At 71.1% G+C, this 110,978-nt stretch carries 108 protein-coding genes (1 of these 108 cut by a window edge); 57 read left to right on the top strand and 51 right to left on the bottom strand.

Annotation, left to right across the window (positions count from 1 at the left end; all coding sequences use genetic code 11):
* Positions 1–19 precede the first annotated feature (19 nt).
* Positions 20–994, bottom strand: coding sequence for an NAD(P)-dependent alcohol dehydrogenase (locus tag ACWD5F_RS36170; protein WP_451260547.1), 975 nt, complete (start codon positions 992–994; stop codon positions 20–22).
* 198 nt (positions 995–1,192) lie between these two features.
* Here ACWD5F_RS36170 and ACWD5F_RS36175 point away from each other — a divergent pair, with 198 nt between their 5' ends.
* The gene (locus tag ACWD5F_RS36175; protein ID WP_451260548.1) at positions 1,193–1,894 is read left to right on the top strand and encodes an SDR family oxidoreductase; all 702 of its coding nucleotides are present in this window, start codon (positions 1,193–1,195) and stop codon (positions 1,892–1,894) included.
* A gap of 22 nt (positions 1,895–1,916) precedes the next feature.
* Here the strand turns inward: ACWD5F_RS36175 and ACWD5F_RS36180 are convergent, their stop codons facing one another.
* Positions 1,917–3,209, bottom strand: a complete 1,293-nt coding sequence (locus tag ACWD5F_RS36180; RefSeq protein WP_451260682.1) for a VWA domain-containing protein — start codon at positions 3,207–3,209, stop codon at positions 1,917–1,919.
* Positions 3,210–3,268: 59 nt separating this feature from the next.
* Entirely contained in the window at positions 3,269–4,126 is an 858-nt protein-coding gene (locus tag ACWD5F_RS36185) for an AAA family ATPase (RefSeq protein WP_451260683.1), read from the bottom strand.
* A gap of 139 nt (positions 4,127–4,265) precedes the next feature.
* Between ACWD5F_RS36185 and ACWD5F_RS36190 the strand changes: the two genes are divergently transcribed.
* Positions 4,266–4,835 carry a TetR/AcrR family transcriptional regulator gene (locus ACWD5F_RS36190; protein ID WP_451260549.1) on the top strand — a complete coding sequence of 190 codons (570 nt, stop codon included), beginning with the start codon at positions 4,266–4,268 and terminating at the stop codon, positions 4,833–4,835.
* Positions 4,836–4,976: 141 nt separating this feature from the next.
* Here the strand turns inward: ACWD5F_RS36190 and ACWD5F_RS36195 are convergent, their stop codons facing one another.
* Positions 4,977–6,287: an FtsX-like permease family protein gene (locus tag ACWD5F_RS36195; protein ID WP_451260550.1), complete on the bottom strand. Its 1,311-nt coding sequence runs from the start codon at positions 6,285–6,287 to the stop codon at positions 4,977–4,979.
* Between the two features lie 3 nt (positions 6,288–6,290).
* Positions 6,291–7,076 (bottom strand): ABC transporter ATP-binding protein, encoded by a 786-nt coding sequence (locus tag ACWD5F_RS36200; RefSeq protein ID WP_451260551.1) that lies wholly within the window; start codon positions 7,074–7,076, stop codon positions 6,291–6,293.
* 216 nt (positions 7,077–7,292) lie between these two features.
* Between ACWD5F_RS36200 and ACWD5F_RS36205 the strand changes: the two genes are divergently transcribed.
* The 6 genes from ACWD5F_RS36205 to ACWD5F_RS36230 all read left to right on the top strand — a co-directional run bounded on the left by ACWD5F_RS36205 (position 7,293) and on the right by ACWD5F_RS36230 (position 11,651).
* Positions 7,293–7,871 (top strand): DUF4232 domain-containing protein, encoded by a 579-nt coding sequence (locus tag ACWD5F_RS36205; RefSeq protein WP_451260552.1) that lies wholly within the window; start codon positions 7,293–7,295, stop codon positions 7,869–7,871.
* On the top strand, positions 7,868–8,236 hold the full coding sequence (locus ACWD5F_RS36210) for a hypothetical protein (protein WP_451260553.1): 369 nt from the start codon (positions 7,868–7,870) through the stop codon (positions 8,234–8,236). The genes ACWD5F_RS36205 and ACWD5F_RS36210 overlap by 4 nt, the downstream gene beginning before the upstream one ends.
* Positions 8,237–8,297: 61 nt before the next feature.
* Positions 8,298–8,978: an ABC transporter permease gene (locus ACWD5F_RS36215; protein WP_401710897.1), complete on the top strand. Its 681-nt coding sequence runs from the start codon at positions 8,298–8,300 to the stop codon at positions 8,976–8,978.
* A complete protein-coding gene (locus ACWD5F_RS36220; RefSeq protein ID WP_451260554.1) occupies positions 8,975–9,646 on the top strand; it encodes an ABC transporter permease in 672 nt (223 codons plus the stop codon). Before ACWD5F_RS36215 ends, ACWD5F_RS36220 begins: the two co-directional genes overlap by 4 nt.
* Positions 9,643–10,578 (top strand): ABC transporter substrate-binding protein, encoded by a 936-nt coding sequence (locus ACWD5F_RS36225; RefSeq protein ID WP_451260555.1) that lies wholly within the window; start codon positions 9,643–9,645, stop codon positions 10,576–10,578. Before ACWD5F_RS36220 ends, ACWD5F_RS36225 begins: the two co-directional genes overlap by 4 nt.
* A 170-nt stretch (positions 10,579–10,748) precedes the next feature.
* Complete coding sequence (locus ACWD5F_RS36230) at positions 10,749–11,651, top strand: hypothetical protein (protein ID WP_451260556.1); 903 nt, start codon at positions 10,749–10,751, stop codon at positions 11,649–11,651.
* On the opposite strand, the gene ACWD5F_RS36235 is transcribed toward ACWD5F_RS36230, so the two are convergent.
* The 7 genes from ACWD5F_RS36235 to ACWD5F_RS36265 form a co-directional block, all read right to left on the bottom strand.
* Positions 11,618–12,772 carry an ABC transporter ATP-binding protein gene (locus ACWD5F_RS36235; RefSeq protein ID WP_451260557.1) on the bottom strand — a complete coding sequence of 385 codons (1,155 nt, stop codon included), beginning with the start codon at positions 12,770–12,772 and terminating at the stop codon, positions 11,618–11,620. The genes ACWD5F_RS36230 and ACWD5F_RS36235 overlap by 34 nt on opposite strands.
* A gap of 88 nt (positions 12,773–12,860) precedes the next feature.
* Positions 12,861–13,529: a LutC/YkgG family protein gene (locus ACWD5F_RS36240; RefSeq protein WP_451260558.1), complete on the bottom strand. Its 669-nt coding sequence runs from the start codon at positions 13,527–13,529 to the stop codon at positions 12,861–12,863.
* The gene (locus ACWD5F_RS36245) at positions 13,526–15,004 is read right to left on the bottom strand and encodes a LutB/LldF family L-lactate oxidation iron-sulfur protein (RefSeq protein WP_451260559.1); all 1,479 of its coding nucleotides are present in this window, start codon (positions 15,002–15,004) and stop codon (positions 13,526–13,528) included. The genes ACWD5F_RS36240 and ACWD5F_RS36245 overlap by 4 nt, the downstream gene beginning before the upstream one ends.
* Positions 15,001–15,756: a (Fe-S)-binding protein gene (locus ACWD5F_RS36250; RefSeq protein WP_451260560.1), complete on the bottom strand. Its 756-nt coding sequence runs from the start codon at positions 15,754–15,756 to the stop codon at positions 15,001–15,003. The genes ACWD5F_RS36245 and ACWD5F_RS36250 overlap by 4 nt, the downstream gene beginning before the upstream one ends.
* Before the next feature lie 85 nt (positions 15,757–15,841).
* The gene (locus ACWD5F_RS36255) at positions 15,842–17,320 is read right to left on the bottom strand and encodes a rhamnulokinase (protein ID WP_451260561.1); all 1,479 of its coding nucleotides are present in this window, start codon (positions 17,318–17,320) and stop codon (positions 15,842–15,844) included.
* A gap of 5 nt (positions 17,321–17,325) precedes the next feature.
* Entirely contained in the window at positions 17,326–19,395 is a 2,070-nt protein-coding gene (locus tag ACWD5F_RS36260; RefSeq protein ID WP_451260562.1) for a bifunctional aldolase/short-chain dehydrogenase, read from the bottom strand.
* Positions 19,396–19,519: 124 nt separating this feature from the next.
* Positions 19,520–20,395: an NAD(P)H-binding protein gene (locus tag ACWD5F_RS36265; RefSeq protein ID WP_451260563.1), complete on the bottom strand. Its 876-nt coding sequence runs from the start codon at positions 20,393–20,395 to the stop codon at positions 19,520–19,522.
* A gap of 239 nt (positions 20,396–20,634) precedes the next feature.
* On the opposite strand from ACWD5F_RS36265, the gene ACWD5F_RS36270 reads away from it, so the two are divergent.
* From ACWD5F_RS36270 to ACWD5F_RS36285, 4 genes are all read left to right on the top strand, one after another.
* Positions 20,635–21,480, top strand: a complete 846-nt coding sequence (locus ACWD5F_RS36270) for a LysR family transcriptional regulator (RefSeq protein ID WP_451260564.1) — start codon at positions 20,635–20,637, stop codon at positions 21,478–21,480.
* A gap of 154 nt (positions 21,481–21,634) precedes the next feature.
* Positions 21,635–22,132, top strand: a complete 498-nt coding sequence (locus tag ACWD5F_RS36275; RefSeq protein WP_451260565.1) for a DUF6817 domain-containing protein — start codon at positions 21,635–21,637, stop codon at positions 22,130–22,132.
* A 113-nt stretch (positions 22,133–22,245) separates the two neighbouring features.
* Positions 22,246–23,436 carry an NAD(P)/FAD-dependent oxidoreductase gene (locus ACWD5F_RS36280; RefSeq protein WP_451260566.1) on the top strand — a complete coding sequence of 397 codons (1,191 nt, stop codon included), beginning with the start codon at positions 22,246–22,248 and terminating at the stop codon, positions 23,434–23,436.
* A gap of 10 nt (positions 23,437–23,446) precedes the next feature.
* Positions 23,447–24,385, top strand: coding sequence for a sigma-70 family RNA polymerase sigma factor (locus ACWD5F_RS36285; RefSeq protein WP_451260567.1), 939 nt, complete (start codon positions 23,447–23,449; stop codon positions 24,383–24,385).
* 117 nt (positions 24,386–24,502) lie between these two features.
* Here ACWD5F_RS36285 and ACWD5F_RS36290 read toward each other — a convergent pair whose 3' ends face one another.
* Together ACWD5F_RS36290 and ACWD5F_RS36295 are read right to left on the bottom strand one after the other, a co-directional pair.
* Positions 24,503–24,874, bottom strand: coding sequence for a VOC family protein (locus tag ACWD5F_RS36290; RefSeq protein ID WP_451260568.1), 372 nt, complete (start codon positions 24,872–24,874; stop codon positions 24,503–24,505).
* Positions 24,875–24,913: 39 nt separating this feature from the next.
* Entirely contained in the window at positions 24,914–25,489 is a 576-nt protein-coding gene (locus ACWD5F_RS36295) for an ester cyclase (protein ID WP_451260569.1), read from the bottom strand.
* A 124-nt stretch (positions 25,490–25,613) separates the two neighbouring features.
* Between ACWD5F_RS36295 and ACWD5F_RS36300 the strand changes: the two genes are divergently transcribed.
* Complete coding sequence (locus ACWD5F_RS36300; protein WP_451260570.1) at positions 25,614–26,225, top strand: TetR/AcrR family transcriptional regulator; 612 nt, start codon at positions 25,614–25,616, stop codon at positions 26,223–26,225.
* 35 nt (positions 26,226–26,260) lie between these two features.
* Here ACWD5F_RS36300 and ACWD5F_RS36305 read toward each other — a convergent pair whose 3' ends face one another.
* From ACWD5F_RS36305 to ACWD5F_RS36320, 4 genes are read right to left on the bottom strand one after another with little or no spacing between them, the layout of a single operon-like run.
* Positions 26,261–26,776: a putative immunity protein gene (locus ACWD5F_RS36305; protein WP_451260571.1), complete on the bottom strand. Its 516-nt coding sequence runs from the start codon at positions 26,774–26,776 to the stop codon at positions 26,261–26,263.
* Between the two features lie 30 nt (positions 26,777–26,806).
* Positions 26,807–27,868 (bottom strand): threonine aldolase family protein, encoded by a 1,062-nt coding sequence (locus tag ACWD5F_RS36310; protein ID WP_451260572.1) that lies wholly within the window; start codon positions 27,866–27,868, stop codon positions 26,807–26,809.
* 54 nt (positions 27,869–27,922) lie between these two features.
* Positions 27,923–28,498 carry a helix-turn-helix domain-containing protein gene (locus tag ACWD5F_RS36315; RefSeq protein ID WP_451260573.1) on the bottom strand — a complete coding sequence of 192 codons (576 nt, stop codon included), beginning with the start codon at positions 28,496–28,498 and terminating at the stop codon, positions 27,923–27,925.
* Positions 28,495–29,223, bottom strand: coding sequence for a metal-dependent hydrolase (locus ACWD5F_RS36320; protein ID WP_451260574.1), 729 nt, complete (start codon positions 29,221–29,223; stop codon positions 28,495–28,497). Before ACWD5F_RS36320 ends, ACWD5F_RS36315 begins: the two co-directional genes overlap by 4 nt.
* Before the next feature lie 174 nt (positions 29,224–29,397).
* Between ACWD5F_RS36320 and tmpA the strand changes: the two genes are divergently transcribed.
* Positions 29,398–31,032, top strand: a complete 1,635-nt coding sequence (gene tmpA, locus ACWD5F_RS36325; protein ID WP_451260575.1) for a 2-trimethylaminoethylphosphonate dioxygenase — start codon at positions 29,398–29,400, stop codon at positions 31,030–31,032.
* A 97-nt stretch (positions 31,033–31,129) separates the two neighbouring features.
* Here tmpA and ACWD5F_RS36330 read toward each other — a convergent pair whose 3' ends face one another.
* Positions 31,130–31,936, bottom strand: a complete 807-nt coding sequence (locus tag ACWD5F_RS36330) for a GntR family transcriptional regulator (RefSeq protein WP_451260576.1) — start codon at positions 31,934–31,936, stop codon at positions 31,130–31,132.
* 596 nt (positions 31,937–32,532) lie between these two features.
* The gene (gene rhaI / locus ACWD5F_RS36335) at positions 32,533–33,693 is read right to left on the bottom strand and encodes an L-rhamnose isomerase (protein ID WP_401710832.1); all 1,161 of its coding nucleotides are present in this window, start codon (positions 33,691–33,693) and stop codon (positions 32,533–32,535) included.
* Between the two features lie 284 nt (positions 33,694–33,977).
* On the opposite strand from rhaI, the gene ACWD5F_RS36340 reads away from it, so the two are divergent.
* The 10 genes from ACWD5F_RS36340 (at position 33,978) to sigJ (ending at position 44,693) form a co-directional block, all read left to right on the top strand.
* A complete protein-coding gene (locus ACWD5F_RS36340) occupies positions 33,978–35,495 on the top strand; it encodes a sugar ABC transporter ATP-binding protein (RefSeq protein ID WP_451260577.1) in 1,518 nt (505 codons plus the stop codon).
* Between the two features lie 166 nt (positions 35,496–35,661).
* Positions 35,662–36,702 carry an ABC transporter permease gene (locus ACWD5F_RS36345; RefSeq protein WP_401710826.1) on the top strand — a complete coding sequence of 347 codons (1,041 nt, stop codon included), beginning with the start codon at positions 35,662–35,664 and terminating at the stop codon, positions 36,700–36,702.
* Positions 36,695–37,684: an ABC transporter permease gene (locus ACWD5F_RS36350; protein ID WP_451260578.1), complete on the top strand. Its 990-nt coding sequence runs from the start codon at positions 36,695–36,697 to the stop codon at positions 37,682–37,684. The genes ACWD5F_RS36345 and ACWD5F_RS36350 overlap by 8 nt, the downstream gene beginning before the upstream one ends.
* Before the next feature lie 31 nt (positions 37,685–37,715).
* A complete protein-coding gene (rhaS, locus tag ACWD5F_RS36355; protein ID WP_451260579.1) occupies positions 37,716–38,795 on the top strand; it encodes a rhamnose ABC transporter substrate-binding protein in 1,080 nt (359 codons plus the stop codon).
* A gap of 17 nt (positions 38,796–38,812) precedes the next feature.
* A complete protein-coding gene (locus tag ACWD5F_RS36360; RefSeq protein WP_451260580.1) occupies positions 38,813–39,133 on the top strand; it encodes an L-rhamnose mutarotase in 321 nt (106 codons plus the stop codon).
* On the top strand, positions 39,130–40,491 hold the full coding sequence (locus ACWD5F_RS36365) for a BNR repeat-containing protein (protein ID WP_451260581.1): 1,362 nt from the start codon (positions 39,130–39,132) through the stop codon (positions 40,489–40,491). Before ACWD5F_RS36360 ends, ACWD5F_RS36365 begins: the two co-directional genes overlap by 4 nt.
* 82 nt (positions 40,492–40,573) lie before the next feature.
* Positions 40,574–41,599: a LacI family DNA-binding transcriptional regulator gene (locus ACWD5F_RS36370; RefSeq protein WP_451260582.1), complete on the top strand. Its 1,026-nt coding sequence runs from the start codon at positions 40,574–40,576 to the stop codon at positions 41,597–41,599.
* A 101-nt stretch (positions 41,600–41,700) separates the two neighbouring features.
* Entirely contained in the window at positions 41,701–43,002 is a 1,302-nt protein-coding gene (locus ACWD5F_RS36375) for an alpha/beta fold hydrolase (protein WP_451260583.1), read from the top strand.
* A 71-nt stretch (positions 43,003–43,073) separates the two neighbouring features.
* On the top strand, positions 43,074–43,703 hold the full coding sequence (locus ACWD5F_RS36380) for an FxLYD domain-containing protein (RefSeq protein WP_451260584.1): 630 nt from the start codon (positions 43,074–43,076) through the stop codon (positions 43,701–43,703).
* Positions 43,704–43,802: 99 nt separating this feature from the next.
* Complete coding sequence (gene sigJ / locus ACWD5F_RS36385) at positions 43,803–44,693, top strand: RNA polymerase sigma factor SigJ (protein WP_451260585.1); 891 nt, start codon at positions 43,803–43,805, stop codon at positions 44,691–44,693.
* On the opposite strand, the gene ACWD5F_RS36390 is transcribed toward sigJ, so the two are convergent.
* Positions 44,677–45,855 (bottom strand): serine hydrolase domain-containing protein, encoded by a 1,179-nt coding sequence (locus tag ACWD5F_RS36390; protein WP_451260586.1) that lies wholly within the window; start codon positions 45,853–45,855, stop codon positions 44,677–44,679. The genes sigJ and ACWD5F_RS36390 overlap by 17 nt on opposite strands.
* A 4-nt stretch (positions 45,856–45,859) precedes the next feature.
* Positions 45,860–46,447 (bottom strand): TetR/AcrR family transcriptional regulator, encoded by a 588-nt coding sequence (locus ACWD5F_RS36395; protein WP_451260587.1) that lies wholly within the window; start codon positions 46,445–46,447, stop codon positions 45,860–45,862.
* 68 nt (positions 46,448–46,515) lie between these two features.
* Here ACWD5F_RS36395 and ACWD5F_RS36400 point away from each other — a divergent pair, with 68 nt between their 5' ends.
* Positions 46,516–47,340 carry a pentapeptide repeat-containing protein gene (locus tag ACWD5F_RS36400; RefSeq protein WP_451260588.1) on the top strand — a complete coding sequence of 275 codons (825 nt, stop codon included), beginning with the start codon at positions 46,516–46,518 and terminating at the stop codon, positions 47,338–47,340.
* On the opposite strand, the gene ACWD5F_RS36405 is transcribed toward ACWD5F_RS36400, so the two are convergent.
* Positions 47,308–48,867, bottom strand: coding sequence for a cytochrome P450 (locus tag ACWD5F_RS36405; protein ID WP_451260589.1), 1,560 nt, complete (start codon positions 48,865–48,867; stop codon positions 47,308–47,310). The two genes, ACWD5F_RS36400 and ACWD5F_RS36405, sit on opposite strands and share 33 nt — an antisense overlap.
* Positions 48,868–48,975: 108 nt before the next feature.
* Here ACWD5F_RS36405 and ACWD5F_RS36410 point away from each other — a divergent pair, with 108 nt between their 5' ends.
* Together ACWD5F_RS36410 and ACWD5F_RS36415 are read left to right on the top strand one after the other, a co-directional pair.
* The gene (locus ACWD5F_RS36410) at positions 48,976–49,581 is read left to right on the top strand and encodes a TetR/AcrR family transcriptional regulator (RefSeq protein ID WP_451260590.1); all 606 of its coding nucleotides are present in this window, start codon (positions 48,976–48,978) and stop codon (positions 49,579–49,581) included.
* Positions 49,582–49,679: 98 nt separating this feature from the next.
* The gene (locus ACWD5F_RS36415; RefSeq protein WP_401710786.1) at positions 49,680–50,405 is read left to right on the top strand and encodes a DUF2470 domain-containing protein; all 726 of its coding nucleotides are present in this window, start codon (positions 49,680–49,682) and stop codon (positions 50,403–50,405) included.
* Here the strand turns inward: ACWD5F_RS36415 and ACWD5F_RS36420 are convergent.
* The 4 genes from ACWD5F_RS36420 to ACWD5F_RS36435 all read right to left on the bottom strand — a co-directional run bounded on the left by ACWD5F_RS36420 (position 50,373) and on the right by ACWD5F_RS36435 (position 54,844).
* On the bottom strand, positions 50,373–51,605 hold the full coding sequence (locus ACWD5F_RS36420; RefSeq protein ID WP_451260591.1) for a lactonase family protein: 1,233 nt from the start codon (positions 51,603–51,605) through the stop codon (positions 50,373–50,375). The genes ACWD5F_RS36415 and ACWD5F_RS36420 overlap by 33 nt on opposite strands.
* A gap of 166 nt (positions 51,606–51,771) precedes the next feature.
* Entirely contained in the window at positions 51,772–52,815 is a 1,044-nt protein-coding gene (locus ACWD5F_RS36425; protein WP_451260592.1) for a hypothetical protein, read from the bottom strand.
* Positions 52,816–52,868: 53 nt separating this feature from the next.
* On the bottom strand, positions 52,869–54,140 hold the full coding sequence (locus ACWD5F_RS36430) for an FUSC family protein (protein WP_451260593.1): 1,272 nt from the start codon (positions 54,138–54,140) through the stop codon (positions 52,869–52,871).
* 101 nt (positions 54,141–54,241) lie between these two features.
* Complete coding sequence (locus ACWD5F_RS36435) at positions 54,242–54,844, bottom strand: CGNR zinc finger domain-containing protein (protein ID WP_451260594.1); 603 nt, start codon at positions 54,842–54,844, stop codon at positions 54,242–54,244.
* A gap of 169 nt (positions 54,845–55,013) precedes the next feature.
* Between ACWD5F_RS36435 and ACWD5F_RS36440 the strand changes: the two genes are divergently transcribed.
* Positions 55,014–56,012, top strand: coding sequence for a quinone oxidoreductase family protein (locus ACWD5F_RS36440; protein WP_451260595.1), 999 nt, complete (start codon positions 55,014–55,016; stop codon positions 56,010–56,012).
* 55 nt (positions 56,013–56,067) lie between these two features.
* Here the strand turns inward: ACWD5F_RS36440 and ACWD5F_RS36445 are convergent, their stop codons facing one another.
* Positions 56,068–56,562 (bottom strand): FBP domain-containing protein, encoded by a 495-nt coding sequence (locus ACWD5F_RS36445; protein WP_451260596.1) that lies wholly within the window; start codon positions 56,560–56,562, stop codon positions 56,068–56,070.
* A gap of 95 nt (positions 56,563–56,657) precedes the next feature.
* Between ACWD5F_RS36445 and ACWD5F_RS36450 the strand changes: the two genes are divergently transcribed.
* Positions 56,658–57,545 carry a DUF3626 domain-containing protein gene (locus ACWD5F_RS36450; RefSeq protein ID WP_451260597.1) on the top strand — a complete coding sequence of 296 codons (888 nt, stop codon included), beginning with the start codon at positions 56,658–56,660 and terminating at the stop codon, positions 57,543–57,545.
* Here ACWD5F_RS36450 and ACWD5F_RS36455 read toward each other — a convergent pair.
* Entirely contained in the window at positions 57,542–58,210 is a 669-nt protein-coding gene (locus ACWD5F_RS36455) for a PAS domain S-box protein (RefSeq protein ID WP_451260598.1), read from the bottom strand. The genes ACWD5F_RS36450 and ACWD5F_RS36455 overlap by 4 nt on opposite strands.
* A gap of 142 nt (positions 58,211–58,352) precedes the next feature.
* On the opposite strand from ACWD5F_RS36455, the gene ACWD5F_RS36460 reads away from it, so the two are divergent.
* From ACWD5F_RS36460 to ACWD5F_RS36475, 4 genes are all read left to right on the top strand, one after another.
* The gene (locus ACWD5F_RS36460) at positions 58,353–61,553 is read left to right on the top strand and encodes a bifunctional cytochrome P450/NADPH--P450 reductase (RefSeq protein WP_451260599.1); all 3,201 of its coding nucleotides are present in this window, start codon (positions 58,353–58,355) and stop codon (positions 61,551–61,553) included.
* Between the two features lie 26 nt (positions 61,554–61,579).
* On the top strand, positions 61,580–62,545 hold the full coding sequence (locus tag ACWD5F_RS36465) for a phosphotransferase family protein (RefSeq protein ID WP_451260600.1): 966 nt from the start codon (positions 61,580–61,582) through the stop codon (positions 62,543–62,545).
* A gap of 108 nt (positions 62,546–62,653) precedes the next feature.
* Positions 62,654–63,943, top strand: a complete 1,290-nt coding sequence (locus ACWD5F_RS36470) for an ROK family transcriptional regulator (RefSeq protein WP_451260601.1) — start codon at positions 62,654–62,656, stop codon at positions 63,941–63,943.
* Between the two features lie 59 nt (positions 63,944–64,002).
* Positions 64,003–64,239: a hypothetical protein gene (locus ACWD5F_RS36475; protein ID WP_451260602.1), complete on the top strand. Its 237-nt coding sequence runs from the start codon at positions 64,003–64,005 to the stop codon at positions 64,237–64,239.
* 59 nt (positions 64,240–64,298) lie between these two features.
* Here the strand turns inward: ACWD5F_RS36475 and ACWD5F_RS36480 are convergent, their stop codons facing one another.
* Together ACWD5F_RS36480 and ACWD5F_RS36485 are read right to left on the bottom strand one after the other, a co-directional pair.
* Positions 64,299–65,261, bottom strand: a complete 963-nt coding sequence (locus ACWD5F_RS36480; RefSeq protein WP_451260603.1) for an SDR family NAD(P)-dependent oxidoreductase — start codon at positions 65,259–65,261, stop codon at positions 64,299–64,301.
* 316 nt (positions 65,262–65,577) lie between these two features.
* Positions 65,578–66,600, bottom strand: coding sequence for a PHP domain-containing protein (locus tag ACWD5F_RS36485; protein WP_451260604.1), 1,023 nt, complete (start codon positions 66,598–66,600; stop codon positions 65,578–65,580).
* A gap of 65 nt (positions 66,601–66,665) precedes the next feature.
* Here ACWD5F_RS36485 and ACWD5F_RS36490 point away from each other — a divergent pair, with 65 nt between their 5' ends.
* Positions 66,666–66,902, top strand: a complete 237-nt coding sequence (locus tag ACWD5F_RS36490; protein ID WP_123996268.1) for a hypothetical protein — start codon at positions 66,666–66,668, stop codon at positions 66,900–66,902.
* 43 nt (positions 66,903–66,945) lie between these two features.
* Here ACWD5F_RS36490 and ACWD5F_RS36495 read toward each other — a convergent pair whose 3' ends face one another.
* From ACWD5F_RS36495 to otr(A), 4 genes are all read right to left on the bottom strand, one after another.
* Positions 66,946–68,205: a lectin gene (locus ACWD5F_RS36495; protein WP_451260605.1), complete on the bottom strand. Its 1,260-nt coding sequence runs from the start codon at positions 68,203–68,205 to the stop codon at positions 66,946–66,948.
* A gap of 179 nt (positions 68,206–68,384) precedes the next feature.
* On the bottom strand, positions 68,385–68,999 hold the full coding sequence (locus tag ACWD5F_RS36500) for a VanZ family protein (protein ID WP_451260606.1): 615 nt from the start codon (positions 68,997–68,999) through the stop codon (positions 68,385–68,387).
* Positions 69,000–69,091: 92 nt separating this feature from the next.
* The gene (locus tag ACWD5F_RS36505; protein ID WP_401710719.1) at positions 69,092–69,754 is read right to left on the bottom strand and encodes a DUF4230 domain-containing protein; all 663 of its coding nucleotides are present in this window, start codon (positions 69,752–69,754) and stop codon (positions 69,092–69,094) included.
* Positions 69,755–69,873: 119 nt separating this feature from the next.
* Positions 69,874–71,739 carry a tetracycline resistance ribosomal protection protein Otr(A) gene (gene otr(A) / locus ACWD5F_RS36510; RefSeq protein WP_451260607.1) on the bottom strand — a complete coding sequence of 622 codons (1,866 nt, stop codon included), beginning with the start codon at positions 71,737–71,739 and terminating at the stop codon, positions 69,874–69,876.
* Positions 71,740–71,933: 194 nt separating this feature from the next.
* Here otr(A) and ACWD5F_RS36515 point away from each other — a divergent pair, with 194 nt between their 5' ends.
* Together ACWD5F_RS36515 and tuf are read left to right on the top strand one after the other, a co-directional pair.
* On the top strand, positions 71,934–72,887 hold the full coding sequence (locus ACWD5F_RS36515) for a ribose-phosphate diphosphokinase (RefSeq protein ID WP_401710714.1): 954 nt from the start codon (positions 71,934–71,936) through the stop codon (positions 72,885–72,887).
* Between the two features lie 55 nt (positions 72,888–72,942).
* Positions 72,943–74,136 carry an elongation factor Tu gene (tuf, locus tag ACWD5F_RS36520; RefSeq protein WP_401710712.1) on the top strand — a complete coding sequence of 398 codons (1,194 nt, stop codon included), beginning with the start codon at positions 72,943–72,945 and terminating at the stop codon, positions 74,134–74,136.
* A gap of 43 nt (positions 74,137–74,179) precedes the next feature.
* Here tuf and ACWD5F_RS36525 read toward each other — a convergent pair whose 3' ends face one another.
* Together ACWD5F_RS36525 and ACWD5F_RS36530 are read right to left on the bottom strand one after the other, a co-directional pair.
* Positions 74,180–74,560, bottom strand: a complete 381-nt coding sequence (locus ACWD5F_RS36525; RefSeq protein WP_401710709.1) for an anti-sigma factor antagonist — start codon at positions 74,558–74,560, stop codon at positions 74,180–74,182.
* Positions 74,561–74,769: 209 nt separating this feature from the next.
* Positions 74,770–75,207: a MarR family winged helix-turn-helix transcriptional regulator gene (locus ACWD5F_RS36530; protein WP_401710707.1), complete on the bottom strand. Its 438-nt coding sequence runs from the start codon at positions 75,205–75,207 to the stop codon at positions 74,770–74,772.
* A gap of 142 nt (positions 75,208–75,349) precedes the next feature.
* Here ACWD5F_RS36530 and ACWD5F_RS36535 point away from each other — a divergent pair, with 142 nt between their 5' ends.
* Both ACWD5F_RS36535 and ACWD5F_RS36540 read left to right on the top strand, forming a co-directional pair.
* Positions 75,350–76,804: an aldehyde dehydrogenase family protein gene (locus tag ACWD5F_RS36535; protein ID WP_451260608.1), complete on the top strand. Its 1,455-nt coding sequence runs from the start codon at positions 75,350–75,352 to the stop codon at positions 76,802–76,804.
* A gap of 50 nt (positions 76,805–76,854) precedes the next feature.
* Complete coding sequence (locus ACWD5F_RS36540) at positions 76,855–77,961, top strand: NAD(P)-dependent alcohol dehydrogenase (protein ID WP_451260609.1); 1,107 nt, start codon at positions 76,855–76,857, stop codon at positions 77,959–77,961.
* 27 nt (positions 77,962–77,988) lie between these two features.
* Here the strand turns inward: ACWD5F_RS36540 and ACWD5F_RS36545 are convergent, their stop codons facing one another.
* A complete protein-coding gene (locus ACWD5F_RS36545; RefSeq protein WP_451260610.1) occupies positions 77,989–78,939 on the bottom strand; it encodes an NADP-dependent oxidoreductase in 951 nt (316 codons plus the stop codon).
* 71 nt (positions 78,940–79,010) lie between these two features.
* Between ACWD5F_RS36545 and ACWD5F_RS36550 the strand changes: the two genes are divergently transcribed.
* Both ACWD5F_RS36550 and ACWD5F_RS36555 read left to right on the top strand, forming a co-directional pair.
* Complete coding sequence (locus ACWD5F_RS36550) at positions 79,011–79,982, top strand: GlxA family transcriptional regulator (RefSeq protein WP_451260611.1); 972 nt, start codon at positions 79,011–79,013, stop codon at positions 79,980–79,982.
* A gap of 67 nt (positions 79,983–80,049) precedes the next feature.
* Positions 80,050–80,919 (top strand): hypothetical protein, encoded by an 870-nt coding sequence (locus tag ACWD5F_RS36555; RefSeq protein ID WP_451260612.1) that lies wholly within the window; start codon positions 80,050–80,052, stop codon positions 80,917–80,919.
* 7 nt (positions 80,920–80,926) lie between these two features.
* Here ACWD5F_RS36555 and ACWD5F_RS36560 read toward each other — a convergent pair whose 3' ends face one another.
* Together ACWD5F_RS36560 and ACWD5F_RS36565 are read right to left on the bottom strand one after the other, a co-directional pair.
* The gene (locus ACWD5F_RS36560; RefSeq protein ID WP_451260613.1) at positions 80,927–81,490 is read right to left on the bottom strand and encodes a TetR/AcrR family transcriptional regulator; all 564 of its coding nucleotides are present in this window, start codon (positions 81,488–81,490) and stop codon (positions 80,927–80,929) included.
* Positions 81,487–81,849 (bottom strand): DUF1304 domain-containing protein, encoded by a 363-nt coding sequence (locus ACWD5F_RS36565; RefSeq protein WP_451260614.1) that lies wholly within the window; start codon positions 81,847–81,849, stop codon positions 81,487–81,489. Before ACWD5F_RS36565 ends, ACWD5F_RS36560 begins: the two co-directional genes overlap by 4 nt.
* A gap of 114 nt (positions 81,850–81,963) precedes the next feature.
* On the opposite strand from ACWD5F_RS36565, the gene ACWD5F_RS36570 reads away from it, so the two are divergent.
* The 6 genes from ACWD5F_RS36570 to ACWD5F_RS36595 all read left to right on the top strand — a co-directional run bounded on the left by ACWD5F_RS36570 (position 81,964) and on the right by ACWD5F_RS36595 (position 87,024).
* On the top strand, positions 81,964–82,440 hold the full coding sequence (locus tag ACWD5F_RS36570; RefSeq protein ID WP_451260615.1) for an N-acetyltransferase family protein: 477 nt from the start codon (positions 81,964–81,966) through the stop codon (positions 82,438–82,440).
* Between the two features lie 257 nt (positions 82,441–82,697).
* On the top strand, positions 82,698–84,407 hold the full coding sequence (locus tag ACWD5F_RS36575) for an ATP-binding protein (RefSeq protein ID WP_451260616.1): 1,710 nt from the start codon (positions 82,698–82,700) through the stop codon (positions 84,405–84,407).
* A 5-nt stretch (positions 84,408–84,412) separates the two neighbouring features.
* Positions 84,413–84,823, top strand: a complete 411-nt coding sequence (locus ACWD5F_RS36580) for a roadblock/LC7 domain-containing protein (protein ID WP_030043913.1) — start codon at positions 84,413–84,415, stop codon at positions 84,821–84,823.
* Positions 84,820–85,191, top strand: a complete 372-nt coding sequence (locus ACWD5F_RS36585; RefSeq protein WP_401710678.1) for a DUF742 domain-containing protein — start codon at positions 84,820–84,822, stop codon at positions 85,189–85,191. Before ACWD5F_RS36580 ends, ACWD5F_RS36585 begins: the two co-directional genes overlap by 4 nt.
* Entirely contained in the window at positions 85,172–85,777 is a 606-nt protein-coding gene (locus tag ACWD5F_RS36590) for a GTP-binding protein (protein WP_401710675.1), read from the top strand. Before ACWD5F_RS36585 ends, ACWD5F_RS36590 begins: the two co-directional genes overlap by 20 nt.
* Positions 85,774–87,024, top strand: coding sequence for a cytochrome P450 (locus ACWD5F_RS36595; RefSeq protein WP_451260617.1), 1,251 nt, complete (start codon positions 85,774–85,776; stop codon positions 87,022–87,024). Before ACWD5F_RS36590 ends, ACWD5F_RS36595 begins: the two co-directional genes overlap by 4 nt.
* A gap of 70 nt (positions 87,025–87,094) precedes the next feature.
* Here ACWD5F_RS36595 and ACWD5F_RS36600 read toward each other — a convergent pair whose 3' ends face one another.
* The 3 genes from ACWD5F_RS36600 to ACWD5F_RS36610 all read right to left on the bottom strand — a co-directional run bounded on the left by ACWD5F_RS36600 (position 87,095) and on the right by ACWD5F_RS36610 (position 92,327).
* A complete protein-coding gene (locus ACWD5F_RS36600; protein WP_451260618.1) occupies positions 87,095–88,825 on the bottom strand; it encodes a hypothetical protein in 1,731 nt (576 codons plus the stop codon).
* Between the two features lie 348 nt (positions 88,826–89,173).
* Complete coding sequence (locus ACWD5F_RS36605; protein ID WP_451260619.1) at positions 89,174–90,808, bottom strand: amidohydrolase; 1,635 nt, start codon at positions 90,806–90,808, stop codon at positions 89,174–89,176.
* Positions 90,809–90,818: 10 nt separating this feature from the next.
* Positions 90,819–92,327: an APC family permease gene (locus ACWD5F_RS36610; protein WP_451260620.1), complete on the bottom strand. Its 1,509-nt coding sequence runs from the start codon at positions 92,325–92,327 to the stop codon at positions 90,819–90,821.
* A gap of 127 nt (positions 92,328–92,454) precedes the next feature.
* Here ACWD5F_RS36610 and ACWD5F_RS36615 point away from each other — a divergent pair, with 127 nt between their 5' ends.
* On the top strand, positions 92,455–93,177 hold the full coding sequence (locus ACWD5F_RS36615; protein ID WP_401710660.1) for a TetR/AcrR family transcriptional regulator: 723 nt from the start codon (positions 92,455–92,457) through the stop codon (positions 93,175–93,177).
* 99 nt (positions 93,178–93,276) lie between these two features.
* Positions 93,277–93,741 (top strand): pyridoxamine 5'-phosphate oxidase family protein, encoded by a 465-nt coding sequence (locus tag ACWD5F_RS36620; protein WP_451260621.1) that lies wholly within the window; start codon positions 93,277–93,279, stop codon positions 93,739–93,741.
* A gap of 32 nt (positions 93,742–93,773) precedes the next feature.
* On the opposite strand, the gene ACWD5F_RS36625 is transcribed toward ACWD5F_RS36620, so the two are convergent.
* The gene (locus tag ACWD5F_RS36625; protein WP_401710654.1) at positions 93,774–94,085 is read right to left on the bottom strand and encodes a DUF4235 domain-containing protein; all 312 of its coding nucleotides are present in this window, start codon (positions 94,083–94,085) and stop codon (positions 93,774–93,776) included.
* A gap of 283 nt (positions 94,086–94,368) precedes the next feature.
* On the opposite strand from ACWD5F_RS36625, the gene ACWD5F_RS36630 reads away from it, so the two are divergent.
* On the top strand, positions 94,369–95,286 hold the full coding sequence (locus ACWD5F_RS36630; RefSeq protein WP_451260622.1) for a cation diffusion facilitator family transporter: 918 nt from the start codon (positions 94,369–94,371) through the stop codon (positions 95,284–95,286).
* A gap of 90 nt (positions 95,287–95,376) precedes the next feature.
* Here ACWD5F_RS36630 and ACWD5F_RS36635 read toward each other — a convergent pair whose 3' ends face one another.
* On the bottom strand, positions 95,377–95,829 hold the full coding sequence (locus ACWD5F_RS36635; protein ID WP_451260623.1) for a nitroreductase family deazaflavin-dependent oxidoreductase: 453 nt from the start codon (positions 95,827–95,829) through the stop codon (positions 95,377–95,379).
* Positions 95,830–96,101: 272 nt separating this feature from the next.
* Between ACWD5F_RS36635 and ACWD5F_RS36640 the strand changes: the two genes are divergently transcribed.
* Both ACWD5F_RS36640 and ACWD5F_RS36645 read left to right on the top strand, forming a co-directional pair.
* A complete protein-coding gene (locus tag ACWD5F_RS36640) occupies positions 96,102–97,301 on the top strand; it encodes a cytochrome P450 (RefSeq protein ID WP_451260624.1) in 1,200 nt (399 codons plus the stop codon).
* Between the two features lie 13 nt (positions 97,302–97,314).
* Complete coding sequence (locus ACWD5F_RS36645; protein WP_401710641.1) at positions 97,315–97,509, top strand: ferredoxin; 195 nt, start codon at positions 97,315–97,317, stop codon at positions 97,507–97,509.
* 26 nt (positions 97,510–97,535) lie between these two features.
* Here ACWD5F_RS36645 and ACWD5F_RS36650 read toward each other — a convergent pair whose 3' ends face one another.
* Positions 97,536–98,087, bottom strand: coding sequence for a TetR/AcrR family transcriptional regulator (locus ACWD5F_RS36650; protein WP_451260625.1), 552 nt, complete (start codon positions 98,085–98,087; stop codon positions 97,536–97,538).
* Positions 98,088–98,226: 139 nt separating this feature from the next.
* Here ACWD5F_RS36650 and ACWD5F_RS36655 point away from each other — a divergent pair, with 139 nt between their 5' ends.
* From ACWD5F_RS36655 to ACWD5F_RS36665, 3 genes are all read left to right on the top strand, one after another.
* The gene (locus tag ACWD5F_RS36655; protein WP_451260626.1) at positions 98,227–98,685 is read left to right on the top strand and encodes a nuclear transport factor 2 family protein; all 459 of its coding nucleotides are present in this window, start codon (positions 98,227–98,229) and stop codon (positions 98,683–98,685) included.
* Between the two features lie 9 nt (positions 98,686–98,694).
* Positions 98,695–99,234: a flavoprotein gene (locus ACWD5F_RS36660; RefSeq protein ID WP_451260627.1), complete on the top strand. Its 540-nt coding sequence runs from the start codon at positions 98,695–98,697 to the stop codon at positions 99,232–99,234.
* A gap of 79 nt (positions 99,235–99,313) precedes the next feature.
* Positions 99,314–100,282: an aldo/keto reductase gene (locus ACWD5F_RS36665; RefSeq protein ID WP_451260628.1), complete on the top strand. Its 969-nt coding sequence runs from the start codon at positions 99,314–99,316 to the stop codon at positions 100,280–100,282.
* A gap of 19 nt (positions 100,283–100,301) precedes the next feature.
* Here ACWD5F_RS36665 and ACWD5F_RS36670 read toward each other — a convergent pair whose 3' ends face one another.
* Entirely contained in the window at positions 100,302–101,120 is an 819-nt protein-coding gene (locus tag ACWD5F_RS36670) for a phytanoyl-CoA dioxygenase family protein (protein ID WP_451260629.1), read from the bottom strand.
* A 63-nt stretch (positions 101,121–101,183) separates the two neighbouring features.
* Here ACWD5F_RS36670 and ACWD5F_RS36675 point away from each other — a divergent pair, with 63 nt between their 5' ends.
* Both ACWD5F_RS36675 and ACWD5F_RS36680 read left to right on the top strand, forming a co-directional pair.
* On the top strand, positions 101,184–102,104 hold the full coding sequence (locus ACWD5F_RS36675; RefSeq protein ID WP_451260630.1) for a helix-turn-helix domain-containing protein: 921 nt from the start codon (positions 101,184–101,186) through the stop codon (positions 102,102–102,104).
* 425 nt (positions 102,105–102,529) lie between these two features.
* A complete protein-coding gene (locus tag ACWD5F_RS36680; RefSeq protein WP_451260631.1) occupies positions 102,530–104,392 on the top strand; it encodes an RICIN domain-containing protein in 1,863 nt (620 codons plus the stop codon).
* 12 nt (positions 104,393–104,404) lie between these two features.
* Here ACWD5F_RS36680 and ACWD5F_RS36685 read toward each other — a convergent pair whose 3' ends face one another.
* The 3 genes from ACWD5F_RS36685 to ACWD5F_RS36695 all read right to left on the bottom strand — a co-directional run bounded on the left by ACWD5F_RS36685 (position 104,405) and on the right by ACWD5F_RS36695 (position 107,982).
* A complete protein-coding gene (locus ACWD5F_RS36685) occupies positions 104,405–105,661 on the bottom strand; it encodes an arsenic transporter (RefSeq protein ID WP_451260684.1) in 1,257 nt (418 codons plus the stop codon).
* A gap of 83 nt (positions 105,662–105,744) precedes the next feature.
* Positions 105,745–106,431: a DUF4232 domain-containing protein gene (locus ACWD5F_RS36690; RefSeq protein ID WP_451260632.1), complete on the bottom strand. Its 687-nt coding sequence runs from the start codon at positions 106,429–106,431 to the stop codon at positions 105,745–105,747.
* A 174-nt stretch (positions 106,432–106,605) separates the two neighbouring features.
* Positions 106,606–107,982 carry a serine/threonine-protein kinase gene (locus ACWD5F_RS36695; protein WP_451260633.1) on the bottom strand — a complete coding sequence of 459 codons (1,377 nt, stop codon included), beginning with the start codon at positions 107,980–107,982 and terminating at the stop codon, positions 106,606–106,608.
* On the opposite strand from ACWD5F_RS36695, the gene ACWD5F_RS36700 reads away from it, so the two are divergent.
* Complete coding sequence (locus ACWD5F_RS36700; RefSeq protein WP_451260634.1) at positions 107,981–108,571, top strand: RNA polymerase sigma factor; 591 nt, start codon at positions 107,981–107,983, stop codon at positions 108,569–108,571. The genes ACWD5F_RS36695 and ACWD5F_RS36700 overlap by 2 nt on opposite strands.
* Before the next feature lie 54 nt (positions 108,572–108,625).
* On the opposite strand, the gene ACWD5F_RS36705 is transcribed toward ACWD5F_RS36700, so the two are convergent.
* Positions 108,626–110,978: the 3' portion of a SpoIIE family protein phosphatase gene (locus tag ACWD5F_RS36705; protein ID WP_451260635.1), read on the bottom strand. 26 nt of this gene lie beyond the right edge of the window; only the last 2,353 of its 2,379 coding nucleotides appear in the window; its start codon lies beyond the right edge, outside the window — the gene reads right to left on this strand; its stop codon occupies positions 108,626–108,628.

Genomic DNA, 110,978 nt, shown 5'->3' on the forward strand with positions numbered 1-110,978 from the left:
GGCCCTTCTCGCGGCGTTCTCACACCGTGATGACGATCTTCGACCGCGCGTGCTCCACCTCCATGTGCCGCATGGCCTCCGGCACTTCGCTCAGTGGATAGGTGCGCTCGACGACCGGCGAGAGCTGCCCGGACTCGGCGAGCCTGCGCAGCTCCGCCAGGTTCGCCTTGCTCTGTTTCGCGGGGAGTTCGCGCAGCCGCTGACGGACGAAGGGCGCGGCCAGCCGCCCCTTGATGAAGAGCGCCATCGGCCCGATCAGACTGCCGCCCTCGTAGAAGCCCCCGCCGGACAGGACGAGCGTCCCGGTGCGCGTCAGGGCGCGCCGGAAGTCGGTCAGTGAGCGGTTGCCCACCAGGTCCAGGACGACGTCGTAGCGGCGCCCGGCCCGGGTGAAGTCCTCCCGCGTGTAGTCGACGACGTGGTCCGCGCCGAGCGAGCGCACCAGGTCCACGTTCCGGGTGCTGCACACGCCGGTCACCTCGGCGCCGTAGGACTTGGCGATCTGTACGGCGAACGTGCCCACACCGCCGGACGCGCCGTTCACCAGCACCGACTGCCCCGCCTCGATCCCGGCGATGTCCCGCAGGCCGATCAGCGCGGTGTTCGCCGCGAGCGGCACCGCGGCCGCCTGCTCGAAGGTGAACCCGGCCGGTTTCACGTCCACCGAGTGGTCGGCGGCGCAGACGAACTCCGCGAACGCGCCGTCGGCCTCCCCGTACACCTCGTCCCCGGGCCGCAGCCCCTTGACCGCGCTGCCGACCGCCTCCACGCGCCCGGCGAAGTCCCGGCCCCTGATCCGCGCCTTGGGCCGGCCGAACCCCATGCTCAGCCGGGCGATCTTCGGATCGCCGCGCATGAAGTGCCAGTCGTAGGCGTTGACCGAGGCCGCGAGCACCCGCACCAGCACCTCGCCCTCGTCCGGCACGGGCTGGTCGACCTCCTTGAACTCCAACGTGTCCGCCGAGCCGTACCGGTCCTGAACGACTGCCTTCATGGGATCCCCCTCCATCACTCGGGAGAGTAGGGAAATTCCGCCGCCCCCGATATCCGGGACGAGCCCTACGTCTCCGGGATGACGCGCGCTCCCGCTTGCCCTTGGAAACCGATCGGTTTACTGTGGTCGAGACATGGAAACCGATCGGTTTCCAGTCGGTCCGCCTACCCAGTGTTCGCACAGTCGGGAGAACCCCCCATGACCACCATCGAAGGTTCCGTCGCCCTGGTCACCGGCGGCAGCCGAGGCATCGGCAAGTCGCTGGTCGAAGCCCTCTACGAGCGAGGCGCCAAGAAGGTGTACGCCACCGCCCGCGACCCGCGCACGGTCACGCACCCGGACGCCGTGCCGCTGGCCCTCGAGGTGAGCGACCCCGACTCCGTGGCGGCCGCCGCCGCGCAGGCCCAGGATGTGACCCTGCTCATCAACAACGCGGGCGCGTCCGTGAACGCGAACTTCCTGGACTCGCCCATCGAGGACGTCCGCCGCGAGTTCGAGACCAACTTCTACGGACCGCTGCTCGTCACCCGCGCCTTCGTTCCCATCATCGAGCTCAACGGCGGCGGCCACATCCTGAACTTCCACTCCGTGCTGTCCTGGGTCGGCCTCCTCGGCTCCTACAGCGCCTCCAAGGCGGCCCTGTGGTCCCAGACCAACTCCCTGCGCCTGGACCTGAAGCCGCGCGGCATCGAGGTCACCGGTCTGCACGTCGGTTACGTGGACACGGACATGGCCGCCCACGTCGACGCGCCCAAGTCCACGCCCGAGAGCGTCGCCTCCCAGGCCCTCGACGGCATCGAGGCCGGCGCCTACGAAGTGCTCGCCGACGACCTCACCCGCCAGGTCAAGGCAGGCCTGGCCGCCGACCCCTCGGTGCTCTACCCGCAGCTCGCCGCCTAGGCGTGCCGGCTCGCGGAGTCGCTCACACCGGCAGCAGACGCGCCACCAGCGCGCCGAGCTGCCGGGCGTTGCGGCACTCGAACATCTCCACCAGACCGGCGTAGTCGAGTGCCGCGGAGTCGCCCGTGCCCCACTGGGTACGCGGCTCGGGGTTCAACCAGTAGACGCGGCGGGCCCGTTCGGACACCCGCCGGACGGCCGCCAGGTTCGGGTCGCTCATGTTCGTGCGGGCGTCGCCGAGCACGAAGACCGTCGTACGCGGACCGACCGCGTCGCCGTAGCGCTCCGCGAACTCGCCCAGGGCGACGCCGTAATCGCTGCTCTCGTGCCAGCCGGTGAGCGTGGCCTGAGTCCTGATGTGGGCGCCGAGCCCCTCGGGATCGGCCGTGCCGTGCGTCAGAAGGCCGGTCACCTCGTCGATCCGGTTGACGAAGGCGAACGTCCGCACCTTGCTGAACTGGTCGTGCAGCGCCTGCACCAGCAGCATCGTGAAGTCCGAGAAGCCGGACACCGAGCCCGACACGTCGCACAGCAGGACGAGTTCGGGCCGCACCGGCCGGCGCCTGCGCAGCACCGGCTTCATCGGCACCCCGCCCGTCGACAGCGAGCCGCGCAGGGTGCGCCGCAGTTCGATGGTGCCCCGCGCGGCCCGGCGCCGACGCGCCGCGAGCCGGGTGGCGAGCTTACGGGCCAACGGCTGTACGGTCCTGCGCAGTTCGGCGAGCCGGTCCTTGCCGGCGTACAGGAAGTCCACCCGGTCCGCCGTCGGCGCCACCGCGCGCCGGGCCAGCTCGTCCCGGTCGCGCCGCTCGGCGACCCGCCGCCGCGCCTCCGCCGCCACCAGCCGCCGGAACGTCTCGATGCGCCGCCGGATCTCGTCGTCGAGCAACCGGTCCGAGAACCCCGAACTGCCGTCCCGCGCACGGACGTCGTCACGGACCCGGGCGAACAGCGTCTGCGGCCGGATCCGTTCGAGAGTCTGGTACGAGGACCAGCCGTCCGACCGCGGTGACGTGCCGTAGCCGCCGAAGCCGTCGACCGCCTCCGCCGCCAACTGCCCCATCAGCGAGACGTCTTGGGCGGCCAGCGCCGCCGCGAGCCGGTCCCGCAGGTCCTCCCGGCCGGCGGACTCCGTCTCCGGGGCGCCGACGCCCCGCGGGAAGTACAGGTCGAAGACGGGGTCGAACACCTGGCGCTGCGCCGGGCCGTGCAGCAGCGTCGCGGCCAGCCCTTCGCGCAGCAATTCGCGGTCGGCCAGGCCCAGTTCGGCCATCGCCTGGGCCGCGTCGACGGTCTCGCCGGTCCCGATGCGCATGCCGTGCGCGCGCAGCGCCCCGACCAGCGAGGTCAGCCGCTCGGCGACCCCGGGGGCGGTCACACGGCGTCCAGGTCGAGCTTGGCGGCGGCCTTGAGGACGTCGTCCTGGTGCTTGAGGAGAACGCCCAGGGTGTCCCGTACGACGGTCTCGTCGAGGGTGTCGGCGCCGAGGGCGAGCAGCGTGCGCGCCCAGTCGATCGTCTCGGCGACCGAGGGGACCTTGCGCAGGTCCATGGCGCGCAGCGCGCCGACCACCCGGACCACCGACGCGGCCAGCGTCTCGTCCAGGGCGGGCACCTTCAGTCGTACGATCCGGCGCTCCAACTCCTCCTCGGGGAAGCCGATGTGGAGGAAGAGGCAGCGGCGGCGCAGGGCCTCGGACAGCTCGCGGCTCGCGTTCGAGGTGAGGACGACGAAGGGGCGGCGGGTCGCGGTGACCGTGCCGAGTTCGGGGACTGTGATCTGGAAGTCGCTGAGCACCTCCAGGAGGAGGCCCTCGACCTCGACGTCCGCCTTGTCGGTCTCGTCGATCAGCAGCACCTTGGGGTCGTCCCCGCGGATGGCGGTCAGCAGCGGGCGGGGGAGGAGGAACTCCTCGCTGAAGATGTCCGTGCGCGTCTCGTCCCAGGACTCGTCCCGTCCCGCGCTGATGCGCAGCAGCTGCTTGGCGTGGTTCCACTCGTACAGCGCCCGGGACTCGTCGACGCCCTCGTAGCACTGCAACCGGACCAGCCGGGCGTCCGCCACCTCGGCCACGGCCTTGGCCAGCTCGGTCTTGCCGACCCCGGCGGGCCCCTCCACCAGCAGCGGCTTGCCGAGCCGGTCGGCCAGGAAGACGGTCGTGGCCACCGCGGGCGAGGCGAGATAGCCGGTCTCGGCCAGACGCGCGGAGACGTCGTCGACGGATGTGAACAGCAACGGGGCCTCCAGGTCGGCGCGGCGCGGAGTCACTATCTAAGCGCTTGTTCACCCAGTCTGTCACGGGTCCCCGAGACCGCCCCAGCCGGATACCGATCGGTTTCCATACCGGCCCTCGCGGAGGTAACCTCGGTGTATGACCACGACAGACAAGGCGTCGACGAAGGACCGGCTGCTCGACGCGGCGGCCGAGCTCTTCTACCGCGACGGTGTCTCGATCGGTGTCGAGGCGCTGTGCCGGGAGGCCGGCGTCTCGAAGCGGTCGATGTACCAGCTCTTCGCCGGCAAGGACGAGGTCCTCGCCGCGAGCCTGGAGCGGCGCGCTCCCGAGATCGCGGCCCAGCTCGCCGAGGGGCTGGAGCAGGTCGTCACTCCGCGGGAGCGCATCCTGCACGTCTTCGAGCGGTCGGAGTGGCTTTCGACCGGCCCCGACTACCAGGGCTGCCCCTTCCTGGCCGCGCTGGTCGAACTGAAGGACCCCGAGCATCCGGCGAGCAAGGTCGCCGGCATCGCCAAGCAACAGCTTCAGGACGGGTTCCGCGCCGAGGCGGAGCGCGGTGGAGCTCCGGACCCGGAGTTCCTGGCCCGGCAGCTGATGCTGGTCTACGACGGCGCGAGCGCCCGCGCCGGCGCCCGGATCGAGACGCTGGACGGGCTGAGCATCGCGACCGCGGCGGCGCTGCTGGACGCGGCCGGCGTGAAGTAGCAGGGCCGGGGGCGCAGTAGCCGAGTGCCGGCCGGGCACAGACGAAGGGGTGGCCGCCGAAGCAGCCACCCCTTGTCGAGATCGCGGAGCCAGCCGGTTCCGGGGACCGCCGAAGCCGTCGGCCCCCGGTACGGATCGCCGTCACGCGGCGACCGCCACCGCCCCCACCGCCGGGGCACGCAGCACGCGCCGTGCCGTCGTCAAGCCCGTCCCCAGCGTCACCGCCGTCGCGACCGCGACGACCGCGAGCCAGATGCCGAGCCACTGGTCGGGAAGCACCGCATCGGACCGGACGACCGTGAACGGGACGACCCCCGCCAGCGCGGCCACCGTGCCGAAGACGACACCGACGACGGTCAGCAGCAGACCTTCGGCACCCACGACCGCCAGCACCTGCCGGGGAGTCGCGCCGGCCAGGCGCTGCTGCCCGAACTCCCGGCTGCGGTAAGTCGTCGCCGCGTACAGGGAGTTGACCAGCATCACGCAGACAAAGACCACGATGATGCCGACGACCGTGAGGTTGAGCGTCTCCAGGTTCTTGTCCTCGACGGACTTCTTCAGCCCCGAGGCGGCCACCGCGTCGCTCTCCACCGCCTGCATCGTCAGGGTCGCCGAGGCCACCGCTGTGAACAGCACCAACGACATGAGGATCCCGGCGAGTTGACCGGTCCGCTCCCGCAGGTTCCGCACGGCGAGCCAGCCGGCCGCACCGGTCAGCGGCAGCCGGTCGAGCACCACCTTCAGCAGCCGCGGTGACAGCAGTGCGAACCCCACCGACAGCAGGATCGCCCCGTAGGCCGGCGCCGCCATGAGCGCCGGGTCCGTCGCCGAGAACGCGAACGTCGACGTCACCGACACGGCACCGACGGCCAGCGCCGCCCAGGCGAGGAACGTCCGTGCCCGCCCCCGCGGTTCACTCCGCCGCGTGGCCCGCCGTACGGCCAGGAACGCGGCCCCCGCCGCCGCGAGCAGCGTGATGTCGACGCCCGACATCAGCGCGACCGTGCCGAAGGAGTACTCGACCGACCCGGAGACCTGACCGCTGTCCTGGAACATGTCCAGCAGCCACCGCCCGCCGAGCATCGCAGGACCGATCGCCAGCACCGCGCCCACCAGGGCCACGACCGCCGCCTCACCCACGACCATCCGCTTCAGCTGCGCCGGAGTCGCCCCCGAACTGCGCAACAGCTCCAACTCGGCAGCCCGCTGGCGCACGTTGACCGTGAGCGTGGAGGCGACCGCGAAGAACACCAGCAGCGTCCCGTAACCGCCGACGACGCTCGCGGTGGTGGTCAGCGTCTCCCGGCTCACCGAGTCGACACCGGTCCCCGCGGCCGTGTCGTGCAGGGAGTTGAACGTCATGATGATGGTCGCGCCCAGGAACGCCGACAGCAACGTGGCGAGGAACCGCCCAGGACGCTGCCGTATCGACCGCATGGCCAGTACGAACATGGCTCACACCCCCACCGTCACGTCGTCGCCCAGGTGCGCGAGGCGCTCGGCCACCGCGTCCGCGGTCGGTGCGTCGAGCCGTCCGACAAGCCGGCCGTCCGCGAGGAACAGCACGGAGTCGGCGTAGGAGGCGGCGACCGGGTCGTGCGTCACCATCACCACGGTCCGGCCGTGCACCTGGACCGCCTCCCGCAGCAGCCGCAGCACGTCCCGCGCGCTGCGGGTGTCCAGCGCGCCGGTCGGCTCGTCCGCGAAGATCACCCGCGGCTCGGTCACCAACGCCCGCGCGATCGCGACCCGTTGGCGCTGACCGCCGGAGAGCTGGGCGGGACGGTGCCCGAGCCGGTCGCCGAGACCGACCTGTTCGAGAACCTCCTTGGCCCGCCGCCGGTCGACGCGCCGACCGGCCAGCTTGAGCGGCAGCACCGTGTTCTGCGCCACCGTCAGCGTTTCCAGCAGGTTGTACTGCTGGAACACGAACCCGATCCGCCCGCGCCGGAACTTCGTCAACTCGGCCTCGCCGCCGCCCGTCAGCTCCGTACCGTCCACCTGCACGATCCCGCTGTCCGGCCGGTCCAGGCCGGCCGCGCACTGCAACAGCGTCGACTTGCCCGAGCCCGACGGCCCCATCACCGCGGTGAAGGTGCCCCGGGCCAGCCCGAGCGTGACACCGTCCAGCGCGGCCACGGCACCCTCGTCGCTGCCGTACGTCTTGCTCACCTTCACCAGCCGCAGTGCCTCGGCGGCGGGTCCCTTGTCGTGACCGCGCCGCGATCCCGTACGAAACATCGTCATCACTCCCCGTCCGGCACGCCCTGTGCCCTGATGAAGAACCTACGGAGAGCGAGGTCGGAGCACATGGGGCGCAGAACCCGTATCGCGGGGTGTACTCAGCGACACCCCTCGGGTGGTCCTGCGGTCGTCGGGGGAGGCTGTGACAGGCCTGTGACCGGAGGTATGGCTTCCGTCACAGCCTTCCTGACTCCGTCTTGATCGACTCTGCGGATGCGGAGAAGCGTGCTCGACGCGATGTTGACGACGGCGGTGGGACTGGTCGTCGGTGCCGTCATCTGGACGGTGACGGACGTGGTGTACGACGCGCCCGCCGCCGCGGCGCAGAAGCCGGAGCCGACCTGTCCGCGGGACGGCGTCCGCGTCACCGCGGGCCCGGTGGAGGCGGCCCTCGGCCTGCGGGCCATGGACCTCGAACTGGAGAACTGCGGCACCCGCACCTACCGGGTCGAGGGCTACCCCGGCCTCCGGCTCCTCGACCAGGACCAGCAGACGATCACCGGCATCTCCGTCATCCACGGCAGCGGCGGCATCGCCACGGTGGCCGCGTTCGACGAGCCGCCGAAAGCCGTGGCCCTGGCACCCGGCGAGACAGCCTCCGCCGGCCTGCTGTGGCGCAACACCACCACCGGCTTCGACGGCGCGACCGACGTGCCGTACCTGACGGTCGAGGCGCATCCCGGCGCGCTCCCGCTCCTCGTGGCGCCGGACGGCGGCCTCGACCTCGGGACCACGGGCAAGCTCGGCGTCAGCCCCTGGCACACCACGACCGGCGACGGAGGCACCCGATGACCGCCCAGGACACCGCCGCCACCCGGTTCACGCGGCGCCTCCTGCGCCGCTCGCCCGAACACCGCCGGACCGACGGCGTCACCTGCGCACTGCTGATCACCCTCGACGTCCTCCTCGTCGCGGGGATCCTCCTGCTGGGGACCGAGGGCATCTTCACCGAGGACTGGATGCCCTACCCCGGGATGATGGACGCCACGGCCTTCTCCTACCAGCACGACTGCGTGGTGTTCCTCTGCCGGGTCGAGGCCGTGACCGTCGGCCTGGCGATCGCCTGCCGCCTCTGGATCACCGCAGGCGCGCAACTCGTCGTCCTCACCTCCGCGGCGGCCTTCGTCGCCTCGCTCTCGACCTACTGGAACCCCTGACCGCCGCCCGTACGGGTCACCACAACGCGCCGACACCCGCCCCGCCGGATCCAATGGACCCGTGACCGCGCCCCCGGACGACTGCCTCGCGCGCAACGAGTGGATCTGCGGTGAGTATCTGAGCACCCGCCGCCACATCCTCTTCGACGCCGTCCTCCAGCATCTCCAACTGACCGCGATCTCGGTGCTCATCGGGCTCGCGCTCGCCCTCCCGCTGGCCGTCGTGGCGCGCCGCTGGGGCTGGGCGGCCGGTCCGGTCCTCGCTCTGACGACGATCCTCTACACGATCCCGTCCCTGGCGATGTTCTCGCTGCTCCTGCCCGTCTACGGCCTCTCGAAGAGCCTCGTCGTCGCCGGACTCGTGCTCTACTCGCTGACCCTGCTCGTACGGAACATCCTGGCGGGCCTGCGCGCGGTCCCGGCGGAGACGAGACAGGCCGCGCGCGGCATGGGCTACGGCCCGATCCGCCTCCTGCTCACCGTCGAACTGCCCCTCGCCCTGCCCGCCGCGATGGCCGGACTGCGCATCGCCACGGTCTCGGCGGTCTCCCTGGTCACGGTCGGCGCGATCGTCGGCTTCGGAGGCCTCGGCAACCTCATCTACGCCGGAATGAACACCTACTTCAAGGCGCAGGTGCTCACCGCCTCCGTGCTGTGCGTGGTCATCGCGATCGTGGCCGATCTGCTCCTGCTCGGTGTGCAACGCCTGCTCACCCCCTGGACCAGGGCGGCCCGCGGATGAAGACACTGACCGACGCCTGGGACTGGCTCACCGACTCCGCCCACTGGTCGGGCGACGACGGCATCTGGAACAGGCTCGCCCAGCACCTCGTCCTGACCGTGGTCTGCCTGGTCATCAGCTGCCTGATCGCCCTGCCGATTGCGCTCGTCCTCGGCCATCTCGGCAAGGGCGGAGCGCTCGCGGTGAACATCTCCAACATCGGCCGCGCTGTCCCGACCTTCGCCGTCCTCGTCCTCCTCCTGCTGACCCCGATCGGGAAGTGGGGGGAGGGCCCCACGGTCGTGGCCCTGGTGCTGTTCGCCGTACCGCCCCTGCTCACCAACGCCTACGTCGGCATGCGCGAGGTCGACCGCAGCATCGTCCAGGCCGCGCGCGGCATGGGGATGACCGGGCGGCAGATGCTGTTCCGCGTCGAACTGCCCCTCTCCCTCCCGATGGTGATGAACGGCGTACGCATCGCCGCCGTCCAGCTGGTCGCGACCGCGACGATCGCCGCGCTGGCCGGCGGGGGAGGGCTGGGGCGGATCATCACGGCCGGGTTCAACCTGGCCAGTACGGCACAGGTGGTGGCCGGGGCCGTACTGGTCGCCGTGTTCGCGCTGGTCGTCGAGGGGATCTTCGAGACGGTGGAGAGACTGTCGCCGCGCTGGGCCAGGGGCGAGCGGTGAGGCGGGCCCTGGCCCTGGCGGCCGTACTGCTGCTGGCAGGCTGCTCCACCGGCCCATCCTTGGAGAACCAGAACGCGGTCACCGAGCCGCCCGGCGACAGCCACCATCTCACCATCGGCTCGGCCGGATTCACCGAGAGCGACCTGCTCGCCCAGATGTACTCCCTGCTCCTCAAGCAGGCCGGATACAAGACGTCCCTGCTGACCGTCGCCAACCGCGAACTGTACGAACCCGCCCTGGAATCAGGGCAGATCGACGTCGTCCCCGAGTACGCGGCCACCTTCGCCGACTGGCTCAACGCCAAGACCAACGGCGCCGACGCACCGCCGGTCGGCTCGCCCGACCTCGACGCCACGATGAAGGCCCTGCGCCGACTGGCCACACCCCGAGGCCTCACCGTCCTCGCCCCCGGCCGGGCGGTGGACCAGAACGCGTTCGCCGTGAGCGCCTCCTACGCCAAGCAGCATGACCTGAAGACCCTGAGCGACCTGGGCGCGTCCGGGTTGAAGGTGCGGCTCGCCGCGGGCGACGAGTGCGTCCAACGGCCGTACTGCGAACCGGGCTTGAAGAAGACCTACGGCATCGACGTCACCGCCGTCGACCCCAAGGGCGTCGGCACCACCCAGGCCAAGCGGGCCGTGCAGAGCGGCCAGGACCAGATGGTCCTCACCACGACGACGGACGCCACCCTCTCCGAGTTCGGCCTCGTCCTGCTCGCCGACGACAAGCACCTCCAGAACGCCGACTACGTCGTCCCGGTCGTCAACCGCTCCCGGGCGGGCGGCGAAGGAGTCACCAAGGCGCTGGGCAAACTGAACGACGTCCTCACGACGGCCGACCTCGCCGCCATGAACCAACAGGTCGACAGCTGGCGTCGGTTGGCGGAGGACGTGGCACGGACCTATCTCAAGGACAAGGGTCTGCTGGACTGAGACCGGCCGACGGATCGTCAACTGAGGTGCCGCAGGCCCACGATGCGGTGACGATGCCGTGACCGTATTGGTGCGGTACGGGCGTTCCGAGCACCCGCCCGTGGCGGTACATGTCCTGTATGACGGACAACGGGGGAATCCACCGGACTCGGTGGGAAAGAGCGTGCGCAGTGATCGAGGGGGCACCGACCGAACGGCACCCGCAGGAGCTGCTGGTCGGCGTGGAGCCCGAACTCGCCGAGGACATGGCCCAGTTCCGCAAGGTGTACCCGAAGCGGCAGCTGGAGTTGGAGTACCTCTACGGAGCGGCCCAGCGGGCCTTCGAGGAGCGCACCAGGGAGGCGTTGAAGATCACGCTGGACCGGTTGGTGCGGACCGTCCTCAACGACCCGCGGCTCTATGACGCGCCGGGTGACGAGGACTTGGGCGATTACCTGGACCGGGAGATCGACGGTGTGTGGGCGCGGCTGTGCCAGGACGAGGCGGTCGCGGTCGTCCGGGGACTCAACATCGGTCTCACCATCGGCGGCGTGTGCAGCTTCCTGCTGCTGTGCCTGCCCCTGCTGGCCGGGGTGAAGCTGCTGGGCCTGATCGACGTGTCGCTGAACTGCAACGACCGCTGGAGCCTGCTCGGCGCGTTCGTGTGCGGCGGGGTCGGCTCGCTGGGCGCCGTGCTCAGCGTGCTGCTGCGGGTGCGGTGCAGCGAGGAACCGCTGCGGCGGGGCAAGTTCACGCACAAGCTGGCGATCGCCCCGGCCCAGGTGTCGCGCAGCCTGCGCCACGAAGGCGTCTACCGCGTCATGGTCGGCTGGATCCTGGCGCTCGCCGTGTATTTCCTGCTCAGCACCGGCTGGGTCACGGTGATCGACATGCCGGCCACCACCGCCGAGATCTGCGCCACCGGCAGCGAGGCCGCGTCGAAGGGCACGGCGTTCTGGGGCTTCTGGTGCGCGATCGGGTTCCTCGCCGGGTTCAACGAGCGGTGGGCCTTCGGCATGCTGAACCGCCCCGAGACCCGGGGCAACCGGTCCCGCAGGCGTCAGGCGTCCGCCACCGAGTCGAACGACACCTGATCCCGCGGCACGCCCAGCGCGTCCGCGTCCACCGACCGGCGCAGCGCCTCGTGCAGCTTCGCCGGGGTCAGCACGCCCAGGAAGCGGGCCTCGTCCAGCACGGCGACCCAGCCGGCGTCGTGCTGGAGCATCACGCCGAACGCCTGTTTCAGGGGCGCGCCGACCGGGACCCAGGCGTTCATACGCCGCGCGCGGTCGCCGACCGTACCGTCCGAGTCGAGGTCCTCGATACCGACCCAGCCGTGCAGATCGCCGTGCGTGTCGAGGACGACCGCCCAGCGCGCCCCGTCCGCCCGCAGCCGCGCCGCCGCCCGCCCGGCCGGCTCGTCGACGCGGGCCACCGGCGGCTGCTCCAGGTCCTCGGCCTCGATCGCGGTCACCGACAGCCGCTTCAACCCGCGGTCGGCGCCCACGAACTCGGCGACATACGGCGTCGCCGGCGTGCCCAGCACCGCCCCCGGTGTGTCGAACTGCTCGATGCGCCCCTGCCCGTACACGGCGATACGGTCGCCGAGCCGCACCGCCTCCTCGATGTCGTGCGTGACCAGCAGCACCGTCTTGCGCACCGCGGCCTGCATCCGCAGGAACTCGTCCTGCAACTGCTCCCGCACCACCGGGTCGACGGCCCCGAACGGCTCGTCCATCAGCAGCACCGGCGGATCGGCGGCCAGCGCCCGCGCCACGCCGACCCGCTGGCGCTGGCCGCCGGAGAGCTGGTCGGGATAGCGGGGCCCGTACAGCTTCGGATCCAGGCCCACCAGATCGAGCAACTCGGCCGCCCGCGCCCGGGCCTTCGCCCGCTTCCAGCCGATCAGCGCCAGCACGGTCGCCGTGTTGTCGAGGATCGTCCGGTGCGGAAAGAGCCCCACCTGCTGGATGACGTACCCGATGCGCCGTCGCAGCCGCACCGGATCGACGGCCGCGATGTCCTCGCCGTCCACGAGGATCCGGCCCGAGGTCGGCTCGATGAGGCGGTTGACCATCATCATGGTCGTCGTCTTGCCGCAGCCGGACGGGCCCACGAGCGTGACGAGCTCGCCGTCGGACACCTCGAAACTCAGGCCGTCCACCGCCGTCGTACCGTCCGGATACCGCTTGGTGACCTGTTCGAACCGGATCATGCCCTCACGCTAGCCGCGCGGCTTCCCACCCGCGCCCCGGCAGGCCCCGGGGCCGGGCGAATGGCTGAAGCCGCTGGTGAACGGGCCGCTAGGCGTCGTCCCCGGCACCCGGGGGACCGCTCACCAGCACCACCTCCAGGGTGCGCGGACCGTGCACCCCCTCGACCCGGTCCAGCTCGATGTCACTGGTCGCCGACGGACCGGAGATCCATGTCAACGGCCGGGTCGGATCGAGGCGTTCGAGGGCCTGCGGCACCGAGGAGACAACCTGGTCCGGGACCCGTACGACGCAGATGTGGTGGTCGGGGACGAGCGTGATCCGGCGGCGGCCCTGGTCGGGGGAGCCGTCGAGGACTATGGTGCCGGTCTCGGCGATCGCGATGGCGCAGCCCGTGACCACGCTTTCGACCGTGTCCAGTTCGTGCGGGGTGCTCACGGCGCGGTCGTGGACGCGGGTCGGATCGGCGGCCGACATCCACTCCGGCGGCAGTCCCGGCGGTACGAGAACGTACTGGGGCCCGCGCTCGGCGAGCAGCCGCATGATCAGGTACGGCAGTTCCTCCGGGTCCGTGCGGTGCACGATCGCGCGGTAGTCGGCGAGGTTCTCGGCCAGCAGGTCTACCGTCGCCGCGACGTTCAGGTTGCCGTGCTGGTGCAGGTAGTCGCGCTGGACTGCCTGTTCGTAGGGGGTGTCGTCTGGTGGTACGTCGGCCAGCGCGCGCCGTACGCGGCCCAGGATCCGTTCCCTGCTGCTCACTTGGCGCCGTCCTTTCCGCCGTTCGTACGCTGCCACCAGTCGCGGAAGGGTTCGGGAGGCAGGGTCGGCAGATCCCGGCTGTTGCTCCAGGCCTTGCCGGGTCCGGGGAGGGTGCGGGGGTGGAAGCGTCGGGTGCGGGAGGCGAGTCGTTGTCCGGTGCGCAGTGCGCCGGGGCGCCCGAACGCCCAGCGGGCGGCGCGCATGGCGGTGCGTTCGGCGGCGTGTCCCTTGGCGGGTTTGAGGACCACCTTGTTGCCCTCGCGGACTACTTCCCCGCCTTCCACGATGCGTTCGCGCAGGTGCACGAGTACTTCGGGGATGTCGATGGCGACCGGGCAGACCTCGTAGCAGGCGCCGCACAGGGAGGAGGCGTACGGGAGTGAGGCGTCGATTTCGCTTGCTGTGCCCCGGAGTTGGGGGCTGAGGATGGCGCCGATGGGGCCCGGGTAGACGGAGCCGTAGGCGTGGCCGCCGGCCCGCTCGTACACCGGGCAGACATTGAGACAGGCGGAGCAGCGGATGCAGCGCAGGGCTTGGCGGCCGACCTCGTCGGCGAGGGTGTCGGTGCGGCCGTTGTCGAGCAGGACCAGGTGGAAGGTCTGCGGTCCGTCTTCGTCGGTGGTGCCGGTCCACATCGACGTGTAGGGGTTCATGCGTTCGGCGGTGGAGGAGCGGGGCAGGGTCTGCAGGAACACTTCCAGGTCCTGCCAGGTCGGCAGGATCTTCTCGATGCCGACGACCGAGATCAGCGTCTCCGGCAGGGTCAGGCACATCCGTCCGTTGCCCTCGGACTCCACGACGACGAGTGTCCCGGTCTCGGCGATCATGAAGTTGGCGCCGGAGACACCGACTTTGGCCCGCAGGAACTTCTCGCGCAGATGCAGGCGGGCGGCTTCGGCGAGTTCGGCAGGCGTGTCCGTGAGCCCGTCGGGGGCAGGGCGGCCCCACTCGCTCATCTCTTTGCGGAAGATGTCGCGGATTTCGCCGCGGTTGCGGTGGATGGCCGGGACCAGGATGTGCGAGGGCCGGTCCTTGCCCAACTGCACGATCAGCTCGGCCAGATCGGTCTCATAGGCCCGGATCCCCTCCGCCTCCAGCGCCTCGTTGAGCCCGATCTCTTGCGTGGCCATCGACTTGACCTTGACGACCTCCGACTCCCCGGTCTCCTTCACGAGTTGGACCACGATCCGATTGGCCTCGTCGGCGTCGGTCGCCCAGTGGACGGTGCCGCCGGCCGCGGTGACGGCCTCCTCCACCTGTACGAGATAGCGGTCGAGGTGAAGGAGGGTGTGATCCTTGATCTGTTTGCCCGCCTCGCGCAGCGCCGCCCAGTCGGACACCTCCGCCACGGCCTTGGCCCGTTTGGCGCGGATGGTGTGGGTGGCGTGGCGCAGATTCCCGCGCAGGGTCTGGTTGTTGACGGCCTCGTGCGCGGCCACGGGGAAGGCCGGCATGCCTACGAATGTGCCGCTCATGCCGTCGGCTCCTCTTCCGTGCCGGCCAGGATCTCCGCGATGTGCACCGGCCTCATCCCGGTGCCGAGCCGGGTCATGGTGCCGCCGATGTGCATCAGGCAGGAGTTGTCGGCCGCGCACAGCACCTCCGCGCCGGTCGATGCGGCGTTGCGGACCTTGTCCGCGCCCATCGCCGCCGACACATCCGCGTTCTTCAGGGCGAAGGTCCCGCCGAACCCGCAGCACTCCTCGGCACCCGGCAACTCGACCAGCTCAAGCCCCTTGACGGACTGGAGCAGTCTGCGCGGACGGTCGCCGAGGCCCAGGCTGCGCAGGCCGTGGCAGGTCGGGTGATAGGTGACGGTGTGCGGGTAGTACGCGCCGACGTCCGTCACCCCGAGGACGTCCACGAGGAACTCGGTCAGCTCGTACGTCTTGGGCACCACCGGCGCCAGTGTGGCAGCGAGCGTGTCCCCCCGCCCTTCGGCGCGCGCCCGCTCCCCCATCCGCGGGTACAACTCGCGCACCATCGCCCCGCACGACCCGGACGGCGTCACGATCGCCTCGTACCCGCCGAATACATCGGAGAAATGCCGGGCCAGCGGTTCTGCTTCGTGGCGGTAGCCGGTGTTGTAGTGGGCCTGTCCGCAGCAGGTCTGGGTCATCGGGAAGTCGACCTCGACGCCCAGCCTGGTCAGCAGTTTCACCACGGCACGCCCGGTGTCGGGGTAGAGCGTGTCGTTGACACAGGTCAGGAACAGGGCGACACGCATCGCGGCTCCTAGCGATCGATCATCGGATGAGTGCAGCGTAATGCGGCGATGCGGTCTGGGGGAGTCCCCGTCTTCTTCCGGCCCGTCACCTTCCGGTGAGCCTGACTTGTGCCTCGTGCCATCGTGCGGTGTCTCCCCGTGGCTCGTAGTGGGTGAGCGGTTGGGTACGGGTGAGCAGGCGTCGCATGGCCGGGAGGTCGCCGACCAGCCCGTGCGCCCGGGCCTGCACGAGGACGTTCCCGAGAGCCGCCGCCTCCGTCGGTCCCGCCACCACCGGCAGCCCGCAGGCGTCGGCGGTGAGCTGGCACAGCAGCGCGTTGCGGGTGCCGCCGCCGACGATGTGCACGACGTCGACGGGGTGGTCGGCCAGCCGCTGGGCATCCTCCACGGCTCTGCGGTGGGCCAGGGCGAGCGAGTCGAGAATGCAGCGCGTGATCTCCGCGGGCGAGGCGGGTACCGGCTGCCCCGAGGCACGGCACGCCTCGGCGATCCGCTCCGGCATCCGGCCCGGCGCCAGGAAGGTCTCGTCGCCCGCGTCCACGACCGACCGCAGCGCCGGCACCTCGGCCGCGCTCAGCAGCAACTCCTCCAACTCCGGCTCGCCCCACGCCCGTACGCACTCCTGGAGCAGCCACAGGCCCATGATGTTGCGCAGATAGCGGACCGTGCCGTCCAGGCCCAGTTCGTTGGTGAAGTTGGCGGCCCGGCTCTCCTCGGTCAACACCGGTGCCGGCAGTTCGAGTCCGGCCAGTGACCAGGTGCCGGTGGAGATGTACGCGAAGCGCTCACCCCCGGCGGGTACGGCGGCCACGGCACTCGCCGTGTCGTGCGACCCGACCGCCGTCACCGGCACCGGACCCTTGAGGCCGGTCTCCTCCAGGACCTCCGCGCGCAGCACGCCGGCCGGGTCCCCGGGCTGTCGCAGGGGCGCGAACAAGCCGAGGTCGATGCCCAGTCGGGAGGCGACCTCGTGGGACCAGTCGCGGGTGCGGGGATCGATGAGCTGGGTGGTCGAGGCGTTGGTGAGCTCGGTGCCCTGTTCGCCCGTGAACCAGTAGGAGAGCAGGTCGGGGACGAGCAACAGGCGCCGGGCGTGAGCCAGTTGGTCCGTGCTGCGGGCGGCCACCAGTTGGTAGAGGGTGTTGAAGGGCGCGTACTGGAGTCCCGTCGCCGCGTACAACTCCTCGGCGGGAATGGTCGCCCACACCTTCTCCGCGATGCCCTCGGTGCGAGGGTCCCGGTAGTGGACGGGGTTGCCGAGCAGCGCGCCGTCGGCGTCCAGCAGGCCGTGGTCCACGGCCCAGCTGTCGATGCCGACGGAGTCGAGGCGGCCACCGCACTGGGCGCCCGCGGCCCTGAGCCCGTCCAGTACGCCCGCGTACAGCCCGAGGATGTCCCAGCGCAGCCCCTCGGGTACGCGCACGGGCCGGTTGGGGAAGCGGTGGGCCTCGGTCAGCTCCAGGCTGTCGGGCCCGACGCGGCCGACCATGACGCGCCCGCTGGACGCGCCGAGGTCGACCGCGGCGTACGCGTGCGGGGCCGTCACCGCAGTTGCCTGTGCCATCTCTGTCACCGAAGGAAGGCGGCCGCGACACCGGCGTCGACCGGGACATGAAGGCCGGTGGTGTGCGTCAACTCCCCGCCGGTCAGCGCGAACACGGCGTTCGCCACATGCTCCGGCAGCACCTCGCGCTTGAGGATGGTCCGCTGGGCGTAGAACTCGCCCAGCTTCTCCTCGGGTACGCCGTACACGGCCGCCCGCTGCGCGCCCCAGCCGCCCGCGAAGATGCCGGAGCCGCGCACGACGCCGTCCGGGTTGACCCCGTTGACGCGGATGCCGTGCTCGCCCAACTCGGCGGCCAGGAGCCGTACTTGGTGGGCCTGGTCGGCCTTGGTCGCGGAGTAGGCGATGTTGTTCGGGCCGGCGAAGACGGCGTTCTTCGAGGCGATGTAGACGATGTCACCGCCCAGCCCCTGCGCGACCATCACCCGCGCGGCCTCGCGCGAGACGAGGAAGGAGCCGCGGGCCATGATGTCGTGCTGAAGGTCCCAGTCCCTGGCCGAAGTCTCCAGCAGGGGCTTGGAGATGGAGATACCGGCGTTGTTGACCACCAGGTCGACCCCGCCGAACGCGAGCACGGCAGCGCGGAACGCCTCGGCGATCTGCTCCTCCGACGTCACGTCCACCGTCACCGCGACGGCCTTGTCGGACCCGCCCAACTCCTCCGCCACGGCGACGGCGTTGTCCGCGTCGAGATCGGCGACCACGACACACGCGCCCTCGGCCGCCAGCCGCCGCGCGATGGCCTTGCCGATCCCGCTCCCCGCACCGGTCACCAGCGCCACCCGCGTCGCCAACGGCTTGGGCTTCGGCATCCGTTGGAGCTTGGCCTCCTCCAACGCCCAGTACTCGATACGGAACTTCTCCGACTCCTCGATCGGCGCGTACGTCGAGACCGCCTCGGCGCCCCGCATGACGTTGATGGCGTTGACGTAGAACTCGCCTGCCACCCGCGCCGTCTGCTTGTCCTTGCCGAAGGAGAACATGCCGACGCCCGGGACCAGCACGATCGCCGGGTCGGCGCCGCGCATCGCGGGGGAGTCGGGCAGGGCGTGCCGTGCGTAGTAGGCGGCGTACTCCTCGCGGTACTCGGCGTGCAGTTCCGTCAGCCGGGCGATCGCCTCCTCCAGCGGGGCGGTCGGCGGCAGGTCGAGGACGAGCGGGCGGACCTTGGTGCGCAGGAAGTGGTCAGGACAGGAGGTGCCCAGGGCGGCGAGCCTCGGGTGCTCGGCCCGGGAGACGAAGTCCAGCACCACGTCCGCGTCGGTGAAGTGACCGACCTGCGGCCTGTCTTGAGAGGCGATCGCACGCACGTGGGGTGCGAGCGCGGCGGCCCGCGCCCTCCGGTCGGCATCCGGCAGACTCTCGTACCCCTCGATGACGGGACCGAAGGGCTCGGCCCGCCCCTTCTCCGCGAGGAAGGCCTCGGCGGTGCGGATGATGTGCAGCGAGTTGCGCTCGCACTCCTCGGACGTGTCGCCCCACGCCGTGATGCCGTGCCCGCCCAGTACGCACCCGATGGCCTGCGGGTTGGCCTCCTTCACCGCGGCGATGTCCAGGCCCAGTTGGAAGCCGGGCCGCCGCCACGGCACCCACACCACGGTGTCGCCGAAGCACTCGGCGGTCAGCTTCTCGCCGTCCGCCGCGCACGCCAGCGCGATCCCGGAGTCGGGGTGCAGATGATCGACGTGCGAGGCCTCGACCAGCCCGTGCATCGCGGTGTCGATGGACGGCGCCGCCCCGCCCTTCCCGTGCAGGCAGTAGTCGAACGCGGCGACCATCTCGTCCTCGCGCTCCACACCGGGATACACGTCCTTCAGCCCGCGCAGCCGGTCGATCCGCAACGCGGCGAGCCCGGCCCCGGTGAGCGTCCCGAGGTCACCGCCGGACCCCTTCACCCACATCAACTCGACGTCCCCGCCGGTCGCGGGGTCGATGTCGACGCCCTTCGCCGAGGTGTTGCCGCCGGCGTAGTTGGTGTTGCGAGGGTCGGCGCCGAGGCGATGGGAGCGCGCGAGCAGGGCGGCGGCCTGGGGGTGGGTGGCTACGGGATGGGCGGCTTCGGGCTGGGGTGCCATGTCCATTCAGTCCTTCGAGAAGAAACCCTGGGTGAAACGCTGCGTGAACCGCGTTTTGAATCGTTTCAGGGAAACTAGCCGCAGGGCTGTGAAGGAGTCAAGATGTCGGCGTGACCATTGGGGATCAGCCCAGGACGGCCGGCTTGAGCACCTCCTCGCACCACTGGCGGAAACCGGTGGGGCCGGGTCGCGCGGTGCGCTGTTCCTCGTCGTAGGCACCGTTGTTCTGGGCCGTGGCCATGTCTGCCAGACACTGCGCCGAGTCCTCGGACGCACCGCGTTGGAGCATGTTCTGGCGGTGCGCCTCGACGGGGATGGACTGGACGCGGACCGGCCGTGCCAGCACTTCGGACATGATCCCGGCCATCTCGTCGAGGGTGAGTGCGTCGGGGCCGATCACCGGGACGCCCTCGTAGCCGGTCCAGGAGTGGTCGCGCAGCAGCTCGGCGGCCGTGGCGGCGATGTCACGGGTGGCGACGTTCGCGAGCACGCGGTCCGCCGGATGCGGCATGAAGAACGTGCCCTGGTCCCTGATCCCTTCGACCTGGCGGAGCAGGTTCTCCATGAACGTCGGCGGCCGCAGCGACCGGTAGGCGACGCCCGTGTCGGCGATCAGTTCGTCCGTGGCCCGCGCGGCGGACAGGTGTCCGGCGTTCTTCTCAATACCGACGCCCAGGGTGGACACCCCCACCACCTGCTTGACCCCGTGCGCCTCGATCGCCTCGCAGGCCGGGCGGGTGCTGTCCAGGTAGTGGGCCTCGACGTCGGCCGCACGGTGGTCCGGGGGCACCACCCAGAAGACGCGGTCGGCGCCTTCGAAGGCCTTCATGACGACCTCGCGGTCGGTGTGCGAACCGGTGACGACCTCGGCGCGTTCGCGTACGTGCTCGGGGAGTTGAGAGGGATCGCGTGCGATCACGCGGATCGCCTCCTCGCCGTCGACGATGCCGGCGAGGAGCTGTCGGCCGATGGAGCCGGTGGGAGTGGTGATGACGATCAAGGAGAACTCCGGGAACTTGATGGCAGGGAGGGCGGAGACGCGAAGGCGCGCTGCGTGTGCTGCGGTGCGTGCTTCGTACGCCGAGTGCTTGGTGCACTGGGCTGCACGGCACTGCGCTGCACGGCACCGTGCTTCGTGTGCCCTGCTTCGATCTTCGGATCAGGTCTCGCGGAACGGAAGGATCGAAAGGATCCGGGTTGTTACCCTGGAGGTAATACTGATCGGAGGTGTCTCCGGCTATGGAATCCCGGCCCTTGCGCTACTTCGTCGCCGTCGCTGAAGAGCTCAACTTCGCCCGTGCCGCCGAGCGCCTGGGCATCTCGGCCCCGCCCCTGTCCCGCGCGATCCGCAAGCTCGAAGCGGACCTTGGTGTCACCCTCCTGGAGCGCACCACGCACAGCGTCGCACTGACCTCGGCCGGCCGCGTCCTCCTGACGGAGGCCCGGGGCGCGCTGGAGGCGCTGCACGCTGCCGGGCGGCGCGCCCAACGTGCGTCCAGCCCGGACGCGAAGCTGGTCCTGGCCGTCAAGGCCGACGGCGACGCGGGCCTGTTGGAGACCGTCCTGGCCCGCTTCGCCACCGACCCCGCCGCCCTCCCGGTGTCGGTTCGCCTCTCCGGCTGGGGTGAGATGGTCCGTCTGCTGCGGCAGGGCGAGGCGGACGCGGCTCTGCTCTACGACCCGTTCGACCGCAGCGGCCTCGACGCGGAGCCGATCTTCGTCGAACCGCGAACGGCGGTCCTGCCCGTCGCCCACCCCCTCGCCGCCCGCGACCGACTCACCCTGGCCGACCTGGCCCTTCCCGGGGTCGAGCCGGGCGACCTCGCCGGTCTCGGCCGCTTCCTCGACTCGACGGTCGAACAGCACGGCTTCATCGACCTCGCCCAACTGCTCGCACGCGTCGAACTGGGCGATCTGGTCACGCTGTTGCCGGAATCCGTGACGTTCCGCTATCCGCGCCCGGGGGTGGCCTACCGCCCGGTCCTGGACGCCCCGCCCGCCACCTTGTGGATCGCGTGGCCTCAGCAGTCGTGCTCCATGGCGACGGCGGCGCTGGTGCGGGCGGCGACTTCGGTGGGGGCGTAGAGGGATGGGTACTGCCTCTGACGATGGCTCCGCCTCCGCCGTCTCTGACGATGGCTCCGTCCCTGCCTCCGCCGTCTCTGACGATGGCTCCGCCTCCGCCGTCCCCTCCGCCACTTCTGCCTCCGCCGACCAAGCCGTCGCCCTGCTGCACGAGTTGGGTGCCGCAGACATCCCCCACCCGGGAGGCACCCTCCTCGCACACCTCCAGCGCGTCCAGGGCCGACTCGCCGAGTGGGGTGCCCGCCCCGACCTCCAACTCGCGGGCCTGTGCCATGCGTTCTACGGCACCGACGGGTTCCCCACGGCCTTGCTGCCGGTGGCCCGCCGTGCCGAACTCGCCCTGGTGATAGGCGCCGAAGCGGAAGGGATCGTGTACTGCTACGCCGCGTGCGACCGGAAGGCCACCTACCCGAGGCTCGTAGAGGCCGACGGGCCTTTCCATGACCGTTTCACCGGTCGCAGTCACATTCCGGAGCTTCAACTCCGCCGGGAGTTCGCCGAGTTGTCCGCCGCCAACGAACTCGACATCGCCCGCATCGATCCTGCCTTCCGCGAGCAGTGGGGAGCCGAACTCCTCGCTCTCTTCACTCGCTTCCGGCCCCTGCTGAGCCAACCTGCGTGGGCGGCTTGTGAGGTGGAGCTGAGTTCCTAAGGGCTGTCCCGCTCGCCGACCTTGGTTCGGTGACCCGCGTCACACCCAGCTCCTGTCAGCAATCGGGGCGCTGTCTCGTTCGAAGAGCACGCGAACGAGACAGGAGCAACGCCATGAAGCACCGCATCGTCGTACTCGGTGCCGGATATGCCGGGGCCTTCGCCGCCGGAAACCTGGTCCGCCGGCTCTCCCCTCTGGACGTCGAGATCACCGTCGTCAACGCCGTGCCCGACTTCGTCGAGCGGATGCGGCTCCACCAGCTTGCGATCGGTCAGGACCTCGCGTTCCGCAAGCTCGCCGACGTGTTCGAGGGCACCGAGGTACGGCTGCGCCTGGCGCGCGTCACCGGCGTCGACCCCGGACGCAGGACCGTTGCCGTGACCGGCGAGGACGGCGAGGGCGAGCTCGTGTACGACACGCTCCTCTACACGCTCGGCAGCTCCGTGGCCGACCATGGCGTCCCGGGCGTGGCCGAGTACGCCTTCGATGTGACCGGCCTGTCCTCGGCGCTGCGTCTGCGTGAGCGCCTGGCCGGCCTGGGTGCGGGCGCCGCCGTGCTGGTCGTCGGTGAGGGGCTGACCGGCATCGAGACCGCCACCGAGTTCGCCGAGTCCCGGCCCGACCTCTCGGTCGCGCTCGCCGCTCGCGGCGAGCTGGGCGCCTGGCTCTCGCCAAAGGCCCGCCGTCACCTCCGCCATGCCTTTGACCGGCTCGGCATCACCGTCCACGAGCACACCGGCATCGAAGCCGTCGAGCCGACCCGGGCGATTGCCGCCGACGGTACGTCCATCCCGGCCGATGTGACCGTGTGGTCGGCCGGGTTCGCCGTGCACCCCATCGCGGCCGCCAGCGGCCTTGAGGTCGCCGAGACCGGCCGGATCGTCGTCGACCGCACCATGCGCTCGGTCTCGCACCCAGACGTCTACGCCGCCGGTGACTGCGTTCACACGATCGGCGAGAACGGCCGGCCGCTGCCCATGTCGTGTGCCTCGGCCGGCTCCACCAACATGCAGGCGACCGCTGCGATCATCGCGCGTCTGACGGCCCGTGACGTGCCGACCATCGGCCTGAAGTATTACGGCAACCACATCAGTCTCGGGCGGCGGGACGCGATCTTCCAGATGGTGGACGGCGACATCCGGTCGAAGTCCTGGTACCTGGGCGGCAGGGTTGCCGCGCGGCTCAAGTCGGGCGTGCTGAAGGGGGCTGGGTGGGGTATCGATCACCCGACCTTCGGTATTCCGAAGCGCAGGCGCCGCCTGGCCACCGCGCCTGACCGGGCCGGTGTGAGGGCCGCTGCATAGGCTGCTGCGCATGGAAAGCGCGGCCATCGATCGGTTCGAGGCCAGCCGGGGCCGGCTGGCCTCGCTCGCGTACCGTCTGCTCGGGTCGGCCGCCGACGCCGAGGACGCCGTGCAGGACACGTTCCTGCGCTGGCAGGCCGCAGACCGCGAACGGGTCGAGGTGCCGGAAGCGTGGCTGACCAAGGTCGTCACCAATCTCAGCCTCGACCGGCTCCGCTCGGCGCAGGCGCGCCACGAACGAGCGGCCGGCGCGTGGTTGCCCGAGCCACTTCTTGAGGGCGACCCCATGCTCGGCCCGGCCGATACCTTCGAGCAGCGCGAATCGGTGTCCCTCGCGGTCCTGACCCTGATGGAGCGGCTCTCGCCGGTCGAACGGGCCGTCTACGTCCTGCGTGAGGCCTTCTCGTACAGCCACGCCGAGATCGCCGTGATCCTCGACATCAGCGAGTCCGCGAGCCAGCAGCATGTCCACCGGGCCCGGATCCGGGTCGCCGCCGAGCGCCGCCGTGGCGGCGAGGCCGACCTCGCGTCCGCGCGCCGGGTCGTCGAGGAATTCCTCGCCGCCGCGGTGTCGGGGCGTACGGATCGGCTGGTGGCCCTGCTCACCGACGACGTGACGGCGGTCTCGGACGGCTACGGACTGAGCACGCGGCTGTTGCGGTACACAACGCGCGAGCGGGTCGCCTCCTACGTGCGGGCCGGCTTCAAGCCCACGCCGGCGAAGCGACGGCTGGCCGGCGGCTCGCCCGCGATGCACATCGCCCTGGTCAATGGCTCCCCGGCCGTCCTCGCCGTGGTCGACGACCAGGTCGCGGGCGCTGTGGCGTTCGAAGTCACCGACGGCAAGATCGCGTCGCTGCGCGGCATCGCCGCCGCGGACCGGCTCGCACGCCTCAATGAGGTCTGGCGGCAGCACGAACCCGACGTACCGTTCATCAGCGCATGGTGACCCAAGCCTCCGGAGTAGCCACCTACGAATCGTCACGGAGGGCCGACCAGGGCGGATCACAGCGCGCCTGCCACCCGTCGCTCGAAGTCACACCCGAAACCGTCTGCGGGACAGCCCTCAGCTGATGAGGGTCGTCTTCGGGCGGACCACGCAGAACTCGTTCCCCTCCGGATCGGCCAGCACCGCCCACGACTCGTCGCCGCTCTGACCGACGTCCGCCCGGCGGGCGCCGAGTGCGAGGATGCGCTCGATCTCGGCCTCACGGTCTTCCGCGGCGGACGTCAGGTCGAGGTGCAGCCGGTTCTTGACGACCTTGCGGTCCGTCACCGGCATGAAGCAGATGCCCACGGGCGCGTTCTCGTCCGGCCCGATCACGACCTCCCGCTCCCGCTCGGACAGGATCCGCCAGCCCAGCACCTCGGACCAGAACCGGGCCAGGGCGGGCAGATCGTGGGCGTCGATGACGATGTGATGCAGAGAGACAGGCATGCCGCCAGTGTGCCCGGCGGATCCGGTACGTCACTCGCGTCAGCGGGTCCGGCCCGCGCCCTTCCCCACCGCGCCGGCCGCCGCCTCCGCGGCTTTGGCCGTGACGTCGGCGGCGGCACGCGCCGAGCGTCCCGTCACCTTCCAGGCGAGCATGTTCAGCCCGACGGCAGGACTCGGCGGGAAGACACCGAGCTGTCCGAGCATGGTCACGTCGTCGCGCACCGCCTCGTGCCCGACCACCTTGCCGTCCTTGAGGTCGAGCACATGGATCTGCTCGAAGTCGATGTCCCGTCCGGTGGGAGGTATCGCCTGGTCGAGGGCGCCGTCGCGGAAGCGGACGAAGGGCCCTGTGTGACGGCCGCGCATGCGCAGTCGTATCCACACCTGCTCGTCGTTGTGGGCGACAGCCAGGACCGGAAAGCTCAGGTCGCTGAAGGCCGAGCGCATCCACACGCTGGAGGCGAGCACACCCGCGGGGCCGGGGAGCGAGCAGGCCGAGGGCGAGACGGCCGCCTCCCGGTTGTGGAAGTCCTCGTGCACCACCTCGGCGGCCAGTGCGGGATCGCCGGTTTCGAGGATTCGGAAGAGCCCGTGGGCCAGTTCCGTGGCGTCCATGCCCATTGCGTGATTCCTTTCGCGGGAGGTGCGTTCTGAGGGGGTGCTGGTGACCTGGGTGCAGGGGCCCATGATATTTGAGGTTATAGCACGCCTATTGAATTCATCGCCGTAGGATGGCGTGATGCCTCCCAAGCGTCGTTACGTCTCTCCGCTGCGCGAGCAGGGCGCCGCTCGGACGCGCGCGCTGATCCTCGAACACGCCACGGAACTGTTCGCCGAGCGTGGGTACGGGCGGGTCACCGTCGCCGACATCGCCGCGGCGACCGGCGTCGCCTCGAAGACCGTCTTCGCGAGCGTCGGCAGCAAGGGCGACATCCTGAACCTGATCGTCGACCAGGGCGTGCTCGCCTCGGGCTACGAGCAGGCCATGAAGGATCTGCTCGAACTGCGGACCCCGGAGTCGGTCCTGACGGCCTTGGCCCACGGCACGCGACTGGGCAACGAGGGGCAGTTCGCGGTGCACGAGGCGATCCGCAAGGCGCTGCCCGTGCATGAGAACGGCGAGGAGTTGTGGGAGCGCGCGACGGCCGCGTACCGGGAGGCACTGCGCACCGCCGCGCGCCATCTGCATACCCTGACGCCCTCGCCGCCCCACTCGACGGAGGAGACCGGCGATCTTTTCTGGTACTGGTTCGGCCCCACGGGATGGCGCACGCTCGTGGTCGAGAACGGCTGGTCATGGGATCGCGCCGAGGAAGTGCTCCGCGACATGGCCGTCACCGCCCTTCGCTGACAACTGACGTCGGACGTCTGGCGCCCGACGCGCGCTCAGCAGTCGAACACCGACCAGCAGATGTCGTTCCGCAGTCGCTGGTCGTCGAGTACGAGCTCCCGGATCGCTTCCGGGAGCCGGTCGCGCTGCCACTGGCACTCGTGTCGCCCGGCGGCCTCGCTCTCGCCCTTTGGTGCGGCGGCGCGCGCGGCCTTGATCGCGTAGGCGGCCGCACCGAGTTCGTGCGCGGCGACGTGTGCGACGGCTCCGGCCTGACCGGCGGCGTACGCGGCATGTCGTGCCGCGCCACTCAGATCACGAGCCGCACCCATCGCATGGCCGCCGGCCGCGCGGGCCTGCATCATCTTGACCTCGCCGCGCACCCAGGCGCGAGCGTGCTCGATCGCCTGGCTGGGGCGTGGGTCCTCGGGCTGAACAGCCTCGAAGAGACCGAGGACGTGCTCCGCGCAGTCCGCCGCCCAGAGGGCGAGGAGATGGTGATCCGCGTCGGTGAGGGTCCCACCACGTCGGATCGTCACGAAGCGCGGATCTCTGATCTTCGGGAGGATCATGGCCCACATTCTCTCCCCTGCGACCGTTCGTCAGAGGGTGTGGCGCCGTACCGCGTCGAGGAGTTGGTCGATGTCGTCGGCGTTGTGCGAGAAGGAGGTGACCAAGCGGACGATGCCCGGTTCCCAGCGGTCGTGGTAGAAGGCGTAGCCCTCGGCGAGAAGTCCTTCGGTGACCTGCTGGGGCAGGCGGCAGAAGAGGATGTTGGCCTGGGGCGTGGCCAACAGGCCCGCGCCGGCGATGGACTTGAGGCCGTCGCCGAGGCGCGTCGCCATCTCGTTGGCCTGGCGGGCGTTGCGCAGCCACAGGTCGTCGGTGAGGTACGCGTCGATCTGGGCCGTCTGGAAGCGCATCTTGGAGGTGAGTTGACCGGCGCGCTTGGCGCGGAAGGCCAGTTCGGCCGCGAGGGCGGGGTCGAAGGAGACGATGGCGTCGGCGGTCATCGCGCCGTTCTTGGTGGCGCCGAAGGACAGGACGTCGATGCCCGCCTTCCAGGTCATCTCGGCCGGGGTGGCGCCGAGATGGACCAGGGCGTTGGCGAAGCGCGCGCCGTCCATGTGGACGCGCAGCCCCGCGTCCTTGGCGATGGCGGACAGGTGGCGGATCTCCTCCAGGGTGTAGACGCTGCCGCTCTCGGTGGCCTGGCTGATGCTCACCACGGACGGCTGCACACTGTGCACGTCACCGGCCCGGCGGCGCACGGCAACCCGCAGCGCCTCGGGGTCGATCTTGCTGTCGGGACCCGGCACACCGACCAGCTTGGCGCCGGCGGTGAAGAACTCCGGAGCCCCGCACTCGTCCGTGTTGATGTGGCTGCCGGGATGCGAGAGCACGCTGCCCCACGGCGGGGTGAGGGCGGCCAGGCTCAGGCCGTTGGCCGCGGACCCGGTGGAGACCGGGAAGACGTCGACGTCCCGCTCGAAGATCTCACCGAGCCTGCGGCGGGCGCTGTCGGAGAAGGGGTCGTTGCCGTACGGCAGAACCTGCCCGGCGGCCGCGTCGGCGACGGCCCGGGCTATCTGCGGGGACGCCCCGGCCATGTTGTCGCTGATGAAGGCGAGGCTGGAGGGGGTGGTGGCTATGGCCGTGCTCATGAGGAGTCTTCCTGGGGTCGGGAACGTCTCAGGTGCTGGGTCTTGAGGGAGGGCTCAGGTACTGATGGGGGAGGCGAAGACGACGGTGATGTCCACTTCCTTGGCACCCGTGCGGTAGAAGTGCGGGGCGTCCCCGGCGAAGGCGAGCATGTCGCCGGGACCGAGATCCTGCGGGGCGTCGACGGGTCCCGCGGTGACGTGCCCGGTGGCGACGAGCAGGTGCTCGATCGTGCCGGTGGCGTGCGGTACGCCGGCCAGCTCCGTCTCGGCCGGAATGCGCAGCCGCCAGATCTCCAGGCTGTTGCCGCTGCTGATCCGGCGGAGCAACTCCCTTGACACTTCGCCGGGTTCGACGTCCGTTGCCGGCCGGAAGACCGGTCCGGTGTCGGCGTCCCGCGCCAGCAGGTCGGCGATCGGGATGCGCAGGGCGATCGCGATCGCGTCCAGCGTGTCGATCGTCGGATTGCCGTTGCCGGCCTCCAACTGCGACAGCGTGGCCTTGCTCAACCCGGCCCGCCGCGCCATCTCCGCGGCACTCATCCCGCGCTGCTGACGACGCAGCCGGATCTTCGCGCCGACGGCGGCCGCGGTACTGCTCACCGGCTGACGGCCGGACGGCGGGGGAGTCATGAGCCGTTCCTGTGCCTGGCGGTGTACGACACCCGGATACGGCCCTTCTTGACCCTCAGCGTCGGCAGCACCACGTCGGCCAGGTCCCCGAGACTGCGCACATGAGTGCCTCCGCACGGTGCCGAGTGCAGCGCGTCGAGGTGCACCACGCGCCGCCCGTCGTCGAGGTACCGCGCGAAAACGGGCAGGTCATCGGCGATGGCGGCTGCCACCGCCGTGCGCAGCACCGCGGTCACCTCCTCCCGCCCTTCCGGGTCGGCCAGCCGCGCGTCCGCCTCGGGCATCTGGAACTCGACGCGTGCCTGACCGGGGAAGTGGTTGCTGGCGACCATCTCCCACCCCTGCGCCCGGCCGGCCGCTTCGACGAGGTGCCCGGCCGTGTGCAGCGCGGCGTGAGCCGTCCGGGTCGGGAGGTCGATCCTGGCGTGCACCTGCTGCCCCTCCGTGAGCAGCGGAAGCGAGCCGCCCTCGGCCGCGATCGCCACGATCAGGCCTGACTCGAGGTCCCGGACCGGCACGATCTCCGTGTCCTCCAGCCACCCTCGGTCCGCCGGCTGGCCCCCGCCCTGCGGATGGAACAGGCAGTGCTCGACGGCCGCCCAGGGCGCCCCGTCCCGCTCGCCGACCGCGATCAGCCGCGTATCGACCTGCTCCAGGTAGGTGTCTTCCAGGTAGGCGCTGACCTGTGGTGTGCCCACTCGGGGAACCGCAACTGAATGAACCATGCGTTCACTATACCGAACCACCACCCCCTTGGTGAACCTTTCGTTCATTTTAATGAACGATCCGTACCTCGTTCACGGACAGGCAATCGGCACGTCGCCCCTCGCTCATTCGCGGCTGAGATCTTCGCGGTGTCGCTAAAGTTGGCTATACAACTCTGAAAGCGAGTGATGGCTATGTCACTGTCAGTAGAAGATCTGCCGCTCACCTGGCTGCGGGACAACTGCCCCTGCCCCCGCTGCCGAGACCCGCGCAACGGGCAGAAGCTGTTCCAGATCACCGAGCTGCCCGCCGATCTCGGGCTCGGTGCGGTGCGGCGGACCGTCGACGGCGTCGAGGTGGACTGGGCGCCCGACGGCCACCGATCCGCGTACTCCGCACGGTGGTTGACGGCCAACCGGCCCGACGCGGGCGACCGTTCCGGGGACCGGCGCGACGAGACCGGCAAGACGCTGTGGGCCGCCGCCGACCTGGACGGCGGGCTCCCCGAGGCCGACTGGGCGGACTACCTGGGCGACCCGATCACCAAGGCGCGGGTGCTGGAGTCGGTCCTCGGGCTCGGCTTCGCCCTGCTGCGGGACGTGCCGTGCCGTGAGGGCCAGGTGCTGGAGGTGGCGGAGACCTTCGGCTACGTCCGCGAGACCAACTACGGTCGGCTCTTCGACGTACGAGTCGAACCGGACCCCAACAACCTCGCGTTCACCGGCGCGCGGATCACCCCGCACACCGACAACCCGTACCGGGACCCGGTCCCCACGCTCCAGTTGCTGCACTGTCTGTCGAACGCGGCGGTCGGCGGTGACTCCGGTCTCGTGGACGGGTTCAAGGCCGCCGCGCTGCTGCGCGACGAGGACCCGGAGGCGTTCGGGGTCCTGACGCGCACCCTCGTGCCCTTCCGATTCAGCGACGCCCGTACGGTGTTGGCGGCCGACCGGCCGTTGATCGAGGTGGACGGGCGTGGCCGGATCCGCGAGGTGCGCTTCAACAACCGCTCGATCTCCACGTTGCGGCTGCCTGCCGACGAACTGGACGCCTTCTACCGCGCCTACCGGACCTTCGCCGAGATCATCCTGCGGCCCGAACTCCAGCTGGACTTCCGGCTGTCGCCCGGAGACTGCCTGATCTTCGACAACGTCCGGTTGCTGCACGCCCGGACCGCCTTCGAGGAGAGCGGCGCCCGCCACCTGCAAGGCGCCTACGCCGACATCGACGCGCTGGCCGGCACCTTGGCCGTGCTGTGTCGCCAACGCGCCGCGGAGGGAGAGGAGTTCCTCGACGAGCTCGCCGCACTCTTCGCGGGCGAGGGGGCGGGCGCGTACCTGGGCGAGGCGGTGACGATGGCGCAGCACATGCTTCAGGCCGCGGCACGGGCCGAAGAGGCGGGTGCGCCGGACGCGTTGGTGGCGGCCGCGCTGCTGCACGACGTCGGTCACTTCCAAGGGCCGGTCAGCGGCGAGGAGTTGATGGCCGGAACCGACAACCGGCACAGCCACACCGGGGCGGACCGGCTAGGGGAGTGGTTCGGCCCGGAGGTCACCGAGCCGATACGTCAGCACGTGGCGGCCAAGCGGTACCTGTGCGCGGTCGAGCCCGAGTACTTCGGTCTGCTCTCCGAGGCCTCGGTGTTCACGCTCCAGGTGCAGGGCGGTCCGATGACCCCGGCCGAGGTCGCCGAGTACGAGGCGAATCCCTACGCATCGGACGGGGTGGCGGTGCGCCGCTGGGACGACGAGGGAAAGGACCCCGAGGCATCGGCCCCGGACTTCGCACACTTCCGTCCGCTGCTCGCGGGCCTGCTGCGGACCGTTTGATCAAAGACCCGTTCGATCAGGCGCGCGTTTGCATCAGGCGTGCGGCTGGTCAGGCGTGCGATTGATCAGAGGTCCGCCCCTCCCCGGCGGCGTCGCGTCAGGCGTCGCCGGCCGGGCGGCGGGCCAGCGAGCCGGAGGCCGCCGAACTGTGCACGGTGAAGGCGACGGTCTCCGGCAGGTACCGGTCGTCGGACCATTCGATCGGTGTGCCGGTCGGATCCGTGCTGACCCGGCGTTCCCGCAGCAGCGGGTCGCCGGGCCGGCAGCCGAGCAGCCGGGCGTCCTCGTCGTCGGCCCGGCACAGGTCGATGGTGTGCTGGGCGTCGGCGAACAGCACCCCTGAGTCCTCCAGCGCCACGGTGTACGAGACCGTGTCCGACGGCAGCCCGGCGAGCAACTCGCCCACGGCGGACGGGTAGACGGTGCGCTCCAGCATCACCGGGCGCCCTGACAGGGTGCGCAGGCGCCGTACCTGGTGGACCTCGGCGCCTTCGGGCAGGCGCAGTTGGGCACGTTCGGTGGGATCGGCGAGGCGGGTCTCCGTGGCGACGATCAGACCACCGGGCTCCTCGCCCGTCGAACGGGCCCAGCGGGTGAAGCTGAGCAGTTCACCGAAGCTCTGCGGCCGGGGCACCCCGATCACGACCCGCCGGGTGCCGCGCCGCGAGGCGATCAGCCCCTCGGTCCGCAGCAGGGCCATCGCCTGGCGGACCGTGCCCCGGGATACGCCGTACCGTTCGGCGAGCTCGCCCTCGGTGGGCAGTCGCCCACCGGAGTCGTATCTGCCGTCGCCGATCTCCCGGCCCAGGTCCGCCGCGACCTTCCGGTACATGGCCTGCCCCCGCGCCCCGCGCTCGCCGGCCGCGCCGTCCGTCACCCTGTCCTCACCGTCCTGCTCGGCCACAGTCCTTCCCGACCGGGCACGAATGTGCTCCGAGCAGGGAGCCTAACGGGGCCACCGCAATCGGGTGACCGTGCCGCGCGCGGTGCCTGCGGCGCGCCGGCAGACAATCCCCACCGTCACTGAACCGGCCCGGTGTCACCGCCCCCGGACCACCGCCCCGGACCACGGCCCCCGCCCATCACCGACGCGAGGACGGCTCTGTCCGTCACCGGCCCACCCAGGCCGTCACCGGCGTGGCCGAGTGGGCGCCGACCGATCACCTTCAGCTGTCGACGAGCCCCGGGCCCGGCTGCCATCGGCGCGGTCGAGCGAGTGCCGACCGGACACCTACGACCGCCGCCGTGTCTCAGCCCCGGCCGTCACCGGCGTGGCCCAGTGGTCGCCCGCCGATCACCTGAGGCCGTCACCGACCCCCAGCCCCGGCCGCCGCCGGCGCTGCGGCAAGAGCGCTCACAACCGTCGCCGACCCATGCGCCGCCCCGACCGTCGGCCCCGCCCAGCTCGCCCCTCACCGACACCAACCACCCCGAGAGCGCCACCCAACACCTCCTACGCTCCAACACCTCCCACGCCCCTCAGCACTCTCAGCACACCCCCTACGCCCCCCACCCCGCCTGCGTCCCCCCAACCCGCTCCGCCACGATCCGCTCCGCCCACCCCGACCGCCGATACGCCCCCATCGGATCCGGATCCAGCCCCAACTCCTCCCGCACCTCACCCAGCAGCGGCCGCACATCCGTGTTGTACGCGTCCATCAACACGGCGTTGGCGCCCAGTACGTCACCCTCCCGCTGGGCCACGGCCAGCGCGTCCCGGTCCACCAGGAGCGCCTTCGCCGTGGCCTCCTGGACGTTCATCACGGAGCGGATGATCGCCGGGATCTTGGCCTCGATGTTGTGGCACTGGTCGAGCATGAAGGCGACGCCCGCGGTGAACCCGCCGCCCCGCGAGACCTCGTAGAGGATGCGGAAGAGCTGGAAGGGATCGGCCGCGCCGACCATGAGGTCGTCGTCGGCGTAGAAGCGGGAGTTGAAGTCGAAGCCGCCGAGCTTCTGCTCGCGCAGCAGCGTGGCGACGATGAACTCGATGTTGGTGCCGGGGGCGTGGTGGCCGGTGTCCACCACGACCTGCGCCTTGTCGCCGAGCTTGAGGCAGTGGGCGTACGCCGTGCCCCAGTCGGGGACGTCGGTGGTGTAGAAGGCGGGCTCGAAGAGCTTGTACTCCAGCAGCATCCGCTGGTCGTCGCCGAGGCGGTCGTACACCTCGGTCAGGCCCTCCGCGAGCCGGTCCTGGCGTTCGCGGATGTCGTCCTGCCCGGGGTAGTTGGTGCCGTCGGCGAACCACAGCTTCAGGTCCCGGGACCCCGTCGCGTCCATGATGTCGACGCACTCCAGCAGATGATCGAGCGCCTTGCGCCGCACCGCCGGATCCGCGTGGCAGATGCTGCCGAGCTTGAACGCGTCGTCCTGGAAGGTGTTGGAGTTGATCGCCCCCAGCTTCAGTCCGCGCTCCTGCGCGTACTTCGCCAGCGCCCCGTAGTCCTCGACCTTGTCCCACGGAATGTGCAGCGCGACCGTCGGGGCCACGCCGGTGAACTCGTGCACCTTCGCCGCGTCCGCGAGCTTCTCGTAGGGATCACGCGGTACGCCCTGCTGCGCGAACACCTTGAAACGGGTCCCCGAGTTCCCGTACGCCCATGACGGCGTCTCGACTGCCTGGGTCTTCAGCGCGGCCTTCACCGCGGCGAGCTCGGTCACTTCAGGGCTCCTGTGACGTCGGTACAGAACAGCTTCTGTATGAATCGATTCAGGATCGGAAGCTAAGAGGCTCCCGGAGGGGTGTCAAGCGTTTTGGCAGACCCTGTTGCCCATGACCCGCCCGTGGCCTGACCGTGACCTCCGGCTCTCGAAGGACTGTCGAAACTTTTTCGATCCGGACCCATTGACGTGACATGGCCCACGCGCCTAACGTCCCGGCAACCAAGTTGAAACCTTTCACGACGCTGTGAGGGCCCGCCCCGGGCGTCGTCGAGGAGCCCCTCATGACCCACCCGTCCGACACGGGGCCGGCCCCGGTGCTGGCACTGGAGGACATCTCCAAGTCCTTCGGCGCCGTGCGTGCCCTGCGGGACGTGTCCCTGGAACTGTTGCCCGGCGAGGTGCACGCGCTCGCCGGAGAGAACGGCGCGGGCAAATCGACCCTCATCAAGACGCTCGCCGGAGTGCATCGGCCGGACGCCGGCCGGGTGCTGCTCGACGGCGAGCCCGTCGTCTTCCACGGGCCCGGCGACGCCCGGGACGCCGGCATCGCCGTGATCTACCAGGAGCCCACACTCTTCCCCGACCTTTCGATCGCCGAGAACATCTTCATGGGCCGCCAGCCCCGGCGGGCGCTCGGCCGCATCGACCACAAGGCCACCCACGCGGCGACCGCCGCCCTGATGAAGCGCCTCGGCGTCGACCTCGACCCCGAGCGCCCGGCCCGCGGCCTGTCCATCGCCGACCAGCAGATCGTCGAGATCGCCAAGGCGCTCTCCTTCGAGGCGCGGGTGCTGATCATGGACGAGCCGACGGCCGCCCTCACCGGCAGCGAGGTGGCCCGCCTCTTCGGGGTCGTGCGCACCCTGCGCGACCAGGGCGCCGCCGTGCTGTTCATCTCGCACCGGCTGGAGGAGATCTTCGAGATCTCCCGCCGCGTGACAACGTTGCGGGACGGCGCGTTGATCGCCAGCGAGCCGCTCGACGGCATGACCGAGGACGATCTCGTACGGCGCATGGTGGGCCGCGATCTCGACGAGCTGTACCCCAAGCAGGACGTCGCACCCGGCGAAGTCGCCCTGAGCGTCAAGCGGTTGACCCGGGAGGGCGTCTTCACCGATGTCTCCTTCGATGTGCGGCGCGGCGAGATCGTGTGCCTCGCCGGGCTGGTCGGCGCCGGTCGTACCGAGGTGGCGCGTGCCGTCTTCGGCATCGACCGGTGGGACGCCGGCGCGGTGGAGGTGGACGGCAAGGGGCTGACCAACGGCGCCCCCTCCACGGCCATGGCCGCCGGAATCGCCCTCGTCCCCGAGGACCGGCGCGCGCAGGGCCTGGTGATGGAGATGTCCATCGAGCGCAACATCGGCCTCACCGGCCTGCGTTCGACCGTCAGGGCCGGGCTGATGGACCGAGGCGCCGAGCGCAGCCGGTCGCTGGACTGGGCCGTCAAGCTGCACGTCAAGTACGCCCGGATCGCCGACGCCGTCTCCACGCTGTCCGGCGGCAACCAGCAGAAGGTCGTCCTCGCCAAGTGGCTCGCCACCGGACCCAAGGTGCTGATCGTGGACGAGCCCACCCGGGGCATCGACGTCGGCACCAAGGCCGAAGTGCACCGCCTGCTCGGCGAGTTGGCCGCCGACGGGGTGGCCGTCCTGATGATCTCCTCCGACCTGCCCGAGGTGCTCGGCATGGCCGACCGCGTGCTGGTGATGCACGAGGGCCGGCTCGCCGCCGAGATCCCGCGCGCCGAGGCCACCGAGGAGACCGTGATGGCCGCCGCGACCGGGAGGGCAGCCGCATGACGACGACGTCCCGCGGGTCGGCCCGCCGCACGGTGAACGCTCACGCCGCGCGCTCCCACGCCGTGAGCTCTCACACCGCGAGCTCCCGCGCAACGAACTACCGCACGGCGCCGACCCGTTCGGCACGGACCCGCCGCACGACGACTGCCGTATGGAGGGCCGCCGTATGACGGTGACCGCACCCAATCCCGCTCCCGCCGCCGAGGTGCCCAAGTCCAGCGGCACCCGGCTGGTCGACCGTGTCTTCAAGATGCGCGAACTCGCCATCCTGGCCGTCTTCCTGGTGATGATCGCCATCACCCAGATGGGCAACAGCGAGTTCCTGTCCGAACAGGGCATCAAGGACCTGCTCCTCAACGCGACCATCCTGGTCCTGGTCGCCACCGGCCAGTCCCTGGTCGTCATCACCCGCAACGTCGACCTGTCCGTCGGCTCCACGCTGGGCATCACCGCCTTCGCCGCCGGCGACTATCTCCAAGGCGGCGGCAACGGACTCGTCGCCGTCGTCCTGGCCGTCCTGCTCGGCATCGGCTGCGGTCTGCTCAACGGGCTGCTGGTCAGCCTCGGCCAAGTCCCCGCGCTCGTCGTCACGTTGGGCACGCTCTACATCATCAGGGGCCTCGACTCCATCTGGGTGGGCTCCCGCCAGATCACCGCGGCCGATCTCCCGGGCGGCTTCGTCGACTTCGGCTCCGGCGGCATCTCGGCGGTGCCGTGGCTGGCGCTCATCGCGCTCGCGGTGCTCGTGGCGACGGCGTACTACCTCAAACACTTCGGCAGCGGACGCGAGTTGTACGCGCTCGGCTCCAACCCCGAGGCCGCGCGCCTGGCCGGTATCCCGGTGCGCAAGCGGATCCTGGCCGCGTACACCTTCTGCGGCGCACTAGCCGGGCTCGCCGGTGCGATGTACCTCGCGCGGTTCGGCAACGTCGACTCCGGCACCGGCAACGGCTACGAACTCACCGTCGTCAGCGCGGTCGTGGTCGGTGGCGTCGTCTTCACCGGCGGCTCCGGCAGCGTCTACGGCGCGGCCCTCGGTGCCCTGCTGCTGACCTCCATCAACAGCGTGCTGCCGGCCCTCGGCGTCAGCTCCGTGTGGGTGCTCGCCATCAACGGCATCCTGCTGCTCCTCGCCATCGCGGTCGACCGGATCGTGGCGCTGCGGGTGGCCTCCGCCCTGAAGAAGAGGAACGCCCGCCATGCCTGACTCCCTGACGCGCGCGGTCCGTTGGGACACGGTCGTCGGCGCGCTCCTGATCGTCCTGCTCCTGCTGTCGTTCGGCACGGTCGACGGCTTCGGCAACGCCCTCAACCTGTCCTTCCTGCTCGGCAACACGCTGCCGATCGCGCTGATCGCCCTGCCGATGACGCTCCTGGTGGTGGCAGGCGAGATCGACCTGTCCGTCGCCTCCACGGCCGGTCTGTCGGGCGCGGTGATGGGCAAGCTGTGGAACGACGGCATGGCCATCGAGACGATCATCCCGATCTGCCTCCTCCTCGGCTTGGCGTGCGGGCTCGTGAACGGCCTGCTCGTCACCCGGCTCGGACTGCCCTCCCTCGCCGTCACCATCGGCACCCTCGCCGCCTACCGGGGCATCGCGCAGATCGTGCTCGGCTCGAACGCGGTGACCGACTTCCCCACGCAGTACCTGGACTTCGCGTCCGGACGCATCGGCAGCAGCTTCCTCCCGCAGGCCTTCCTGCCCTTCCTCGTGCTGCTCGCCATCGCCGTGGTCGTCCTGCACGCCACACCGTTCGGTCGGTCGCTGTTCGCGATCGGCGCGAGCGAGGAGGCCGCACGCTTTGCCGGGATCCGGGTCAGGCGGCACAAGCTGATCCTGTTCACGGTGACCGGCCTGATGGCCTCGCTCACCGGCATCTTCTGGGCGCTGCACTACGCCAGCGCGCGCTACGACAACGCCACCGGGCTCGAACTCTCCGTAGTGGCGGCCGTGTTGCTCGGCGGTATCGACTTCGACGGTGGCAAGGGCACGTTGGGCGGTGCCATCGCGGGGGTGTTCCTGCTCGGGGCGCTGCAGAACGTGATGAGCCTGCTCAATGTCTCCGCGCAGTCGCAGATCGTCGTCACCGGCGTTCTGCTCGTCGTCTCCGTGCTCGGCCCTCGGGTCGCCCGACAGATCTCCGTAGCGAGGGCAGGCCGCAGAGCCGCCTCGGCTCCGACCTCGTAACGTCCGTTCTCCCTGGTAAAGGACCTCCGTCATGCGCAAGTCATCGATCCGCCGCTCCTGCGCCGCCCTCGCCGCCGCCACCTCCCTCGCGCTCGCCCTGACCGCCTGTGGCGGCACCACCAAGAACGACGTCAAGGACGACGGGGGCTCCGCCGCCACCGCCGGCAAGGCCGACCCGAACGCCGCCCTCAAGAAGGGCCTCACCGTCGGCTTCCTGCCCAAGTCGGTCAACAACCCCTACTTCACCTCCGCCGACAAGGGCGGCGAGAAGGCGCTCACCGAACTGGGCTCCAAGTACAAGGAGGTCGGCACCTCCAGCGCGACCGACACGGCCGGGCAGGTCTCCTACGTCAACACGCTCACCCAGCAGCAGGTGAACGCGATGGCCGTCTCCGCGCAGGACCCGGGCGCCCTGTGCACCGCGCTCAAGCAGGCCATGAAGAACGGCATCAAGGTCGTCACCTACGACTCCGACACCAAGCCCGACTGCCGCAGCGCCTTCGTCTCGCAGGCCAGCGCCGAGGACCTGGGCCGCACCGAGGTGCAGCTGCTCGCCGAACAGATCGGCTACAAGGGCGAGATCGCGATCCTGTCCGCCGCGCAGACCGCGACGAACCAGAACACCTGGATCGACTTCATGAAGGACGAGCTCAAGGACCCCAAGTACAAGGACGTGAAGCTGGTCAAGGTCGCGTACGGCAACGACGACGCCCAGCAGTCCTTCCAGCAGACCCAGGGCCTGCTCCAGGAGTACCCGAACCTGAAGGGGATCATCTCCCCGACCACCGTCGGCATCAAGGCCGCCGCCCAGTACCTGTCCGGCTCCAAGTACAAGGGCAAGGTCAAGCTGACCGGCCTCGGCACCCCGAACGACATGCGCAAGTACGTCAAGAACGGCACCGTCGAGGCCTTCGAGCTGTGGGACCCGGCCAAGCTCGGCGACCTCGCCGCCCGCACCGCCGTGGCGCTGGCCTCCGGCCAGATCACCGGCAAGGAGGGCGAGACCTTCAAGGCCGGCGACACCTCGTACACCATCGGCAAGGACGGCGTGATCAACCTCGGCAAGCCGACCGTGTTCGACGCCAAGAACATCGACCAGTTCAACTTCTAGTCTCCGGAGGGCCGTTGATGCAGCGCGTGTGCTTCCTGCTGAAGGTCAGGGCGGACCGCCTCGACGAGTACCGCGAGCGGCACGCCGCCGTGTGGCCCGAGATGCTCGACGCGCTCTCGGCCACCGGCTGGCACAACTACTCGCTCTTCCTGCGCGAAGACGGCCTGCTGGTCGGCTACTTGGAGACCGAGGACTTCGCCGCCGCCCAGGCCGGCATGGAGGCCACCGACGTCAACGCCCGCTGGCAGGCCGAGATGGCGCCGTTCTTCGAGTCACTGGACGGCGCCCGGCCCGACGAGGCGATGATGCCCCTCACGGAGGTGTTCCACCTCTCATGACCGCCGCCGGAAGCGGGCTCGCCGCACCCGCCCTCACTCTCCTCGACCGCACCCAATTGGACGCCGCCGCCCTCTACTTCGTCTCCTACGACGGGCTGGTCAACAACAACTCGTTCCAGAAGAACGGGCTGTTGACGTACAAGGGCCACCAGTACGCGGCCTGGTACACGGCCACCCGTCACGCCGTCATCGCCAGACGCCCCCTGGGCGGCTCCAGTTGGTCCACGCTCACCCTCGCCCACACCCTGAAGAGCGACGACTCCCACAACGTCATCTCGATGGGTGTCTCGGAACTGGACGGCCGCCTCCACCTCAACTTCGACTCCCACAGCGACGGCTTCTTCTACGTCAGGTCGATCGCGGGCCTCCTGGACAACCCGGCGTCCACCGCCTGGACTTCAGCCGTCCTCGGCCCCGTACAGACCTCGCTCGACGGACTCCCGCTCACCTCGCAGTTCACGTACCCGCAGTTCATCGCCACCCCCGAGGGCGGGCTCCAGCTCAGCTACCGGGTCGGCGTCTCCGGCAACGGCCGCAACGCCCTTGCGGAGTACGACGGTTCAAGGTGGGCGGCGCTGGGGGAGTGGTCCAGTTCGACGGGCACGTACACCAGCGCGCACGGCTCCTCCACGGCCCGCAACATGTACCTGCACGGCATCGACTACGACGTCCACGGGCGCCTGCATGCCCTTTTCACCTGGCGTGAGCAGAACGCGGCCGTGATGTGCAATGGGGGAGGTATCACCAACCACGACACGGGCTACGTCACCTCGACCGACCGCGGCCGGACTTGGCGCAACGACGCGGGCACCGTCGTAGGCACGACAGGCGGCTCCGACACCGTGGCCGTCACGGACCACGGCCTGGTCGTCGACGCCCTCGCCCCCGACCACTCCCTCATGAACCAGGAGAGCCAGGCGACCGACTCCACCGGTCTCCCGCACGCGATCATCAGCTACGTCCCCGGCCGCTTCGGGCAGTGCACCACCGACTACGTCGCCGACCGCACCGCGCACGGCCGCGCGTTCCACCTCCGCAAGAACTCCGCAGGCGTCTGGCAGAAGACCGAGATCCCGGTCCCGCTCGTCTCCAGCCAACGCACCAAGCTGGTCCTGGACCGGCACGACAACGCCTACGCGGTCCTCCCTTACGGCCGGATCGCCGGGGCCTCGAAGGCCTCCGCGTACACCGACTGGACGCTGCTGCACGACGGCGGCGACCTGAACGCCTTCGGCGAGGTCGTCGTCGACGAGACGCGGGTGCGGGCCGACAACGTCCTGTCGTTCATGTACCAGGAGAAGTCGAGCGGTACGACACCCTCGGCGCTCCATGTCGTCGACTTCGCGCTGCCCGCGTGACCGGGCCGGATGTGCGCGGTGATGACGGTAATGTGAAGGTCTTCTTTCCGCCCTCCCGAGTACCCCTGGAGGTCCCTGCCTGATGGCCCAGTCGGTGGGTATCAAGGACGTCGCCCGCGTCGCCGGAGTCTCGGTCGGCACGGTCTCGAACGTCATCAACCGCCCGGACACGGTCGCCACCGAGACCCGGGCGCGCGTGCTGTCCGCGATCGACCGGCTCGGTTACGTCCGCAGCGAGTCCGCGCGCCAGCTGCGCGCGGGCCGCAGCCGCATCATGGGACTGCTCGTCCTGGACATGGGCAACCCGTTCTTCGTCGACGTGGCGCGCGGCGCCGAGCGCGCCGCCCGCGAGGCAGGACTCGGCGTGATGGTCTGCAACAGCGCCCAGAGCGCGAGCGAGGAGGCCGACTACCTGTCCCTCTTCGCCGAGCAGCGGGTGCGGGGCGTCCTGTTCACCCCCGCCGACGCGACCGGCCGCAACATCGAGTCGTTCCGGCGGCACAACATCCCCTTCGTGCTGGTCGACCGGGTCGCCGAGGGCACCACCGAGTGCTCCGTCTCGGTGGACGACGTCGCGGGCGGCGCGCTGGCCGTACGTCATCTGGTCGACGCCGGACACCGCTCCATCGCCTACGTCAGCGGCCCGCCCGGCCTCAACCAGGTCCGCGACCGCCGCATCGGCGCCCTGAACGCGCTCGCCGAGGCGGGCCTGGGCCCCGAGAACCTGCGCGAGCTGCCCACCGAACGTCTCGACGTGGCCGCCGGACGGGACGCGGGCGCCCGGCTGCTCGGCCTCGCCGACCGCCCCACCGCCGTCTTCTGCGCCAACGACCTGCTCGCCCTCGGCGTCCTCCAGGCCATGTTCGCGGCCGGCGTCTCGGTCCCCGACGACCTCGCGATCGTCGGCTACGACGACATCGAGTTCGCCGCCGCCGCGGCCGTCCCGCTCACCTCCGTCCGCCAGCCCGCCGTCACCCTGGGCGCCCTCGCCGCCGAGCTCCTCCTGGAGGAGACGGAGGCCGAGAACGGCACGGTGCAGCACGAACACCGACGGGTCGTCCTCCAGCCCGAACTGGTCGTGCGCAGATCCAGTCTGTCCACCCGCTGATCGCGCGTTCAGTACGATTTCATGATCCCGGGGGGTGTTGGCCGCAGGATCATGTGCTGAACTGGGACGCGGTCCACAACCCGTACGTCCCAGGAGCCCCGTTGACCGCCACGTACCGCCAGCCCGGCGTCGTTCTCACCGACCGCCGCTTCACCGTGCCCCTCGACCACGACGACCCGGCCGGGGAGACGATCGAGCTCTACGCCCGTGAGGTCGTCGGAAGCGACAAGGCGCACCAGAACCTGCCGTGGCTGCTCTACCTCCAGGGCGGCCCGGGCTTCGGGGCGAACCGTTTCGTGGGACGGCAGGCCTGGCTCGACCGGGCGCTGAAGGAGTTCCGGGTCCTGCTCCTGGACCAGCGCGGCACCGGCCACTCCACGCCCGCCACCCGCCAGACCCTTCCGCTGCGCGGCGGCCCCGCGGAGCAGGCCGACTACCTCACGCACTTCCGCGCCGACTCGATCGTCCGCGACTGCGAGGCGATCCGCGCCGAGGTCACCGGCGGCGCGCCCTGGACCGTCCTCGGCCAGAGCTTCGGCGGTTTCTGCGCGGTGCACTACCTCTCCAGCGCTCCCGAGGGCCTGACCGCCGCCGTGATCACCGGCGGCCTGCCCTCGCTGGACGCGCACGCCGACGACGTCTACCGGGCGGCCTACCCACGTATCGAGCGCAAGGTCGCCGCGCACTACGCGCGTTACCCGCAGGACGTCGAGCGGGCCCGCCGCATCGCCGACCACCTCCTCGCGCACGACGTGACCCTGCCGAACGGCTACCGCCTCACCGTCGAGGCCTTCCAGACCCTCGGCATCGTCCTCGGCGGCAGCGAGGGCAGCCACCGACTGCACTACCTCCTGGAACACGCCTTCGTCCGCACCCCGCAGGGCCCGGCCCTCTCGGACGCCTTCCAGGACGAGGTCCAGGCCCAGCTCTCGTACGCCGGACACCCCCTGTACGCCCTCGTCCACGAGTCGGTCTACGCCCAGGACGAGCGCCCCACCGACTGGTCGGCCGAGCGCGTCCGCGGGGAGTACCCGCAGTTCGACGCGGCCAAGGCCCTGGCCGGCGACGGTCCGCTGCTGTTCACCGGAGAAACGATCCATCCCTGGATGTTCGACAACGACCCCGCCCTGCGCCCGCTCCGCGAGACCGCCGAACTCCTCGCCGCCCGCACCGACTGGAAGCCCCTCTACGACCCCGCTCGCCTCGCCGCCAACGAGGTCCCGGTCGCGGCGGCCGTCTACCACGACGACATGTACGTCGACGCGACCCACTCCCTGGAGACCGCCCGCGCGATCCGCGGACTGCGCACCTGGGTCACCGACGAGTTCGAACACGACGGCGTCAGGGCCGGCGGGCCGCGGGTCCTGGACCGACTGCTGGCGCTGACGCGCGACGAGGTGTGACGACACCGAAACCGACATAAGGTTCATTTCGTCGGTCTGTCGTTCCCTGTCGCGCGAGAGGACACCACGCGATGCGTACGAGGTCAGCCCGCCCGGAGCGCCGAACGGGACGAGCCCGGGCGGTCGCCCTGGCCCTGGCAGCCACTCTGGCGGGCGCGGTCCTGGTGTCGTGCAGCAGTGACGGCGACGGCGACGGTGATTCCTCGGCCACGCCGACGGCACCCGACACGGCCTCCTTCTCGGGCAACACGCCCTCCGCTCTGGAGTCGAAGGCCGCGTCGGCCGTCGCGTCGGCCCGCGCCTCCGCCTCGGCCCGCGAAGCATCCGCCTCCGCCGCCGCGTCCTCCTTCGAGGCCTCCGTCTCGGCCGAGGTCGAGCGCGCCAACAAGGCGGCCCAGAACGCGCTGAAGGACGTGAAGGGACGCGGCAACGCGCTGTCCGAGGTCGCGATGACCGGCAAGGCGCGCGCCAGCACCGACGGCCTGCTCGCCGTCGTCGTCTCCATCACCAACAAGACCGACCACAAGGCCTCGTACGCCGTCCAGGTCGACTTCCTCGACTCGGCCGGCAAGACGGTCGAGACCCGTTACGTCGGCGCGGAGAACCTCGCACCGGGGGAGCGGGCCCAGCCGATCGCCATCAGTCGCAAGCCACCGAAGCCGGTGCTGACGCCGAAGCTGGTCAAGGCACAGCGCTACTGAGGTCGTGCAGGGGCGGGGGCGCGGGCGCTGTTTCGAGCCGTTCGGGTCGTGATTGGATGATCACATCGTCCGTACGATCCAGACCGCGACGGGGGCGGAATGAACGAGACGGATCTGCTGGCCGACCGCTTCGAGGAGCACCGCGGGCGGCTGAAGGCGGTCGCGTACCGCATGCTCGGCTCGACGGCCGAGGCGGAGGACGCTGTCCAGGAGACGTGGGTCAAGCTGAGCCGCACCGAGGCGGACGACATCCGCAACCTCGGCGGCTGGCTGACCACCGTGGTCGGCCGGGTCTGTCTGGACCTGCTGCGCTCGCGGAACCTGCGGCGCGAGGAGCCGATCGACGACACCTTCGTCCCGGACCCGGTGATCAGACCCCTCTCGCAGATCGACCCGGAGCAGGAGGTGCTCCAGGCGGACTCGGTGGGGCTGGCCCTCCTGGTGGTGCTGGAGACCCTGGAGCCGGCCGAGCGACTCGCGTTCGTCCTGCACGACATGTTCGCCGTGCCCTTCGACGACATCGCGCCGATCGTGGAGCGCAGTTCGGCGGCCACCCGGCAGCTGGCGAGCCGGGCCCGGCGCCGCGTGCGGGGCGCCACGCCGTCGGCGGAACCCGACCTCGGCCGGCAGCGACAGGTCGTCGACGCCTTCATGGCCGCCGCCCGCGCCGGTGACTTCGAGGCACTGGTCGCGGTCCTCGACCCGGACATCGTGCTGCGCGTCGACTCCGGCACCCTGGTGGGCGGCGCGGCCGCCTCCAAGCTGGTGCGCGGGGCCAAGAGCGTGGCCGAACAGGCAATGATGTTCCGGCAGTTCACGCCGCTGTCCCGGGTGGTCCTGGTCAACGACACGGTCGGCCTGGTCAACGTCGTCGAGGGCCGGGCGCTCGCCGTCATGGGCCTCACCGTCGTCGACGGCAGGATCGCCGAGATGCACATCCTGGCCGACCCGGACCGCCTCGCCCACCTCGACCTCACCGCGCTGGACTGACCGTCACGGCACCATGCAAGGCCGTCAGCAGATCCAACGGCCGACGGTCGGGAAAGTCCCCACGGACCAGATTCATCGTGTACGAGAATCCGACGCGCTCTCCCGGCCAGGCACCGTGCCGGGAGCCGCCGAAGCCCGCGTGCCCGAACGTGTCCCGCGGCGGCCCGAACAGGGCCAGGTCGGTGCGGAGTTCGTAGCCCGCGCCGTACGCCATCGGGCTGCCCCACAGCGGTGAGGTGCCGCGCCGCAGCTCCCGGCGGGCGAGCTCGACGGTCGCCTCCTTGAGCACACGGACGCCGTCCAGTTCACCGCCCCGCGCGAGACAGACGTAGAAGCGGGCCATCGAACGGGCCGTCACATGCGCGCCGACGGCGGGAATCTGGGCCCGGCGGAAGGGGGCGCTGTTCCAAAGGGCCGGTGCGTCGGGGGTGGTGAGGGGATTGCGGGTCAGGACGCGCAACGGATCGTCGTCGTCACCGACCTGCGGTATCAGGACACCGGGGCCCGCGAGCGTCGTCGCGGCCCGGCCGTGCTCCTCGTCCGGCAGGCCCAGCCAGACGTCCAGGCCGAGCGGACCGGCGAACTCCTCGGCGAAGAAGGCCCCCACCGTCCGCCCGTCGACCCGGCGCACCAACTCGCCGGTCAGCCAACCCCACGTCAGCGCGTGGTAGATGAACCCGGCCCGCGGATCGTCCGACGGCGCCTGCGCGGCCAGCAGGCTCGCCATGTGCTCGGGGTCCAGCAACTCCTGTGTGCTGAACGGCTGTTGCACACCCGGCAGCCGGGCCTGGTGGGAGAGGATCTCGCCGACCGTGATCCGGTCCTTGCCGGCGGCGGCGAACTCCGGCCAGTAGTGGGCGGCCGGGGTGTCCAGGTCCAGTTGCCCGCGCTCGACGAGCAGCAGGACGCACGCGGCCGTCAGCCCCTTGGCGCCCGAGAACACGAGCTGAAGGGTGTCGGCACGCCAGGGGCGTCCCGTCGCCGGATCGGCGGTGCCGCCCCGCAGGTCGACGACGAGTTCGCCGTCCCGGTACGCGGCGAACGCGGCGCCCGTCTCGTCGTATCGCTCGAAGTTCCCGGCGAAGACCTCGGCCACGGTCTCGTATCCGGGTGCCGTCCAACCTTCGACCCCGTCGGGCGCGGGAAGAGCCTCGGTCGTCATCGCCTCACACCCCCTCGGCCGCGAGCAGGGTGAGCGCCGCCCGTTTGGCGTCCTGTGCCGCACGGCCGTCCGGGTCGTGGTGGTCCGCGACGACCGTGGCGCCCTCCAGCAGGATCAGCAACTGCCGTCCCAGGCGCTGCGGTTCGGGGACTCCGGCCCGCTCCGCGATGCTCGTGAGGAGGTCCTGGTAGCGGCCGAGATGCCGGTCGGCGGCCGGGCCGGCGGGAGGCGCGTGGTGCTGGGTCGCGGCATTGACGATCGCGCAGCCACGGAAGCCGGGTTGGCGGTACCAGTCGCCCAACGCGTCGAAGAGCGACGCCAGTTGGGCGCGCGGGTCGGCGCCCGCCGCCTCGACCGTGGCCGTGAGCCAGTGCACTACTCGGTCGCTGCGGGCCGTGAGGACCGCCTCCACGAGGCCGTCCTTGGAGCCGAAGTGCCGGTAGAGCGTCTCCTTGGAGGCGCCCACCGCGCGGCACAGTTCGGCCACGCCGACGCCGTCGAGACCGCGCTCGTAGAAGATCTCGGTCGCCGAGGCGAGGAGCGCCGCGCGGGTGCGCTCCGGATCGAGGGTCGTGCCTTTGGGTACGGGCATGCGGAAGATGGTACCGATCGGTTCGATGATGGTCCAGGGAGTGGGCCTGCCTCGATAAACTGGTCTTCGTGCCAGATCAGACAGTGGAACCGACCGAACTGCGCGCCGACTGCGGGCGGTGCTTCGGGCTGTGCTGTGTCGCGCTGCCCTTCGCCCGCTCCACGGACTTCGCGATCGACAAGAAGGCCGGCAGCGCGTGCCCGAACCTGCGGGAGGACCACCGGTGCGGCATTCACGCCCGGCTGCGGCAGGACGGGTTCAACGGCTGCACGGTCTACGACTGCTTCGGCGCCGGGCAGAAGATCTCCCAGGTCACCTTCGGCGGGCGGGACTGGCGTGAGGGGTCGAAGGAGGAAGCCCGGCAGATGTTCGACGTCTTCCCGGTCGTCCGGCAACTGCACGAACTGCTCTGGTACCTCACCGAGGCGCTGACCCTCCCGGCCGCCCGTCCGGTCTACGCCGATCTGCGTCGGCTGCTGGAGCGGACCGAGGAGCACACCCGCCGCCCGCCGGAGGAGCTGACCGCGCTGGACGTCGGCGCGCACCGGCAGGAGGTCAATGTCCTGCTGCTGAAGACCAGCGAGTTGGTGCGTGCGGGCGTCCGTGGCCGCAAGAAGGAGCGCCGGGGCGCTGACCTGATGGGAGCCAAGCTCAAGGGCGCCGATCTGCGCGGCGCGAACTTCCGCGGCGCCTACCTCATCGCCGCCGACCTCACCGGTGCCGATCTGCGCGAGGCGGACATGATCGGCGCCGACCTGCGCGACGCCGACCTCACCGACGCGGACCTGACCGGCGCCTTCTTCCTCACCCAGCCCCAGGTCAACGCGGCCCGGGGGAGCGCGGGGACCCGGTTGCCGGGTTCAGTCACCCGTCCCGTGCACTGGACACCGTAGATCCGGTGACGACGGGTCGTCCGATGTCCGCGACTCGTCCGGTGTCTGCGCGGCCGACGCGCTCGCCGTCCGCCGGTCCAGGTGCAGCCGCAGCCCGTCCGGCATCAGCGTCAGCCGCTCGGTCACGCGCAGCCGGTAGTCCGGGTCGGGCCGCAGCTCGTAGCGGCGCAGCAGCAGGCCGAGCACCAGCGTGGCCTCGTGCAGCGCGAACTGCCGCCCGATGCACGCCCGCGCGCCCGTCCCGAACGGCTTGAAGGTGTGCGGGACCCGGGAGCGTACGGACTTCGGGTCGAAGCGGTCGGGGCCGAACCGTTCGGCGTCGGCGCCCCACACCTCCGGATCGCGGTGCAGCATCGCCGTGAGGACCAGCGCCCACGCGCCGCGCCGCATCGGATGGCCGCCCGCGAGCACCGTGTCCTCGCGGGCCTCCCGGGCGAAGGCCGGTGCCGTCGGCCACAGCCGCAGCGCCTCGTCCAACACCCGCCGCACATAACGCAACTTGGCCACCTGGTCGTACCCCGGCACCTCGGCGTCGCCCCAGACGGCGTCCACCTCGGCCCGCGCCCGGGCCGCGACCTCGGGGTGCAGGGAGAGGTAGTGCAGGGCGAAGGAGAGTGCGCCCGAGGTCGTCTCGTGCCCGGCCACCAGGAACGTGATGACCTGGCGCCGGACGTTCTCCGCGGACAGCCGCTCGCCGGTCTCCGGATGGACTGTCTCCAGCATCCGGTCGAGCAGGTCACCGCCACCGTCGGCGTTCGACTCACGGCGGACCTGGACCAACTCGTCGACCGTGCGGTTGAGATACGAGATGTCGGCCGCGTTGCGTCGCGAGGCGCTCCGCAGCAGGTAGGGAGCCAGGGGCGAGGGCACGGTGTTGAGCCGTTGCGCGTAGGTGAGCGTGCCGACCATCGCGGAGACGAAGGGGTGCGGCCGGGAGCGCTCGAAGGACCCGAAGTCGTGCCCGAACCCGGTGCGCGCGATGGTCTCAAGCGTCAGCTTGGTCATGTCACCGGGCACGTCCACCGCCCGCCCCGCCGTCAGCTCGCGGTCCCAGTGGTCGGTGAGCCGCCCGGCCACCGCCAGCATCATCGGGTGGTAGGCCGCCATGGCCTCCCGGCTGAAACCCGGCGCCAGGACGTCGTGCGCCAACTGCCAGTTCGGCTCGTGGTTGTACGCCGTGAACAGTCCGTCGCCGGCCACCGGCCGCAGATTGGCGATCCCGAGACCGACGTGCTTGGCGAAGCGCGACTCGTCCGCCATGTCGGCCGCGGGCTCCGCGCCCCACACGAAGACGAACTCCTTGCCGAAGGCCTTGCGTCGGAACACCGGGCCCAACTGCCGGGCGTAGCGCAGGGTGTCCTGGAGCGGGGTGCGCCGGCTGGCGCCGATCACGTCACCGAGGAAGGGGACCCGGCGCGGCGGATGCGGGATGCGGCGCAGCTCCGGCCAGCCCTGCTCGGCGCTGCGGAAACCCTTCGGGAGTCCGTTCCCACCCGTCGGCCTCGTCTCCGTGTCCGTCTCCGCCATGACGCGATCTCCCTTGATGCAGCGGCAGGTTGAGCATGTTGTACGTGGGTTCAATAGCGCGATTCAGTCTGATCCCCTTATTGAACTCGCGTCAAGTAAAGTGCGGGGATGGTCGCGAACCAGGGTGAGCGCACGCGCCGCCGACTCAGCACCGAGGCGCGCAGGGAGCAGCTGCTGTCGGTCGGTGCGCGGCTGTTCTCGGAGAGTCCCTACGACGAGGTCTGGATCGAGCAGGTCGCCGAGATCGCCGGGGTCTCGCGCGGACTGCTCTACCACTACTTTCCGACGAAGCGGGACTTCTTCGCGGCCGTCGTCGAGCGCGAGAGCGAGCGCATGCTCCAGATGACGGCGGCCGTGCCCGGGGTGCCGGCGCGCGAGCAGCTCACCGCCGGGCTCGACACCTATCTGACGTACGTGGAGGCGCACGCCCACGGCTTCCGGGCCTTTCACCGCGCCGACGCGGCCGGCGACCAGGCCGTGCGGCGCGTCTACCAGCGGGCGTTGGCGGCCCAGGAGCGGCAGATCCTGCTGGCCCTTGCCGCGGACCCGGAGTTCGGCCCGCTCTTCGAGCAACGTCCCGTCGTCCGGCTCGCGGTCCGTGGCTGGCTGGCCTTCACGACCGCCGTGTGCCTGGAGTGGCTGCGGGACTCGGAGTTGACGCGGGAGCAGGTGCGGGACCTGTGCGCCCGGGCCCTGCTGGGAGTCATCGCCTAGAGGGAATCGCCCTGGGGGACGCGCCGAGTGCGCCCCCATGGTTGGCGTGCGCCCCGATCTTCGGTAAGTTAGGCAAGGCTTACCTAAGGAGGTTCGGAATGGGTGACAGCCAGGCCTGGACGGCCGCGCCCCCCGCCGCGGAACGCGCCCGCTCGGTGCTCGCCGCCGCGTGGTCCTGCGCGGTGACGGGGGAGGGCGGCCGCGAGGAGTTCGTCGGCGCGCACACCGTGACCGACGACGGCCGGGTGCTGGTGCAGGTGCCCGAGGACAGCGCGCTCAACGCGGCCGCGATCTGCGCGCCCCGCGGCGAGCCGTCCGCCGTCCTGGAGTTCGCCGACGTCGCGCCCGTCCCGGTCCGCAACCGTATCCGCGCCAGGCTCTGGCTCGCGGGGTACTTCGTCCCCGAGGACGGCCAACTCGCCTTCCAGGCAACCCGTGTGGTGCTGCGTCCGCCGACCGGCGCGGTCGTCGTCGCCCTCGACGAGTTCGCCGCCGCCGCGCCCGACCCGCTCGCCGGCGCCGAGGCCCGGCTGCTGACACACCTCGCCGACTGCCACGCCGACGCCGTCGAGCGCCTCACCCGGCTCGTCGACCGCGACAGCCTGCACGGGGCTGTCCGCGTCCAGCCCCTCGCCGTGGACCGGCACGGACTCACCCTGCGCATCGAACGCAACCGCACCCACGGCGACGTACGACTTCCGTTCCACAAGCCCGCCGACGACGTCGGACAGCTCACGGAACGCATGCACGTCCTGCTCACGCAGGCCGGCAACGCGTCCTGCCCGCGCCCGCTACAGCGGCAGCGCACAGACGGCGACGGGTGAGGCGAACGGCGCGCCGGTGAGCCGGAGTTCACCACTGCCCTCGTCCACGTGGAAGACGCTGACCGTGCCCGACTTCTGGTTCGCCGTGAACAGCAGCGTCCCGTCCGGCGAGAAGGCGATCTGCCTCGGGAAGTCGCCGGACACCGGGACCGTGTCGAGCAGCCTCAGTCGTGCGCCGTCCGCCTCCACGGCGTAGCGCGCCAGGCTGTTGTGGCCCCGGTTGGCCAGGTAGGCGTAGGCGCCGTTCGGCGTGACCAGGATCTGCGCGGGGTAGTTGGTGCCCGAACCCGAGCCGGTGGCTTGTGGCGCGCCGATCGTGAGACGGCCGCCGGCCGGGTCGTAGCCGCACACCGCGACCGTGTTGTCGACCTCGTTCGCCAAGTAGGCGTACCGCCCGCCGGGGTGGAAGGTCAGATGGCGCGGACCGGCACCCGCGCGGGTCTGCGCGCGGGACGTCTCGGTGAGCTTGCCGGTGCTCTCGTCCAGTCGGTAGGTGTAGACGGTGTCGGTGCCCAGGTCCACGGCGAGCACATGGCCGCCGTCCGGGCTGGTGACGAACTGGTGGGCGTGCGGGCCCTGTTGACCCGGACCGGGCGCCGGGCTGGAGTGCGTGACCAGGTCGGTGCGCTCGCCGAGCGCGCCCGCGCCGTCGATCGGGTGCACGGCCACGCTGCCCGAGGTGTAGTTCGCGCTCAGCAGCCACTTGCCGCTCGGGTGCACGGAGAGATGGCAGGGCCCCGCCCCGCCCGTACCGCGGCTGCCCAGGACCTTGCGGTCGGCGAGGCGTACGGCGGTCACGGCGCCGGCCTCGCGCTCGTTCACCGCATACAGGGTGCGGCCGTCGGGGTGCACGGCGAGGTACGAGGGATCGGCGACGCCGGTGATCGTGCCCGTACCGGTGATCTTTCCGGTCGCGGAGTCGTAGGTGGCGAGGCCGATGCCCTTGCCCCCACCGGCGACGGAGGTGTACGTGCCGAGGTAGAGGGGGCGGGGGCCGACGGGCTCCGGCGCGGGTCGCTGCCCGGTGGCCGGCTGATCCTTCTGGGCCACCGCCCGGTCGGGGGTCGTCACGGCGGACGTCGGCGTGGATCTGGGCGGGGCCGGCGCGGGCAGCGCCGTCACGGCGGCCGCTCCCGCGAGCGCGCCCACGAAACGGCGCCTGCTCCAGCCGCCGTTCGTCGCTCCGGTCCCACTGCTCATGTCCGCACCTCAGGTGATCGGTCGTCCCGGTCGTGACAGCCACCTTGACGCGGACCACCCGGCACATGCAAGAACGGCACCGGGCGTTGCGTGGAGTGCAACGCCCGGACGTGCCGCGGGAGTGTCCGCGCCGTGCGAAAAGACGCGTTCCGTGAAACGTCGTGGTCTACCAGTCGCCGTCCTTCACCGGCTTGCCCGGAGCGTCGCCCAGCGGCTGTACCTGGTGCGGAGTCGGCGGTTCCCAGGGCTCGTGGTCGTCGCCCAGCCAGTCGCCGACCGGCTTCACGCCGTCCAGCGTGTCCGTGGGGGCGAGATCCTCTGCGTCCTGGTCGTAGTAGTCGTACCAAGGCAGCCCCGCGCGCGTGTACGCCGCCCGGTCCACCGGCGACGGCGGGGGAGCCTCGCCGGTGATGCGGTGCCACTCCGGAGGCGTCACCAGATGGACGAAGACGCGCCCGGCGGGCTCCGGAGCCCAGTCCTTGAGCGGCCGGTCGTCCGTGTAGACCTCCTGCCGCATCGAGCCGCCGACGCCGAGGCCCATCTCCAGGGTGGGCTTCCGCCGCGCCGCCACCGGAACCGGCCCGCCACTCGGAGCGGGGGCCGCCGACATCGCCGTGCCGTAACCCCCGGTCGCCATGGGCATCGACGGCGGCCGCTCGGCCCGGCGCCGCTCCTCGGCCCGCCACTCGGCCAACTGCCGCTCCTTGAGCGGGAAGGACTGAAGCTGTACGCCGCCCCAGACCTCCTCGCCCGTGACCTGGCCCTCGACGGTCGCACCCAGACCGAGCGGCACCGCCACGAACTGGCGGACCGTGCCCTTGCCTGAGTTGATGCCGTCCAGCCAGGGCTGGCGGGGCAGCACGACGTAGTTCTGCGGCTTCCGCGCCAGCCGGTCGCTCCACGGCTTCCCGGAGACCGCGCACACCTTGCCGACCCCGACCTGGAGGGCGGCCGGCTCCGTCGTGCCGCCGAAGCTCAGCCACATCGCCTCGCGCAGATACACCGGCAGCATCACACCGCCTCGCGCAAGCCACTCCTCGGGCACGGTGTCGGGGAAGTCGGCGACCCGTCGGACCGGGAACTCGCCGAGCCCCGGCGGCAGGGGATGGGTGCCCGTCTCGGGCAGGCGCAGGGTACGGATGAACCGCACCGCCACTCCGCCCGGCAGCCGCAGTGTGTTCCCGTCGATCCGCACGGTGCTGTCGGTCATCCGCCGCCCCCTCGTAGCCGGTGCCGGAAACGTACGCCGCCCCGGTGACTTCGTCACCTAGAACGACGGCCGGTACCGGGACGGTTCCGGCGCAGTGCGTCCGGAACGCGCGGCAGGTCGGAATCGTGGAGTGCCTCCTGGAGCCGGGTCAGCCGCGGCATGCGCTCGCGCTGCTCCTGGGAGACGCGGTCCAGCTCCTCCAGGAGCCGGCGCGAGCGGTGCTCGGTGTCCAGCTCGTCGAGGGTGCGGTTGACCTCGGTCAGTACGGCGCCGTACAGCTGCCAGGTCCGGGCGTCGCGCTGGACCTCCTCCAGGAGCAGCAGGGCCAGCTTGTCGCGGGTGGCCGAGGCCTGGCGCAGCTCGGCGGCGAGCCGGGCCTCCGCCGACTCCGCGCTCTTGCTGACGTCGGAGGTGACCAGCACGGCGAAGCTGACCACGGCGTCGCCGACCTCGCACAGCAACCGCTCCACCACGGCGCCCGTCTCGGCCGGGAACAGCCGCTCGGGTTCGCGTTCCTTCGCGAGGTCGGTCAGGGTGCGGGCCAGCACCCGCAGCACCACCGTGCAGATCTCCAGAGTGTCCAGCCCCGTGCGCAGCACCACCCGGTGCAGCAGCCCCTCGCGCACGCGTGGATTGAGCCGCAGGCTGTCCTCGGCCTGCCGCAGCGCCGCGTCCACGTCGATGATGTCGTGGTCGAGCCGACGCGCCTCGTGCAGGCGCTGGGTCGCGAGTTCCACCGGCGTACGCCCCGCGGCCTCCTCGCCCATCCGCAGCATCAGCCGCCGCACCCGCCGGGCCAGGCCCTCGATCGACTCGCCCGCCTCCTCGACCCACACCGGTGGTGCGAGGAGCAGATTGCAGCCGAGCCCGACGACCGCGCCGATCAACGTCTCGACCACCCGCGCCCACGCCGTGTCCCCGACGGTCGTCACCCCGAGCACCAGCATCGCGCTGATCGCGACCTCGGGCACGTACTCGTTGACCCGCACCAGGCGCCCCACCACCAGCGAGGCCAGGATCAGCAGCGCGAGACTCCACCAGGTCAGGCCCACCAGGAGGCTGAAGGCGATCGCCACGAGCACACCGGCGACGACGGCGTTCACACGCCGGATGCCGTTGGTGAGCGTGGCGTACAGGGTGACCTGGACGACCAGCAGGGCCGTCAGCGGGGCGGTGAGCGGCGCGGGCTCGGGGCTCAGGCGCAGGGCGATGACATAGGCGACCGTCGCCGCGACCGCCGATCGCAGCGTCTGCACGACCACGGGGTCCCTGCGACGCTTCACGAAGCGCACGAGGGACGCCCTCCACTCACGTACATCACGCATCCTCGGGCCCTTCCCCTTCTACCTTCGCATCGAACCCGTGATCGCGACCGGACAGCGAAGACAGTGGGCGGACATCGGCTATGTGAGCGTCGGACCGACCTTCACCGGGTGTCGGCGGCCCGGCTGCGCGACCGGTAGCCGGCCACTTTCGCCAGGTTGCCGCAGCGCTCCATCGAGCACCAACGGCGGCGCCGGGCCTGGGAGTCGTCGAGGAACAGCAGCGAACAGTCCGGGTTCTCGCACTTCTTGACCCGCTCCAGCAGGGGACCGCCCACCAGGAGTACGGCGTCCCGGGCGACCGTGGCCAGCGCCGCGCGCGCCGGGTGGCGTGCGGTCCAGTGCACCGGGCCGAGTTGGGGAGCGAGGTCCGGCCGCGCGGCCACGTCGTTGACACGTTGCACGTCGGTCGCGTCCGGCCGGCCCCCGTCCATGGCGGCCCGCAGGACCCGGTGGATCGCCTCGCGCAGGACACGGGCGTCGGCGAGGTCCCGGGCAGTCACCCGAACCGCTTCGTCGCCCGCGGCCAGCTCCGCCTCCGTGAACCAGCGGGACAGCGCGGCGGTGTCCGGGATCCGCTCCAGCGGGGTGGCGTGCCGCTTGCCGAGCGTCGCCACGAAGTCCAGACAGGGGCGGCCGCCGATGAAGGGGAACGCGAGTGCCGGGTCGGTGGGAGCGGGGTCGGCGGGTGCCGGGGTGCTGCTCATGGAGATGAGGTTACACCGAGGTACACCGGTTCATCCGGTGTCGTAACCGGAAGCTCCAATCCGAGCGACGGCTCTTGACACCGGTTGAAGCGGTGTCGGATGGTGACACCAGTTCAACCGGTGTCAGCCGGGTGTGTGGACGGCTGCGGCAGAGAAAAGCAGGTGCGGTATGCGTGCGATACGGATCGACGAGTTCGGCGGGCCCGAGGTGCTGGTGCCGGTCGAGGTGCCCGACCCCGTGGCGGGGCCCGGCGAGGTGCTGGTGCGGATCGCGGCGGCGGGCGTCAATCGCGCCGACGCGCTGATCAGGTCCGGGCGCTACCACCGGGCCGGGCGCCCGCCGTTGATACCCGGAGCGGAGGCGGCGGGAGTCGTCGCGGCCGTGGGGGAGGGGGTGACCGAACTCGCCGTCGGACAGCGGGTGATGGCGCTGGACGGGATAGACGCCCCCGGTTTCTACGCCGAGTTGGCGGTGGTGCCGGCCGAGCGGGTGACCGTCCTGCCGGACGGCTTGAGCCTGACCGTGGCGGCCACGCTGCCCGTCGCCTGGCTCTCCGCCTGGTACTGCCTACGGAGTCTCGCCCGGGTCACCAAGGAGGACACGGTGGTGGTGAAGGCCGCGGCCAGCGGGGTCGGGACCGCGGCCGTACAGATCGCCGCCGAGGCCGGAGCCCGGGTGATCGCGCTGGCGGGCTCGGCCGAAAAGGCCGCGTGGGCCGGGGAGTTCGGGGCTCGGGACGTCCTCGACACCTCCGCGTTCCCCGATGACGCGGAGGTCGACGAGATCCTGCGGCTGACCGACGGACGCGGTGCCGACGTCGTCCTGGACACCGTCGGCGGCCGTGCGTTCGGGCGGAGCCTGCGCGAGGTGGGCCACGGCGGCCGGGTCGTCGCGCTCGCCAACGTCGCGCTGGAGCCCAGCACCGTCGACACCCGCGACTTCTATCCCAAGAACGCGGCGATCCTCGGCTTCCAGCTCACCAACCTCCAGATCCACGGCTACGACCCCCGTCCCGACCTGCGTGAACTGGCCGAACGAGTCGCCGCCGGGGCCTATCGGGTGCCGGTGGAGACCGTCCTGCCCCTCGAAGAGGCACGGGCCGCGCACGAGCGGCTGGCGAGCCGGGAGAACCGGGGCAAGATCGTCCTGGCGGTGGCGGACCTCTGAGGGGCCGGTCGCCAGGTCGCGGGGTTACGGTCGCCGGACGCGGTGCTCGCCGACGTCAGACGTACAGCTTGTCGATGAAGGTCGACAGGTTGCCCGTGGTCCGGGCGATCTGCTCGTCCAGGGTCAGGCTTTCCTCGAACCGGGCGCCGCTCTGCGAGATCTTCTTGCCGCGTACGTAGAGCGAACAGGCCAGGTCGGCGCACATGTACACGCCGACGGAGTTCCCGTCGCGGCCCGCCTGGCCGGCCTTCCGTGCGGTCATGAGCGAGACACCGCCGCGCGGGTGGGTCGTCAGGCACAGGGAGCACATGCTGCGGTGCATATAGCCGTGCTGTGCCGGCTGGAAGCGCAGTGTGACGCCCACGAGGCCCGTCTCGCGCTCCATGACCAGATAGCTGCGATCGGGGGCTCCGGGATCGCGCCAACCGAGGAAGTCCAGGTCGTCCCAAGGGCGTTGGTCGAGATCGCGGGGGACCGCGAGGCGTTTGGCCTCTCCCTTCGAGCAGTTCACAAATGAGTTGCGAATGTCGGGCTCGGTGAGTGATCTCATGAAAGGGCTCCTGGATCGGCCGGCGGGTCCCGCCGGGGAAACCTAGGGTTCCTAGGTTCTTGGCGATGGTATATAGCTTAAGCGAGGAGAAGCCAATGGATTTCGGGCACGTCGGACCGTCGCGTGCGCGCCGGGCGCTGAGGCATGTCGCGGCCCGGTCCGCGGGCCCGGCAGTCGCCCCGCGCCACCGGATCACCCTGAATTTCCACCCCGACCGGTTCGCGGGCGACCTCCCCGTCCTCCTCCGGCTGGCCCAGGACGGCGCCTACCACTCGCAGTTCGTCACGGGCACCAGCAACGGCGGCCTCACCGCGCACCCCGGCGGCGACCGCTGGCGCTGGGAGAGCCGGATCTTCGGCGGTGCCTACGACGATGCGGTCCCGCACGACCGGCCCGTGTACGGCGCCCTGAACTTCCGGCACCAAGTGGTGGGCGCCGCCCCGCGGTTCGGCTCCTCGCACTTCCGGCTCGCCCCGGCCGCCCTCGCCCGCGCCACGTTCTGCTACCCCGACAGCGCGGCCGAGCCGACCGACTTCGGCGTCGCCGCCGGCATGTCCCTCATCGCCCAGGCCGAGGCCGACGAGCGGGACGCCCTCGACGACTACATCGAGGCACAGGTGCACGGCGGTGTCGACCTGGCCGAGGACGTGGAGGGCCTGGTCCTGGACGCGTGCTACCGGGACACACCGGTCGAGACCGCGGCGGAGCGCCTGCCGTGCGCGGTCGAGTGGCACCCGGGGTACGTCCTTTCCGTCCCGGACCTGCGCCGGCACGCCGACTTCCGAGGTCAGGAGTACGTCGATCTCGGCACCCGCATCGCCGAGGACGGCCGCGTCGACCCACGGATCATCGGCGACGCGGCCCGCACCGGCCGCTACGAACTGCAGGACCTGAAGAAGGTGTGGCACACGCTGGCTCGGTTCGGGGCGCCGGAGGGGGCGGGAACGGCAGGCCTGCCGCAGGAGACCGCGAGCCCGCGCTAGCTCCCGCCCGCGTCCACCTCGCCGGCAGGCGCCGGCGGCCACACCCCCGCCACCAGCACCCCCGTCGCATAGGCCCGCGCCACCAGTTCCGTCCGGTTCGCCGCGCCCCACCGGGCCGACAGTCGCCGCAGGTGATACGTGACGCCGTCCGTGGTGAGCCCGGTCTCGCGGGCCGCCCTGGCGGTGGTGGCGCCCCCGGCGAGCAGCGCCAGGATCCGGGCCTCCACCGGAGTGACCGGCGTGACCGTCGTGCCCCGGGCCGATGACTCCGCGCTCGGCTCGCGCTCGCCGAGGACGCGCAGCATCACCAGCAGGGCGGGAGTGTCCTCCACGGTGTCGCTCACCGGATCGGCCGTGAGCTCCCCGTACCGCTCGGCCCCACTCTCCGCGCGCCACCGCACCGACACCTGGTAGCGCGACCGGTGCCGCAGCCGCAGTGCTTCTGCGATCCGCTCCACCTGCGTCGTCTCCTGCGGCCGGAACAACTCCAGCACGTCCCGGCCGCGCAGCCGCCCCGGTGTCGTACCGCACTCCGCCGCCATCGCCGGATTGGCCAGCTGGACCATGCCGTACACATCGCACACCGCGACCGGCACCGCGACCCGGTCGAAGACCATGAGGGCACGGTTGCGCCACACCACCGCCTCGGGACGGGTCCAGTCCATTCGCACCTCCTGGGGGCTCAGCGCAAGGGCCACACGGGTCTGTCCCCTACACAATCATGTAGTGCGGCAGCACAGGACCCGGCCCCACCTGGACCAACCTGGATCGCAGTACTCCCGTACCGCGAAAGGCAGTTGTCGCGCCATGCCCCCCACCGCGCTGCACCCCCACACACCCCAGTCCACCGACACCCACCCCGGCGTCCCCGTCGTCGACATCACCGCCACCGGACCCGGACACACGCCGATCCAGCAGGTCATGGCTCTCATGCGGGAGCACGGGCCCGTACTGGTGCGGCGGCTGCACGGGCGGGAGACCCTGTTCGTCGGTGATCTCGATCTGGTGGCCGACCTTGCCGACGAGAAGCGGTTCGCCAAGCATGTCGGGCCGGCCCTGGAGAACGTCCGGGAGTTCGCCGCCGACGGACTGTTCACGGCGTACAACGACGAGCCCAACTGGGCCAAGGCGCACGACATCCTGATGCCGGCCTTCGCACTGGGCTCGATGCGTACCTATCACCCCGTGATGCTGGAGGTGGCCCGTCGGCTCGTCGCCTCCTGGGACCGGGCCGCCGGTGCCGGGCAGGCGGTGAACGTGCCCGACGACATGACCCGGATGACCCTCGACACCATCGGCCTCGCCGGGTTCGGCTACGACTTCGGGTCGTTCGGGCGGGACGAGGCCCATCCGTTCGTCGAGGCGATGGTCCGCTGCCTGGAGTGGAGCATGAACCGGCTCGCGCGCACCCCGGGCCAGGACCACTCCGCCGCCGACGCGGCCTTCCGGGACGACGCCGACTACCTCGCCCAGGTCGTCGACGACGTGATCGCCTCCCGCACCGGCACCGATCAACCAGACGCCGATGACCTGCTCGGGCTCATGCTCACCGCCCGCCACCCGGCCGACGGCAGCACGCTCGACACCGCCAACATCCGCAACCAGGTCATCACCTTCCTGATCGCCGGGCACGAGACGACCTCCGGTGCGATGTCCTTCGCGCTGTACCACCTCGCCAAGGACCCGACCGCGCTGCGACTCGTCCAGCGCGAGGTCGACGCGCTCTGGGGTGACCAGGCCGACCCCGAGCCGACGTACGAGGAGGTCGGCAGGCTGACGTACACCCGGCAGGTGCTCAACGAGGCGCTGCGGCTGTGGCCGACGGCCGCCGCCTTCAGCCGGCACGCACTGGCCGACACGCTGCTCGGCGGCCGGATCCCGCTGCGTGCCGGGCAGGCCGTCACCGTGCTGGCGCCGATGCTGCACCGGCAGCCCGTCTGGGGCGACAACCCCGAGCTGTTCGACCCCGCCCGGTTCACCCCGGAGGCGGAGGAGGCACGCCCGGTGCATGCCTTCAAGCCCTTCGGTACCGGTGAACGCGCCTGTATCGGGCGGCAGTTCGCGCTGCACGAGGCGACCATGCTGCTGGCCATGCTGGTCCACCGCTACCGGCTGCACGACCACGCCGACTACGCGCTCCAGGTGAAGGAGACCCTCACCCTCAAGCCCGAGGGCTTCACCCTGAAGTTGACTCCGCGCACGTCCGGCGACCGGGCGCACGGCCCGCTGCCCGGCGTAGCTCGTGCGGTTTCGGAAGCCGTCTCCGCGCCGGACACCCTTCCCGCCCGCGTCCGCCCCGGCACCCGCGCCCTCTTCCTGCACGGCAGCAACTACGGCACCTGCCGTGAGTTCGCCGCCCGACTCGCCGACGAGGCAGCCGAGTTGGGCTGCGAGACGGAGGTCGCGTCCCTCGATGCCTTCAGCGGCGACCTGCCCACCGACCGGCCCGTCGTCATCACCGCCGCCTCCTACAACGGCCGCCCCACCGACGACGCCACCGCCTTCGCCGCCTGGCTGGAGGACACCCACGACCTGACGGACGTCAGCTACGCCGTCCTCGGTGTCGGCGACCGCAACTGGGCCGCCACCTACCAGCAGTTCCCTACCCGGATCGACGAACGCCTCGCCGAACTGGGCGCCGTTCGCCTGATCGACCGCGGAGCCGCCGACGCCTCCGGCGATCTCAGCGGCGCGGTACGGGAGTTCACAACCCGGCTGCGCACGGCCCTGCTGGAGAAGTACGGCGACCCGGACGCCACCGCCGACCCGACCGGCCATGAACCCGCGAGCGCCTACGAGGTCCGCACCCTGACCGGCGGTCCCCTGGACGCCCTCGCCGAACGGCACGGACTCGTCCCCATGACCGTCACCGAGGCCCGCGACCTCACCGCCCCGGGACACCCGCGCCGCAAGCGCCTGGTCCGCGTGGCCCTCCCGGACGGCACCGCCTACCGCACGGCCGACCACCTCACCGTCCTGCCCGTCAACTCCCCGGCCCTCGTCGCCCGTGCCGCCACCGCACTCGGCGTCGACCCGGACGAGGTCCTGGACATCCGCGCCACCCGCCCGCGCCGCGATGGACTCGCGATCGACCGGCCTTTGACGGTACGTCAACTGCTCGCGCACCACGTCGAGTTGCAGGAGCGCCCGACCCCGGCGCAGGTGGCCGCGCTCGCCGCCGCGAATCCCTGCCCGCCCGAGAAGGCCGCCCTGGCCGCCCTCGCCGGCGACGACCCGCGCACCTTGGTCGAGGTGATCGAGGACCACCCCGCGCTGCGTTCCGCCCTGACCTGGCCGCAGCTCCTGGAGATCCTCACCCCGCTGCGCCCCCGCCACTACTCCGTCTCCTCCTCGCCCGTCGTCGACCCCGCCCACGTCGACCTGATGGTGTCCCTGCTGGAGGCGCCCGCCCGCTCCGGCAACGGCGTCTACCGGGGCACGGGGTCGGGCTATCTCGCCGACATCGAGCCCGGCGACACGCTGTACGCCCGGATCCAGCCCTGCCGGGAGGCCTTCCGTATCGACCCCGGCGACACCTCGACGCCGCTGATCATGGTGGCGGCCGGCACCGGCCTCGCTCCCTTCCGCGGCGCCGTCGCCGACCGCACGGCCACCCGCGCCACCGGCACCGAACTCGCCCCGGCGCTCTGCTACTTCGGCTGTGACGCGCCCGACGCCGACTTCCTGCACGCCGAGGAACTGCGCGCCGCCGAGACCGCCGGAGCCGTCTCCCTCCGCCCGGCCTTCAGCGCGGTTCCGGAGGGTGGCGTGACCTATGTGCAGCACCGCATCGCCGCCGAGGCCGACGAGGTCTGGGACCTGCTCGACGCCGGGGCCCGTGTCCTGGTCTGCGGCGACGGATCACGTATGGCACCCGGTGTACGGGACGCGTTCCGTACCCTGTACCGCAACCGCACGTCCGGTGCGGACGGAGCGGCTGCCGACAACTGGATCAACGGGCTGATCACGGACGGACGGTACGTCGAGGACGTGTACGCCGCCGGCTGAACCGAACGGGGAGGGGTGGGCGCACAGTGACGGACACCTGGGAGCGAGCCCGACGCGTACTCGAGGCGGCCGGCATCCCGCCCGAACGCCTCGCCCGCCTCACCCCCCTGACGGGCGGCACCTACAACTCCGTCGAGGACCTCCGACTCACCGACGGCGCCCGCTACATCCTCAAGGTCGCCCCCGACGCCGAAGGCCTGCGCCACGAGCGCCGACTCCTCGTCTCCGAAGCGGAGTTCTACGAGGGGGCGGCGCACGTGGACGTACCGGCCCCGCGGGTCGTGGCGGCCGGCGGGCCGTGGCTGCTCATGACCGTCTGCCCCGGCGAGCCCTGGGGCGACTCGCTCCACGCGGACGAACAGGTGGACCTGCGCACGGAGTTGGGCCGTCTGGTGGCCCGCCTGCACCGCGTCACAGGGCCGGGCTTCGGCTATCCGTCCGGCGCCCTCGGCCCGCTCGCCCCCGAATGGCGGGCGGCCTTGACCGGCATGCTCGACGCCGTCCTCGACGACGCCCGGCGCTACCGGCCCCGACTGCCCCGGCCCGTCGACGAGATCGCCCGGACGCTGCGGACCGCGTACGACGCGCTCGACGAGGTCACCGTCCCGAGCCTGGTCCACTTCGACCTCTGGCCGGGCAACATCCTGGTGGACCGCTCGACGCCCTGGGCGAGCATCGGCGGGCTGATCGACGGGGAGCGCATGTTCTGGGGCGACCCCCTCGCGGACTTCGTCTCGTTGGCGCTGCTGGGTGACATCAGGAAGGACGAGGCGTTCCTCGCGGGCTACCGGGAGGCGGGCGGCCGGGCCGAGTTCGACGTCCCCGCACTGCTGCGGCTCGCGCTCTACCGCGCCTACCTCTACCTGATCATGCTGACGGAAGTGGTCCCGCGCGGCGGGGACACCGGACCCGACAGCTGGGTCCAGGAAGCGGTCGCTCCGGAACTCGTGGCGGCGCTGGACCATATCGAGGAGCTGTCCACCAGGTCCTGACTTTCCACTCGTCTTACCTCACTACGTGAACTAAGGGTTGTCAGAAAGTCGCGCAGGCCCTGTCCCGAGGGGTATGTTGCAGGTCGAACCGGGTTAGAAGGGAGCCACATGGCGGGGCGCAACGGGCGAACGGTGCGGGACCTCAGGCGGGCCAACCGCACGGCCGTGCTCCAGCGGCTCTACTTCGACGGACCCCTCAGCCGTTTCGAGCTCGGCCCGGCGACCGGCCTCAGTTCCGGTTCGGTGAGCAATGTGGTCGCGGACCTGATAGCCGACGGACTGGTCGAGGAGGCCGGCAGCGTCGACTCGGACGGCGGCCGCCCCCGCACCCTGCTGCGGGTCGCCCCCGGCAGCGGCCACATGATCGGCGTGGACGTCGGCGAAACCCGGGTGCGCATCGAGCTGTTCGACCTCACTCTCACCGAACTCGCCCGCGCCGAACGCCCGTTGGCGAAGCAGCGCTACGAGGTCGAGGTGATCGTCGGCCACATCCGCGACGGCGTCGACGAGGTGCTCGCGGCCGCGGGCATCGGCCCCGAGCAGCTGCTCGGCGTCGGCATCGGCGTTCCCGGCATCGTCGAACGCACCCCGGAGCAGGGGGCCGTCGTACACGGGCAGACCATCGGCTGGGACGCGGTCCCGCTGGAGAGCCTGCTCCGCTCCACCTCTCAACTCCCGGACACCGTCCCGTACTTCATCGACAACGGCGCCAAGACCCTCGGCCAGGCCGAGATGTGGTTCGGCGGCGGACGCGGCGCCCGCAACGCGGTCGTGGTCCTGTTCGGCTCCGGCGTCGGCGCCTGCCTGGTCACCCCAGAGGTGGAGCACGGCCGCGCGGTCGAGTGGGGGCATCTGACGGTACGGGTGCGGGGGCGCCGGTGCCGCTGCGGTGCGCTCGGCTGCCTGGAGGCCTACGCGGGCGCCGAGTCCCTGCTGGACCGGTGGCGCGACGAGGGCGGCCGGCTTCCCGAGGGCACCGACGAGGAGACCGCGATGACCGCGATGCTCGCCGCCGCCTACCCGGCCGAGGGCACGGCGGCCGACCCGGTGGCTCTCGCGGTCCTTGAGGAGACCGCCGAGTACCTGGGCGCGGGCCTCTCCGACCTGATCAACCTCTTCCAGCCCGAGCGCATCCTGATCGGCGGCTGGGCGGGGCTCCAGCTGGGCTCCCGCTTCCTGCCCGCCGTACGTCGGCACGCGATGTCGTACGCACTGCGCTATCCGGCGGACAAGGTGACCGTCGAACTCGGTCTGCTCGGTCCGGACGCGGTCACCGTCGGTGCGGCGATCCTGCCGCTCGCCGACTTCTTCGCCCGGGGCGGCCGACGCGTCGAGCCGGAACCCGAGGGCCCGGCCCCCGCCTGGCGCACCGCACTGGAGGACCGCGCCCCGCACTGAGGTTTCGGCAGGCCGCCGTGCAGGTACCCGCGTCCTTCGGACGACCGAAGGAGTGCACCGTGGCCGACGAAGACCACAAAGGTCAGGACAGCGAGCCCGTACCGCGGGATCTGCCCGACCAGCAGGCGCGCGAGGGTGAGGACCCCTGGGAGGCGGCCCCGGGCGTGGACGCCTGGGGCGACGCCGCCGCCGAGGACGTACCCGATGCCGACGAGGCGGGCGCGGGCCGCCAGGGCGACCCGCGCTCCGCGACCGTCCACCCGGAGCACCCGGCGCCGGAGGAGTCGCCCGGCTGAGCCGACGCGGAGCATGACGGCGGAGGCCACTGACCCCTGTTGTCAGACCACGAAGGTCGTCAGACCGCGAACGCGTTCACGCCGGTCAGCTCCGCCGACAGGTCCCACAGGCGGGCCGCCTGCTCGGGGTCGGTCGCCCAGGCCTTCACGCCGACCCGCTCGTCGTCCGCCGGGGCGGGCTCGGCGATGTCGCAGTCCTCCAGGTAGACGCCGCCGAGACCGTCCAGCCGGGGTGAGGTGGCCGCCCATACCTGGGTGGCCGCGCCCTGCTCCGGGGACTTGAAGCCCTCCGGGTTGAGCGGCTTGCCGTTCTCGTCGATCCAGCCGCGGTCGATCATCTCCTGCTGGGGCAGGTGCCGCTGGAGGGGTGTCAGGATGCCGCCCGGGTGGAGCGAGAACGCGCGGACGCCGGCGTCGCGGCCGAGCCGGTCGAGGTGGACGGCGAACAGGACGTTGGCGGTCTTGGCCTGGCCATATGCCTCCCACTTGTCGTAGCCGTGCGTCCACTGGACGTCGTCCCAGCGCATGCCGGCGGCGTGGTGGCCGCGGGAGGAGACGGAGACGACGCGGGCGCCGCCGGGCTCGATCGCGGGCCACAGGCGGTTGACGAGGGCGTAGTGGCCCAGGTGGTTCGTCGCGAACTGGGCCTCCCAGCCGGGTCCGACGCGCGTCTCCGGGCAGGCCATGATCCCGGCGCTGCCGATGAGGATGTCGATGGTGCGGCCGGTGGCCAGGAAGCGCTCCGCGAAGCCGCGCACGCTCTCCTGGTCCCCGAGGTCCAGCTCGTCCACCTCGACGCCGTCGAAGCCCGCCAGGGCCTCCTCGGCGGTCGCCCTGCGGCGCGCGGGGACGACGACGTGGGCGCCCGCGGCGGTGAGCGAGCGGGTGGTCTCCAGACCGAGGCCCGAGTAGCCACCGGTGACGATCGCGAGCTTTCCGGTCAGGTCGATGTCCTTGAGGACCTCGTCGGCGGTGGAGGTGGCGCCGAAACCGGATCCGATCCTGTGCTGTGCAGTGGTCATGTCCGAAACGCTACGGATTGGAGTGCTCTCGAAGTCAAGCGGAACCCGCGCGACCGCACCGGACACTGCCGCGCGACCGGCCCCGGACATGGGGAAGCCCCGACCGGACGGGGGAATCACGGTCGGGGCGGTCAAGGTGTGGGCGCGGATGGCGGTCGCCTCTCGGCGAAAGGCTCCACAGGGCTTCAGCCGAACGATCGTCCCTGTGGGCAAAAGGTGAGGCCCGGGGACACTGTCCCATCCACACCCACGTGTTGTTCAACGGGCAACCTCCCCGTGGTGTTCCTGCCCGTGCCCGGATCCGGGGTGACCTGTGTCACCGCTCCCGGGTCCAGGCCAGCAGCGCCTCGGCGGACCAGGTGTTCACCACCCGCTCGGCGGGCACCGCGCACTCCTCCGCCCGCGCGCAGCCGAGGATCTGCCAGTCCAGCTGGCCGGGCGCGTGCGCGTCGGTGTCGATCGAGAACAGCACCCCGGCGTCGACGGCCCGTCGCAGCAGTCGTCTCGGCGGGTCCAGCCGCTCCGGGCGGCTGTTGATCTCCACGGCCGTGCCCGACTCGGCGCACGCGGCGAACACCGCGTCCGCGTCGAACTGCGACTCCGGCCGCGCGGAACCCCCGTCGCGCCCGATGATCAACCGCCCCGTGCAGTGCCCGAGGATGTCCGCGTGCGGATTCCGTACGGCGGCCACCATGCGGCGGGTCATCGCGCGGGCGTCCATGCGCAGCTTCGAGTGCACCGAGACCACGACCACGTCGAGGCGCTCCAGCAGCTCCGGCTCCTGGTCCAGGGAGCCGTCGTCGAGGATGTCGCACTCGATCCCGGTGAGCAGCCGGAACGGCGCCCAGGTCTCGTTCAGCGCCGCCACCACGTCCAACTGCTCGCGCAGCCGTTCGGGGGACAGACCGCGGGCCACGGTCAGCCGGGGGGAGTGGTCGGTGAGCACCGCCCAGTCGTGCCCGAGACGGGCCGCCGTCCGCGCCATCTCCTCGATCGGGCTGCCGCCGTCCGACCAGTCGGAGTGCAGATGGCAGTCCCCGCGCAGCAGCGCCCGCAGCCGTTCCCCGCCAGAAGGGCGCGGTTCGGGCTCGGCCCGTTCCAGTTTCGCGAGGTACTCCGGCACCTGTCCGGCGAGCGCCTCACGCACCACCTGGGCCGTCTTGGGGCCGATGCCCTTCAGGGACTCCAGCGTCCCGGCGGCCGCCCGCTCGCGGACCTCGTCCGCGGGCAGCTCCGCCAGGACCCGGGCGGCGCCGCGGAAGGCGCGGACGCGGTAGGTCGGCGCCAGGGACCGCTCCAGCAGGAAGGAGATCCGGTCCAGTGCGTCCAGGGGATCCACGGCGACCTCCGAGGGGGACGAATCAGCAGGTTCGCGACTTCGGAATGAGCTCTACGCTCTATTGCATGACCGAAATCGCGAGCCCGCACATCTCCCACCCGAGGATCCTGGTTCTCGGCGTGCAACCGGGCACACCGCCGTTCCGGATCGTGGAGATCGACGGTCTGGTGGTCGCCGAGGCGAAAGCGGTGACCGACGTACTGGAAGTCGCCGCCGTCTTCGGCATCACGGTCCATGACATGGACGATCCGGACGTGGTGCGGTGGGTCGGCGGCGACAAGTTCACCTGGCGGCTGCGCTAGGACCTGACCGGCGGATCAGGCGCTACGAGCGATCGGCTACGGCTCAGCCGACCGTCCACTTCTGGTTGGCGCCGCCCCCGCAGGTCCAGATCTGCAGCGGGGTGCCGTTGGCCGAGTTGTTGCCGGTGACGTCCAGGCACTTGTTGGCCTGTGGGTTGACGATGTCGTTGGCCGAACTGACGGCCCACTTCTGGGCGTTGGAGCCGTTGCAGTCGTAGAGCTGGACCTTGGTGCCGTCGGCGGTGCCGCCGGCGTTCACGTCCAGGCACTTGCCGAGCGCGCGGATCGTGCCGTCGGAGCCCACGGTCCACTGCTGGGCCGAGGAGCCGTTGCAGTCGTAGAGCTGTACGGGGGTGCCGTTGGCGGAGTTGGCTCCGGCGACGTCCACGCACTTGCCGGCCAGGCCGCGGATCGCCCCGCCGCCGGTGGGCGGCGTGTCGCTCGTGGTCACCGACACCGAGTCCACCACCAGCTGGGCCGGGAAGGCCGTGGAGCTGTTGGGGTCGCCGGGCCAGTAGCCGCCGACCGCGAGGTTGAGGATCAGGAAGAACGGCTTGTTGAACGCCCAGGTGTTGCCGCCCACGTCGGCGGGCGTGCGGGTCTGGTAGACGACGCCGTCGACCGACCACTTGATCGAGTTGGGCGCCCAGTCGACCGCGAAGGTGTGGAAGGCGTCCGCGAAGGCCTGGCCGTTCGACAGGGTGTAGCCCGCGCCTATGCCGGCCGAGCCGGAGTAGCCGGGGCCGTGGATGGTGCCGTGGACCGTGGAGGGCTCGAAGCCGACGTTCTCCATGACGTCGATCTCACCCGAGTTGGGCCAGCCGACCGAGCCGATGTCGGTGCCGAGCATCCAGAACGCGGGCCACATGCCCTGCCCGCGCGGAATCTTCATGCGGGACTCGACATGGCCGTACTGCGCGCTGAACTTCCCGGAGGTGTTCATCCGGGCCGAGGTGTACTGACAAGTGCCGTACCAACACTGGTAGTTGGCCGGGTTCTCCTTCTTGGCCGTGATCACCAGGTGACCCTGGCCGTCCAGGGCCGCGTTGTTGGTGCCGGACGTGTAGTACTGGCGCTCGTGGTTGTTGACGTTGTCGCCGGTCTCCAGCGACCACCTGGAGGAGTTCACGGCGCTGCCGGCGGCACCGTCGAAGGTGTCGTTGAAGACCACCGCGGCTGCGGAGACGTCGGAGGCGGAGACATCGGATGGATCCGCGTGCGCCGCACCGGTCGCGGCGGACGCGACCAGCACGGCGGACAAGGCGGCGAACAGGCATCTGCGGAGCAGGCGTGGGGAGGCCACGTCTCTGTCCTTCCGTACGGCGGTCGAGCACACAGGTGGGCCGACCGGGGTGGGGGGTGAAGGCGTCGCCTGTTGATTTAAGGAGTGAGAAAAGGGTGAGTCAATAGCTAGGTACGGACCAACTATCGACAATCAAGAACCCCGGACGGCTGGATTCCGTTCCCCCGCACGTCGGAGGGCTAGGCGCCCTTGGACGCCTTCGCCGACTTCTCCTTCTCGGCTTTCCGCTCAGCGGACCGCACCTTGCGCGGCTGGCGCTTGCGGGCGTGCACGACGCGGCCCATCCGGCGGCCCAGCAGGAGGTAACCGATCAGCGCGCCACTGGTGTTGAGGATGACGTCGTCGATGTCGAAGGCACGGCCGGTGATCAACGCGCCCTGGGCGAACTCCACCAGGAGCATGACGACGGCCGTCAGCAGGAGCACGCGCAGCAGCCCGCGGGCCTTGGGCGCCAGGACGGGGATGAGGATGCCGAACGGGATGCCTAGGACGATGTTGCCGCCGATCTGCTTGACGGCGTCCCGCAGGGCGGGTTGGTCGAGATAGGCCTTGAGCGAGCGGCCCGGGTGGAGATTGGTGTGCACCAGAGCCGTCGAGGCGGGCGACGGCTCCAGTGTCAGCCGGGCCAGCACGACGGCGAAGGCCACCATGAACGCGAAGGCGCACAGCATCGCCAGGAAGCGGATCGGGAAGGGCACGACATGCCGTTCGACGGTGGCCGGCTGCTCCTCGCCCTCTGTCTTGGCGGAACGCAGACGCCAGCCGGCGCGCGGTCGTACGACGGTCCGGGCCATTCAGTCCTCCGGTCTTGAACGTGCTGATGTGGAAGGGCGGATACCCGCGAACTCCCCGACGATGCCGTGCGCCGACCCCGATCCGGTGCGGATCAGGATGCGAAGGTGACGTGCACGACCTTGAAGCCGAGGGAGTGCAGCAGACCCTCGAGCATGTCGGTGGTGTTGGTCTCGGCGCGCTTGGTCAGGCCGCTGTCCTTGGCCGCGTCGCCGATGTGCTTGACCGCGAGTTTCTGCACGGCCTGTTCGCTGTTGGGGTTGTCCGAGAAGAAATCGCCGAGCCGGTCGAGGAGTCCGCGCTGTTTGGACACGGCGTAGGAGCGGTCCGGGTTCAGGGCGGGCTTGCCCAGGGCCGCGTGCGGCAGGTTGAGCGTGGCGGACGTGCGGTCCTCGTTGACCGTCACGTCGTCCTTGCCGACCTTGCCGAGGTCGACATAGGCGTCGACGGTGCCCGCGCCCACGTACAGGACACGGGAGCCGCGGATCGCGTCGGGCAGGTACTTGGTGTCCTTCTCCAGGTCCACGACGACCTGGAAGTTGCCGGACGCGGCGTCGTAGCGGCTCATGTCCTGGATGGACTGCAGCAGGGTGGGTCCCGTGCGGTCGTGCGTCTCCGTGCCGAACAGGTCCTTGAGACCGGGGATCACACTCAGCGTGACCCCGATGAAGAACACCGCGATCACCAGCACTACGGCGCACACCGCTTTGACCCAGCCCGGCATCCGCCGGGACACGCGCCTGATGGGAGTCGTCATGGTGACGGCCCTCCTTCCTAGTCACCGGATGCCCCCCAAAAGCCTTGTCAGACCGCCCTGTTGCCGTTTCGGGACACATGCCCGAGGCACAGGGGGCGCACCGGCGGGTGCACCCCCGTCTACCTGCGCGGGGGCAGTTCCCGGTCGCCGGAGAGCCGCGTCCACCACACGCCCTCGCCGTGGGTGAGCCCGGGCAGTGCCAGCTCGATCTCGCGCAGCCGCCGGGCCGGCAGCTCGCCGGAGATCAGCCAGGAGGCGGACCCGCCCGTGGTCCCGGTGAACTCCGCCCCGCACGAGGCGAGCCGCGCGGTCACCGGCGCCAGCGAGTCCGGCGGGACCTCCGCCTCGAACGCGTGGTACGGCTCGTACAGCCGGGTCCCCGCCCGCTCCAGGGCACGGCGCAGCACGATCGGGGTGAGCCCGCGGAAGTCGGCGGCCGTGCTGAGCGGCCCGACGAAGCCCGACCGGATCAGGGTGACCCGGTAGTCCGTGACGGCCGCGCCGGACAGTCCGGCGCCCATGCTCACATGCACGGTCTCCTCGATGGCCTGGTGGAAGGCGCGGGGGAGCGCGCCGAGCTCCGTGTCGTAGCCGAACACCCCGCCGGTGCCCCGCGGTTCCGGCTCCACCCGGAGCCCGATCGTCGCCCAGTAGCGCGTGCGGTCGTGCCACGGCAGCTCCTCGACCGCCTCGCCGACCCCGGCCGGCCGCTCCAGCAACCGGACCCGGCCCGGCGCGAAGTCGGCCTCGATACCGAAGTCCTGGACGAGCGTCGCCCCGAGCACCTCCATCTGGACCTCGCCGTACAGGAGCAGCGCGGTGGCGTCGGGCCCCGCGGGCCGGGCATGGATCAGCGGGTCCTGGTCGGCGAGCGTGAGCAGGGCACCGCGCAGCCGCCCGGCCTCCTCCGGACGCCTGGCCCGCACCAGCGTCTCCAGCGTGGGCGGCGCGAACTGCGGTGCGCGGTCGGTGAGTTCGCCGAGCCGGTCGCCGACGCGCACGGTGCTCACGCCGGTGAGCGCCGCGATGTTCCCGGCGGTCAGCGGACCGCTTCCGCCGATCACGTCGAGGCGGTTCACCCGCCCGGAGACCTCGACGGTCCGGCCGTCGGCCTCCCGTCGCAGGAAGGTCAGCCGCTGACGGGGTGTCACCTCACCGTCGTACAACCGCAGATACGCCGTCCGCGCCCCGCCGGGCCCCGGGCGTACGGCGAACACCGTGCCGCGTGGTGCGGTGCTCTCGGCTCCCGGTGCGGGCGGGATCAGCCGGAGCATGTTGTCCACGAGTCCGGTGACGCCCTGGCCGCCGAGGGCCGAGCCGAACAGGACCGGGTGGAACGAGCCGTCGGCGGTACGGGCGGCGAGGGCCTTGCGCAGGTCGTCCGGGGTGGGCGCGGGGCCGTCCACGACCGCCGCGAGGACTTCCGGGTCGACCTCGGCGAGGGCCTCGGCCAGCCGTGGATCCCTCGGCGGGCGGGCGGTCACGCGGGCGTCGGCGGTGCCGATGCCCGTCACGTCCGCGAGCGGTGCGACGTACGGCGTCAGTCTGCGCCGGATGTCGGCCAGCAGGCCGTCGGCGCGGGCGCCCGCTCGGTCGATCTTGTTGACGAAGACGAGGGTGGGCAGCCGGAGCCGGCGCAGGGTGCGCAGGAGCACGCGGGTCTGCGCCTGGACGCCCTCCACGGCGGACAGCAGCAGCACCGCCCCGTCGAGGACCTCCAGGGCGCGCTCGACCTCGGCGATGAAGTCGGAGTGGCCCGGGGTGTCGATGAGGTTGATGCGGGTGTCGCCGACGGTGAAGGAGGCCACGGCGGAGCGGATGGTGATGCCGCGCCGGCGCTCGATCTCGCCGTCGTCCGTCAGGGTGTCGCCGGTGTCGACGCTGCCGAGCCGGTCGATCGCTCCGTGGTCGAAGAGCAGGCGCTCGGTGAGGCTGGTCTTACCGGCGTCGACGTGGGCCAGGATGCCGATGTTCAGGGTGTGCATGCGGGGTCGAGTCCTCAGGAACCGTGGGCCTATGGGGGCACTGGTGGATTCCGAGGAGTCGGCGCATGGGAGCTCCTGAGGTCGGGGAGGGCGGACCGGACCATCCTGGCCCACCACCGGTGGCGGTCCGCAACAGGTTTTTCGAGGTCAGTAGCATGAGGCGACCCCCGGATCGATCATGCGAGGAGCGGACCGTGCGAGACATCTCCGTGTTCAGCGGCAGTGCCCACCCCGACCTGGCGGCGGAGGTCTGCGCGCATCTCGGGGTGCCGCTCAGCCCGACCCGGGTCAGCCGGTTCGCCAACGACTGTCTCGAGGTACAGCTCCAGGCCAACTGCCGGGAACGGGACGTCTTTCTCATCCAGCCGCTGGTCAAGCCGGTCCAGGAGCACCTGGTCGAGCTGTTGTTGATGTGCGACGCGGCGCGCGGGGCGTCGGCGGGGCGGATCAGCGTCGTCATGCCGCACTACTCCTACGCGCGCTCAGACAAGAAGGACGCGCCCCGCATCTCGCTCGGCGGCCGCCTGGTCGCGGACCTGCTGGTGGCGGCGGGCGCCAGCCGCGTCCTCGCCATGACCCTGCACGCACCGCAGGTGCACGGCTTCTTCTCGGTCCCGGTCGACCATCTGCACGCCCTGCGTGAACTGGCCGTGCATTTCCGGCAGTACGACCTGTCCCGGACCACCGTGGTCTCCCCGGACCTCGGCAACGCCAAGGAGGCCGCCGCGTTCGCGCGGTTGATCGGCGCCCAGGTGGCGGCCGGCGCCAAGCAGCGGTTCGCGGACGACCGGGTGTCGATCAGCTCCGTCATCGGCGATGTCGCGGGCCGGGACGTCATCGTGCTGGACGACGAGATCGCCAAGGGCAGCACGGTGCTGGAACTCCTCCAGCGGCTGCGGGAGTTGGGGCCGCGCTCGATCCGAGTGGCGTGCACGCACGGCCTGTTCGCGGACGGGGCGCTCAAGCGGATCGGCGAGCAGCCGGACGTACTGGAGATCGTCTGCACCAACACCGTGCCGGTGCCCGAGGAGGAGCGCACGGAGAAGCTGCGGATCCTGTCCATCGCGCCGGCCCTCGCCGAGGCCGTGCGGCGCATTCACAACGGCGAGTCGGTCAGCGCCCTGTTCGACGCGCCGCCGAACGAATAGACATGAGGGAGTGGAGCGACGCTCGGCGGCACACCGACGCTCAGGAGGGGTTGCAGTGGCCAAGGCGAAGTTCGAGCGCACGAAGCCTCATGTGAACATCGGCACCATCGGTCACATCGACCACGGCAAGACGACGCTCACGGCGGCCATCACGAAGGTGCTGCACGACCGGTTCCCGGAGCTGAACCCGTACACGCCGTTCGACCAGATCGACAAGGCACCCGAGGAACGCCAGCGGGGCATCACGATCTCGATCGCCCATGTGGAGTACCAGACCGAGCGCCGGCACTACGCGCACGTCGACTGCCCCGGCCACGCGGACTACATCAAGAACATGATCACCGGGGCCGCCCAGATGGACGGCGCGATCCTCGTCGTCGCGGCCACCGACGGACCGATGCCGCAGACCAAGGAACACGTGCTGCTGGCCCGGCAGGTGGGGGTGCCGTACATCGTCGTCGCCCTCAACAAGACGGACATGGTCGACGACGAGGAGATCCTGGAGCTCGTCGAACTGGAGGTCCGGGAACTGCTCAGCGAGTACGAGTTCCCCGGCGACGACCTCCCGGTGGTGCGGGTCTCCGCGCTCAAGGCCCTGGAGGGGGACCCGGAGTGGAGCGCCTCCGTGCTCGAACTCCTGGGCGCCGTCGACGAGTTCGTGCCCGAGCCGGTACGGGACGTGGACCAGCCGTTCCTGATGCCGATCGAGGACGTGTTCACCATCACCGGTCGCGGCACGGTCGTCACCGGCCGGATCGAGCGCGGCACGCTGCACGTCAACCGCGAGGTCGAGATCATCGGCTTCCACGACACCAGGACGAAGACCACGGTCACGGGCATCGAGATGTTCCGCAAACTGCTCGACGAGGGCCGGGCCGGCGAGAACGTCGGACTGCTGCTGCGCGGGGTCAGGCGCGAGGACGTGGAGCGCGGCCAGGTCGTCATCCAGCCCGGCTCCGTCACCCCGCACAAGGACTTCGAGGCGCGCGCCTACATCCTGTCCAAGGACGAGGGCGGCCGGCACACGCCCTTCTTCGACAACTATCGTCCGCAGTTCTACTTCCGCACGACCGACGTGACGGGCGTGGTGACGCTGCCCAAGGGCACCGAGATGGTCATGCCGGGCGACAACACGACCATGAACGTGCAGCTGATCCAGCCGATCGCCATGGAGGAGGGGCTGAAGTTCGCCATCCGCGAGGGCGGCCGGACGGTCGGCGCGGGTCAGGTCACCAGGATCCTCAAGTAGCGGCGCCCGTAAGGGAAAAGCCTCTCTACAGGGAAAAGCTTCGCTACACGGAGCCGGACGTGGCCTCGGGCTGGCCCAGGGCCGCGTCCAGCGTGGCGTGCGGCGGCAGCAGCCGGGTCAGCCCGGTGACCCGCATGACGCGCAGGGTGAGGGCGTGCGTGCAGACCAGGCGCAGCTCGCCGTCGTGATCCAGGGTCCGGGTGCGGGCCCGGTACAGCAGCCGCAGTCCGGAGCAGTCGAAGAACTCGACGCCCCTGAGGTCGATCACCAGCCGTACGTCCGGGCGTGCCGTCACCCGGTCCAGATAGGGGCCGATCTCCACGGCGGCGGCGATGTCGATCTCGCCGCGCAACTCCACCACCGTGTGTCCGCGGTCCTCGTGCACACGCAGATGGCGGGTGGGCGGCGCAGGTTCCTGCTGCACGACGACATCGCCTCCAACCTGCTCCGACTACGGCGGGGACCGCAGGCCACCGGGGTCTGGGGTGACATCGTGCAGCGAGCGTACGAGTACAGCCGTGCCCCGGGTTCCCAGAGCGAGCGCAAATCCGTTCCCCGCTCTGCAAGTTACCCTCGATCGAGTGAATTTGAGCATGTTCGATTGACATATGTCTTCGAATTGGAGCGACCAGTCTACGAGAGGGCGTGCCAGGCCTTGGAGAGTGCCTGGCGGAGCTGCTCGGTCTGGTGCGGGGTGAGGTCGCTCACCATGCGCTCCTCCAACTCCCGCACCGGCCCGGCGTGTTGCCCGAGCAGCTCGCGCCCCTCCTCGGTCAGCAGGATCAGCAGCTCCCGGCGATTGCGCGGATTGCGCTCGCGGCGGATCAGCCCGCGGCTCTCCAGGGACCGTACGAGATCGGCGATGGACTGGGCCGTGACGAAGGAGTCGCGGGCCAGCTGGGCCGCCGACAGCCCGTCGTGCCGCTCCAGGACGGTCAGCGCGGTGTACTGCAGCGCCGTGATCCCGGACGGCCTGACCAGCTCGTCGAGGCGGGAGCGCGCGGCCAGCTCCACCTGCTTGACCATGTAGAGCAGGGACGGGAGCGCCTTCGTTTCCTGGGGGACGGCCATGTGTCGAGCCTAGACCATTGACAGGAAACCTGTCTGTAATCAGACTGCGAACCAGACGTTGAACCAACAGGAATCCTGTTGGTTGAAGACTTGGCAATCTTGATGGTTCCGGCAATCCTGGCGATGAGGCTGAGGAGTGGTGATGACCGCCTTCGAGAGCGAACCCGGACGGCTGTTCGTCGGGGGACAGTGGCGTGAGGCCGCGGACGGAGCCCGCATCGAGGTGGTCGACCCGTCCCGGGGCGCGGTCGTCACCACCGTCGCGGCGGCGGGCGCCGCCGACGTGGACGCGGCCGTGCGCGCGGCACGGGAGGCCTTCGACGGAGGCGCGTGGTCCGGACTGAGCGGCCGGGAGCGGGGCCGGGTGCTGCACCGGGTCGCCGAGCTGATCCGCGAACGGGCCGACGAGATCGCCGAGTTGGAGAGCCTGGACGTCGGCAAGCCCATCACGCTGTGCCACGCCGTGGACGTCACCAACACGGCCAACGACTACGAGTACTTCGCCGCCCTCGCCCACTCCCTGGACGGCGCCGTCCGCGACACACCCATGAACGCGCTCGCGTACACCAAGCGTGAGCCGCTCGGTGTCGTCGCCGCGATCACCCCCTTCAACTTCCCGCTGATCCTTGCCGGTTCGAAGATCGGCCCGGCGCTCGCGGCCGGCAACACGGTGGTGCACAAGCCGGCCGACGAGACCCCGCTCAGCGCCCTCTACATGGCCCGGCTCTTCCAGGAGGCGGGCGTCCCGGACGGTGTGGTCAACGTGATCACCGGGACCGGCCCGGTGGCCGGCGAGGCACTCCTGCGCCACCGCGGTGTCGACAAGGTCGCCTTCACCGGCTCCACCGCCGTCGGCCGCCATGTGGCGAGCACCGCGGGCGAGGCCCTCAAGCCGGTCACCATGGAACTCGGCGGCAACGCGGCCCACCTCGTCTTCGAGGACGCCGACCTGGAGAAGGCGGTCGGCGCGGTCATCAAGGCCTTCGTCTTCAACACCGGGCAGTTCTGCATGGGCGGCCCCCGACTGTTGGTGGCCCGCTCCGTGTACAGCACCCTGCTCGGCATCCTCGCCGAGGCCGTCCCGGGCGTCCCGGTCGGTGACCCGAGGCTGCCCGAGACCGTCGTCGGACCGATGGCGGGGGAGCGGCACCTCAAGAAGGTCGAGGAGTACGTCGACCTGGCCCGCAAGGAGGGCGCCCGCATCGTCTGCGGCGGCGAGCGGCTCGACCTGGACGGCGGCTACTACTACAGGCCCACGGTGATCGCCGACCTGTCGAACGACTCCCGGGTCGTCCAGGAGGAGGTCTTCGGCCCGGTCCTGACCGTGCAGCCCTTCGACACCGAGGACGAGGCCGTCGCGCTCGCCAACTCCACGCCGTACGGCCTGGCTTCGGGCGTCCAGACCGGCAACCTCGCCCGCGCCCACCGCATCGCCGACCGGCTCCAGGCGGGCATCGTCTGGATCAACGACTGGGCGATGCTCGACCCCGCGGTCCCCTTCGGCGGCGTCAAGGACTCCGGCTTCGGCCGCGAGTACGGCCCTGAGGCGCTCGCCGCGTACACCCGCACCAAGTCCGTCGTCGTCTCGCTCGACTGAACCCGCGCGATCGCGTCTGAACACGCCTGAAGGCAAAGGGAGTTCGTACGATGTCCATCTCCACCCGCGCCGCGGTCGTCGAGTCCGGCGGAGCACCCTTCACCCTCTCCGACGTCCGACTCGACGAGCCGGGACCGAACGAGGCCGTGGTCCGCATCGTGGCGGCCGGCCTGTGCCACACCGACCTCGGCGTCGCGAGCGGCGGTCTGCCCTTCCCGCTGCCCGGCGTGCTCGGGCACGAAGGGGCCGGGGTGGTCGAAGCCGTGGGCCCGGCCGTCACCGGCGTCGCCCCTGGCGACCACGTCGTGCTGTCCTTCACCTCCTGCGGCGGCTGCCGCAACTGCCGGGGCGGGCACCCCGCCTACTGCGCGACCTGGCTGCCGCTGAACCTCATCGGCGGTCGCCGCGCCGACGGCAGCAGCACCATCAGCCGGGACGGGCAGCCCCTCGGCGGACACTTCTTCGGCCAGTCCTCGTTCGCGGAACGGGCGTTGGTCGACGAACGCAGCCTCGTCAAGGTCGACCCGGAGGTACCGCTGGAGTCGATCGCCCCGCTGGGGTGCGGAGTTCAGACGGGGGTCGGTGCCGTCTGGAACGTGCTGAAGCCCCGACTCGGCGACACGGTCGTGGTGCTCGGCGCCGGGGCGGTCGGCCTGTCGGCGGTGATGGCGGCCGCGCTCACCCCGGCCGGCAGGATCATCGCCGTCGACCGGGTCGCCGAACGGCTCGAACTGGCAGGGGAGTTGGGAGCCACCCACACCGTGGACGCCGGCGCGGCCGACCTCGCCGAGGCACTGGCGGAGATCACCGGTGGCCAGGGTGCCGACGGCCTCGTCGAGACGACCGGCAACGTCGCCGTGCTGCGCCAGGGCGTCGACGCGCTCGCGGCTCGCGGCACCCTGGTCGTCGTAGGAGCTCCGCCGTTCGGCACCGAAGTCGCCCTGGACGTCAACGGGTTGCTCGGCGGGAAGCGGGTCGTCGGACTCACCCTCGGCGACGCCGAGACACAGTCCTCCATCCCGGCCCTGGTCCGGCTGGTCAAGGAGGGACGGCTCCCGCTGCACCGCCTGATCAGTACCTATCCGTTCGCGGAGATCGACCAGGCGGTGCGGGACATGAGCGCGGGCAAGGCGATCAAGCCGGTGCTCACGTTCTGACCGGCGTCGCCTTGCGGGGCGGCCGCGTCAGTCCGTCAGCAGGACGATCTTTCCCGCTGTCCGGCCGGTGCCGCCGAGCGCGTGTGCCTCGGCGGCCTCGGCCAGCGGGAAGGTCGCGGCGATCGTGGCGCGCAGCTTGCCCGCCTCCACCAGTTCCGCGATCGCCGCCATGCCGCTGTGGGAGGCGTCGACCAGCATGCGCAGCGCCCGGACACCGAGCCGCTCGGCCTCCTCGTAGAACTCGTTCGAACCGATCGGCACGATCGAGACCAGTTGGCCGCCCGGGCGCAGGACGCGCATGGAGCGCAGGGCGGTGTCGCCGCCGAGGGTGTCCAGGACGATGTCGACGTCCTTCACCGCCTCGGTGAAGTCGGTCTCCCGGTAGTCGATCGGCTCGTCGACGCCGATCGAGCGCAGGAAGTCGTGCTTCCCCGCGCTCGCCGTGCCGATCACGTACGCGCCGCGCGCCTTGGCGATCTGCACGGCCACATGCCCGACTCCGCCGGCCGCCGCGTGGATCAGCACGCGTTGCCCCGGCTGGACGTCCGCGTACTCGACGAGTCCCTGCCACGCGGTCAGCGAGACCAGGGGCAGCGCGCCCGCCTGGGTGTGGTCGATCGAGGCCGGCTTGTGCGCGAAGGTGCGCGCCGGGGCGGTGACGTACTCGGCGTGCGAGCCGTGGCCGTAGGGGTAGGACAGCATGCCGAAGACCTCGTCGCCGGGCCGGAAGCGGGCGACGCCGACGCCGACCGCCTCGACCGTGCCCGAGACGTCCCAGCCCAGTACGAAGGGCGGCTCGCCCAGGAAGCCGCCGGTCTTGCGGTGCTTCCAGTCGGTGGGGTTGAGGCCGGCCGCGTGGACGCGGACCAGTACCTCGTTGGTGCGTGGCTGCGGGCGTTCCAGCTCCACGAGCTTGAGGACCTCGGGTCCGCCGAGGGTGTCCTGGCTGATGGCTCGCATCGTGTTCACAGTGCTCATGGTGAACCAGCCTGCCCGGGCCCGCCCGGCAGGGAAATGGCACGATGGCCAACCTTCGATAGGATCGTGCCATGCGAGAGAACGGTCGAGTGGACAGCCGGGTGGAACGGGTCGTGGTGCTGGCCCTGGACGGCGTGCACCCCTTCGAGCTGGGCATCCCCAACCGGATCTTCGACGCGGCGGGCGGCCGGTACGAGGTGCTGACCTGCTCCGTCGACGGCCGGCCCGTGCGCACCAACGCCGACTTCACCATCGGCGTCGAGCACGGTCCCGAGGCCCTGGCCACTGCCGACACGGTGGTGGTCGCGGCCGTCGCCTCCTCGCGGGTGACCGCCGACCTGTCCGACGAACTCCGTGCCGCGCTCGCGCTCATCCGGCCGGACGCGCGCATCGTCTCCATCTGCACCGGCGCCTTCGTGCTCGCCGCCGCCGGTCTGCTGGACGGCCGCAGGGCCACCACGCACTGGCAGCTCGTCGAGCCGTTCCGGCGGATGTACCCGCACGTCGACCTCGACCCGGACGTCCTCTTCGTCGCCGACGGACGGATCCTGACCTCGGCCGGTGCCGCCTCAGGCGTCGACATCTGCCTGCACATCGTGCGCGAGGACCACGGCAGCGAACTCGCCAACGCGGTCGCCCGCAGTCTCGTGGTCCCGCCGTACCGGGACGGCGGTCAGGCGCAGTACATCGAACAGCCCATGCCCGAGCCGGGCGCGGCGAGCACGGCCGCCACGCGCGCGTGGGCCCTGGTCCACCTCGACGAACCGCTCACCCTCGCCGACCTCGCCCGGCACGCCGGGATGAGCATGCGCACCTTCGCCCGCCGCTTCAACGACGAGGTCGGCGTCAGCCCCGGCCGCTGGCTCATCCAGCAGCGGGTCGCCCACGCGCGGCACCTGCTGGAGTCCAGCGACCTGTCCGTGGACCAGATCGCCGGGCAGGTCGGCTTCGCCACCGGCGCCTCGCTGCGCCAGCACCTGCACGCGGCGATCGGCGTCTCACCGCAGGCGTATCGGCGTACCTTCCAGACGACCGTGCGCTGATCGTGAACGTTCCGGGGTGCTGTCGCGTCGGAGGACCGGAGAACAGCAGGCGGAACGGGGGAAGTTGATGCGCGGAAGACTTGTGGTGACGACGGTGCTGGTGGCGTCGGCGGCCGTGGCGTGCGGCGGCGAGAAGGACCAGGACCTGGTCATCGCCGGGACGGCTCCGGCCGTGCCGTACAGCGGACCGCTCCACGTGCCCACGAAGAACCTCGACGAGGACAGCACCCGCGCCACCCGCATCGAGTCGGGCGCGGCGGGCCGGGCCCTGGAGTGCGACGGGGAGATCTACTCCGGCGGGGGCAGCGATGCGTGGAGCAAGAGCGACGGCGGGTCGACGCCCGAGGAGGGGCTGCGGGCCTTCTTCGACATGGAGCAGTCCGACTACCCGGACCACGGCTACCGCGTCGAGCGCCGGGAGGCCGGCCGCGTCCTGTACTCCTTCGACGTCGCCGGGCGGACCAAGGTCGCCGTCGTCGTGGCCAAGGACCAGAAGAACAGGCCCGGTTGGGGCCCGGACACCAGCGCCTCCTGCGATCCGACCGAACTCCCGGCGAGCTACACCGACGGGAAGTGGTACGAGATCTGGACCGACGCGCGGGGCAAGCGGGTACCGATCACCAAGGTGCACAGCTCCGTCGGCGACGAGCACTGCGGCTGGGAGACGGCGCACTTCCTGTCGGTGGGGGAGCGGGGCAAGGAGGACGAGGACGGCAGGCTCTACGCCCGCGATCCCGACGGCGTGCTCATCGAGTCCATGCTGACCTCGGCGTACGACGGGGACGTCCGGATGCCCGCCGACGCCCACGACACCGGGTACCGGCACGGCGACTGGCGGCTGTGGCTGTCGGACGCCGACCCGTCCAAGGCGTACGTGCGGACCGCCGACGGCGTGGAGGCCTGGCCGCAGGTGCGGCCCGACCAAGGCTGCAAGTGAGTCACCGTCATCTGCTCGCGTGCAGTGCGACCAGCAACTGCCAGACCTGGTCGGCGACTTGGGGCGCGTCGGCGTCCAGGAGGCCGTGCAGCCAGTCGGCCAGCACGCCGGCGAAGGTCGCGGCGACCGCGGAGGCGACCAGCGGGGCGTCCGCCGCACCCGCGCGTTCCCGCTCGCGCAGGCTGTAGGCGCGCAGATCCCGGTGCAGCACAAGGCCGAGCGGGCCGCCGCCACCTGGAGCGAGCAGCGCGCGGTACAACTCGGCGTGCGGGGTGAGCGAGTTGAAGAACTCGGCAAGGGCGGGCGGCGCGTGCGCCGGGTCGGGCCGCCCCTGCCAGGAGTGCAGCGCCTCGACCGCCTCCCGTACGACGTCCGCGCAGGCGTCGACGGCCAGCGCCTCCAGGTCGGCGTAGTGGACGTAGAAGGTGGCTCGGCCGACCCCGGCCCGGCGCACCAGGGCGGCCACGCCGACCTCGGCCAGCGGGCGCTCGGCGCACTCGGCGAGCAGGGCCTCGCGCAGCCGCTCCTTGGTCCGCGCGGCCCGTGGGTCCTCCGGCGCGGGGCGTGTCACTGCGCGATCAGGGCGGCGGCCAGGGCGATCGCGCCGGGCAGTGCCTGCGCGAACAGGATGCGGCGGTTGGCGGTGACCGTGCCGTACACACCCGCGATCACGACGCAGGACAGGAAGAAGACCTGGGCACGGAAGCCGGTCGGGTCCGCCGCGATCAGCCCCCACACCAGGCCGGCGGCGAGAAACCCGTTGTAGAGCCCCTGGTTGGCGGCCAGCGGCGCGGTCGCCTTCGCCATCTCCGGATCGAACCCGTGCAGCCCCCGGCCGGGCTTCTTCTCCCACAGGAACATCTCCAGCACCAGGATGTAGGCGTGCAGCGCGGCCACCAGACCGACGAGCACGTTCGCGAGCGTCTCCATGCGGAACTCCAATTCGTGGACAGGTTCATGGGCAAGTTCATGGACAGGTGTCCATCATAGCTGGACATCTGTCCAGGAAGTCCCACTGTCGGTGTCGGTCGCTAGCCTCGGCCCATGACTGATGGAGAGCTGATCGTTCGAAAGGCCCGAGTCGAGGACATATCGGGGCTCGTCGCCTCCAGTGCGCGCCTGTTCGCCGAGGACGGCGGCACCCGCGACCCGAGCATGAACGTCGACTGGCCGCGCGAGCACGGCGCCGCGTCCTTCGCGGCGGCCCTGGCGGACCCGACGCGGCTCGTCCTCGCGGCGGAGTGCGACGGAGAGGTCGTCGGCCACCTGATGGGGTCGGTCACCGGGCCCTCGGACAAGCGGCGGGTCACCTCCGCGACCCTGATCAGTCTGTACGTCCGCCCCGAACACCGGCGGGCGCGGGCCGGGGCCCGGCTGGCGGGGGAGTTCCTGGACTGGGCCCGGCGCGAGGGAGCCGAGCATGCCGAGGTGACCGCGTACGCGGCGAACGCCGACGCGATCCGGTTCTACGAGCGCAACGGCTTCGGCGCCATGACGCTCACTTTGCGCCAATCCCTCTGACCTCCGGCTCCGTCGGTCGAGGCCAACTCCCGGGTCGCGTAAGCGATTTGTCGATGAACGGATCGCTGGCGGACAGTGACGGAATCCTCACTTCCATCAAACGATCTAGGTTGATCTTTTGGTGTCAGAACCCGATAAGCTCCCTACCGACGCTGCGAGTTGATCCGGTCGCGTTCGGTCATCTCGCGCTGCGTATTCATGAGTGAGGTCCCCCAGCACACTCCCCCTGTTCGATCGGGTTGCTTCGAAGGATGCAGATGGAACTCGCCACTCCGCCGCCGGCGGCGCGGGCCCCTGTCGCCTGGTACAGCTGGTGGTTGATGCCGCTGGCCTTAGGAGGCGGAACGGTTGCCGCCACGTTCATGAGCTCCGAGCGAATAACGGCCGCCGTCGCCGGTGCCGCGGCCACGGCCGCGAGCGCCGTCTGCGTACGGCTGTTGATTCGCACCCGGACGCAACTGCGCCGGGTCGAGGGCTCCTTCCGTAGCTCGCAGGCCGAGCAGTCACAGCAGTGGCAGCAGCATGTCGCGGGCCTGGAGCGGAAGTTCAGCGCCGAGCGCGGCTCCCTGGAGTCGCAGCTCGCCGACCAGTCAGGTGCCTACGAGGCACAACTCACCGAGCGCACCGCCGCGTTGGCGAGCCAACTCGCCGAGCAGTCCGCCGCGTTCGAGCTCCGGCTGACCGAGCAGGCCGCGTCCTACGAGGCCCAGCTCGTCGACCAGGCCGAGGTCTGGCAGGAGCAGATCGCCGGCCAGCAGTCCGCGCTCGCCCAGCTCGGCGACGAGCAGTTGCCCGACGCGCTGGAACGACTGCGCTCCGGCGACGCCATCGACGACCTGCTGCCCGAGCCCGGGTACTACGCCAAGGTCGGCACCGACTTCCAGGCCGATCTGCGCAAGGTGCTCAGGACCGCCCTCATCGGCGTGGAGGAGGAGTTCAACCGCTCCACCTCCGCCGAGCAGGCCGTCATCAGCATCGGCAACCGCATCCACGTCCTGACCAGCAAGCTGCGCGGCCGACTGCACGAGATGCAGGGCGAGCACGGCCGGCTGCCGGCCGTCGCCCGCGGTCTGATGGAGCTCGACCAGGAGCTCGGCCCCGCCGACTCGCTCGCCGCCAGCATCGGTGTGCTCGGCGGCTCGGACCGGCCCGGACGCCAGTGGCAGGAGCCGCAGCGCCTGCTCAGCGTGATGCGCGGCGGCATCGGCCGGATCAAGGACTTCCACCGCGTCGAGGTGCGCCATCTGCCCGAACTCGGCGTGGACGGCGGTCTGGTGGACCACCTCACGCTGATCTTCGCCCACCTGCTGGACAACGCGGCCCGCTACTCGCCGCCCACCGAACCGGTGGTCGTCTCCGGCAAGGAGGTCCCCAACGGCGTCGGCATCGAGATCCAGGACTCCGGCAAGGGCCTGAGCGAGGAGAAGAAGCGCGAGGCCGAGGACGCCCTGGCGGGCACCGGGGTCGGCGCGGGTCTCGGCGGTATCTCGGAGGACGCCAACATCGGTCTGCGCGTCGTCGGCGCCCTCGCCCGCCGCTACGGCATCCGTGTCACCTTCGCGGACTCGCCGTGGCTCGGCACCTCGGTGGTTCTCGTGGTCCCGCACAAGTACTTCAGCCCGCTGCCCGCTGCCTCCCCGGCCCAGCCGGTCCAGGCCGCGCAGACCGTCACGGCCGTCCCGGGCCGCTCGGCGGCGACGGCCGAAGTGCCGGAGGCGGAGGCCGAGTTCGGCGAGGCCACGGACACCACACCCGGAGGACTGCCCCGGCGCCGCAGCAAGCGGAACGAGGAGCCACAGCCGAGGGCGGTGGAGCGGACCGAGGAGTCGGCCGCCTTCGCCGTCCCGCCGGACGAGTCCTTCGCCGGCCTGGCCGCCTTCGCGACCGCAGGCAGGGAGATCACCGAGGAGGACGCGGCGCCGGCCGACCGTGAGTCCACCGAGCACCGCACTGAAGAGAGCGACTAGTCCACATGACGCAACAGGGAACCGACGTGAGCTGGGCGCTCCGCGATCTGGTGGAGTCCATCCCGGAGATCCGTTTCGCCCTCGTGGCCTCCAGTGACGGCAAGGCCATCACCAGCTTCGGTGCCGAAGACCCCGACGACGTCGACCGGTTCGCGGCCGTCGTGGCCGGACTGCAGGCCCTCGCCCAGCCCGTCGCCGAGCAGTTCCCCAAGTACGCGGGGCAGCTGCGGCTGGCGATGATCGAGGTCGACGGCGGCCACCTCTTCGTCGTCCGCGCCGGTGTGGAGACGTATCTCGGCGTGCTGGCACGGGAGGGCCTCGACCAGGGTCTGCTCGGTCACCAGATGAGGGATCTGGCCCGCAGGATGGGTGAGCTCCTCGGCACCACTCCGCGCCTGGAGGAGCACTCTGGATGAGTGCTCCCCGACCGCCCACGGACCCGTCCGGTCTCGAGCGCTACTACGTCCTCACCGGAGGACGTAGCGGACCGGGCGGTTCGGCGTCGAGTCTCGACGTGGCGACCCTCATCGTCTCCCTGACCGCCCCCGTACCGGGCATGCAGCACGAGCACGAGGAGATCATCCGGCGCTGCCGCGATCCGCTGTCGGTGGCCGAACTCGGCGCCCACCTCGGACTGCCCTTCAACATTCTCGCGGTGCTGCTGGCCGATCTGCTCGAGGCAGGCCGCGTCGACGCCCGTGATCCGATCCCGGCGCACGACGCCGGTCGCGGGCCCGACCTCGCGCTCCTTGAGGAGGTACTCAGTGGACTTCAAAGGCTTTGACCATCCCGGCCGGCCGGCCGCCGGCGGCACCCGTTCGGTGAAGGTGATGATCGCCGGCGGCTTCGGCACCGGAAAGACCACCATGGTCCGCTCCGTCAGCGACATCAAACCGCTGACCACCGAGGAGACGCTCACCCAGGCGAGCGCCGACGTCGACCACCTCATCGGCGTCGCCGACAAGACGGAGACCACCGTCAGCCTGGACTTCGGCAAGATCAGCCTCAACGAGAGCCTGATGCTGTACCTGTTCGGCACCCCCGGGCAGGAACGGTTCTGGTTCCTGTGGAACGGACTGTTCAAGGGCGCGCTCGGCGCGGTCGTCCTGGTGGACACCCGCCGGCTCGCCTCCAGCTTCCGGGCGATCGAGGAGATGGAGCGGCAGAACGTGCCCTTCGTCATCGCGCTCAACGTCTTCCCCGACTCCAAGAACCACCCGGTCGACGAGATACGGGACGCGCTCGACATCTCCCCGTACACCCCGGTCGTGGAGTGCGACGCCCGGGACCGCGCCTCCAGCCGCGATGTGCTCGTCGCCCTGATCCAGCACATCAAGGACCGCTCGGCCGCCGCCCTGGAGGCCCGATGAACGACCAGCCCTTAAACGGTCCCGACGCCCCCCGGGGCTGCCCCGTCGCGCACGGTTCGGGCGACGTCGCCCGGCTGTTCGGGCCGGAGGCGTCGACCGACCCGGCCGGTATCTACGAGCGGCTGCGCAAGGAGCACGGCTCCGTCGCGCCGGTGCTCCTCGAGGGCGACGTCCCGGCCTGGCTGGTGCTCGGCTACCGGGACAACCGGCGGGTGCTGGACAATCCGCGCCAGTTCAGCCGGGACGCGCGGATCTGGCGGGACTGGCGGGAGGGGCGTGTCTCCGAGACGTCACCGTTGATCCCGATGGTCGGCTGGCGGCCCGACTGCGTCTCCCAGGACGGCGAACCGCACCGCAGGTTGCGCGGCGCGGTCACCGACGGACTGCTCGCGGCGTCCAGCCGGGGCGTGCGGCGGCACACGTCGTACTTCGCGAACAAGCTGATCGACGCGTTCGCCGACGCGGGGCGCGCCGACCTGGTGGCCGAGTACTCCGAGCAGCTGCCGATGCTCGTGCTCACCCGGATCCTGGGCCTTCCCGCGGCGGACGGGCTACGCCTGGTCGAGTCGTGCGCCGAGGTCTTCAAGGGCGGCGAGGGTGCTCTTGAGCACAACGGCCGGATCATGCAGATCCTCTCGGAACTCACCGACCGCAAGCGGGCCGAGCCCGGCTCCGACTTCGCCACGGCCCTGCTGCAACACCCGGCCGAGCTCGACCACGACGAGGTCGTCAGCCATCTGCGCCTGGTACTGATCGCCGCGCACACCACCACCAGCAACCTGCTCGCGCGGGTCCTCCAGCTGATCCTCACCGACTCCGCCCGGCTGTCCGGTCTGGTCAGCGGCCAGCTGAACATCTCCTCGGTGGTGGAGGAGGTCATGTGGGACACCCCGCCGTTGTCCGTGCTGCCGGGCCGGTTCGCGGCCGCCGACCTGGAGCTCGGAGGCCATCACATCCAGGAGGGTGAACTGCTCGTCCTGGGCCTGGCCGCCGGCAATCTCGACCCGGAGGTACGGCCCGACTCGGCCGTCGCTCTGCAGGGCAACCAGGCGCATCTGGCGTTCAGTTCGGGACCGCACGAGTGCCCGGGACAGAACATCGGCCAGTCCATCATCGAGATCGGTGTGGACGTCCTGCTGCACCGGCTGCCGGGCCTCCGCCTGGCCGTGCCGTCGGAGGAGCTCTCCTCGACCGCCTCCACCTGGGACTCCAAGCTCGACAGCCTGCCGGTCGAGTTCTCCGTCTGACACCACCGCTGCCCGGCCGGTTTCCGGCCGGGCAGTGCTGTCCTCGCAGACCTGGGACAGGGCCGAGGCGTCAGCCGTCGAGCCAGTCGCCCGCGACGCCGGTGGGCCGGTATCCCGTGGCGTTCCAGAGGAAGTGCGGGTGGGCGGCGCCGAACATGTAGGCGAGCAGAGCGGTGTCCTCCCGGCCCGTCCGGGGATCGTGCAGGGCGTGGAACTTCTCGGATCCGATCACGCCGGCGTCCTGCTGGATCTGACGAGCGCGGTCCGTCGACGGTTCGGCGCTCGATGCCTCCACGGCGGCGATGTAGGTGCGGCGCAGGATCTCCCATGCGTTGTCGGTATCGCCCTGCCAGGGGCCGTGCAGCGCTTCGAAGGCATGGAGCTCGGCGTCGAACAGGGGCCATGCCTCGGGGTGTTGGGCCTGGCAGCGTGCGGACAGTTCGGCGGCCCGGGCGCTCAGCGCCGGTACGGTGCGCCGCGGTGCGATGGTGAGGGCGGCGCCGTGGGTGAGGATGCCGGAGCACGGGTCGGGCTGCAGGTCGCAGAGCGGGCACTCCTCGGCCGGGGGGAGGCCCGCGGTGATGCCGTCGAACCACAGGGCGTGGCGGCCCGTGAGCCCCATCCAGACGATGGTGGTGGTCATCAGCCAGGTGTTCCACATCGAGTCGTGCGCCTCGGGCATGCAGCCGTACTTGACGATGGCTATGGCGCAGGCGGCGTAGAGCGCCTTGGTGTGGGTGGGCATCCCGGCGAGCCAGAAGTTGCTGATCTCCCCGGTGAGGGCGTCGGCCCGTACGTCGGCCATGTCGTCGATGACACGGCACAGCAGCAGCGAGGCGAGGTTCTCCTCCTGCCAGAGTTCGGTGTCGGGGGCGACGTGCCAGAACAGGCAGTCCAGTATCTGCAGGATCGAGTAGGTGCTCTGACCGAGCGGGTTGCTCTGGGGGAGCGTGACGCTGCCCGCCTCGTGCTGGCGGAGCCAGTACTCGTCGACGGATCGCTTGTGGGCCGCGAAGAGTCCGGAGACCAGGGCCCGTGCGCTGTTGGTGCTGAAGTTCTCGGCCAGGCGGCCTTCGACGTGTTCGGTGAGGCGTGTCGTGTCGATGGTCTCGATCACGCGTTTGTATTCGTGGAAGACGAGGATGTCGTCCTCGAAACGGTGGCGGTGGCCGAGGTCCCGTTCGAGGTCGTTCATCTGCCGGGTCCAGGACCAGCCGCCGGTCAGGACGCTGTCGAGTTCCCGGCGGTGCGGCCAGGTCTTGACGGTGAGGGGACGGCCGGCGCTCTGCCGCCAGCGGTAGTCGTCCAGCGTGCGCGCGGGGGGCGTGGGCAGCCGACGGCACAGAGCGCAGGCGCAGTCGGTGGCCCGGTCCTCCTCGCGCGGCGGGGCGAGTGCCCGGCTCCGCCAGGCCCCTTCCAGCATCGCGCAGGTCAGCCGGCAGACCTCGGCATCGATGCTGACCTCGGGGAAGGCCGCTTCGATCATGCGCAGACTGGTGTCGAGGTGCCTCAGCCTGGCGTAGCCCTCCTCATCGGGCGGGAGGAACGCGGTCTGCGCCAGATGGAGGGCTCCCTCGACGTGCAGCGTGGTGCCGGAGGGGGAGGAGCCGAGCGCGTCCAGCCGCTGCTGAGCGGCGCTCTGGCACCTCAGGTACTCCTCCGTGCTTCCGTTGATGCGGTCCAACAGGAGGCGGGCCAGGGCGTTCCCCGCCTCCGTGGGCTGGAGTTGGGCGCTCGACCGCGCCGGGAGCGAGTTGTCGGCGGACGACTTCGGACCAGCACCTACGACGCGAAATTTCACACAGGTCTCCATCAGGTTGTGGCCATGACAACGGAATCGACCGGCCGTGGCGGTCGACCTGTCGTGTTCGGGGGGCTTCCGGCCTACGGCCGGAGGAATGGCGGATTCACCCTGGGTGCCGTCGTCCTGCCGTGAACGGCTCGTCCTTGTCCAAGCACTCCTGAGGCATGCGATTCCTTCTGGGAGACGGCGCTACAGAGCTCCCCCGCTCTGCGAGCGGACGCCCGGCATGGCCACCCGCACACTCGAACTCAGCTTCTATGGCCGAAAGTTGAACCTAGAAGCGGTACGAGACTGCCCAAAACCTAAACGATCAACACGTGACCTGTCCGTGATCTGGGTTACTGCCTACACCTCCTGAGCTGCGTATACTCGCGCGCCCCCCACGTATGTCCCCGCGACCCGCGTCTCCGCGATCGCCTCGGTCGGTCCGTCGAACGGATCGCGGTCGAGCACCACGAGATCCGCGAGCGCTCCCACCCGCACCTGTCCGGTGTCGTCGAGGTGGTTCGCATACGCCGAGCCCGCCGTGTACGCCGTCAACGCCTCGGCGAGTCCTATGCGTTCGGCCGGCAGGAACACCGGCGTGTCGCCGCCGTCGGGCGCCACACGGTTGACCGCCACATGAACTCCCTGGAGCGGATCGGGGCTGCTCACGGGCCAGTCGCTGCCCGCCGCGAGCCGGGCGCCGGAGCGCAGCAGCGCCCCGAACGGGTACTGCCATGCGGCCCGTTGGGACCCGAGGAAGGGGATGGTCAACTCGTCCATCTGCGGCTCGTGGGCCGCCCAGAGCGGCTGGATGTTCGCGACGGCGCCGAGCCGGGCGAAACGCGGCACGTCGTCGGGGTGGACCACCTGAAGATGTGCCAGGTGGGGTCGCGTGTCGCTCGGTCCGTTCGCGGCCCGCGCCGCCTCGACCGCGTCCAGCGCGTCGCGCACGGCACGGTCGCCGAGGGCATGGAAGTGGCACTGGAAGCCGAGGGCGTCCAACCTGCTTACGTACTGCGGGAGTTGAGTCGGGTCGATGAAGCTGGTTCCCCGGTTGCCGGTCACGCATCCGCACCGGTCCAGGTACGGATCAAGGAGCGCGGCCGTGCCGGTCTCGGCGACCCCGTCCAGCATCAGCTTGACGCTGGACGCGCGGAACCGCCCGTGGCTCAACTCCGCCCGCTTCTCGACGAGTTCGGGGATCTGCTCGGCTCCGCGCTCCCGGTCCCACCACAGCGCCCCGACGACCCGCGCGGTCAGCGAGCCGTCCCGGGCCGCCGCCAGATACGCGCCGGACGGGTCGTCCATGCCGAGGAACTCCCCGACGAGCGCGTCCTGCCAGGCCGTGATGCCGAGCGCGTGCAGATGGCGCTGCGCGTGCAGCAGGGCGGCCAGCCGGTCGGCGGCGTCGGCGGGCGGGGTGAGCCGGCCGACGAGCTGCATGGCACCTTCCTGCAGTGTGCCGACCGGCTCGCCCGAACCGTCCCGCTCGATGCGCCCGTCCGCCGGGTCCGCCGTCTCGCGGGTGATGCCCGCCCGTTCCAGGGCGCGGCTGTTGACCCAGGCGCCGTGATGGTCGCGGTTGGGCAGATAGACGGGGCGGTCCGGCACCACCGCGTCCAGCAGTTCCTTCGTCGGCACCCCGCCCTCGAAGGCCTCCATCGACCAGCCGCCGCCGGTGATCCACTCCTGCTCCGGATGGGCGTCGGCGTACGCGCGCACGGCGGCCACGGTCTCGGCTGCCGTCCGCGGCCCGGTCAGGTCGCAGCGGGTGAGTTCGAGGCCGGCCGGCAGCGGGTGGACGTGCGCGTCCTGGAAGCCCGGCAGCAGCAACCGCCCGGCCAGATCGACGACTTCGGTGCGCGGCCCGACGAGATCCAGGACCTCGTCGCGCCCCACGGCGACGATGCGCTCGCCGGAGACGGCCACGGCGGTCGCGGTGCGGCCCTCGGGGGTGAGGACGGGGCCGCCGGTGAAGAGAAGGTCTGCGTGCATGGTCCGTTTCCTAGTGGGGTGTCGGGAGCAGGTGCGGGGCGTCGGCGTCGGTGCCCTCGCCCGTGCGGAAGTACGGTGACCTGCGCACCCACTTGGACCACGCGGCGGCCACGAAGCCCGACGCGATCATCACCAGCGGGGTGAGCAGCAGGAACCAGCCGTTGTCCGCGCTGAGTTCGAGATGGTCGGCGGAGGTGTAGAAGGACCAGCCGAGATAACCGCCCAGACCGAGGAGGGCGGCGGCGCTCAACGCCGGCAGCACCACGGCGCGTATGCCTTCCTTGAGGTCCTCGCGCAGCAGCGAGCGGAAGCGCACCGCGGCCGCCAGCGCGGTGAGCGCGTACGACAGGGCGACCACGATCCCCACCGCGCTCACCGTCGCCATGATCAGGTCCGCCAGCCGCGGGATCACCAGCGCGAGGGCCGCGACGGCCGCCGCCAGCGCGCCGATCAGCAGGGTGCCGGCGGCCGGAGTCCCGTACCGCGGGCTGACCTTGGACCACACCGGCCCGAGCGTACGGTCCCGGCTCATCGCGAACATCGCCCGGGCCGTCGGGATCACCCCGGCCTGAAGCGAGGCGACCGCCGAGAACATCAGCGCCACGAGCGGCAGCGCGGCCAGCGGCTGGTCGGCCAGCCGATCGCCGAAGAACGCCAGGCCCTCGGCGCCGTGTCCGACCAACTCCGGCTCGGACAGCACCCGTTGGAAGGCGACCGAGCCGATCAGGAACAGCGCCAGCATGGTGAACAGGGTGATGAAACCGGCCCGGGAGGCGTCCCGCGGTTCGCGCACCTCTTCGTTGACGCTGAACGCGGCCTCGAAACCCCAGTAGCAGAACACCGACAGGAGGAGCCCCTGGGCCAGGGCCGCGGCCGAGGGGACGGCGAACGGATCGAACCAGCTCAGGCTGAAGGCGTGCGGGCCGGTGACGATGCCGTATCCGCAGAACCCCAGCAGGACGACGTACTCGAAGATCAGCAGCCCGGTCTGCAGGCGGGCGGCGGTGCGGATGCCGGTGACCGCGGTGAGCGTGACCGCGAGCAGGACCACGACGCCGATCGCGGTCGTCTGCGCCGTCGAGCCCGCGTCCAGATCGAGCGGGCCCACCCGGTGCACGCCGGCGTCACCGGCCAGCTGGATCAGCGCCGAGCCGGTGACCGCGGTCGTGTACGCGAGGAACGCCACCGTGGCCACGATGTTCACCCAGCCGACCATGAAACCGAGCCATGGACTGAGCGAACGACCCACCCAGACATAGCCGTTGCCGGCGTTCGGCTCGACCTGGTTGAGCCGCGAGAAGGCACCCGCGATACCCACGATCGGCAGGAACGCCAGCAGCATGATCGCCGGCAGATGCAGTCCGACCACGCCGGCCGTGACGCCCAGGCCGATGCCGATGGTGGTGGTCGCGGCCGTGCTGGAGGCGGCGACGGCGACGCCGTCCAGGAGGCCGAGCGACCTGCGCAGCTCGGAGTCCGGCCGCGTGGGTGGGTCGGCTCCGTAGGGTTTCTCGATCATGGGCGGGTCTCCGCTCGCACCTGGGGGACCTGACAGGCCCCGGTGACCGCACATGAAACTGCGCGGGCACTTAACAGGTCAACGGTGTTGTCATAAGGTGCGGACACCGGCCCCAGGGAGGCAGTCCATGAGCGAGCGTGTCGTGCCGGCCGCCGACCGGCGGCGCAGGCGTCCCACCAAGGCGGGTGTCGTCCTGTCCGAGGAGCTGATCGTCGAGACGGCGCTGCGGCTGATCGAGGAGCACGGCGCCGACGCCCTGTCCGTGCGCCGCCTCGGCCGCGCCCTAGGCGCCGACCCCAGCTCGCTGTACCGCTACTTCCGGCACACCGACGACCTGCTGCTCGCCGTCGCCGACGAACTCATCGGCCGCACCCTGCGCACCTGGCGCCCCACCGGCGACTGGCGCGCCGACCTGCGCGACCTCGGCCTGCGGATGCACGCCGGCGCCCTCGCCCAGCCCAGGGCCGCCGTGCTCAGCTCGTACCGGGTGACCGGGCGGGTGCACGAGATCCAGGCCGTGGAGGCGATCCTCGGTGTGGTGCGCGGCGCGGGCTTCCCCGACGCCGAGGCCGTGCGGATCTACCACGCCTTCGTCGACCAGTGCCTCGCCTTCGGGGCCCTCGACTCGGCGAGCCTCGCGATGCCGAAGGCGGCCCGCGAGGCCGAAGTCTCCGTATGGCGGGCGACGTACGCCAGACTGCCCGCCGCCACCCACCCGCACATCGCCGCCACCGCCCGCCACCTGGTCGCCGACATGCCGCGCAGTTCGTACCCGGCCGCCCTGGACCTGCTGCTCAGCGCGGCGGCGGCACGGCTCGCGGAGATCCGGGCGGCGGGGGAGGTCGGCTGACGGTCACATCGGCGGACGCGCGAGCGTCACAGCCCTGACAGTGCACGGACCGACGGTGATCAGGCCATCTGTCCGGCGACCGGAGGAGGACGTACGACAATGAATCAGCCACCCGCGCGCGATCCCGAACAGCGCAAGCAGGACACGCTCCGACGACTCGAACACGACGAGGACGTCTGGGTCGCCACCGCGGCGCCCGACGGCGGCGCGCCGTATCTCGTCCCGCTCTCCTTCCGCTGGGACGGCTCGACGCTGCTCCTCGCCACCCCGGCCGCCAGTCCCACCGGCCGCAACCTCGCGGCGACCGGCGTCACGCGCCTGGGCATCGGCCCGACCCGGGACGTGGTCATGATCGAGGGCACGGTCGAGACGGTGACTCCGGCGGATCTCTCGGAGCAGGAGGGTGACCTGTTCGCGGCGAAGACCGGCTTCGACCCGCGCCGACTCGCCACCTCCTACCTGTACTTCAGGGTGTTCCCGCAGCGCGTGCAGGCCTGGCGGGAGGCGGACGAGCTGGACGGGCGCGAGCTGATGCGGGACGGGAAGTGGCTCGTGGCCGGCTGATCCCGTATCCGGCGGGCCGTTCCCGCGGTCGGTCAGTCCCTGCCGCCCTTGCCGTCGCCGGGCCATACGCCGGTCCGGCGCTGGACGGCCGTCGCGCCCGCGCGGTCCGCCGCGCTGCGGGCCACGGCGAACAGGGCGCCCTGGATCGCGGCGGCCACCAGGACCTCCGTCCAGCCACGGTCCCGGTCCAGCGCGTCGGGCGCGTCGTCCTCGTGCCGGATCGCCTTCCACGTCTTCTGGAAGGCGAGGCCGGCGAGTGTCCCGCTCGCCCAGCCCAGGGCGAAGCCGAGTGGCTTGTAGCCGAGGGGGAGTTTCAGCTTCTTCCGCTTCTTCGTCTTGGCCACGTGTCTCTCCTTCGATGCGGTCGAGGCCGACAGTCTCACCGGAGCCGAGTGTCCGGTAGAGCCGCAGGCATGCCCCTCACCCCGGATTCCGGAGCCCACGCCGTGTGAGCGGCGCGCTCAGGGGCAGTCGGCGAGGGTGACTGGGACAGCATCTGCACAGGAATCCGACAAAACGCCCGACAAGACATCCGGCAGGACACTCGACAGGGCACCCGAGGAAACCTCGGACGAAGCCCCTGAGGAAACACCCGCGGAGGACGCCGACAGCAGGACCCGCGTCACCGTGCTGGTGGCGCTCGCCGCCAACCTGGTGATCGCCGTGGCCAAGGCGGTCGGCGGACTCTTCGCCGGCTCGCCGGCCCTGCTGTCGGAGGCCGCGCACTCCGTGGCCGACAGCCTGAACGAGGTCTTCCTGCTGGCCGCGCTGCGCCGCAGCCGCCGCCCCGCCGACCGGCGCCACCCCTTCGGCTACGGCAAGGAACGCTTCTTCTGGTCGCTCCTCGCCGCCGTCGGGATCTTCGTGATGGGCGGCTGCTTCTCCTTCTTCCAGGGCTTCGAGGCCCTCCGGAGCGGCGCCGAGGAGAAGCACAGCGGGTATGTGCTGGGCCTGATCGTCCTGGGCGTCGCCTTCGTCGCCGAGGGCGTCTCGCTCGTGCGGGCCCTGCACCAGGCGCACGCGCAGGGCGGACGGAGCGGACTGCGCGACCCGGCACTGCGCACGGTCATCGCCGAGGACGGCACGGCGGTGCTCGGTGTGACGCTGGCCGCCGTCGGGATGGCGCTGCACATGGTCACCGGACAGGTGGTGTGGGAGGCGTCGGCCTCGCTGGCGATCGGCGTGCTGCTCGTCTTCGTCGCCTACCGCCTGGGCAGCGACGCCCGTGACCAGCTGATCGGCGAGGCGGCCGACCCCGAGGCGGCGGACCGGATCCGGGAACTGCTGGAGGAACAGCCCGAGATCGACAGCGTGGAGGCGCTGTTCACGATGAAGACGGGCCTCGACTCCGCCCTGGTGGCGGCCCGGGTGGATCTGGTGGGCGGCCTGGACAGCGAGGTGGTCGAGGAGGTCTCCGTGCGGATCAAGCAGACCATCTCGGATGCCGTGTCCGAGGCGGACCAGATCTTCCTGGACATCACCGACCGGCAGGCCCACGAGGCAGCGGAGAGCCCCGCCGCGACGGGGGAACGCGGCGGGGCCTGACGCACGCGTGCCCGGGGACACCGGGGTCATGCACCCCTGACCCAAGATTTTTTTCGAACCCAGGTCAGGGGGTGTGCGTCGGTACGCGGATCACGCGTTCCCGGCGTCCGGCTCGAGCACGAAGACGGGAATCTGGCGGTCCGTCTTCTTCTGGTAGTCGGCGTAGGGCGGATAGGCCGCGACGGCCCGCTCCCACCACTCGGCCTTCTCCGCGCCGGTGACCTCACGGGCGACCATGTCCACCGGCTCCGGCCCGTCCTGGAGCTCCACGTGGGGCTCGCCCTTGATGTTGTGGTACCAGACCGGGTGCTTGGGCGCCCCGCCCTGGGAGGCGACCACGGCGTACACACCGTCGTGCTCGACGCGCATCAGCGGCGTCTTGCGGATCTTGCCGCTCTTGGCGCCGAGGGTCGTCAGCACGATCACCGGCAGTCCGGTGTCCCGCAGGGTGTTCCCCTTGGCGCCGCCGGAGCTCTCGAACAGTTCCACCTGGTCACGCACCCACTGCGCCGGGCTGGGTTCGTACTCGCCCTCAAGAGGCATGGCTTCCGTCCCATCGTCGTCTCTACGGTTTCCTGCCGCTCCGCTGCAACAGCGTCGCGTGCGGTATTCATCCCTACCGCACGCCCCCTGCCCCGCACCCCATCGGAGGCACCCGTACGGCCGATACCGTGACCGGTTTTCGATTCCTGAGCGATCATCCCCGGCCAGAAAGCCGCCGCCGTCCATCTGGCCGAACTTGTCGTCGTTCCATAGATGCCCGGGGCATCTAATGAAGATCTGCACGACGCACCCTTCGTCTGCGAGGTCTCCCCATGACGGAAACGGAACCTGTCGCCTTCCCCCAGGACCGGACCTGCCCCTACCACCCGCCGACGGCCTACGACCCGCTGCGCGCCGAGCGCCCGCTGACCCGGATCACCCTCTACGACGGCCGAAAGGCCTGGCTGGTCACGGGACACACGCTCGCCCGGAGCCTGCTCGCCGACCAGCGCCTGTCCAGCGACCGCTCCCATCCCGACTTCCCGGCGCCCAACATCCGCTTCACCGCGGGCCGGGACCGGAAGGCCGCGCTGCTCGGGCACGACGACCCCGAACACCGCACACAGCGCCGGATGATGGTCCCCAGTTTCACCCTCCGGCGGGCGGCCGCACTGCGCCCGGAGATCCAGCGGATCGTCGACGAACGGCTCGACGCGATGATCGCGCAGGGGCCGCCCGCCGAGCTGGTGAGCGCCTTCGCACTGCCCGTGCCGTCGATGGTGATCTGCGCGCTGCTCGGCGTCCCCTACGCCGACCACGAGTTCTTCGAAGGGCAGTCGCGCCGGCTGCTGCGCGGCCCGGGGGTCTCCGACGTGCAGGACGCCCGCGATCAACTGGACGCGTACTTCGAGCAGTTGATCGACGTGAAGCTCAGGCAGTCGGAGCCCGGCGACGGCGTACTGGACGAACTCGTCCACCAGAAGCTGCGCGAGGGCGAGTTGGACCGCGCCGAGGTCGTCTCGTTCGCGACGATCCTGCTGATCGCGGGGCACGAGACGACCGCCAACATGATCTCGCTCGGCACCTTCGCCCTGCTCCAACACCCCGAGCGCCTGGCCGAGTTGCGTACGCGGCCCGAGCTGCTGCCCGACGCGGTCGAGGAGCTCATGCGGATGCTGTCGATCGCGGACGGCCTGCTGCGCCGGGCCACCGAGGACATCGACACGGGCGGCACGACCATCAGGGCCGGCGACCCGGTGCTCTTCTCGACCGCGGTCATCAATCGCGACGCCGACGTCTACGAGGACCCCGACACCTTCGACTGGCACCGGCCGGCCCGCCACCATGTCGCGTTCGGCTTCGGCATCCACCAGTGCCTGGGCCAGAACCTGGCCCGTGCCGAACTCGAGATCGCCCTGCGCACCCTCTTCGAGCGGCTGCCCGCCCTGCGTCTGGCCGTCCCGGCGGACGAGATCCCCTTCAAACCCGGCGACACCATCCAGGGGATGCTGGAACTCCCCGTGACCTGGTAAGAGGCTGACGGCCATGCACATCGACATCGACAAGGACGTCTGTATCGGCGCGGGCCAGTGCGCCCTGGCCGCCCCGAAGGTCTTCACCCAGGACGACGACGGATTCAGTGCGCTGCTGCCGGGCCGGGAGGACGGCGGCGGCGACCCGATGGTGCGGGAGGCCGCCCGCGCCTGCCCGGTGAGCGCCATCGCCGTGTCGGACGGCTGAGGCTCGGCGGGTCGCGGCAGGAGCTGTCAGCGGGCCCGCAGCAGGAGTCGCGCCGCTTCGCGCGCCTCCCGCGCGGGCTCCGTGCTCCCCGTGATGCCGGCGCTGACCATCGCCCCCTCGGCCAGCAGGAACAGCTGCCCGGCCAGGGCGTCGGACAGCCCGGCAGCCGCCACGAGACCGGCCAGATAATCCCGGAACTCCCGCTTGTGCGTCCGCACTTGAGCCGCCACCCGGGCGGAGGTCGCGCCCAGCTCGCCGTAGGAGTTGATCCACGCGCACCCTCGGAACCCGTCCTCGCCGAACCACCCCTCCAGCCAGTCGAAGACGGCCAGGATCCGCTCCTCGGGATCCTCGCGCTCGGCCACGAACGCGGCGAGCCGCCCGCGCCAGCGCACGTCCCGCCGCTCCAGATACGCCTCCACCAGCTGCTCCTTCGCCGGGAACAGTCCGTAGAGCCGCTTGAGCGAGAGGCCCGAGGCGCCGCGCACGTCGTCCATGCCGACGGACTGGATGCCCCGCCCGTAGAACAGCTCCTCGGCGGCGTCCAGCGCCTGTTCCCGGGCGACTGCGCTGTCCATGACGGCCATCTCCGTACGACCCTTCCTTGACGTGAGAACGTGCGTTCTCCTACCGTAGCAGCCAGCTGGAGAACGCGCGTTCTCCCGGGCTGTCCGCACCAGTTGGCCCGTATCAGTCCGCATGTCGAGGAGGAACCCCATGGCCGATCGCCCGCCCCTGCCCCCGTTCACCCGCGAGACCGCCGCGCAGAAGGTCCAGGCCGCCGAGGACGCCTGGAACACCCGCGACCCGCACAAGGTCTCGCTCGCCTACTCCGAGGACTCGGTCTGGCGCAACCGCGACACCTTCGTCACCGGCCGCGCCGAGATCGTCGAACTGCTCACGGCCAAGTGGGCACGCGAGCGCGAGTACGCCCTGCGCAAGGACCTGTGGGCCTTCGGCGGCGACCGCATCGCGGTCCGCTTCCAGTACGAGTGCCAGGACGCCGACGGCCAGTGGTGGCGCAGCTACGGCAACGAACTGTGGGAGTTCGACGAGCACGGCCTGATGACCCGGCGCGAGGCCAGCATCAACGACGTGCCCATCGAGGAGAAGCAGCGCCGCATCCACGGCCCGCGCCCCGAGGCCGAACGCGGGGAGACCTTCCCGCTTGAGTAGGGTTCCCGGATGACGGATCCGGACCCGAGACCCTTCCTCTACGTCGTCGTCTGCGCCGCCGGGATCGCCGCCGACGTCGGCACACTGATCACGGCCGCGCGGGAGCGGGGCTGGGAGGTGGGCGTCATCGCGACGCCGGTCGCGGCGGCCGGCTTCTTCGACCGGGCCGCCGTGGAGGCGCGGACCGGCAGGACCGTCCGCTCCGCCTGGCGGATGCCCGGCGATCCACGCCCCTTCCCGCCGCCGGACGCGGTCGTGGTGGCGCCGGCGACCTTCAACACGATCAACAAGTGGGCGGCCGGCCTGGCCGACACCCTCGCCGTCGCCACCCTCTGCGAGGCGTACGGCCTCGGCGTGCCGGTCGCCGTACTCCCGTGCGTGGCCGACGCGTTGACCGTCCACCCCGCCTACGAGGACAGCCTGACGCGGCTGCGCGGGATGGGCGTCCGGTTCGGCGCGCCCTACTCCGGAGAGGTGGGGGAGGACGGCGTACGGCCTGAGTTCGGGTGGGAACGGGCACTGGACCTGGTGGAGCGTCCGGGGCCCTGACGTCCGCCGGACCGTGATCCCGGCGGGGACGACGTACGCTCCGAATCAGTACATCGTCTCGAAGGCGGGAGCGGCGAAGATGCAGTACGTGAAGCTCGGTTCGACGGGTCTGGACGTGTCGCGGATCTGTCTGGGCTGCATGACCTACGGCCTGCCCGACCGGGGCGTGCACGAGTGGACCCTCGACGAGGAGGCCTCGCGTCCGCTGATCCGGCAGGCGCTGGAGGCCGGTATCAACTTCCTGGACACGGCGAACGTCTACTCCGACGGCACCAGCGAGGAGATCGTCGGAAAAGCGGTGCGCGACTTCGCCGACCGCGACGAGATCGTGCTCGCGACGAAGGTGCACGGCCGGATGCGGCCCGGACCCAACGGCGGCGGACTGTCCCGCAAGGCGATCCTCACCGAGATCGACCACAGCCTGAGCCGGCTCGGCACCGACTACGTCGACCTCTACCAGATCCACCGCTTCGACCCGCACACCCCGGTCGAGGAGACGATGGAAGCGCTGCACGACGTGGTGAAGGCGGGCAAGGCCCGCTACATCGGGGCGAGTTCGATGTACGCCTGGCAGTTCTCGAAGATGCAGTACACCGCCGAGCGGCACGGCTGGACCAAGTTCGTGTCGATGCAGAACCACTACAACCTCCTCTATCGCGAGGAGGAGCGCGAGATGCTGCCGCTCTGCGCCGACCAGGGCGTCGGCGCCCTGCCCTGGAGCCCGCTCGCCCGCGGCCGGCTCACCCGCGACTGGGGCACCGTCACCGAACGCAGCGCCAACGACAACTTCGGCAGCCGCCTCTACGCCGACGGCGACCGCACCGTCGTCGAGGCCGTCACCCGCATCGCCGGCGACCGCGGTGTGCCGCGCGCCCAGATCGCCCTGGCCTGGCTGCTGCGGCAGAACACCGTGGCGGCCCCGATCGTCGGCGCAGGCAAGCCGCAGCACATCGAGGACGCGGTGGCGGCCGTCGAACTGGAGCTCAGCGACAAGGAGTTGGAGGAGCTGGAGCAGCCCTACGCTCCGCACCCCGTCATCGGTCACTGACCTCGTCCGCCACCGGCGCTCAATGAGGCCCGTGCGGTGCGAACTCCGTGCCGCACGGCCCCGCGCCCTCGCTCTCCGCCAGCACCACCCGGTCGCCGCTCATCGACACCGTCCGGTAGTACGCGCCGATCCGCTCGGCCGACCGCCCCACGTAGTGCCCGATGAACGAGCGGCGGAACCGGTCGGCCGTGCTGTTGGGCTGCGAGCCGTGCACCAGGCTGCCGTTGAAGAACAGGACGTCTCCCGGCGCCAGATCGACCGGCACGGCCGCGAGCCCCGGCGGCGGCGGAACGTACTCGCGCGCGAACGACACCCCTTCGTCCGCCTCCTCCGGGCAGAACAGGTCCATCCGGTGCGTGCCGGGGACGACTTCGAGCCCTCCGTTGTCCCGGTCGATCACATCGCAGGCCACCCACGCGGCCACGCAGGTGCCCGGTTCGACCCGGAGATAGAAGTTGTCCTGGTGCAGCGCCTGCCCCCGGGCGCCGGGCGGCTTGAAATAGAACATGCTCTGCGCGGCCAGCACCTCCTCGCCGAGCAGCGTCTCCAGTACGGCCCCCAGCCGCGCGTCGAGCAGCACGCTCCGCGCCAGCCCGTTGATCTCGTGCGGCTGCATCACGCGCGGGTGGGTGTGCAGCGGGTCGGATCCGGGGCGCGGCCGGAAGTGCCCCGGCACCGGTCCGGCCGCGTGCAGCGCCGCGAACTCCGCGCACAGCCGGTCGATCTCATCGGACCCGAAGAGCCCTCGGACGACCGTGAACCCGTCCTCGCGAAACCCCTCAAGACCCTCCTGCGTGAGGATGGGAGTGTCGGTGGTGTCCTTGCCTGTGACTGTCATGCGTCCACTCCTGGGTGTGGTCTTCTTTTCCTGTCACGCTAGGCCGCCGCAGATGCGAAGGGGATGCCCGTGAACGCTGACCGATTGCCCGGTACTGCTGCCCCCGGCGACCCGGCTCCGCCGCCCGGTCTGGTCGTGGTCGGTCGCTACGACCAGCTCCAGGGCTACGGCGTGAACCGGCCCCGCGGCGCCGACAGCTGGCTGTTCACCTGGACGACGGGCGGCGGCGGCCGGCTGCGGCAGGGTCGTGCCGAGGCGCGGGCTGGGGTGGGGGACCTGGTGGTGCTCGCGCCGGGTGTCCCGCACCAGTACGCCGTCGAACCGGGCGCCTCGCACTGGGAGTTCTGGTGGGTGCACTGCGTGGCCCGGCCGTCCTGGGCGCCCTGGCTGCGCCCGTACGACACCGGCGACGGTCTGTACGTCGTCACCCCCACCCCGCCGGAACTGCGCGGCCGGGTCGAGGCCGCGTTCCGCCGGATGCACGCCGACGCCCGCTGGACGGGCGACGAGCCGCCGCCCGTCGGCGTGTCGGGGGACGAAAGGGTCACCGCGGCCCATGCGCCCGCCGCCCGGGAACTCGCCCTGACCTCCCTGGAGGAGATCGTCCTGCTGACCGCGGCCATCGCCCGGCCGACGGAGCCCGCGTCGGATGTCGACCCCCGGGTGCGCCGGGCGCAGGCGTTGATCGACGCCGATCCGGGTGCCCCGCACACCGTCCACTCGCTCGCCGAGAGTGTCTCCCTCTCGCCCTCCCGGTTTGCCCATCTGTTCGCCCGTCAGGCCGGCCGGTCCCCGATGCGGGCGCTGCGCGAGGCGCGACTGCGGCATGCCGCCCGGCTGTTGGAAAGTACGGACCTGTCGGTGGAACGGGTGGCGGCCGCCTCGGGGTTCGTCAGCGCCTTCCACTTCAATCGGGTGTTCCGCGCACGCTTTGGACTGCCGCCGGGTGCCTACCGGGCGGGCGGTTCAATGGTTGGCGAGTGACGTGAGTCATCCGGCGGGAGTCGAGGTGTGTGTGGTGGAACCCCTGGTCAATGGTTCATGGAGTGTTCGATACACGATTAAGTGAATACCATTGCCAATTAGTGCTCGGATTCATCGGTCAACTCTCAGGGTTCCTGCTTGACGATTCGTCAAATCCCACCTCCGAGAACGCAAAGCACGAATCGGCGGCATCTCTTGTTAGGGTTCGCTGACCTGTGCAAAGGTGTGCTCTGTCGGCGCACGGACCATAAACATTCCGGTGTGCGCACGAGGTCTCTCCCGTTCGCTCCCGGGCTTCATAAGGGCTGTTCCCGGGGGTGTTGGGGGTGCCGAATCCCGTACAAGTGGATCTCGTCGCTTTGTCGACGAATCCCCATACCGCCCGGTATGGACCTGAAGTCGTACGCCTCGAGAGGAATGCAGCCGTGAATGACGCCGGTCTGTCGAATTCCCCCACATCGGTCAGCCAGTTCGAGGTCACGGACGAGCAACTGAGTGCCGAACTGAAGAAGTGGACCGGGGCGACACCCGCGCTGCAGCCCGTCGGTGAACTCCTCGACCGGCACTGGGAGGCGGCCTTCGCGTACGCCAGGCTGTGCACCTACGACGCCCGTGCCGCGGGAATGCTCACCACCGCGGCCTTCACCCGGCTGTTCGGCGAGACTCTGCGCCAGACCGGTCCTTCCGCGGCGTGGCGGCCCCAACTGCTGGTGACCGTGCGGCGGATCGCCGCGGAATGGGACACCGAGCGCGGCCGCGAACTCCTCCACCCCGACCTGCGCTCCCGGTCCGGAGAGGGAGACCGGGTGGCGGCTCGGCTGCTGCCGCCCGCGAACAGGCGGCTGCTGTCGGGCGCGTTCCAGCGGCTGCCCCAGTCGGCCCGCTGCCTGCTGTGGCACGCGGACGTCGAATCGGAACCGGCGGCGATACCCGCCGCCCTGCTGGGTCTCGAGGAGGAGGACGCCCGCGTCGAACTGCGCCGGGCCCGCGAGCGGCTGCGCGAGGAGTGCCTCCAGGTCCACCGCGAACTGGCGCCCGAGCAGGAGTGCCGGCGCTACCAGCGGATGCTCGACGTGACCTACCGGCGCGGCGGCATCGACGTCGACCCCGACCTTGCCGCCCACCTCGCCGGGTGCAGGCACTGCAGCCACACCGCCGACCAGCTGGCCCAGTTCAACCAGGGCCTCGGTCTCGCACTCGCCGAGGCGGTGCTCGGCTGGGGTGCCCGCGCCTATGTGGAGTCGCGGTTCGTCCACGACGACGGCACGGCCGCCGAGGCGGAGGGCGAGCGCCCGGCGATGGCCGGCGAGCCCTTCGTCACCGTCCCGACCGCGACCGGCGCCGGGGCGCGCACCGGCACCCGCAGGGCCTCGCGCCGCTCCGCCCACAAGGCCGCCCGCCGGGCCGCCGCCCGCAGACGCAACCTGACCGCCGCCGTCCTGACGGTGAGCGGACTGATCGTCCTCCCGCTGGTCGTGTGGTCCGCACTCGACTCGAACGACGGACACACCACCTCCGAGGCGGGCCAGTCCGCCGACTCGCCCGGCACCGGCAAGAGCACCGAGGGCAACCCGTCCTGGGTCGGCACGGGCTCGAACGCCGGGGGCGCGATGCAGGGACGGCTGCACAACGTCGACTCCGGGCTCTGCGTCACCGTCGTCGGCAAGAAGGCGGTCAAGGGCGCCGAGGCGGAACTCGCGCCCTGCTCCACGGCGGCGGTCCAGCAGTGGTCGTACGAGACCGATGGACGGTTGCGCAGCGGCGACGACCCGGGTCTGTGCCTGGACTCCCACCTCGGCTACGAGGTGCAGCTCGCGCCCTGCACGGGCGTCGACGCGAAGGACGCCAAGGACATCCGCTACGACTTCACCCTTCAGGGCACCCTGGTGCCGCGCTGGGACCAGGACCTGGCGCTGACGGCCGCGGCCACCGACGGATCCGGCGCCCTGGTCCTCAAGACCCGCGACGACAGCACCACCCAGCGCTGGGTGTTCGACACCTCGAGGGCCGACCTCCAGATGGAGGTCGTCAACTGGGACGCCGCGAGCGACCCCACACCGACGCCCACGGCCGCGCCCACCCCGAAGACGGCCAAGAAGCCGACTCCCACGGCGACGCCGTCCGCGACCCCGACGACCGCCCAGCCGACGCCGACCCCGTCGCAGACGACCACGGACCCCATCGACCAGTACTGCTACTACAACCCGTACGCCTGCTACGGCGGCGGAGGCAGTGGCGGTGGCTACGGCGGTGGTGGCTACGGCGGCGGTGGCGGCGGCCACCACTGACCGGGTCGGCGCTCAGCCCCCGACCACCTGGAGCGACAGCCACAGCGCCGCCACGGCCGACAGGAGCGACGCGGGCACGGCGAACAGTCCGAGCCGGGTGAACTCCCCGAGGGCCACGTCCTCGTCGTGGCGGTGCACGATGCGCCGCCACAGCAGGGTCGCCAGCGATCCCGCGTAGGTCAGGTTCGGGCCGATGTTCACCCCGAGCAGCACCGCGAGGACCGCCCCCGGTCCGGCCGCGGCGGTCAGCGGCAGCAGGACCAGGACCGCGGGCAGGTTGTTGATCAGGTTCGCCAGTACGGCGGCCAGCACGGCGATGCCGAGCAGCGCGAGCAGGCCCGAGCCCGAGGGCAGCACATGGTCGAGGGCGTCGGCCAGGCCGTTGTCGACCACCGCGCGCACCACGACACCGAGGGCGAGCACGAAGGCCAGGAACGTCGGGGACGAGGCCCGCAGCACCGCCAGCGGGGTCTCCCGCCGCCGTACCAGCGCACGGACGGCCAGCACCAGCGCCCCCGCGAACGCGGCCCAGGCGGGCTCGATGCCGACCGCGGAGGTCACGACGAACCCGGCGAGCGTGCAGCCCACGGTGATCAGCGCGAACAGCGGCAGCTCCGGCTCCTCGCCGGGCTCGGAGGGCAGCTCGGACAGGGCCAGCTCTTCGGCGAAGAAGCGCCGGAAGATCAGGTACTCGGCGCCGATCGCGGCCACCCACGGCAGCGCCATCAGCGCCGCGAACCGGGTGAAGCTCAGTCCGCTGGTCTCGAACGCCAGCAGGTTGGTCAGGTTGGACACCGGCAGCAGCAGGGAGGCCGTGTTCGACAGATGGGCGCACGCGTAGAGATGCGGCTTGGCGCGGACGCCTGCCCGGGCCGCGGTGGCGAACACCACCGGCGTCAGCAGCACCACCGTGGCGTCCAGGCTCAGCACGGCCGTGATCACCGAGGCCAGCAGGAACACCGCGGCCAGCAGCCGCCCGGGCGAGCCCGCGGACCGACGGGCCATCCACGCCCCGCACGCCTGGAACAGCCCCTCGACATCGCACAGATGAGCCAGCACAAGCACCGCCGCGAGAAAGCCCACCACCGGCCCGAGCCGTTGGATCTCGTCCAGGGCGTGCGCCGGCGAGATCGCGCCGGCGACGATCACCAGCCCCGCCGCGGGCACCGCCACCACGGCCTCGGGCAGCCCTTTGGGCCGCAGCACCGCGAACGCGAGCACGGCGATGAGCAGGGCGACGGACAGCGATTCGGCAAGCGGGGTGTTCAGAGCGGGGTCCTAGCGGTGGGGCGGAGCGGGAACGTCCATGAAAACAGCCGGAAGTAAGAGGTCCGCGCGCCACCCCCCGTGGTTCACGCGCCGGAACCCGGGCTGAACACCGTCAGGGAGACCGAGGACGAGTTCCCGGACACCGGTACCTGGCCGCCGGTCCACTTCACCTTGAGCGGGTCCTTCTCGTCCGGCGGGGTCACCACCAGCGTTGTCGGAGTCGCCGCCTTGGCGCCGCTGACCTCGGGGTTCGAGAACGTCAGCCCCGCCCACGCGCTCTGGCCCGGGTCCAAGGTGACGGTCTCCGGCGTGCCCGAGGAGCGCTTGGGGTCCGGCCCCAGCTGCTTGCCAGCGGAGTCGGCGAACGCGGCGCCCGGATAGCCGCGGACCGTGCAGGTGTGGGAGGCGGTGTTGGTCAGCACGATCGGGAAGTTCTCCTGACCGGCCCCGGGGTTGTTGTTCCCGACGGTCGCGCGCAGTTGGGAGGTGTGGCAGCGGGTGCTGACACTGCCGGACGCGGACACGCCTTCCGAGGGGGTGGTGCCGGTACCGGAGGAGGAGCCGGTGTCCGAGGAGGAACCGGACTGCGTGGCGTTCGGCGACTGAGCGGGGGAGCCGGAGCCGTCGGTGGCCGGCCCCGCCGTGCCCGACAGGGTGCTCGGCGAACTCGCGGTGCCGCCCTCGTCGCCGCACGCGGTCAGCAGGCCCAGCACGGCGACCGCGCTCGCGAGCAGGGCGGCCCGGCGGCGGGCGGGAGAGTTCTTCGCCATCTTCCTCAACACTCCTGGTGTCTCCTCGCACACGCCAGGCGTGTGCGTACGACGCTGTGTGCCCCGTCATATATGTCCGATGCGCGAGCGGACGAAAAAGTTCGGACGAGTTCCGGCGAGTTCCGCGCGCGTCCCCGTCACGTGATCCGTCCGCGTCCCGCCGCGTGATCGGTGTCAGTCCCCGATACGTACGGACGCCAGGACGTGCTCGACCGACGGGGTCGCGCTCTTTTGCCGGATCTGTACGTAGACCTGCGGTCGGGCCGCGCCGGAGGCCGGAGCGAGCGCCGCTTCCGCGAGGGAGCCCTGACCGCCCGGGCAGTCGCTCCAGGTGCGGACCGTGCCGTGCCAGCGCGCGCCCTCGTAGCTCCGGGAGCCCTCGTAGGAGCAACCCGAGTGGGTGAGCGCGGCCACCGCCTTCGGGAGGTCGCCCCGCTCGCTCAGGCCGACGAACACCCCGTTCACCCCGGACTTCAGGTCCGGCCACGCCGTGAGGTCGTCGGCGACCGCGAAGCCCGGCTCGTGCCCGGTGGGCAGCCCGAGCACCTTCGGATCCCACCCGGAGTCGCGCAACTGGCGGTCCCAGGAGCGCGGGACCTCCGCCGTGACCCGGCCGGTCGTGTCCGCGACCTGGACGTCCTGGCCGTTCGAGGTCCCGTCGCCCCGGTCGACCAGCGCCAGGGCGGTGCCCGTGGCCGCGAGCACGGCGACGGCCACGACGAGCGTCAGGACCGTCCTGCGGCGCGGGCGGGGCCGGCGGACCGGCGAGGCGAGCCGCTCCAGCTCCTCCGCGAACGCCAGGGCCTGGGGCCACCGCCGCTCCCGGTCCGGCTCCAGGGCGCGCAGCAGGGCGCGCTGGACGTCCGGATCCAGGTCCGGGCGCAGCCGGTCGGGACGGACGACGTGCCCGGGTTCGCCCGGCACCGTGCCGGTGATCAGGTGGTAGCCGACCGCGCCCAGGCTGTACACGTCGGCCCGGGTGTCGATGCCCATGCCGGGCTGGGCCTGCTCGGGCGGCCGGTAGCCGACCGACCCGGCGGCCAGCGTGAGCCCGGACGCCTGCGCCAGACTCTTGGCGAGGCCGAGGTCGGCCAGCAGCACCCGCGGGGTGCCGCCGGGGGAGGAGCGCAGCAGCACGTTGCTCGGTTTGATGTCCCGGTGCACGATCCCCGCCTCGTGCAGCGCCGCCGCGCCCCGGGCGGCCAGCGCCGTCAGCCGCAGCGCCTCGGACACCGGCAGCGGGCCGCCGGTGAGCAGGTCGGCGAGGGTGCCGCCGTCGGCGTACTCCATGACGAAGTACGGCCTGCCGTCCGGCAGTTCGCCGATGTCGTAGACCTGGACCACTCGGTTGGAACCGGCCCGGCGCAGCATCCGGGCCTCCTCCAGGAACCGCTCGCGGACGTCGAGCCGGTGGCTCCAGTTGTCGGCGAGGACCTTGACCGCGACCGGCGCTTCGAGCTCATCGTCCCAGGCGAGCCAGACCGTGCCGAAGGCGCCCGTGCCCAGGCGCCGCTCAAGGCGGTAGCGGCCGATCCGCTCGACGAAATGCATGCGACTATCATGCCTGGTCGTGGACCGACCCCGAGCACAGCACCTGGTACCGCCGACCGAGGACCTCGCCCGCGCAGCGGCGGCGGGCGACCCGGCGGCGCTGGACTCCCTGCTCACCCAGATGTGGCCCGAAGTGGTCCGGCGCTGCGGGCGGTTCCTGCCCTGCCGCGAGGACGCCGAGGAGGCGGCGCAGGACGTCCTGTTGCAGGTCTCGCGGAAGATCGGCACCTTCGAGGGGCGCAGCCGCTTCAGCACCTGGCTCTACACCGTGGTGGCCAACTGCTGCCGGCAGAAGTACCGCGAGCTCAAGCGCCGGGCCGCCGAGTCGCCCACCCCGATCGAGTACGACCTGCACGCCGACCCGCGCACGACGAGCGTCATCGTCGGTTCCCGGATCGACCTGCTGGAGGCGCTGGACCGGCTGGAGCGCGAACACCCGCGCCTGGTCGAGCCGTTGGTGTACCGCGACCTGTGCCAACTCGACTACGCGGAGGCCGCCGAACGGGCCGGCATCCCGCTCGGCACCTTCAAGTCCCGGCTGCACGAGGCGCGCAGGCAGATCAGGCCCTGGCTGGGCACCGCGCAGTAAAAGTTCCGCCAAGAGTGCTGAGGGCTTCAAGCGGGGGCAGGTCTCCGGGAGGGCTCATTCCTCCGGCAGGAGCGTGATCTCCGCCCAGATCGTCTTGCCGTCCGTCGTGTGCCGGCTGCCCCAGCGCTCGGTGAGCTGGGCGACCAGGAGCAGCCCGCGGCCCCCCTCGTCCCAGGTCTTGGCGCGGCGCAGGTGCGGAGCGGTGTGGCTGGTGTCCGACACCTCGCAGATCAGCGTCGCGGCGTCGTGGATCAGCCGGAGCCGGATGGGGTGGGCGCCGTACCGGATGGCGTTGGTGACGAGCTCGCTCACCACCAGCTCGGCGGTGAACGCGGCCTCCTGGAGCTCCCAGACGTCGAGCTGCTCGACGACCTGCTTGCGGATGGGCGAGACGAGCGACGGGTCGGCGGGGATGTGCCAGGTCGAGACCTGGGAGGCGGGCAGTCCCCGGGTGCGGGCCAGCAGCAGGGCCACGTCGTCGGCGACACCGCCCGCCGGCAGCAGTGTGTTCAGGACCCGGTCGCAGGTCTCGTCGAGCGAGTCGGAGTACGTCGCCAGCGCGTCGTGCAGCATCCGGTGGCCGGAGTCGGCCTCCCGTTCGCGGGACTTGATCAGTCCGTCCGTGTAGAACGCGAGGACGCTGCCCTCGCGCACGTCCAGCTCGGCGGACTCGAACGGCAGCCCGCCCAGACCGAGCGGCGGCCCGGCCGGAAGGTCGATCTGCCGGGCCGTACCGCCGGGCGTGACCAGGACCGGCGGTGGATGCCCGGCCCGCGCCAGGGTGCAGCTGCGGGACACCGGGTCGTACACCGCGTACAGACAGGTCGCGCCGACCTCGCCGGGGCTGCCGTCGCCGCCGGCCTCGGCGGACAGCCGTACCACCAGGTCGTCGAGGTGGGTGAGCAGTTCGTCGGGGGCCAGGTCGATGTCGGCGAGGGTGCGGACGGCGGTGCGCAGCCGGCCCATGGTGGCCGAGGCCTGGATGCCGTGTCCGACGACGTCCCCGACGACCATCGCGACCCGCATCCCGGACAGCGGGATCACGTCGAACCAGTCGCCGCCCACCCCCGCCCGGGCGGCCGGCAGATAGCGCGAGGCCGCCTCCACGGCGGCCGTGCGCGGGAGCCTGCGGGGCAGCAGACTGCGCTGCAGGGCGAGAGCGGTGTCGCGTTCGCGGGAGTAGCGGCGGGCGTTGTCGATGCAGACGGCGGCCCGGGCGGTGATCTCCTCGGCCAGCAGGACGTCGTCGGAGGTGAAGGGGTCCGGTCTGCGGTAGCGGCGGAAGACCGCGACCCCCAAGGTGGTGCCGCGGGCCTGGATCGGCACGGACATGGACGAGTGGATGCCGTACTCCCTGACCCGCTCGCCGCGCGGTTCGTTGTGCGCGAGCCATTCGTCCAGGTCGCCCCCCGACACCGAGGCGACCACGGACCGGCCCGCGACGAGGGAGTCGGCCTGGGGCGAGCCGGTGGGGTAGATCTCCAGCTGGCCGGGCTTGATCACGGCCTCGGGGCTGCCCGGGTTCACCGACCCGTGCGCGGCCCGGCGCAGGCCGATCGGGGCGATGAGCCGCAGCGGTGGCTCGCCGTGCTCCTGCGGGTCCAGCAGATCGACGCTGACGAAGTCGGCGAGCGCGGGTACGCAGACGTCCGCCAGCTCCTGCGCCGTACGCGTGACGTCGAGGGTGCTGCCGATCCGGACGCTCGCCTCGTTGACCAGCTGGAGCCGCTCGCGGGCCAGATAGTGCTCGGTGAAGTCGTGGCCGGTCAGACAGACGCCCTGGACGCGGCCGGCGGCGTCGATGAGCGGGGCGAGCCGGGTGAGCTGGGCGGTGGCCTCGCTGAGGCCGCTCGGGCGGACGTAGGTGGGGATGTCCCGGGGCAGGCCCGAGGCGAGCACGTCGGTCAGGTGCTGTTCGAGCTCCGCGTTCTCCGAGCGGACGCCGATGTCCGAGACCCGCAGGCCGATCACCTGGCCCGCGGGCAGGTCGATGACCTCGGTCATGCGGTCGTTGAGCCAGCGCAGGCGCAGCATCCGGTCGCAGACCAGCATCGGGCACGGGGACTGGGCCAGCGCGGCCGCGGTCAGGATCTCGTGCGGCGGCTCGAGGTCGGTGATGTCGGGCGGGACCACGGCGTGCCAGGTGTCCGGGGCGCCCGGGGTCGAGGCGCGCAGCGCGAGCAACCGGACGGACACCATGTGCCCGTCCCGGTGACGCAGGGCGAGCGGGCCGCTCCAGCGGCGGTCGGCCGGCGCGCCGGGCGGGGCCTCGGCGGGATCGGCCAGGAGGGCGGCGGCGGGGCGGCCCAGCACGTCGGTCTCCGTGTACCCGAGCAGCCGTCGGGCGCCGGTGCTCCACCGGACGACAGCGCCGAGGTCGTCGATGACGGCCCGCGCGGTCGAGGCA

The organism is Streptomyces sp. NPDC002499 (genome assembly GCF_053595415.1).

What these genes read in the sequence shown, in the direction of transcription:
- ACWD5F_RS36170 (WP_451260547.1), bottom strand. Translation starts at nt 994, where the DNA reads ATGAAGGCAGTCGTTCAGGACCGGTACGGCTCGGCGGACACGTTGGAG.
- ACWD5F_RS36175 (WP_451260548.1), top strand. Translation starts at nt 1,193, where the DNA reads ATGACCACCATCGAAGGTTCCGTCGCCCTGGTCACCGGCGGCAGCCGA.
- ACWD5F_RS36180 (WP_451260682.1), bottom strand. Translation starts at nt 3,209, where the DNA reads ATGCGCATCGGGACCGGCGAGACCGTCGACGCGGCCCAGGCGATGGCC.
- ACWD5F_RS36190 (WP_451260549.1), top strand. Translation starts at nt 4,266, where the DNA reads ATGACCACGACAGACAAGGCGTCGACGAAGGACCGGCTGCTCGACGCG.
- ACWD5F_RS36195 (WP_451260550.1), bottom strand. Translation starts at nt 6,287, where the DNA reads ATGTTCGTACTGGCCATGCGGTCGATACGGCAGCGTCCTGGGCGGTTC.
- ACWD5F_RS36200 (WP_451260551.1), bottom strand. Translation starts at nt 7,076, where the DNA reads ATGTTTCGTACGGGATCGCGGCGCGGTCACGACAAGGGACCCGCCGCC.
- ACWD5F_RS36205 (WP_451260552.1), top strand. Translation starts at nt 7,293, where the DNA reads ATGCGGAGAAGCGTGCTCGACGCGATGTTGACGACGGCGGTGGGACTG.
- ACWD5F_RS36210 (WP_451260553.1), top strand. Translation starts at nt 7,868, where the DNA reads ATGACCGCCCAGGACACCGCCGCCACCCGGTTCACGCGGCGCCTCCTG.
- ACWD5F_RS36220 (WP_451260554.1), top strand. Translation starts at nt 8,975, where the DNA reads ATGAAGACACTGACCGACGCCTGGGACTGGCTCACCGACTCCGCCCAC.
- ACWD5F_RS36235 (WP_451260557.1), bottom strand. Translation starts at nt 12,772, where the DNA reads ATGATCCGGTTCGAACAGGTCACCAAGCGGTATCCGGACGGTACGACG.
- ACWD5F_RS36245 (WP_451260559.1), bottom strand. Translation starts at nt 15,004, where the DNA reads ATGAGCGGCACATTCGTAGGCATGCCGGCCTTCCCCGTGGCCGCGCAC.
- ACWD5F_RS36250 (WP_451260560.1), bottom strand. Translation starts at nt 15,756, where the DNA reads ATGCGTGTCGCCCTGTTCCTGACCTGTGTCAACGACACGCTCTACCCC.
- ACWD5F_RS36255 (WP_451260561.1), bottom strand. Translation starts at nt 17,320, where the DNA reads ATGGCACAGGCAACTGCGGTGACGGCCCCGCACGCGTACGCCGCGGTC.
- ACWD5F_RS36260 (WP_451260562.1), bottom strand. Translation starts at nt 19,395, where the DNA reads ATGGCACCCCAGCCCGAAGCCGCCCATCCCGTAGCCACCCACCCCCAG.
- ACWD5F_RS36270 (WP_451260564.1), top strand. Translation starts at nt 20,635, where the DNA reads ATGGAATCCCGGCCCTTGCGCTACTTCGTCGCCGTCGCTGAAGAGCTC.
- ACWD5F_RS36280 (WP_451260566.1), top strand. Translation starts at nt 22,246, where the DNA reads ATGAAGCACCGCATCGTCGTACTCGGTGCCGGATATGCCGGGGCCTTC.
- ACWD5F_RS36285 (WP_451260567.1), top strand. Translation starts at nt 23,447, where the DNA reads ATGGAAAGCGCGGCCATCGATCGGTTCGAGGCCAGCCGGGGCCGGCTG.
- ACWD5F_RS36290 (WP_451260568.1), bottom strand. Translation starts at nt 24,874, where the DNA reads ATGCCTGTCTCTCTGCATCACATCGTCATCGACGCCCACGATCTGCCC.
- ACWD5F_RS36295 (WP_451260569.1), bottom strand. Translation starts at nt 25,489, where the DNA reads ATGGACGCCACGGAACTGGCCCACGGGCTCTTCCGAATCCTCGAAACC.
- ACWD5F_RS36300 (WP_451260570.1), top strand. Translation starts at nt 25,614, where the DNA reads ATGCCTCCCAAGCGTCGTTACGTCTCTCCGCTGCGCGAGCAGGGCGCC.
- ACWD5F_RS36305 (WP_451260571.1), bottom strand. Translation starts at nt 26,776, where the DNA reads ATGATCCTCCCGAAGATCAGAGATCCGCGCTTCGTGACGATCCGACGT.
- ACWD5F_RS36310 (WP_451260572.1), bottom strand. Translation starts at nt 27,868, where the DNA reads ATGAGCACGGCCATAGCCACCACCCCCTCCAGCCTCGCCTTCATCAGC.
- ACWD5F_RS36315 (WP_451260573.1), bottom strand. Translation starts at nt 28,498, where the DNA reads ATGACTCCCCCGCCGTCCGGCCGTCAGCCGGTGAGCAGTACCGCGGCC.
- ACWD5F_RS36320 (WP_451260574.1), bottom strand. Translation starts at nt 29,223, where the DNA reads ATGGTTCATTCAGTTGCGGTTCCCCGAGTGGGCACACCACAGGTCAGC.
- tmpA (WP_451260575.1), top strand. Translation starts at nt 29,398, where the DNA reads ATGTCACTGTCAGTAGAAGATCTGCCGCTCACCTGGCTGCGGGACAAC.
- ACWD5F_RS36340 (WP_451260577.1), top strand. Translation starts at nt 33,978, where the DNA reads ATGACCCACCCGTCCGACACGGGGCCGGCCCCGGTGCTGGCACTGGAG.
- ACWD5F_RS36345 (WP_401710826.1), top strand. Translation starts at nt 35,662, where the DNA reads ATGACGGTGACCGCACCCAATCCCGCTCCCGCCGCCGAGGTGCCCAAG.
- ACWD5F_RS36350 (WP_451260578.1), top strand. Translation starts at nt 36,695, where the DNA reads ATGCCTGACTCCCTGACGCGCGCGGTCCGTTGGGACACGGTCGTCGGC.
- rhaS (WP_451260579.1), top strand. Translation starts at nt 37,716, where the DNA reads ATGCGCAAGTCATCGATCCGCCGCTCCTGCGCCGCCCTCGCCGCCGCC.
- ACWD5F_RS36360 (WP_451260580.1), top strand. Translation starts at nt 38,813, where the DNA reads ATGCAGCGCGTGTGCTTCCTGCTGAAGGTCAGGGCGGACCGCCTCGAC.
- ACWD5F_RS36365 (WP_451260581.1), top strand. Translation starts at nt 39,130, where the DNA reads ATGACCGCCGCCGGAAGCGGGCTCGCCGCACCCGCCCTCACTCTCCTC.
- ACWD5F_RS36370 (WP_451260582.1), top strand. Translation starts at nt 40,574, where the DNA reads ATGGCCCAGTCGGTGGGTATCAAGGACGTCGCCCGCGTCGCCGGAGTC.
- ACWD5F_RS36380 (WP_451260584.1), top strand. Translation starts at nt 43,074, where the DNA reads ATGCGTACGAGGTCAGCCCGCCCGGAGCGCCGAACGGGACGAGCCCGG.
- sigJ (WP_451260585.1), top strand. Translation starts at nt 43,803, where the DNA reads ATGAACGAGACGGATCTGCTGGCCGACCGCTTCGAGGAGCACCGCGGG.
- ACWD5F_RS36390 (WP_451260586.1), bottom strand. Translation starts at nt 45,855, where the DNA reads ATGACGACCGAGGCTCTTCCCGCGCCCGACGGGGTCGAAGGTTGGACG.
- ACWD5F_RS36395 (WP_451260587.1), bottom strand. Translation starts at nt 46,447, where the DNA reads ATGCCCGTACCCAAAGGCACGACCCTCGATCCGGAGCGCACCCGCGCG.
- ACWD5F_RS36405 (WP_451260589.1), bottom strand. Translation starts at nt 48,867, where the DNA reads ATGGCGGAGACGGACACGGAGACGAGGCCGACGGGTGGGAACGGACTC.
- ACWD5F_RS36410 (WP_451260590.1), top strand. Translation starts at nt 48,976, where the DNA reads ATGGTCGCGAACCAGGGTGAGCGCACGCGCCGCCGACTCAGCACCGAG.
- ACWD5F_RS36415 (WP_401710786.1), top strand. Translation starts at nt 49,680, where the DNA reads ATGGGTGACAGCCAGGCCTGGACGGCCGCGCCCCCCGCCGCGGAACGC.
- ACWD5F_RS36420 (WP_451260591.1), bottom strand. Translation starts at nt 51,605, where the DNA reads ATGAGCAGTGGGACCGGAGCGACGAACGGCGGCTGGAGCAGGCGCCGT.
- ACWD5F_RS36425 (WP_451260592.1), bottom strand. Translation starts at nt 52,815, where the DNA reads ATGACCGACAGCACCGTGCGGATCGACGGGAACACACTGCGGCTGCCG.
- ACWD5F_RS36430 (WP_451260593.1), bottom strand. Translation starts at nt 54,140, where the DNA reads ATGCGTGATGTACGTGAGTGGAGGGCGTCCCTCGTGCGCTTCGTGAAG.
- ACWD5F_RS36435 (WP_451260594.1), bottom strand. Translation starts at nt 54,844, where the DNA reads ATGAGCAGCACCCCGGCACCCGCCGACCCCGCTCCCACCGACCCGGCA.
- ACWD5F_RS36440 (WP_451260595.1), top strand. Translation starts at nt 55,014, where the DNA reads ATGCGTGCGATACGGATCGACGAGTTCGGCGGGCCCGAGGTGCTGGTG.
- ACWD5F_RS36445 (WP_451260596.1), bottom strand. Translation starts at nt 56,562, where the DNA reads ATGAGATCACTCACCGAGCCCGACATTCGCAACTCATTTGTGAACTGC.
- ACWD5F_RS36450 (WP_451260597.1), top strand. Translation starts at nt 56,658, where the DNA reads ATGGATTTCGGGCACGTCGGACCGTCGCGTGCGCGCCGGGCGCTGAGG.
- ACWD5F_RS36455 (WP_451260598.1), bottom strand. Translation starts at nt 58,210, where the DNA reads ATGGACTGGACCCGTCCCGAGGCGGTGGTGTGGCGCAACCGTGCCCTC.
- ACWD5F_RS36460 (WP_451260599.1), top strand. Translation starts at nt 58,353, where the DNA reads ATGCCCCCCACCGCGCTGCACCCCCACACACCCCAGTCCACCGACACC.
- ACWD5F_RS36470 (WP_451260601.1), top strand. Translation starts at nt 62,654, where the DNA reads ATGGCGGGGCGCAACGGGCGAACGGTGCGGGACCTCAGGCGGGCCAAC.
- ACWD5F_RS36480 (WP_451260603.1), bottom strand. Translation starts at nt 65,261, where the DNA reads ATGACCACTGCACAGCACAGGATCGGATCCGGTTTCGGCGCCACCTCC.
- ACWD5F_RS36490 (WP_123996268.1), top strand. Translation starts at nt 66,666, where the DNA reads ATGACCGAAATCGCGAGCCCGCACATCTCCCACCCGAGGATCCTGGTT.
- ACWD5F_RS36500 (WP_451260606.1), bottom strand. Translation starts at nt 68,999, where the DNA reads ATGGCCCGGACCGTCGTACGACCGCGCGCCGGCTGGCGTCTGCGTTCC.
- ACWD5F_RS36505 (WP_401710719.1), bottom strand. Translation starts at nt 69,754, where the DNA reads ATGACGACTCCCATCAGGCGCGTGTCCCGGCGGATGCCGGGCTGGGTC.
- ACWD5F_RS36530 (WP_401710707.1), bottom strand. Translation starts at nt 75,207, where the DNA reads ATGGCCGTCCCCCAGGAAACGAAGGCGCTCCCGTCCCTGCTCTACATG.
- ACWD5F_RS36535 (WP_451260608.1), top strand. Translation starts at nt 75,350, where the DNA reads ATGACCGCCTTCGAGAGCGAACCCGGACGGCTGTTCGTCGGGGGACAG.
- ACWD5F_RS36540 (WP_451260609.1), top strand. Translation starts at nt 76,855, where the DNA reads ATGTCCATCTCCACCCGCGCCGCGGTCGTCGAGTCCGGCGGAGCACCC.
- ACWD5F_RS36545 (WP_451260610.1), bottom strand. Translation starts at nt 78,939, where the DNA reads ATGAGCACTGTGAACACGATGCGAGCCATCAGCCAGGACACCCTCGGC.
- ACWD5F_RS36550 (WP_451260611.1), top strand. Translation starts at nt 79,011, where the DNA reads ATGCGAGAGAACGGTCGAGTGGACAGCCGGGTGGAACGGGTCGTGGTG.
- ACWD5F_RS36555 (WP_451260612.1), top strand. Translation starts at nt 80,050, where the DNA reads ATGCGCGGAAGACTTGTGGTGACGACGGTGCTGGTGGCGTCGGCGGCC.
- ACWD5F_RS36565 (WP_451260614.1), bottom strand. Translation starts at nt 81,849, where the DNA reads ATGGAGACGCTCGCGAACGTGCTCGTCGGTCTGGTGGCCGCGCTGCAC.
- ACWD5F_RS36570 (WP_451260615.1), top strand. Translation starts at nt 81,964, where the DNA reads ATGACTGATGGAGAGCTGATCGTTCGAAAGGCCCGAGTCGAGGACATA.
- ACWD5F_RS36575 (WP_451260616.1), top strand. Translation starts at nt 82,698, where the DNA reads ATGGAACTCGCCACTCCGCCGCCGGCGGCGCGGGCCCCTGTCGCCTGG.
- ACWD5F_RS36580 (WP_030043913.1), top strand. Translation starts at nt 84,413, where the DNA reads ATGACGCAACAGGGAACCGACGTGAGCTGGGCGCTCCGCGATCTGGTG.
- ACWD5F_RS36585 (WP_401710678.1), top strand. Translation starts at nt 84,820, where the DNA reads ATGAGTGCTCCCCGACCGCCCACGGACCCGTCCGGTCTCGAGCGCTAC.
- ACWD5F_RS36595 (WP_451260617.1), top strand. Translation starts at nt 85,774, where the DNA reads ATGAACGACCAGCCCTTAAACGGTCCCGACGCCCCCCGGGGCTGCCCC.
- ACWD5F_RS36605 (WP_451260619.1), bottom strand. Translation starts at nt 90,808, where the DNA reads ATGCACGCAGACCTTCTCTTCACCGGCGGCCCCGTCCTCACCCCCGAG.
- ACWD5F_RS36610 (WP_451260620.1), bottom strand. Translation starts at nt 92,327, where the DNA reads ATGATCGAGAAACCCTACGGAGCCGACCCACCCACGCGGCCGGACTCC.
- ACWD5F_RS36615 (WP_401710660.1), top strand. Translation starts at nt 92,455, where the DNA reads ATGAGCGAGCGTGTCGTGCCGGCCGCCGACCGGCGGCGCAGGCGTCCC.
- ACWD5F_RS36620 (WP_451260621.1), top strand. Translation starts at nt 93,277, where the DNA reads ATGAATCAGCCACCCGCGCGCGATCCCGAACAGCGCAAGCAGGACACG.
- ACWD5F_RS36635 (WP_451260623.1), bottom strand. Translation starts at nt 95,829, where the DNA reads ATGCCTCTTGAGGGCGAGTACGAACCCAGCCCGGCGCAGTGGGTGCGT.
- ACWD5F_RS36640 (WP_451260624.1), top strand. Translation starts at nt 96,102, where the DNA reads ATGACGGAAACGGAACCTGTCGCCTTCCCCCAGGACCGGACCTGCCCC.
- ACWD5F_RS36645 (WP_401710641.1), top strand. Translation starts at nt 97,315, where the DNA reads ATGCACATCGACATCGACAAGGACGTCTGTATCGGCGCGGGCCAGTGC.
- ACWD5F_RS36650 (WP_451260625.1), bottom strand. Translation starts at nt 98,087, where the DNA reads ATGGACAGCGCAGTCGCCCGGGAACAGGCGCTGGACGCCGCCGAGGAG.
- ACWD5F_RS36655 (WP_451260626.1), top strand. Translation starts at nt 98,227, where the DNA reads ATGGCCGATCGCCCGCCCCTGCCCCCGTTCACCCGCGAGACCGCCGCG.
- ACWD5F_RS36660 (WP_451260627.1), top strand. Translation starts at nt 98,695, where the DNA reads ATGACGGATCCGGACCCGAGACCCTTCCTCTACGTCGTCGTCTGCGCC.
- ACWD5F_RS36665 (WP_451260628.1), top strand. Translation starts at nt 99,314, where the DNA reads ATGCAGTACGTGAAGCTCGGTTCGACGGGTCTGGACGTGTCGCGGATC.
- ACWD5F_RS36670 (WP_451260629.1), bottom strand. Translation starts at nt 101,120, where the DNA reads ATGACAGTCACAGGCAAGGACACCACCGACACTCCCATCCTCACGCAG.
- ACWD5F_RS36675 (WP_451260630.1), top strand. Translation starts at nt 101,184, where the DNA reads ATGCCCGTGAACGCTGACCGATTGCCCGGTACTGCTGCCCCCGGCGAC.
- ACWD5F_RS36690 (WP_451260632.1), bottom strand. Translation starts at nt 106,431, where the DNA reads ATGGCGAAGAACTCTCCCGCCCGCCGCCGGGCCGCCCTGCTCGCGAGC.
- ACWD5F_RS36700 (WP_451260634.1), top strand. Translation starts at nt 107,981, where the DNA reads ATGCGACTATCATGCCTGGTCGTGGACCGACCCCGAGCACAGCACCTG.
- ACWD5F_RS36695 (WP_451260633.1), bottom strand. Translation starts at nt 107,982, where the DNA reads ATGCATTTCGTCGAGCGGATCGGCCGCTACCGCCTTGAGCGGCGCCTG.